The sequence below is a fragment of the Allobosea caraganae genome (assembly GCF_003351345.1).
Taxonomy (GTDB): Bacteria; Pseudomonadota; Alphaproteobacteria; order Rhizobiales; family Beijerinckiaceae; genus Allobosea; species Allobosea caraganae.
On record NZ_QQTO01000037.1, the window covers coordinates 113,643 to 225,199 of the forward strand.

The 111,557-nt window shown below is 67.2% G+C and carries 110 protein-coding genes (1 of these 110 only partly in view); 49 read left to right on the top strand and 61 right to left on the bottom strand.

The genetic code is table 11. From position 1 onward, the window contains the following. Positions 1-529: 529 nt before the first annotated feature. The 3 genes from DWF00_RS29205 to DWF00_RS29210 all read right to left on the bottom strand — a co-directional run bounded on the left by DWF00_RS29205 (position 530) and on the right by DWF00_RS29210 (position 3,303). Positions 530-997, bottom strand: a complete 468-nt coding sequence (locus tag DWF00_RS29205) for a flagellar basal body L-ring protein FlgH (RefSeq protein ID WP_114831565.1) — start codon at positions 995-997, stop codon at positions 530-532. A gap of 573 nt (positions 998-1,570) precedes the next feature. Further along, positions 1,571-2,710 carry a DUF262 domain-containing protein gene (locus tag DWF00_RS25070; RefSeq protein WP_210207928.1) on the bottom strand — a complete coding sequence of 380 codons (1,140 nt, stop codon included), beginning with the start codon at positions 2,708-2,710 and terminating at the stop codon, positions 1,571-1,573. Beyond that, a complete protein-coding gene (locus DWF00_RS29210; protein WP_147283792.1) occupies positions 2,710-3,303 on the bottom strand; it encodes a hypothetical protein in 594 nt (197 codons plus the stop codon). The genes DWF00_RS25070 and DWF00_RS29210 overlap by 1 nt, the downstream gene beginning before the upstream one ends. 645 nt (positions 3,304-3,948) lie before the next feature. Between DWF00_RS29210 and DWF00_RS25075 the strand changes: the two genes are divergently transcribed. The 5 genes from DWF00_RS25075 (at position 3,949) to bla (ending at position 8,526) form a co-directional block, all read left to right on the top strand. After that, entirely contained in the window at positions 3,949-5,124 is a 1,176-nt protein-coding gene (locus DWF00_RS25075) for a phosphoserine transaminase (RefSeq protein ID WP_114831563.1), read from the top strand. A gap of 293 nt (positions 5,125-5,417) precedes the next feature. Then, a complete protein-coding gene (gene serA / locus DWF00_RS25080) occupies positions 5,418-7,007 on the top strand; it encodes a phosphoglycerate dehydrogenase (protein WP_114831562.1) in 1,590 nt (529 codons plus the stop codon). 51 nt (positions 7,008-7,058) lie between these two features. Then, positions 7,059-7,271, top strand: coding sequence for a DUF1902 domain-containing protein (locus DWF00_RS25085; RefSeq protein ID WP_181832819.1), 213 nt, complete (start codon positions 7,059-7,061; stop codon positions 7,269-7,271). Then, on the top strand, positions 7,271-7,465 hold the full coding sequence (locus DWF00_RS25090) for a type II toxin-antitoxin system HicA family toxin (protein ID WP_114831560.1): 195 nt from the start codon (positions 7,271-7,273) through the stop codon (positions 7,463-7,465). Before DWF00_RS25085 ends, DWF00_RS25090 begins: the two co-directional genes overlap by 1 nt. A gap of 59 nt (positions 7,466-7,524) precedes the next feature. Then, the gene (gene bla, locus DWF00_RS25095; protein WP_114831559.1) at positions 7,525-8,526 is read left to right on the top strand and encodes a class A beta-lactamase; all 1,002 of its coding nucleotides are present in this window, start codon (positions 7,525-7,527) and stop codon (positions 8,524-8,526) included. 108 nt (positions 8,527-8,634) lie between these two features. On the opposite strand, the gene DWF00_RS25100 is transcribed toward bla, so the two are convergent. Then, the gene (locus tag DWF00_RS25100) at positions 8,635-9,549 is read right to left on the bottom strand and encodes a DMT family transporter (protein WP_245974298.1); all 915 of its coding nucleotides are present in this window, start codon (positions 9,547-9,549) and stop codon (positions 8,635-8,637) included. A gap of 117 nt (positions 9,550-9,666) precedes the next feature. Between DWF00_RS25100 and DWF00_RS25105 the strand changes: the two genes are divergently transcribed. The 6 genes from DWF00_RS25105 (at position 9,667) to DWF00_RS29585 (ending at position 16,020) form a co-directional block, all read left to right on the top strand. After that, a complete protein-coding gene (locus DWF00_RS25105; protein ID WP_114831558.1) occupies positions 9,667-10,545 on the top strand; it encodes a type 1 glutamine amidotransferase in 879 nt (292 codons plus the stop codon). 338 nt (positions 10,546-10,883) lie between these two features. After that, the gene (locus DWF00_RS25110; protein WP_114831557.1) at positions 10,884-12,611 is read left to right on the top strand and encodes a mucoidy inhibitor MuiA family protein; all 1,728 of its coding nucleotides are present in this window, start codon (positions 10,884-10,886) and stop codon (positions 12,609-12,611) included. A 71-nt stretch (positions 12,612-12,682) separates the two neighbouring features. Further along, positions 12,683-12,916 carry an AbrB/MazE/SpoVT family DNA-binding domain-containing protein gene (locus DWF00_RS25115; RefSeq protein WP_114831556.1) on the top strand — a complete coding sequence of 78 codons (234 nt, stop codon included), beginning with the start codon at positions 12,683-12,685 and terminating at the stop codon, positions 12,914-12,916. 2 nt (positions 12,917-12,918) lie between these two features. Then, entirely contained in the window at positions 12,919-13,317 is a 399-nt protein-coding gene (locus DWF00_RS25120; RefSeq protein WP_114831555.1) for a type II toxin-antitoxin system VapC family toxin, read from the top strand. A gap of 149 nt (positions 13,318-13,466) precedes the next feature. Then, positions 13,467-14,759, top strand: coding sequence for an adenylosuccinate synthase (locus DWF00_RS25125; protein WP_114831554.1), 1,293 nt, complete (start codon positions 13,467-13,469; stop codon positions 14,757-14,759). A 31-nt stretch (positions 14,760-14,790) separates the two neighbouring features. Further along, positions 14,791-16,020 (top strand): histidine kinase, encoded by a 1,230-nt coding sequence (locus DWF00_RS29585; RefSeq protein WP_181833312.1) that lies wholly within the window; start codon positions 14,791-14,793, stop codon positions 16,018-16,020. Positions 16,021-16,198: 178 nt separating this feature from the next. Here DWF00_RS29585 and DWF00_RS25135 read toward each other — a convergent pair whose 3' ends face one another. The 3 genes from DWF00_RS25135 to DWF00_RS25145 form a co-directional block, all read right to left on the bottom strand. Further along, positions 16,199-16,735, bottom strand: coding sequence for a general stress protein (locus DWF00_RS25135; protein ID WP_114828445.1), 537 nt, complete (start codon positions 16,733-16,735; stop codon positions 16,199-16,201). Positions 16,736-16,775: 40 nt separating this feature from the next. After that, positions 16,776-17,075 (bottom strand): PepSY domain-containing protein, encoded by a 300-nt coding sequence (locus tag DWF00_RS25140; RefSeq protein ID WP_114828444.1) that lies wholly within the window; start codon positions 17,073-17,075, stop codon positions 16,776-16,778. 142 nt (positions 17,076-17,217) lie between these two features. Continuing rightward, positions 17,218-17,448 carry a hypothetical protein gene (locus DWF00_RS25145; RefSeq protein WP_114828443.1) on the bottom strand — a complete coding sequence of 77 codons (231 nt, stop codon included), beginning with the start codon at positions 17,446-17,448 and terminating at the stop codon, positions 17,218-17,220. 137 nt (positions 17,449-17,585) lie between these two features. On the opposite strand from DWF00_RS25145, the gene DWF00_RS25150 reads away from it, so the two are divergent. Beyond that, complete coding sequence (locus DWF00_RS25150) at positions 17,586-18,089, top strand: YciE/YciF ferroxidase family protein (protein ID WP_114828442.1); 504 nt, start codon at positions 17,586-17,588, stop codon at positions 18,087-18,089. Between the two features lie 154 nt (positions 18,090-18,243). On the opposite strand, the gene DWF00_RS25155 is transcribed toward DWF00_RS25150, so the two are convergent. Together DWF00_RS25155 and DWF00_RS25160 are read right to left on the bottom strand one after the other, a co-directional pair. Next, positions 18,244-19,368: an extracellular catalytic domain type 1 short-chain-length polyhydroxyalkanoate depolymerase gene (locus DWF00_RS25155; protein ID WP_114828441.1), complete on the bottom strand. Its 1,125-nt coding sequence runs from the start codon at positions 19,366-19,368 to the stop codon at positions 18,244-18,246. 459 nt (positions 19,369-19,827) lie between these two features. Further along, positions 19,828-20,763, bottom strand: coding sequence for a polyprenyl synthetase family protein (locus tag DWF00_RS25160; protein ID WP_114828440.1), 936 nt, complete (start codon positions 20,761-20,763; stop codon positions 19,828-19,830). Between the two features lie 113 nt (positions 20,764-20,876). Between DWF00_RS25160 and mtgA the strand changes: the two genes are divergently transcribed. The 4 genes from mtgA to DWF00_RS25180 all read left to right on the top strand — a co-directional run bounded on the left by mtgA (position 20,877) and on the right by DWF00_RS25180 (position 22,614). Then, the gene (gene mtgA / locus DWF00_RS25165; RefSeq protein ID WP_114828439.1) at positions 20,877-21,563 is read left to right on the top strand and encodes a monofunctional biosynthetic peptidoglycan transglycosylase; all 687 of its coding nucleotides are present in this window, start codon (positions 20,877-20,879) and stop codon (positions 21,561-21,563) included. Positions 21,564-21,740: 177 nt separating this feature from the next. Continuing rightward, the gene (gene rpmF, locus DWF00_RS25170) at positions 21,741-21,926 is read left to right on the top strand and encodes a 50S ribosomal protein L32 (RefSeq protein ID WP_114828438.1); all 186 of its coding nucleotides are present in this window, start codon (positions 21,741-21,743) and stop codon (positions 21,924-21,926) included. Positions 21,927-22,039: 113 nt separating this feature from the next. Then, positions 22,040-22,264, top strand: coding sequence for an antitoxin MazE family protein (locus tag DWF00_RS25175; RefSeq protein WP_114828437.1), 225 nt, complete (start codon positions 22,040-22,042; stop codon positions 22,262-22,264). Then, a complete protein-coding gene (locus tag DWF00_RS25180) occupies positions 22,261-22,614 on the top strand; it encodes a type II toxin-antitoxin system PemK/MazF family toxin (RefSeq protein WP_114828436.1) in 354 nt (117 codons plus the stop codon). The genes DWF00_RS25175 and DWF00_RS25180 overlap by 4 nt, the downstream gene beginning before the upstream one ends. A gap of 27 nt (positions 22,615-22,641) precedes the next feature. Here the strand turns inward: DWF00_RS25180 and DWF00_RS25185 are convergent, their stop codons facing one another. Beyond that, positions 22,642-22,842 (bottom strand): hypothetical protein, encoded by a 201-nt coding sequence (locus DWF00_RS25185; protein WP_114828435.1) that lies wholly within the window; start codon positions 22,840-22,842, stop codon positions 22,642-22,644. A gap of 179 nt (positions 22,843-23,021) precedes the next feature. Between DWF00_RS25185 and DWF00_RS25190 the strand changes: the two genes are divergently transcribed. The 3 genes from DWF00_RS25190 (at position 23,022) to DWF00_RS25200 (ending at position 25,324) form a co-directional block, all read left to right on the top strand. Further along, a complete protein-coding gene (locus DWF00_RS25190) occupies positions 23,022-24,710 on the top strand; it encodes a bifunctional diguanylate cyclase/phosphodiesterase (RefSeq protein WP_114828434.1) in 1,689 nt (562 codons plus the stop codon). Positions 24,711-24,771: 61 nt separating this feature from the next. After that, positions 24,772-25,041 (top strand): type II toxin-antitoxin system ParD family antitoxin, encoded by a 270-nt coding sequence (locus DWF00_RS25195; RefSeq protein WP_114828433.1) that lies wholly within the window; start codon positions 24,772-24,774, stop codon positions 25,039-25,041. Further along, a complete protein-coding gene (locus DWF00_RS25200) occupies positions 25,034-25,324 on the top strand; it encodes a type II toxin-antitoxin system RelE/ParE family toxin (RefSeq protein WP_114828432.1) in 291 nt (96 codons plus the stop codon). The genes DWF00_RS25195 and DWF00_RS25200 overlap by 8 nt, the downstream gene beginning before the upstream one ends. A 58-nt stretch (positions 25,325-25,382) precedes the next feature. Here the strand turns inward: DWF00_RS25200 and phaR are convergent, their stop codons facing one another. Beyond that, positions 25,383-25,982 (bottom strand): polyhydroxyalkanoate synthesis repressor PhaR, encoded by a 600-nt coding sequence (gene phaR, locus DWF00_RS25205; RefSeq protein ID WP_114828488.1) that lies wholly within the window; start codon positions 25,980-25,982, stop codon positions 25,383-25,385. Between the two features lie 289 nt (positions 25,983-26,271). Here phaR and DWF00_RS25210 point away from each other — a divergent pair, with 289 nt between their 5' ends. The 6 genes from DWF00_RS25210 (at position 26,272) to yddG (ending at position 31,766) form a co-directional block, all read left to right on the top strand. After that, a complete protein-coding gene (locus DWF00_RS25210) occupies positions 26,272-27,450 on the top strand; it encodes an acetyl-CoA C-acetyltransferase (RefSeq protein ID WP_114828431.1) in 1,179 nt (392 codons plus the stop codon). A 12-nt stretch (positions 27,451-27,462) separates the two neighbouring features. Then, a complete protein-coding gene (locus tag DWF00_RS25215; RefSeq protein WP_114828430.1) occupies positions 27,463-27,678 on the top strand; it encodes a DUF1737 domain-containing protein in 216 nt (71 codons plus the stop codon). A gap of 34 nt (positions 27,679-27,712) precedes the next feature. Then, positions 27,713-28,435, top strand: coding sequence for an acetoacetyl-CoA reductase (gene phbB / locus DWF00_RS25220; protein WP_114828429.1), 723 nt, complete (start codon positions 27,713-27,715; stop codon positions 28,433-28,435). Positions 28,436-28,707: 272 nt separating this feature from the next. Then, complete coding sequence (locus tag DWF00_RS25225; RefSeq protein WP_114828487.1) at positions 28,708-29,322, top strand: TRAP transporter small permease subunit; 615 nt, start codon at positions 28,708-28,710, stop codon at positions 29,320-29,322. Continuing rightward, positions 29,319-30,749, top strand: coding sequence for a TRAP transporter large permease (locus DWF00_RS25230; protein WP_425453179.1), 1,431 nt, complete (start codon positions 29,319-29,321; stop codon positions 30,747-30,749). The genes DWF00_RS25225 and DWF00_RS25230 overlap by 4 nt, the downstream gene beginning before the upstream one ends. A 138-nt stretch (positions 30,750-30,887) precedes the next feature. After that, complete coding sequence (gene yddG / locus DWF00_RS25235; protein ID WP_114828486.1) at positions 30,888-31,766, top strand: aromatic amino acid exporter YddG; 879 nt, start codon at positions 30,888-30,890, stop codon at positions 31,764-31,766. 189 nt (positions 31,767-31,955) lie between these two features. Here yddG and DWF00_RS25240 read toward each other — a convergent pair whose 3' ends face one another. The 4 genes from DWF00_RS25240 to argH all read right to left on the bottom strand — a co-directional run bounded on the left by DWF00_RS25240 (position 31,956) and on the right by argH (position 38,122). Further along, positions 31,956-34,661 (bottom strand): TIGR02302 family protein, encoded by a 2,706-nt coding sequence (locus DWF00_RS25240; protein WP_114828427.1) that lies wholly within the window; start codon positions 34,659-34,661, stop codon positions 31,956-31,958. Between the two features lie 290 nt (positions 34,662-34,951). Continuing rightward, entirely contained in the window at positions 34,952-36,241 is a 1,290-nt protein-coding gene (gene lysA, locus DWF00_RS25245; RefSeq protein ID WP_114828426.1) for a diaminopimelate decarboxylase, read from the bottom strand. Between the two features lie 57 nt (positions 36,242-36,298). Further along, positions 36,299-36,562, bottom strand: a complete 264-nt coding sequence (lptM, locus tag DWF00_RS25250; RefSeq protein WP_114828425.1) for an LPS translocon maturation chaperone LptM — start codon at positions 36,560-36,562, stop codon at positions 36,299-36,301. Positions 36,563-36,730: 168 nt separating this feature from the next. Further along, a complete protein-coding gene (argH, locus tag DWF00_RS25255; RefSeq protein WP_114828424.1) occupies positions 36,731-38,122 on the bottom strand; it encodes an argininosuccinate lyase in 1,392 nt (463 codons plus the stop codon). A gap of 28 nt (positions 38,123-38,150) precedes the next feature. On the opposite strand from argH, the gene tlpA reads away from it, so the two are divergent. The 5 genes from tlpA (at position 38,151) to DWF00_RS25280 (ending at position 42,832) form a co-directional block, all read left to right on the top strand. Beyond that, positions 38,151-38,777, top strand: coding sequence for a thiol:disulfide interchange protein TlpA (tlpA, locus tag DWF00_RS25260; protein WP_245974300.1), 627 nt, complete (start codon positions 38,151-38,153; stop codon positions 38,775-38,777). A 334-nt stretch (positions 38,778-39,111) separates the two neighbouring features. Next, positions 39,112-40,047, top strand: coding sequence for a hypothetical protein (locus tag DWF00_RS25265; protein WP_114828422.1), 936 nt, complete (start codon positions 39,112-39,114; stop codon positions 40,045-40,047). 58 nt (positions 40,048-40,105) lie between these two features. Continuing rightward, a complete protein-coding gene (locus DWF00_RS25270; RefSeq protein ID WP_114828421.1) occupies positions 40,106-41,836 on the top strand; it encodes a carbamoyltransferase family protein in 1,731 nt (576 codons plus the stop codon). 88 nt (positions 41,837-41,924) lie between these two features. Then, positions 41,925-42,173: a DUF1272 domain-containing protein gene (locus DWF00_RS25275; protein ID WP_114828420.1), complete on the top strand. Its 249-nt coding sequence runs from the start codon at positions 41,925-41,927 to the stop codon at positions 42,171-42,173. Positions 42,174-42,223: 50 nt separating this feature from the next. Further along, positions 42,224-42,832, top strand: coding sequence for an AAA family ATPase (locus DWF00_RS25280; RefSeq protein ID WP_114828419.1), 609 nt, complete (start codon positions 42,224-42,226; stop codon positions 42,830-42,832). 3 nt (positions 42,833-42,835) lie between these two features. Here DWF00_RS25280 and grxD read toward each other — a convergent pair whose 3' ends face one another. The 6 genes from grxD to DWF00_RS25310 all read right to left on the bottom strand — a co-directional run bounded on the left by grxD (position 42,836) and on the right by DWF00_RS25310 (position 49,020). Next, on the bottom strand, positions 42,836-43,171 hold the full coding sequence (grxD, locus tag DWF00_RS25285) for a Grx4 family monothiol glutaredoxin (RefSeq protein ID WP_114828418.1): 336 nt from the start codon (positions 43,169-43,171) through the stop codon (positions 42,836-42,838). A 50-nt stretch (positions 43,172-43,221) separates the two neighbouring features. Beyond that, the gene (locus DWF00_RS25290; RefSeq protein ID WP_114828417.1) at positions 43,222-43,458 is read right to left on the bottom strand and encodes a BolA family protein; all 237 of its coding nucleotides are present in this window, start codon (positions 43,456-43,458) and stop codon (positions 43,222-43,224) included. A gap of 18 nt (positions 43,459-43,476) precedes the next feature. Then, positions 43,477-45,717, bottom strand: a complete 2,241-nt coding sequence (gene purL / locus DWF00_RS25295) for a phosphoribosylformylglycinamidine synthase subunit PurL (protein WP_114828416.1) — start codon at positions 45,715-45,717, stop codon at positions 43,477-43,479. A gap of 114 nt (positions 45,718-45,831) precedes the next feature. Continuing rightward, complete coding sequence (locus DWF00_RS25300; protein WP_114828415.1) at positions 45,832-46,269, bottom strand: acyl-CoA thioesterase; 438 nt, start codon at positions 46,267-46,269, stop codon at positions 45,832-45,834. A gap of 14 nt (positions 46,270-46,283) precedes the next feature. After that, positions 46,284-47,156 carry a methyltransferase domain-containing protein gene (locus DWF00_RS25305; RefSeq protein ID WP_114828414.1) on the bottom strand — a complete coding sequence of 291 codons (873 nt, stop codon included), beginning with the start codon at positions 47,154-47,156 and terminating at the stop codon, positions 46,284-46,286. A gap of 13 nt (positions 47,157-47,169) precedes the next feature. Next, complete coding sequence (locus DWF00_RS25310) at positions 47,170-49,020, bottom strand: M3 family oligoendopeptidase (RefSeq protein ID WP_114828485.1); 1,851 nt, start codon at positions 49,018-49,020, stop codon at positions 47,170-47,172. A 206-nt stretch (positions 49,021-49,226) separates the two neighbouring features. Between DWF00_RS25310 and DWF00_RS25315 the strand changes: the two genes are divergently transcribed. The 3 genes from DWF00_RS25315 (at position 49,227) to DWF00_RS29730 (ending at position 54,949) form a co-directional block, all read left to right on the top strand. Further along, positions 49,227-50,720, top strand: coding sequence for a sigma-54-dependent transcriptional regulator (locus tag DWF00_RS25315; protein WP_114828413.1), 1,494 nt, complete (start codon positions 49,227-49,229; stop codon positions 50,718-50,720). Positions 50,721-50,830: 110 nt separating this feature from the next. After that, a complete protein-coding gene (locus DWF00_RS25320; RefSeq protein WP_245974303.1) occupies positions 50,831-52,792 on the top strand; it encodes a L,D-transpeptidase family protein in 1,962 nt (653 codons plus the stop codon). A gap of 417 nt (positions 52,793-53,209) precedes the next feature. Continuing rightward, the gene (locus DWF00_RS29730) at positions 53,210-54,949 is read left to right on the top strand and encodes a peptidoglycan L,D-endopeptidase MepK (RefSeq protein ID WP_245974304.1); all 1,740 of its coding nucleotides are present in this window, start codon (positions 53,210-53,212) and stop codon (positions 54,947-54,949) included. An 11-nt stretch (positions 54,950-54,960) separates the two neighbouring features. Here the strand turns inward: DWF00_RS29730 and DWF00_RS25330 are convergent, their stop codons facing one another. The 3 genes from DWF00_RS25330 to DWF00_RS25340 all read right to left on the bottom strand — a co-directional run bounded on the left by DWF00_RS25330 (position 54,961) and on the right by DWF00_RS25340 (position 57,269). After that, the gene (locus tag DWF00_RS25330; protein ID WP_114828412.1) at positions 54,961-55,593 is read right to left on the bottom strand and encodes a glutathione S-transferase family protein; all 633 of its coding nucleotides are present in this window, start codon (positions 55,591-55,593) and stop codon (positions 54,961-54,963) included. Then, positions 55,590-56,198 carry a glutathione S-transferase family protein gene (locus DWF00_RS25335; protein WP_114828411.1) on the bottom strand — a complete coding sequence of 203 codons (609 nt, stop codon included), beginning with the start codon at positions 56,196-56,198 and terminating at the stop codon, positions 55,590-55,592. Before DWF00_RS25335 ends, DWF00_RS25330 begins: the two co-directional genes overlap by 4 nt. A gap of 78 nt (positions 56,199-56,276) precedes the next feature. Further along, positions 56,277-57,269 carry a LysR family transcriptional regulator gene (locus DWF00_RS25340; RefSeq protein WP_114828410.1) on the bottom strand — a complete coding sequence of 331 codons (993 nt, stop codon included), beginning with the start codon at positions 57,267-57,269 and terminating at the stop codon, positions 56,277-56,279. Between the two features lie 112 nt (positions 57,270-57,381). Between DWF00_RS25340 and DWF00_RS25345 the strand changes: the two genes are divergently transcribed. The 6 genes from DWF00_RS25345 (at position 57,382) to DWF00_RS25370 (ending at position 63,939) form a co-directional block, all read left to right on the top strand. Continuing rightward, positions 57,382-57,987: an FMN-dependent NADH-azoreductase gene (locus DWF00_RS25345; RefSeq protein ID WP_114828409.1), complete on the top strand. Its 606-nt coding sequence runs from the start codon at positions 57,382-57,384 to the stop codon at positions 57,985-57,987. A 533-nt stretch (positions 57,988-58,520) separates the two neighbouring features. Continuing rightward, positions 58,521-59,456: a carbohydrate ABC transporter permease gene (locus DWF00_RS25350; RefSeq protein ID WP_181832553.1), complete on the top strand. Its 936-nt coding sequence runs from the start codon at positions 58,521-58,523 to the stop codon at positions 59,454-59,456. Next, on the top strand, positions 59,453-60,319 hold the full coding sequence (locus tag DWF00_RS25355; RefSeq protein WP_114828407.1) for a carbohydrate ABC transporter permease: 867 nt from the start codon (positions 59,453-59,455) through the stop codon (positions 60,317-60,319). Before DWF00_RS25350 ends, DWF00_RS25355 begins: the two co-directional genes overlap by 4 nt. Positions 60,320-60,368: 49 nt before the next feature. Beyond that, positions 60,369-61,667, top strand: coding sequence for an ABC transporter substrate-binding protein (locus DWF00_RS25360; protein ID WP_114828406.1), 1,299 nt, complete (start codon positions 60,369-60,371; stop codon positions 61,665-61,667). 77 nt (positions 61,668-61,744) lie between these two features. Then, positions 61,745-62,848 (top strand): ABC transporter ATP-binding protein, encoded by a 1,104-nt coding sequence (locus DWF00_RS25365; protein ID WP_114828405.1) that lies wholly within the window; start codon positions 61,745-61,747, stop codon positions 62,846-62,848. A 110-nt stretch (positions 62,849-62,958) separates the two neighbouring features. After that, entirely contained in the window at positions 62,959-63,939 is a 981-nt protein-coding gene (locus DWF00_RS25370) for a peptidyl-alpha-hydroxyglycine alpha-amidating lyase family protein (protein WP_114828404.1), read from the top strand. Between the two features lie 165 nt (positions 63,940-64,104). Here DWF00_RS25370 and DWF00_RS25375 read toward each other — a convergent pair whose 3' ends face one another. The 9 genes from DWF00_RS25375 to DWF00_RS25415 form a co-directional block, all read right to left on the bottom strand. Further along, positions 64,105-64,872: an SDR family NAD(P)-dependent oxidoreductase gene (locus DWF00_RS25375; protein WP_114828403.1), complete on the bottom strand. Its 768-nt coding sequence runs from the start codon at positions 64,870-64,872 to the stop codon at positions 64,105-64,107. A gap of 25 nt (positions 64,873-64,897) precedes the next feature. Next, a complete protein-coding gene (locus DWF00_RS25380; protein WP_114828402.1) occupies positions 64,898-65,818 on the bottom strand; it encodes an SMP-30/gluconolactonase/LRE family protein in 921 nt (306 codons plus the stop codon). 5 nt (positions 65,819-65,823) lie between these two features. After that, positions 65,824-66,972 (bottom strand): mandelate racemase/muconate lactonizing enzyme family protein, encoded by a 1,149-nt coding sequence (locus DWF00_RS25385; RefSeq protein ID WP_114828401.1) that lies wholly within the window; start codon positions 66,970-66,972, stop codon positions 65,824-65,826. After that, positions 66,969-67,997 (bottom strand): 2-hydroxyacid dehydrogenase, encoded by a 1,029-nt coding sequence (locus tag DWF00_RS25390; RefSeq protein WP_114828400.1) that lies wholly within the window; start codon positions 67,995-67,997, stop codon positions 66,969-66,971. The genes DWF00_RS25385 and DWF00_RS25390 overlap by 4 nt, the downstream gene beginning before the upstream one ends. Then, complete coding sequence (locus DWF00_RS25395; RefSeq protein ID WP_114828399.1) at positions 67,994-69,160, bottom strand: alpha-hydroxy acid oxidase; 1,167 nt, start codon at positions 69,158-69,160, stop codon at positions 67,994-67,996. Before DWF00_RS25395 ends, DWF00_RS25390 begins: the two co-directional genes overlap by 4 nt. Before the next feature lie 34 nt (positions 69,161-69,194). Beyond that, positions 69,195-70,703 carry a tripartite tricarboxylate transporter permease gene (locus DWF00_RS25400; RefSeq protein ID WP_114828398.1) on the bottom strand — a complete coding sequence of 503 codons (1,509 nt, stop codon included), beginning with the start codon at positions 70,701-70,703 and terminating at the stop codon, positions 69,195-69,197. A gap of 24 nt (positions 70,704-70,727) precedes the next feature. Continuing rightward, entirely contained in the window at positions 70,728-71,201 is a 474-nt protein-coding gene (locus DWF00_RS25405; protein WP_114828397.1) for a tripartite tricarboxylate transporter TctB family protein, read from the bottom strand. A gap of 82 nt (positions 71,202-71,283) precedes the next feature. After that, entirely contained in the window at positions 71,284-72,246 is a 963-nt protein-coding gene (locus DWF00_RS25410) for a Bug family tripartite tricarboxylate transporter substrate binding protein (RefSeq protein WP_181832552.1), read from the bottom strand. 210 nt (positions 72,247-72,456) lie between these two features. Continuing rightward, a complete protein-coding gene (locus DWF00_RS25415; protein WP_181832551.1) occupies positions 72,457-73,146 on the bottom strand; it encodes a Crp/Fnr family transcriptional regulator in 690 nt (229 codons plus the stop codon). A gap of 361 nt (positions 73,147-73,507) precedes the next feature. On the opposite strand from DWF00_RS25415, the gene DWF00_RS25420 reads away from it, so the two are divergent. The 5 genes from DWF00_RS25420 to DWF00_RS25440 all read left to right on the top strand — a co-directional run bounded on the left by DWF00_RS25420 (position 73,508) and on the right by DWF00_RS25440 (position 78,650). Beyond that, the gene (locus DWF00_RS25420; RefSeq protein ID WP_181832550.1) at positions 73,508-74,269 is read left to right on the top strand and encodes an RraA family protein; all 762 of its coding nucleotides are present in this window, start codon (positions 73,508-73,510) and stop codon (positions 74,267-74,269) included. Positions 74,270-74,369: 100 nt separating this feature from the next. Continuing rightward, entirely contained in the window at positions 74,370-75,353 is a 984-nt protein-coding gene (locus tag DWF00_RS25425) for a Bug family tripartite tricarboxylate transporter substrate binding protein (protein WP_114828393.1), read from the top strand. A 1-nt stretch (position 75,354) separates the two neighbouring features. Then, the gene (locus DWF00_RS25430; RefSeq protein WP_114828392.1) at positions 75,355-75,798 is read left to right on the top strand and encodes a tripartite tricarboxylate transporter TctB family protein; all 444 of its coding nucleotides are present in this window, start codon (positions 75,355-75,357) and stop codon (positions 75,796-75,798) included. Positions 75,799-75,945: 147 nt separating this feature from the next. Continuing rightward, a complete protein-coding gene (locus DWF00_RS25435) occupies positions 75,946-77,439 on the top strand; it encodes a tripartite tricarboxylate transporter permease (RefSeq protein ID WP_114828391.1) in 1,494 nt (497 codons plus the stop codon). A gap of 170 nt (positions 77,440-77,609) precedes the next feature. Next, entirely contained in the window at positions 77,610-78,650 is a 1,041-nt protein-coding gene (locus DWF00_RS25440; protein WP_114828390.1) for a LysR family transcriptional regulator, read from the top strand. A gap of 163 nt (positions 78,651-78,813) precedes the next feature. Here DWF00_RS25440 and DWF00_RS25445 read toward each other — a convergent pair whose 3' ends face one another. From DWF00_RS25445 to DWF00_RS25505, 13 genes are all read right to left on the bottom strand, one after another. Next, positions 78,814-79,431, bottom strand: coding sequence for a DAK2 domain-containing protein (locus DWF00_RS25445; RefSeq protein WP_245974306.1), 618 nt, complete (start codon positions 79,429-79,431; stop codon positions 78,814-78,816). Continuing rightward, positions 79,428-80,426, bottom strand: a complete 999-nt coding sequence (locus DWF00_RS25450; protein WP_114828389.1) for a dihydroxyacetone kinase subunit DhaK — start codon at positions 80,424-80,426, stop codon at positions 79,428-79,430. Before DWF00_RS25450 ends, DWF00_RS25445 begins: the two co-directional genes overlap by 4 nt. Positions 80,427-80,463: 37 nt before the next feature. Next, a complete protein-coding gene (locus tag DWF00_RS25455) occupies positions 80,464-81,429 on the bottom strand; it encodes a peptidyl-alpha-hydroxyglycine alpha-amidating lyase family protein (RefSeq protein ID WP_114828388.1) in 966 nt (321 codons plus the stop codon). 3 nt (positions 81,430-81,432) lie between these two features. Continuing rightward, the gene (locus DWF00_RS25460; protein WP_114828387.1) at positions 81,433-82,587 is read right to left on the bottom strand and encodes an iron-containing alcohol dehydrogenase; all 1,155 of its coding nucleotides are present in this window, start codon (positions 82,585-82,587) and stop codon (positions 81,433-81,435) included. 81 nt (positions 82,588-82,668) lie between these two features. Beyond that, entirely contained in the window at positions 82,669-83,424 is a 756-nt protein-coding gene (locus tag DWF00_RS25465; RefSeq protein ID WP_114828386.1) for a 2-keto-4-pentenoate hydratase, read from the bottom strand. A gap of 14 nt (positions 83,425-83,438) precedes the next feature. Continuing rightward, the gene (locus DWF00_RS25470) at positions 83,439-84,191 is read right to left on the bottom strand and encodes an HpcH/HpaI aldolase family protein (protein WP_114828385.1); all 753 of its coding nucleotides are present in this window, start codon (positions 84,189-84,191) and stop codon (positions 83,439-83,441) included. A 32-nt stretch (positions 84,192-84,223) separates the two neighbouring features. Further along, a complete protein-coding gene (locus DWF00_RS25475; protein ID WP_114828384.1) occupies positions 84,224-85,195 on the bottom strand; it encodes a D-2-hydroxyacid dehydrogenase family protein in 972 nt (323 codons plus the stop codon). 27 nt (positions 85,196-85,222) lie between these two features. Next, positions 85,223-86,236 carry a TRAP transporter substrate-binding protein gene (locus tag DWF00_RS25480; RefSeq protein WP_114828482.1) on the bottom strand — a complete coding sequence of 338 codons (1,014 nt, stop codon included), beginning with the start codon at positions 86,234-86,236 and terminating at the stop codon, positions 85,223-85,225. A 44-nt stretch (positions 86,237-86,280) separates the two neighbouring features. After that, positions 86,281-88,200 (bottom strand): TRAP transporter large permease, encoded by a 1,920-nt coding sequence (locus DWF00_RS25485; RefSeq protein ID WP_114828383.1) that lies wholly within the window; start codon positions 88,198-88,200, stop codon positions 86,281-86,283. After that, complete coding sequence (locus tag DWF00_RS25490; protein WP_114828382.1) at positions 88,197-88,958, bottom strand: alpha/beta fold hydrolase; 762 nt, start codon at positions 88,956-88,958, stop codon at positions 88,197-88,199. The genes DWF00_RS25485 and DWF00_RS25490 overlap by 4 nt, the downstream gene beginning before the upstream one ends. Before the next feature lie 61 nt (positions 88,959-89,019). Then, positions 89,020-89,751 (bottom strand): dienelactone hydrolase family protein, encoded by a 732-nt coding sequence (locus DWF00_RS25495; RefSeq protein WP_114828381.1) that lies wholly within the window; start codon positions 89,749-89,751, stop codon positions 89,020-89,022. A 71-nt stretch (positions 89,752-89,822) separates the two neighbouring features. Continuing rightward, on the bottom strand, positions 89,823-90,848 hold the full coding sequence (locus DWF00_RS25500; RefSeq protein WP_114828380.1) for a TRAP transporter substrate-binding protein: 1,026 nt from the start codon (positions 90,846-90,848) through the stop codon (positions 89,823-89,825). A gap of 33 nt (positions 90,849-90,881) precedes the next feature. Continuing rightward, positions 90,882-92,792 (bottom strand): TRAP transporter large permease, encoded by a 1,911-nt coding sequence (locus DWF00_RS25505; RefSeq protein WP_181832549.1) that lies wholly within the window; start codon positions 92,790-92,792, stop codon positions 90,882-90,884. 119 nt (positions 92,793-92,911) lie between these two features. Between DWF00_RS25505 and DWF00_RS25510 the strand changes: the two genes are divergently transcribed. Then, on the top strand, positions 92,912-93,811 hold the full coding sequence (locus tag DWF00_RS25510; RefSeq protein WP_114828378.1) for a LysR family transcriptional regulator: 900 nt from the start codon (positions 92,912-92,914) through the stop codon (positions 93,809-93,811). A gap of 127 nt (positions 93,812-93,938) precedes the next feature. Here DWF00_RS25510 and DWF00_RS25515 read toward each other — a convergent pair whose 3' ends face one another. From DWF00_RS25515 to DWF00_RS25545, 7 genes are all read right to left on the bottom strand, one after another. Then, positions 93,939-95,042 (bottom strand): Gfo/Idh/MocA family protein, encoded by a 1,104-nt coding sequence (locus DWF00_RS25515; protein WP_114828377.1) that lies wholly within the window; start codon positions 95,040-95,042, stop codon positions 93,939-93,941. 265 nt (positions 95,043-95,307) lie between these two features. Further along, complete coding sequence (locus DWF00_RS25520) at positions 95,308-96,180, bottom strand: ABC transporter permease (RefSeq protein WP_114828376.1); 873 nt, start codon at positions 96,178-96,180, stop codon at positions 95,308-95,310. After that, a complete protein-coding gene (locus tag DWF00_RS25525; protein ID WP_114828375.1) occupies positions 96,177-97,115 on the bottom strand; it encodes an ABC transporter permease in 939 nt (312 codons plus the stop codon). Before DWF00_RS25525 ends, DWF00_RS25520 begins: the two co-directional genes overlap by 4 nt. Then, positions 97,112-98,245 carry an NAD(P)/FAD-dependent oxidoreductase gene (locus DWF00_RS25530; protein WP_114828374.1) on the bottom strand — a complete coding sequence of 378 codons (1,134 nt, stop codon included), beginning with the start codon at positions 98,243-98,245 and terminating at the stop codon, positions 97,112-97,114. The genes DWF00_RS25525 and DWF00_RS25530 overlap by 4 nt, the downstream gene beginning before the upstream one ends. Further along, positions 98,242-99,639, bottom strand: coding sequence for an FAD/NAD(P)-dependent oxidoreductase (locus tag DWF00_RS25535; RefSeq protein WP_114828373.1), 1,398 nt, complete (start codon positions 99,637-99,639; stop codon positions 98,242-98,244). Before DWF00_RS25535 ends, DWF00_RS25530 begins: the two co-directional genes overlap by 4 nt. Next, positions 99,636-99,932 carry a (2Fe-2S)-binding protein gene (locus DWF00_RS25540; RefSeq protein ID WP_114828372.1) on the bottom strand — a complete coding sequence of 99 codons (297 nt, stop codon included), beginning with the start codon at positions 99,930-99,932 and terminating at the stop codon, positions 99,636-99,638. The genes DWF00_RS25535 and DWF00_RS25540 overlap by 4 nt, the downstream gene beginning before the upstream one ends. After that, positions 99,913-101,031, bottom strand: coding sequence for an NAD(P)/FAD-dependent oxidoreductase (locus DWF00_RS25545; RefSeq protein ID WP_114828371.1), 1,119 nt, complete (start codon positions 101,029-101,031; stop codon positions 99,913-99,915). Before DWF00_RS25545 ends, DWF00_RS25540 begins: the two co-directional genes overlap by 20 nt. Positions 101,032-101,123: 92 nt before the next feature. Between DWF00_RS25545 and DWF00_RS25550 the strand changes: the two genes are divergently transcribed. Further along, positions 101,124-102,041, top strand: a complete 918-nt coding sequence (locus DWF00_RS25550) for a LysR substrate-binding domain-containing protein (protein ID WP_114828370.1) — start codon at positions 101,124-101,126, stop codon at positions 102,039-102,041. A 193-nt stretch (positions 102,042-102,234) separates the two neighbouring features. Here DWF00_RS25550 and DWF00_RS25555 read toward each other — a convergent pair whose 3' ends face one another. Further along, positions 102,235-103,764 (bottom strand): ABC transporter substrate-binding protein, encoded by a 1,530-nt coding sequence (locus DWF00_RS25555; RefSeq protein ID WP_245974308.1) that lies wholly within the window; start codon positions 103,762-103,764, stop codon positions 102,235-102,237. 254 nt (positions 103,765-104,018) lie between these two features. Between DWF00_RS25555 and DWF00_RS25560 the strand changes: the two genes are divergently transcribed. After that, complete coding sequence (locus DWF00_RS25560; protein WP_114828369.1) at positions 104,019-104,447, top strand: VOC family protein; 429 nt, start codon at positions 104,019-104,021, stop codon at positions 104,445-104,447. Positions 104,448-104,652: 205 nt separating this feature from the next. On the opposite strand, the gene DWF00_RS25565 is transcribed toward DWF00_RS25560, so the two are convergent. Next, positions 104,653-104,895 carry a DUF2312 domain-containing protein gene (locus tag DWF00_RS25565; protein WP_114828368.1) on the bottom strand — a complete coding sequence of 81 codons (243 nt, stop codon included), beginning with the start codon at positions 104,893-104,895 and terminating at the stop codon, positions 104,653-104,655. 92 nt (positions 104,896-104,987) lie between these two features. Next, on the bottom strand, positions 104,988-105,779 hold the full coding sequence (locus DWF00_RS25570) for an N-formylglutamate amidohydrolase (protein WP_114828367.1): 792 nt from the start codon (positions 105,777-105,779) through the stop codon (positions 104,988-104,990). Between the two features lie 126 nt (positions 105,780-105,905). On the opposite strand from DWF00_RS25570, the gene DWF00_RS25575 reads away from it, so the two are divergent. Both DWF00_RS25575 and DWF00_RS25580 read left to right on the top strand, forming a co-directional pair. Beyond that, a complete protein-coding gene (locus tag DWF00_RS25575; protein ID WP_114828366.1) occupies positions 105,906-107,201 on the top strand; it encodes a glycerate kinase type-2 family protein in 1,296 nt (431 codons plus the stop codon). 53 nt (positions 107,202-107,254) lie between these two features. Further along, a complete protein-coding gene (locus DWF00_RS25580) occupies positions 107,255-107,638 on the top strand; it encodes a DUF1036 domain-containing protein (protein WP_425453180.1) in 384 nt (127 codons plus the stop codon). Between the two features lie 94 nt (positions 107,639-107,732). Here the strand turns inward: DWF00_RS25580 and DWF00_RS25585 are convergent, their stop codons facing one another. The 5 genes from DWF00_RS25585 to DWF00_RS25605 form a co-directional block, all read right to left on the bottom strand. Further along, the gene (locus tag DWF00_RS25585; RefSeq protein ID WP_114828364.1) at positions 107,733-108,698 is read right to left on the bottom strand and encodes an alpha/beta fold hydrolase; all 966 of its coding nucleotides are present in this window, start codon (positions 108,696-108,698) and stop codon (positions 107,733-107,735) included. A gap of 54 nt (positions 108,699-108,752) precedes the next feature. After that, a complete protein-coding gene (locus DWF00_RS25590) occupies positions 108,753-109,406 on the bottom strand; it encodes a tetratricopeptide repeat protein (protein WP_181832547.1) in 654 nt (217 codons plus the stop codon). 142 nt (positions 109,407-109,548) lie between these two features. Further along, entirely contained in the window at positions 109,549-109,674 is a 126-nt protein-coding gene (ykgO, locus tag DWF00_RS25595; protein WP_114828362.1) for a type B 50S ribosomal protein L36, read from the bottom strand. A 360-nt stretch (positions 109,675-110,034) separates the two neighbouring features. Then, positions 110,035-111,324 carry a DUF3137 domain-containing protein gene (locus DWF00_RS25600; RefSeq protein ID WP_114828361.1) on the bottom strand — a complete coding sequence of 430 codons (1,290 nt, stop codon included), beginning with the start codon at positions 111,322-111,324 and terminating at the stop codon, positions 110,035-110,037. Between the two features lie 87 nt (positions 111,325-111,411). After that, on the bottom strand, positions 111,412-111,557 hold the end of the coding sequence (locus tag DWF00_RS25605) for a hypothetical protein (protein WP_147283662.1). Its footprint extends 196 nt past the window's final position; the window shows 146 of its 342 coding nt (coding positions 197-342); its start codon lies beyond the right edge, outside the window; it ends in the stop codon at positions 111,412-111,414.

Consider the following 111,557-nt stretch of genomic DNA (forward strand, 5'->3'; position numbering starts at 1 on the left):
TTCCTGGAAACCGGCGAGCCGATTTCCTCTTCAAGCGAGCTCCTCGCACAGGGACCGTAGTGTCCCCAGGGCGGTTCCCGAAGCCTCCCGGGTGCGGGGTGCAAACCCGCCCGCAGGCGCCGCGCCTCACCCCGCCAAACGACATGCCTCCGGATGGCAGCCCCTCGGGGATGAGGTCGGCGCAGCATAGGGGAGGTTTGGGAGGCGGGGATAAGTGGCGGAATCTATCCCCGTTGTGACGCCCTCCACCGTCATGCCCTTGTGGCGACCATCCACGTCTTCACACGGGATCGACTCGGCGCGCCCTCTCCGGCAAGGCCGCACCTGCCATCGCCGTCGCAAGACGTGGATGGTCGCCACAAGGGCATGACGGTGGGTGCGCGCGGCCTCGCAATGCCCTGCCTGCACGCCGGGGCATCGGGAAATGCCATTGCGTCCGACGGCGGCCGCGAGGCCGCGCGCGACTGCGCTGCGCCTTGGGGCCAGCGCAGTCGCCGTGCCCGACGCTACGGCGGCTCGATCCTGGCGGTCAGATCCAGACCCAGTGGCAGCGCCGCACCCGGCGTCCCCGCCGATCGATGTGAACGCGGCACACGCGCCGGCGTTGAACGCGCCGACGGTGATGGCGGTAACGATGGCCGCGATGATGCCAGTGAACCGGGCGACGGGAATACTGCGCATACTCGATGGGCATTCCGTCGGGAAGCGCGGCGTTTTGATCCTGAACCACCGCCTCCGGAGGCAGAGCGCAGGCTCCCGATGTGGCCGAGGCGGCGGCGGGCTCCGAGGCAATCAGCGCAGAGCCACCGGAGGCAGCTGCCAACAGGCCCATCATGAATGATCGACGATCCATCTCGAACTCCTCGATACCCCCCGTCCGCGCCAACTCTACCGCTGGAAGACAAGATACGCGAGCCACCGATGTCGAGGCCAAGATGAAGACCTTCTGCGCCGCTACTTCGAAGGTCAAAGCGATGGACGCCGCGATGAGGGTCATGGGCGGCTGAGGCAGGTACGGCCCGGTGCGCGGAGTTAGGCCACCAGGCCCGTTGGTTTAGCGGCGCCACTCGCCTCCCGCGCGCTCGTCACGGCCTTTGCCCTCTTGCCCGCCTCCGCGCCCTCGGCCAGGATCACCAACCCGGAGATGACCTGCGCCCAGTATCTCAGGAGCACGCACGCACAAGGCCGGCCATGCCGCCCGCGACAGGACGGCCGCCGATGTCGAGGCCAGGATCAAGACCTTCTGCGCCGCCAACCCGAAGATGAAGGCGATGGACGCGGAGATGACGGTGACAGGGGATTGAGGCCCTCGACCGTCATGGTCGGGCTTAGCCTGTTGGAGGCGGCGAGATTGTGACAGTGGAAGTCGCGCCCAATCAGCGGCGTTAGAAGACGTGGCACAGGCGGATGATCTAGGTGCGCAGGATGACCGTCTCCAGCGCAACAGAGCGCTAGGCCGCCATCGAGCGGGCTGCCGACCTCTTTGGCTGCACCAACAACAGCGAGGAGGAGCGCGAGCTGGCGGCGCAAACGATGTGCCTCACCGCTGGCGAAAGCGACCCCGCCTGAATCACTCTCCCCGAGTTGCTTCTTGCTCATCCCAAATTGCTGGATCAAGTTCGTCAATTTCCGGCAAAGACCGGTTTTTTTTGCCTTGGCTTCCACCAAATTGCGAGTATTCGTACTTGCCCGTGAGTGCAGTATCGAGCACCTCTCTCAGAACTTCGTGCCGAGTCCTTCGAGAGCCATAATCCGATGCGGCGCGCTCTACCGCTTTCCTATAAATATCGACTCTCGCGTGTGACAACACTAAATCGTCTGAGTAATCCACAGACAACGCGAAATCCTCGAGTGCCGAACTAACAAGCGTCCTCTGCTCTGCTCCGAATGGAATGCGATAAAGATTCTCGCACATTATTAGAAATAACGAATAAAAATCAGATTTCTTCCTAAATCTTGTCGATTGAAGGTTGGGCAAGAGATGATCAATTTCTGTGAGAATCTTGTAGAACGCCTCCCTTACCGCCCCTTCATTTTCGAATTCTGTCTCGTAGATGCGATAGTAATCCTCCAAGCGCGCCTTTTTGTTTTGAATTCCATTTAAGTAAGCGACGGCAAGTTCGCTGACAAACTCGGTGTCCAGCATTCGGCGTCTGTCGTTGGGTGAGAAAATTCCAAATTGATTCCATACATCTAGATCTGAAACATGCTCCATCAATTTTATGAAAGGTCCCCAATAAGTAGCGTGACGCAACTCCTGTGCATTCAAAACAACAGTATTACGATTGATGCGCTGAAATATGTCTCTAATCTGCTCGGTCGGCATCTCCGGAAGAATCCTCACGAGAAGACGATACTCATAGATTTTTTTCCGCTCCTCGCTGCTGAGGTCGTCAAATGAGAGGCCTTGCCAGCGCGAGCCTTCTTCCTCAATCTCAAAATCACCGGTGATATACTCAAGAATCGCTCTAATTCTTTGTTGTCCGTCTACTATAATATGCTTTTCCTTACCATCTTCTTCGACAATATTTTGCATATAAATTTCAGGAATTGGAAACTCAAGCAGGATAGTCTCAATTAAAGAGCTTTTCTGCCTGACCGTCCAGACGGGATTACGTTGAAATGGTGGAGACATATCTAGGCGCGCTTCATCGCTCGCCCGCTTGAACCATACAATCGAATGATGAGTCGTTTCGGTGTAACGTTGCACTACTCGATCCCCCCAAGGATTTTTTGTCGCAGACCCTGGACCCCGTGAGTCTGATAGGAACGTAACGACTCATAGTCATTGTACAGTCTTACGTTGACTAGACGACCACCGATCAGCGGATCTTGCGAAGCATCGCTAAGTGCTTTGACCCAGGCCGGCCCGAATGGCATCAGTGATATTAGCACGTCTGTAGCGATCATCCCCCAAAATACTTTACCCTTCTCATGCTCTTCCCATGAAGTTCGCTGCTTTCGATTCAATTTATGGCGAATTTTGCCGTTGTTTCTCAAATACCGCCATGCGGACTGGAAATGAAACGTTGATACTACGGCCACATCCACGTCAGAATTTTGATCAAAATGCTTAAATGATTTATGTGGATTCAAGCTTATGCCCAATGATGAGCTGCCAATGATGGTAATTGAGGCAGAATCAACTTCTAATCCCGCGGACAATTTATTCTTCCACGATACAAAAGAATCTCTATCATCTTTGAATACGTAGGGACATCTATCGAATAGGTGCTTGGCGATAAAGTCCGGCGGAGGTAGGTTTTCAATATCGGAGACGATCGCTTGCCTTAATGCCGACACCCGAATTCCCTCACTGCCCCCGCGTAGCCGAAGCGGCCTAGTCACCATCGGCAGAACGCAAACTGGCTGCCATGTTTGTGCAGAGTTGGAGGGCTTAGGTCAAATATCGGATTGCCCCAACGTCCGCCCCCGTTCTGCACGTCTGCTGATGGGCAACGTCAATTGGAAGAAATTTGAAGGCCGGCTGGAGTGTGATTCAGCATCCCGGTTCCGTTTTCGCCAGCCGCCATCTCCATGGGAAATTTGGCTCGCTGTTTCAAAGAGTTAGCGTAACTGGGATGCTGTTATCGCCGACTGGCAAAATCGTCTCACTTTCCCCAGGCGCACACTGGGGATTTCAAGCCCTTAGCAGGGTGACTATATTCTGGCTCTCTGGACTGGGGGCCGCGAACTCGACGAACAATCGCATGGCAAAGAAGTGGCAACCGCCCTGCCGTCTGTGACCTGCTAAGCCCCTGTGAATGCGCGAGTATCGGCTTGTGCTCGGCTATGATCTCCTACGACCAGGTACCCCCCGAGAGTTGCCATATGACTGTTCGTTACACACGTGCCCCCGCTTGACTCCCCCACCCCCGCCATCCTACCCCCATCGACGGGACACGCCGCCCCAACGCGGCGCGCCCATCTGTAAGGATGGAGACATCGATGGCGAATACCGTTCCGGCCGCGCGTCCGCGCGTGCCGCATTTCTCGTCCGGCCCCTGCGCCAAGCGCCCCGGCTGGACCCTCAAAGCCCTCTCGGACGCGGCGCTCGGCCGCTCGCACCGCGCCAAGGTCGGCAAGGACAAGCTCAAGCTTGCCATCGACCTGACCCGTGAGGTGCTGCAGGTGCCGGCCGATTACCGCATCGGCATCGTGCCCGCTTCCGATACCGGCGCCGTCGAGATGGCGATGTGGTCGCTGCTCGGGGCCCGCGGCGTCGACATGGTCTCCTGGGAGAGCTTTGGCGCGGGCTGGGTGACCGATGTCGCCAAGCAGCTCAAGCTGCCCGACGTCCGCACCTTCGAGGCTCCCTATGGCGAGCTGCCGAACCTGAAGAAGGTCGACACCAGGAACCGCGACGTCGTCTTCACCTGGAACGGCACCACCTCGGGCGTGCGCGTCGTCGACGCCAGCTGGATCGCGGATGACCGCGAGGGCCTGACCATCTGCGACGCGACCTCGGCCGCCTTCGCCCAGAAGCTCGACTGGCCCAAGCTCGACGTCACCACCTTCTCCTGGCAAAAAGTGCTCGGCGGCGAGGCGGCCCACGGCATGATCATCCTCTCGCCGCGCGCGGTCGAGCGGCTGCTGACCTACAAGCCGTCCTGGCCGCTGCCAAAAATCTTCCGCATGACCTCGGGCGGCAAGCTGATCGAGGGCATTTTTGCGGGCGAGACGATCAACACGCCCTCCATGCTCGCGGTCGAGGATTATCTCGACGCGCTCGCCTGGGCGCAGAAGGTCGGCGGGTTAGAGGGGCTGGTGAAGCGCGCCGACGGCAATTTTCGCGTCATCGCCAAATTCGTGCGCGAGAACGACTGGATCGACTTCCTGGCGGTGAAGCCGAAGACGCGCTCGAACACCTCGGTCTGCCTGAAGTTCACCGACCCGGCCGTCACGGCGCTCTCGGCCGAGGCTCAGGCGGCCTTCGCCAAGCAGGTGGTCACGATCATCGAGAAGGCCGGCGCCGGCTTCGACCTCGGCCATTACCGCGACGCCCCTCCCGGCCTGCGCATCTGGTGCGGCGCGACCGTGCAGTCGCGCGACCTCAAGGCGCTGCTGCCCTGGATCGAATACGCCTTCGCCGAAGCCAAGGCCGGGCTGAAGAAGGCGGCGTAAAAGCCGCCACCCGCGACGCGCCCCCTCTCCCACTGATCTCGGGTATACCCGAGATCAGCACTTAAAGTGTCGAAGTCGGCAACAGCCGACTTCGATGCGGGAGAGGGCTGGGGTGAGGGGTCGCGCGACGCTGGTCGTTGCTGCCCTCTTCCACCCGCTAACGAATTCGACCTGCGCGACCCCTCATCCGTCTCCGCTTCGCGGAGCCACCTTCTCCCGCAAGGGGAGAAGGGATCGCGCGCCTTCCCATTCACGCACGCGACCGCTTGCGGCGCGCTGCCGGAGCAAAGCCCATGACCGCCCCAAGAGTCCTGATCTCGGACGCCCTCTCCCCCGCCGCCGTGCAGATCTTCAAGGATCGCGGCATCGACGTGACCTTCGATCCCGGCCTCGGCAAGGACAAGGACAAGCTCGCCGCCATCATTGGCGACTATGACGGGCTCGCCATCCGCTCGGCGACCAAGGCCACCGCCAAGCTGCTGGAGGCCGCGACCAAGCTGAAGGTGATCGGCCGCGCCGGCATCGGCGTCGACAATGTCGAGATCCCCGCCGCCACCGCGCGCGGCATCATCGTGATGAACACGCCCTTCGGCAATTCGATCACCACCGCCGAGCATGCCATCGCCATGATGTTCGCGCTCGCCAGGCAGATCCCCTCGGCCGATCTCTCCACCCAGGCCGGGAAATGGGAGAAGAACCGCTTCATGGGCGTCGAGATCACAGCCAAGACGCTTGGGCTGATCGGTTGCGGCAATATCGGCTCGATCGTCGCCGAGCGCGGCATCGGCCTGAAGATGCGGGTCATCGCCTTCGACCCCTACCTCTCGCCGGAGCGTGCCGTGCAGCTCGGCGTCGAGAAGGTCGAGCTCGAGGACCTGCTGAAGCGCGCCGACTTCATCACGCTGCACGTGCCGATGACCGAGAAGACCAAGAACATCCTCTCGGCCGAGAACCTCGCCAAGACCAGGAAGGGCGTGCGCATCATCAACTGCGCCCGCGGCGGGCTGGTCGATGAGGCCGCGCTGGCCGCGCTGATCAAGTCCGGCCATGTCGCTGGCGCCGCCTTCGACGTGTTCTCGGTCGAGCCGGCCGAGAGCAATCCCCTGTTCGGCCTGGAGAACGTCGTCTGCACGCCGCATCTCGGCGCCAGCACGAACGAGGCGCAGGAGAACGTCGCGCTCCAGGTCGCCGAGCAGATGTCGGACTATTTGCTCAAGGGCGCCATCACCAACGCGGTGAACTTCCCCTCGATCTCGGCCGAGGAAGCGCCGCGGATCAAGCCCTTCGTCGCGCTGGCGGAGAAGCTCGGCTCCTTCCTGGGCCAGCTCACGGAAGCGCCGGTCAAGGGCATCCGCATCGAGTACGAGGGTGCGGTCGCCGGCCTGAACCTGAAGGCGATCTCGGCCGCCGCGATCACCGGCGTGCTCCGGCCGTTCCTGCCCGAGATCAACATGGTCAACGCCGCGATGATCGCCAAGGAGAAGGGCATCGTGGTGGAGGAGCTGACCCGCGAGGTCGCCGGCAACCTCGAAAGCGTCATCCGCATCGTCGTCGAGGCCGAGGACATGCCGCGCCATGCCTCCGGCACGGTCTTCCAGGACGGCAAGCCGCGCATCGTCGAGATCCGCGACATCCAGGTCGATGCCGAGTTCGCGCCGCACATGCTCTACGTCCGCAACGCCGACAAGCCGGGCTTCATCGGCCAGTTCGGCTCGCTGCTCGGCGCCGCCGGCGTCAATGTCGCGACCTTCAGCCTCGGCCGCGACAAGCCGGGCGGCGACGCGATCTGCTATGTCGCGGTCGACGAGGCGATCTCGGACGATCTGCTGGAGAAGATCCACGAGATCCCGATGGTGAAGCGGGCCCGGCGGCTGCGGTTCTGAGGCTGCACGAAGAGCGAGCGCATGCTATTCTCCGCTGCAACGGAGAACGGCATGCGCATCGTCACATTCGAGGTCCGGCGGGATGACAAGGCCGGCGTCTGGTACGCAAGCTCGACCAGCGATATGGGCATCGTCACCGAAGCCGCGACGATTGAAGCCCTGCGCGAGCGACTGAAGTTGCTCGTACCGGATTTTCTCGAAACCGACGAGGAACTTCGACTCGATCTCGACATCAAGGTGTCCGATATCGTCCAGGCTGCCTGATGGTCGAGATCGGACCGCGACTGAAGCGCATCCTGCGCAAGGCCGGCTATGAGTATTATCGGCCGGCCAAGGGCGACCATGAGATTTGGCGTCATCCCGAGACCAAAGCTCAGGTCTCGATCGATGCCGGCACCAAGTCGCGTCATACGGCCAACGAGATCCTCAAGCAGGCCGGGCTACCGAAAGCCTTCTGACCGTCAAAACGGCGCCGCAATTTCCCTCCCCTGTGCCGCAACGTCACAGGGGATTTTTCATGCCGCCTCGCCATGCCTATGCCTATGCCGCGCTCGGCCTGCTCGCAGCCACGCCCGCCCTCGCCGACTGGGACAAGGCGAAGCTCGACAGCGAAATCCCGAAGATCGAGCAGCAGTCCGGCGGCAGGCTCGGCGTCGCGCTGATCGACCTGAAGGACCGCAAGACCTGGTCGCATCGCGGCAAGGAGCCGTTCCCCTTCCAGAGCGTGTTCAAGCTGCCGCTGGCGGTCGCGGTGCTGCAGGCGGTCGAGGCCGGCAAGTTCAAGCTCGACCAAAGCATCACCGTCACCCGCAAGGATCTTTCGCTCTACCACAGCCCACTCGCCAAGGCCTTCAAGGGCGAGAGCAACGGCTATCCCCTGCGCGACCTCCTCACCCGCGCCACCGGCGACAGCGACAACAGCGCCGCCGACCTGCTGCTGCGCCTCGTCGGCGGGCCGCAGGCCCTCACCAAGGTGCTCAGGGATGGCGGCGTCACCGGCATCTCGGTCGACCGCTACGAGCGCGTCTTCCAGCCCGAGATCCTCGGCCTGCCTGGCTACAGCTGGGACCAGGAGATCGACACGGCGCAGTTCTACAAGAGCATCGAGGCGCTTCCCGCGGCGCAGCGGCGCAAGACGCTGGAAGCGAGCCTGAACGACAGCCGCGACAGCGCGACGCCCGAAGCGTCGATCGCCTTCCTGGACGGCTTCGCCGCGGGCAACTGGCTGCGCGAGCCGGAACATACCCGCCTGATCGACACGATCATCACCGAGACGAAGTCGGGCCCCGACCGCATCCGCGCCGGCCTGCCCAAGGGCGCCGGCTTCGCCCACAAGACCGGGCTGGGTCCGACAGCCGACGGCCTCAACCACGCCACCAACGATATCGGCATCGTCACCCTGCCGAACGGCCGCCGCTTCGCGATCGCGGTCTATCTCAAGGGCGCGACCGCCGATGCCAAGGCGCGCGAGGCGGCCCATGCCGCCATCGCCAGGCTGGCCGTGACGAGCCTGAAGTAAGAGCGCGCTCGACCGTCATTGCGACGAGGCGCAGCCGACGAAGCATCCAGGGGGTCTCGCGCAATCCCCCTGGATTGCTTCGCTACGCTCGCAACGACGGCGGGTGGGTCAGGCCTTTTTGACGCGCTGCTCGGCGATCCAGATGCCGCCGAGCACCAGCGCCAGCGCGAGGCCATGATAGAGCGCGAGCTTTTCGCCCAAGATCAGCACGGCGAGCAGCGGCGCGAAGACCGGCACGAGGTTGACGAAGAGCCCGGCCCGCCCGGGCCCGATCAGCTCGACCGCCCGCATGAAGAAGAGCTGCGAGGCCAAAGACGGCCCGAGCACGACGAAGGCGAGGATGAGCCAGCCCTTCGCCGTCGGCCAGATCACGTTGCCGGTCCAGACCTCCAGCGCCAGCAGCGGCAGCGAGACGATGCAGGCAACCATTGCCACCGCGGTGAAGAACACCAGCCCCGGCATGGCCGGGCGCGAGCGCAGGCCGACCGTATAGCCGGCATAGAGCACGCAGGCGATGATCATCCACAAATCGCCGGGCACGAAGGTGAAATGCGACAGGATGTGGATGTCGCCCTGGCTCGCGGTGACGAGGATGCCGAGCAGCGTCACGCCGACGCCAAGCGCCTGCATCCAGCCGATGCGGGTGCGATAAGCGAGGAAGGCGCCGATCAGCACGAAGACCGGGATCGAGCCCTGGAGAATGCCGATATTGATCGCGCTGGTCGAATAGCCGGCGATGTACATCAGCGCATTGAAGGCGGTGAAGCCGAACATGCCGAGCGCGATGATGCGCCAGCGATGCGCCAGCAGCACCGGCGCATACGCCGTCAGCTCGCGCCGCAGCAGCAGCGGCAGGATGGAGCAGACGAAGACCCAGCGCAGCGAGGTCAGCGCCATCGGCGAGATCTGCCCCACTGCCATCCGGCTGGCGACGGCGTTTCCCGCCCACATCAGCGTCGTCAGGATCAGCAGCAGATAGGCATTGGCCCAGAAGCGCTGCGGCAGGGTGTTGGCTGGGGGCAAGGCTGCAACCTGTAGGGTATCGGAGCGCCTCAATAGCCTTGCGCGCGTGTCGCGTCATGTGAGATGAGGCGCAACGCTCCCCGTCGCCCGACGCATCCCTCCTGGTGCCCGTCAGCCATGCTCCATGTCTCCAGACCGCTCCGCCTGCTCGTCGTCGACGGCAACACCCGCGAGCAGCGCGAGAACCACGCCGCCGGCTACGGCTCCCAGCCGGGCGAGGCCTATGCCGACTCCATTCGCGGGATCGCGCCGGACTGCATCACCGATATCTGCCTGCCGGCCGACGCGGGCGCGAACCTGCCCGACGGCTCGGGCCTCGCCTCCTATGACGGCATCTTCCTGACCGGCTCGCACCTGCACATCTACAATCTCGAGCCGTCCGTGACCCAGCAGATCGAGCTGATGCGGGCGATCTATGAAAGCGGCACGCCGAGCTTCGGTTCGTGCTGGGGCATCCAGATGGGCGCCGTCGCCGCCGGCGGCACCGTCACCGCCAATCCCAAGGGCCGCGAGGTCGGCTTCGCCCGCAAGATCGCGCCGACCGAAGCGGGACGGAAGCATCCGCTGCTCGCCGGCCGCCCCGCGAGCTTCGACGCGCCCGCGATCCATCTCGACACCATCGTCACGCCGCCCGGCGACACGACCGTGCTGGCCTCGAACGCCTATAGCGACGTGCAGGCCGTCGAGATCAACCATGGCGGCGGCACCTTCTGGGGCGTGCAGTACCATCCCGAATTCCCGCTCGGACAGGTCGCCTCCATCCTCGGGCGGATGGTGCCGATCCTGATCGCCGAGGGTTTTCGCAGGGACGAGGCTTCCGCCGAAAGCTGGCTCGCAGACCTGCGCGCACTCGACGCCGATCCCGCCAGGCAGGACCTCGCCTGGGCACATGGGCTCGACGCCGAAGTGCTCGACGCCGAGAAGCGCGTCACCGAACTGCGCAACTTCCTCAACCACCGCGTCAAGCCGCATGTGAGCGCGCGCGGGCGCGCTTGAGGGCAGCGACCGGGTGAGCGCCCCTCTTCCCTTCTCCCCCTGCGGGAGAAGGTGCCCCGGCAGGGGCGGATGAGGGGTCGCGCCACCGCTTCAAACCTAGCACCTATTTATAAAACGAAACCTCGAAGCGTCGCGCGACCCCTCGTCCGTCAGCGCTTCGCGCTGCCACCTTCTCCCGCGGGGGAGAAGGGAAGGCTCTCATCAACATGAAGGACGCCGCCGCAGGCCCTTCCGCTACTCTCCCACCGCCCGCTTCCGTTTTCCGGCCGAATTCCGCCTTGGCGGCGCCGGAATCGGACGCGCCTATCACGCTGTCGTGATTTGCCGGGGATAGCAAAATGATGAGCCGACTTACCGCCGCCTTGGTCCTCGCTCCGGGCCTGGCTTTCGCGCCTGGTCTCGCCAGCGCCGCCGATATCGAACTCGCCTCCCGCATCGACCGCGTCACCGTCTATCCGGACGGCGCGGTGGTGACCCGGCTCGGCAAGGCCGAGCTGGCGCAGGGCGCCTCGCAGATCGTGCTGCGCGGCCTGCCGGCCTCGGTCGACCCAGCCTCGATCCGCGTCGAGGGCAAGGGCGACGGCAGCTTCTCGCTCGGCGCCGTCGATGTCCGCACCGTGCCGGGCGAAGCCAGGCCAGTGCTCGACAAGGTGCTCGAAGACAAGATCAAGGCGCTGCGCGACGAGAAATCCGCGCTCGACGGGCAGATCGGCGCAATCGAGGCCAAGCGCGCCACGATCGAGCGCTTCGGCCAGGTCGGCCCCGACAAGCTCGGGCCGGACGGCAAGGCGCTGCCGGTCGCCGATTGGCCGGCGGTATTCGACGCGATCGGCACCGCCCTGGTCAAGGTCAATGCCGACCTGCGCGGCCTGCGCGGCCGGGGCGCCGAGGTCGATGCCGAGATCGCCGCGCTCGAACGCGCCCGTCCGCAGCCGGTCAAGCCCGGCGCGCCGAAGCGCGACGTCGCCATCGCCGTCGAGGCCGGTGCGCCCGTCTCGGCCGAATTCGCCGTGAGCTACCGCGTCGGCGGTGCCAACTGGCTGCCGCAATACGAGGCCCGCCTCTCGACCGGCAGCGCCACGGCCAAGCCGGAGATCGCCTTCATCCGCCGCGCCGAGCTGCGCCAGCGCAGCGGCGAGGATTGGGGCGACGTCACCGTGACGCTCTCGACCACCCGCTCGGCCGGCGGCACGCGGGCGCCTGATCTCGTGCCGGTGCAGGTCGCGTTCTATGAACCGCCGAGCGTGTATGAGAGCCGTGCGCGGATGAGTGGCAACGTGGGAATGGCCGCACCATTGCCCGCCCCGGCCATGGCGGCGAGGGCCAAGGCCGCGGCTGACGCAGAGACCGAAAAGAGCCAGCGCAACGTCGATCTGCGCCAAGCCGAGGTCCAGACCGCGCAGGTCGACGCCGGCGCCTATCAGGCGAGCTTCACAGTGCCCGGCCGCATCACCATCCCGCAGGACGGCTCGTCCAAGGCGGTGGTGCTGTCGCAAGGCAAGGTCAGCCCGGCCTTGTCGGCCCGCACCACGCCGGAACTGGAGCAGAAGGCCTATCTCGAAGCCGCCTTCACCCATGAGGACGAGGCGCCGCTGCTCGGCGGGCAGGTCTTCCTGCACCGCGACGGCGCCTATATCGGCCAGGGCCGCATCGGCCTCGTCGCGCCCGGCGACAAGGTCGAGCTCGGCTTCGGCGCCGACGACAAGCTCAAGGTCAGCCGCATCCCGGTGCGCCGCCGCGAGAGCGAGGCGAGCTGGATCGGCCAGAGCCGCACCGACCTGCGCGAGTTCAAGACCGTGGTGAAGAGCCTGCACGCCCAGCCGGTCAGCGTCACCGTCACCGACCGGGTGCCCTTCTCCGAGAACAGCACGATCACGGTCGAGACCCTGCCGCAGACCACGCCGCCGACCGAGAAGCAGCCCGGCGGCAAGCGCGGCGTCTCGGCCTGGACCTTCGACCTCGCGCCCGGCACCGAGAAGGAGATCAAGCTCGCCTATCGGATCAAATGGCCGGGTGATCGCGAACTGAACTACGAGCAGCAGCCACTGCCGCAAGCGACGAATTGAGGTGGCCTCTGCGGCTGGATTTTCCGCGCTCTGAGCGCTATGTATTACCTGCCTTTCAGGAGGTAATACCCATGGCAACGACGGTGACCAGCAAGGGCCAGGTGACGATTCCCAAGCCCGTGCGTGAACGGTTGGGGATCGAGCCCGGCAATGCCGTTGATTTCGAGCTCGCGCCCGACGGACGCGTTGTCTTGTTCAAGGTCGGAGGAGCGCAGCAGCCCAGCCGATTCGACGCGGTACGCGGCGTGGCCGATGCGGGCTTGAGCACCGATGAGATCATGGCTTTGATGCGCGGCGACGACTGAGTATGACGCTCGTCGATACGAATGTTCTGCTGGATATCTTCACCGACGATCCACAATGGGCAGGCTGGTCGACCCAACAGCTCGACGCTGCGACGCTGCGTGGCCCGCTCGCCATCAACGATATCGTCTATGCGGAATTGTCTGGCGGCTTTACGGCGATCGAAGCGCTCGATGCCGCCTTGGCCGTGATCGGAATCAGGCCCACAGCCATGCCGCGCTCGGCGCTCTTTCTCGCCGGCAAGGTCTTCCGGCGCTACCGCGCATCTGGCGGAACCAGAACGGGCGTGCTGCCCGACTTCTTCATCGGTGCGCATGCGGTGGTTTCGGGCGCGAACCTCCTCACCCGTGATGTCCGGCGTTACCGAACCTATTTCCCGACGATCGATCTGATCACGCCATAGCCCGGCTCGAACGCCAATGCCCCCGATCTTGACCTCGCCGCATTGTTGGCTCATGAGGGCTTGCAAGGACCTGCCTCGAAACCCCGGCCTTGCGCCGGGGTTTTTCATGTGCGCGGCGCTTGCGGCGAAGAGGCAGGGAATTAAAGCCCATGGCGAATGTTGTGGTGGTCGGCGCTCAGTGGGGCGACGAGGGCAAGGGCAAGATCGTCGACTGGCTGTCGAGCCAGGCCGATGTCGTGGTGCGCTTCCAGGGCGGCCATAATGCCGGCCATACGCTCGTCATCGACGGCCACGTCTACAAGCTCTCGCTGCTGCCCTCCGGCATCGTGCGCCCCGGCAAGCTCTCGGTCATCGGCAACGGCGTCGTCGTCGATCCCTGGCATCTGATCGAGGAGATCGGGCGGTTGCGCGCCCAGGGCGTCGCGATCTCGCCCGAGAACCTGCGCATCGCCGACAACGCCACCCTGATCCTGCCGCTGCACCGCGAACTCGACCATTTCCGCGAGACCAGCAATGCCGGCCTCAAGATCGGCACGACCAAACGCGGCATCGGCCCGGCCTATGAGGACAAGGTCGGCAGGCGCGCGATTCGCGTCATCGACCTCAAGGACCCGGCCATCCTCAAGGCCAAGATCGAGCGGCTTCTGGCGCATCACAACGCGCTGCGGCGCGGGCTCGGCATCGCCGAGGTCGACGCGTCCGAGCTGCTGGCCGAGCTGACCCGGATCGCCGGCGAGGTGCTGCCCTATGCCGACACGGTCTGGGCCCTGCTCGACGCCGAGCGCCGCGCCGGCAAGCGCATCCTGTTCGAGGGCGCCCAGGGCGCCCTGCTCGACGTCGACCACGGCACCTACCCGTTCGTGACCTCGTCCAACATCGTCGCCGGCCAGGCCGCGACCGGCTCGGGCCTTGGCCCCTCCGCCGTCGGCTACGTGCTCGGCATCGCCAAGGCCTATACGACGCGCGTCGGCGAAGGCCCGTTCCCGACCGAGCTCTTCGACGAGATCGGCGAGCTGATCGGCCAGAAGGGCAAGGAGTTCGGCGTCGTCACGGGCAGGAAGCGCCGCTGCGGCTGGTTCGACGCCTGCCTGGTGCGCCAGACCGTGAAGACCTCCGGCATCGACGGCATCGCGCTGACCAAGCTCGACATCCTCGACGGCTTCACGGAGATCAAGGTCTGCACCGGCTATAGGCTCGACGGCGAGGTGCTCGAGCACCTGCCGGCAGGCCAGAGCGATCAAGCCCGCGTCGAGCCGATCTACGAGGTGATCGAGGGCTGGGAGGGCTCGACCGCCAATGCCCGCTCCTGGGCAGACCTGCCGGCGCAGGCGATCAAATACGTCCGCCGCATCGAAGAACTGATCGGAGCCCCCGTCGCGGTGCTGTCGACCAGCCCCGAGCGCGACGATACGATCCTGGTCCATAATCCTTTCGAGGGTTGACGAGCCGGCCCGACACGGACAATTGAGCCCAATGGCCGATTTCTATCCGATCCTGGCACGCGCGATTGCCGGGCTGCCCGACAAGTCGCCCGAAGCGCGCCGCGCGGTCTACGACCGCGCCAGGACGGCGCTCGTGGCGCAGTTGCGCAGCCTCGACCCGCCGCTGGGCGAGGCCGAGATCATGCGCGAGCGCCTGTCGCTCGACGAGGCCGTGTCGCGGGTCGAGGCCGATATCGGCGAGGGTGGGGCCAGCAGCCAGCCGCAACCGCCTGCGCCGCCGCCGCGCCCCGTCGCGCCGGAGCCGCCGGCCGAGCCGGCGCGCGCCTTCCGCGACGAAGCCGAGAGCGAGCCGCCCAGCTTCGAGGACGACCAGCCCGAGCCGGAGCCCGCCGAGGCGCAGGTCATCCGCCCGCGCGTCGCCCCGCCGCGCGAGCGCCGCGTCGATCCCGGCCATGTCCGCACCGCCATCGTCGGCAGCGGCGTTGCCGTCGCGGTCATCGCGATCGCCGGGCTCGCCTACTACGTCAACAAGTTCAACCCGACCGAGCCGGCGCGCCCGCGCGTCGATAATTCGGTCCAGCAAGCGCCCGCCCAGACTGACTCGGCCGGCAAGCTCAACGATCGCATCGGCGATAGCGGCGCTGCGCAGAACCCCGGCCAGTCCCAGCGCCCCGGCGGCGGCACCAATGCCCCCGCGGTGCAGCAGGGCGGGGAGGTCGCGGTCGCCCAGCGCGCCATCCTCTACACGGAGATGCCGGAGAGCCCGCAACAGCCGCAGGCGGTCAACGGCCGCGTCTTCTGGCGGCTCGACAGCGAAAGCGCCGGCCAGGGCCGCCCGGTCGAGACCATCGTGCGCGCCACCGTCGAGGTGCCCGATGCGGGCCTGAGCCTGGACTTCACCATCCGCCGCAACGCCGACAGCGCCTTCCCGGCCTCGCACATCATCGGCATGCGCTTCACCCGCACCGGCGCCCAGGCGGCCGACGCCGTCCGCGAAGTCGGCGTGCCGCAGTTCAAGGCCGAGGAGAGCGAGCGCGGCGCGCCGATCTCGGCGATCAGCTCGGCGCTCGGCGAGAACCTCTTCGTCGCCGCCCTGTCGAACGTGCCGGTCGAGATCGAGCGCAACCTCGAGCTGATGCAGACGCGCGCCTGGATCGACATCCCCGTGCGCTTCGCCTCCGGCCGCCGTGGCATCATCACCTTCGAGAAGGGCGTCTCGGGCAACCAGACGCTGGCAGACGCCTTCAGCCGCTGGCGCTGAGGCGCGGAAGCACAGCGATGTGCTCCGTGCCGCGCCTTCTGCTTGGGATGGGGCGCCGAAGTTCGGTGTAGACGTGGGTCCTCCGGTACTGCCCGACCTCCGCTACCCCTCCAGCGAAAAAGGCCTCCGGATCGAAATCCGGAGGCCAGCCAGCTTATCGGGGAATGCAGAGGGTGCCTCAGACGACCGGCGGACGGTAAGGACCGGCAGTCTCGTCGAAGCGGTTCCAGCCATCGGCGCGATAATCGGCGAGGCGGCTGTCGCGGTCGATCGGGGTCGCGCCGTCGAGGATCGCCTCGACGGTCGGGGCATGCTCCTCGGTCGTGCGCACCGAGACGACGGTCCCGCCGCGACGCACGGTCTCGGCATGGTAGTCGGCGTCTTCCTTGCTGATGCCGGCGCTGGTCAGCGCCCCGACGAGCCCGCCGGCAGCGGCACCGGTCACTGCGCCGGCAGCGGTGGCGGCGAGCCAGCCCGCCGCCACGACGGGGCCGATTCCCGGAATCGCGATCAGGCCTAGCCCCGCCAGGAGGCCCGCGGCGCCGCCAATGGCACCGCCGATGCCGGCGCCCTCGCCGGCGTTGCTGTCCTTGGTATCCTCCTGATGCCCGACGACGCTGATGTCGCCGTCGGCGATGCCGGCAGCCTGGAGTTGCTCGACGGCGATCCTGGCGTCGTCATAGGTCTGGTAGGAGCGGGTGATGGTATGGGTCATGGTGATGCCTCTCTGCTGATGATCTGTTGGTGGCGCCGGCTCAGTGGCGGACGATGTTGCCGCGATAGTCGACCGAGACATTGACCGTGGCGCCGGCCTGCGTGGCGGAGCCCTTCCAGACGCCGCTATCGTCCTTCTTCAGCCCTGTGACGTTCGAGTAGCCGTTGGCTTCGAGGCGGCTCTTGGCCTGGCCCTCGGTGAAGCTGTTGGCCCCTGGCAGCGGCGCGTTCTTGTCTGCCTCGGCCTTCGGTGCGGGCATGGGCGACGTCGTCGAGGTCTGCGCGATCGCGCCAAGCGAGGTGGCAGACGTGATGAGCGCGGCGATGAGCAGCTTTTTCATGGTGTAACTCCAGGACATGCGGCGAGGCCGCTGATGCCTAACCGAACGTGAGGCACCGGCTCAAAGTTCCACGCCAAAGCTCCCGGCATCCGGGCGGGGATGCTAATTATTTCAATATCTTGGAGGGAACCTAACGGCGGCTCTAGAGATCGCGCGTGCGATCCGGCAGCCTGTCGATCGCCTCGTCCGCGCCCTGGTCCGTGTTCAGCACACCCTCGCGGAGCACCTTCGTCGCGGCGTCGGCCTTCTTCGCCGGGTCGGTCGGTATCGGCGCCGTCTCTAGCGTTGCCTCCAGGCCGATCTCATCAGGCTTCTTGCCATCCTTGCGCGCCGCGGCGGCGAAGGTTGCGAGAGCTTCCGGTTGCTTGGCCATGCGAGCCTCCCTGGCTGTATCGGAAGCAACCCGGCCGCTGGATACGAAGTTCCGTAAAGATTTCGACATGGCCCAGGAACGGAGCGACCGGCAGCGGGTTAGGCTCCCACGAACCCCGAACAACCCGGAGACCCCCCATGGCCACGACCCCGAAGCCGCTGGACGAGATGTTCCTCGACATGCTCAAGGACGTCTACTACGCCGAAAAGCAGATCCTGAAGGCGCTGCCCAAGATGGCCAAGGCCGCCAAGGCGCCCGAGCTGAAGAAGGCCTTCGAGACCCACCGCGAGGAAACCGAGGGCCATGTCGAGCGCCTCGGCCAGGTCTTCGAGATCGTCGGCAAGGCACCGCGCGCCAAGACCTGCGACGCCATCCTCGGCATCCTCGAAGAGGGCAAGGCGGTCATGGAGGACTACGCCGACAGCCCGGCTCTCGACGCCGGCCTCGTCGCCTCCGCCCAGGCGGTCGAGCACTATGAGATGGCGCGCTACGGCACCTTGAAGGCCTGGGCCAAGCAGCTCGGCCACAGCGACGCCGCCACGCTGCTCGACGCGACGCTCGCCGAGGAAACCAAGACCGACAAGACCCTGACCCAGCTCGGCGCGCCGGCGAATACCGCCGCCGTCGCCAAGGCTGCCTAAGGAGATCGACGGCCCCGGTTCGAGTGCCGGGGCCGTCGCCTATCTGGCGCGTCTAGATCGCCGTGCGTCCTATCGGACGCAAAGTGGCGATCTAGGCTTTTGTTATTGCATCGGATTGTTCCGAAAACCGGATTCCACTTTTCGGTCAGATGCTCTAACGCATCAGGCCCGCCGCCCGCAGCGCATCCTCGATCACCTTCCCCACGCCTGCCGCGGCCTTTGTCAGCGTCGGCGCAACTGGCGGCAGGATGGCATGCTGATCGTCTTGACCGGCTGAAATCCCCGGCTTCACAGGCTCGCGCTGCACCGGGAGTTCTGAACCGGTGCCGGACAACTGCCAGAAATCCGCGATATGGCGCGTTGACGAGATGCCCGCGTCGAGCATGAAGGCCCCGGGGGTTCCGATGCCGTCCGCCGTGCTCAGCGGCGTGCCGTGCCCCATTCCGGCAATCCTGAACTCTTCGATCTTCGCTGCACCTGTCCCATCGCGCCAAACCCGCCGGGAATGGCCCTCGACAGCGCCGATCTCGGTCGGCTCTGCCGGCAGCCTGTGAACGCCCCGCCATTGGGTGACGATGGCCTCCATGTTGGCAGGTACGACGGTGAGGTCGCGCGTGCCATGCCAGACGGAGACCGCCGGCCATGGCCCCTGGTGGCCCGAGGCGTTGCGCAGCGCGTTTTGCAAGGTCTTCTCCGGCGGGAGCCCATGGCCGCGCATCCGGTCGAGCGCCTCGGGCACCGTGCCCGCGCATCCGTATGGCAGCCCGGCAATGATCGCTCCACCCGCGAACAGGTCCGGATAGGCCGCGAGCATGACCGACGTCATCGCTCCTCCGGCCGACAGCCCGGTGACGAAGACCCGTCGCGGATCGAGATCATGGCTCTCGATCATCCTGCGAACCATCTGCGCGATGGAAAGCGCTTCTCCCGAGTCGCGCCGGATATCGCCAGGGACGAACCAGTTGAAGCAGAGGTTCGGATTGTTGGCCCTTTGCTGCTCCGGATAAAGCAGCGCGAAGCCATGCCGATCCGCTAGCTGCGACCAGCCGGAGCCGCGATCGTAACCTGCGGCCGTTTGCGTGCAGCCATGAAGGACGACGACCAGCGGCGCGCCCTCGGGCAGGGCCTGCGGCAGATAGCTGTGCGCCTTGAGGGCTCCCGGATTGGAGCCGAAGGAGGTCATCTCGGAAAGACGGGAGGGCTCTTTCGAAGTCCGTCCTGGAAGGGCGTTCCCGCGCGCAGCCGTCAAGCGGGCAATCGTATCGGAGATATTGCGCATCCTGGCTGTCCTATAATGGTCAACCCGGAATGGCGCTGACACATGCCTTCAACGGCCTCGCACCGCGTTTGTTGCAATGCACAATAAACTCTCCGAACGCCACTGAGGGAAGAGCTCTGGACCGAGACGGCGTGGACTGATGACCCAACCGCTGAGGATGGCCTCCCCGCATGGCTTGTTCCACCCGGAGCCAGAGACGCGACAATCCATTGAATGTGTTGGCAAAAGGTCGGGCCCGGCCCGGCTCCTGAGCGCAAGTCACGCCACTTAGAGCATGATGCCGAAAGGTGGGCACGGGTTTTCGAACGACATCATGCTCTCACTCTTTAGATGAGAGACGGATCCGGATTTCCGGCTCTAGATCGCAGTGCGTCCTATCGGACGCAATGTGGCGATCTAGGCTTTTGTTATTGCATCGGATTGTTCCGAAAACCGGATTCCACTTTTCGGTCCGATGCTCTAGCTCCGCCGCGCCGCCGCGAACCTGGCCGCCTCCCGCAGCATGCCCGCCTCCTCGCCGAAGCCATCCAGCGCGGCGATCGCCTCGTCGCGCAGGCGGTCGCGTTCGCGCTTGGCGGCGTCGAGCCCGAGCGCCGAGACCAGCGTCGCCTTGCCCTTATCCGCATCCTTGGCCGTGGCCTTGCCGAGTTCCTCAGGCGTCGCCTCGACGTCGAGGATGTCGTCGGCGACCTGGAAGGCTGCGCCCACCGCCCTGCCATAACGCCTGAGCGCGTCGAGCGCGGCTGCGTCGGCGCCCCCGAGCAGCGCTCCGATCTCGACGCTGGCCCTGAGCAGCGCGCCGGTCTTCATCGCCTGCAGCCGGCGGATCTCCGACTCGCTCAGCGCGCGCGGCGCCGGCTCGAAGCGCCCCTCGGCCGCGAGGTCGAACATCTGGCCGCCGACCATGCCGCCCAGGCCCGAGGCGCGGGCCAGGCACAACACCAACGCCGCCCGCACCTGGCCCGACGCATGCGTCGCCGGATCGGCCATCACCTCGAAGGCGAGCGTCAGCAGCGCGTCGCCGGCCAGGATCGCGGTCGCCTCGTCAAAAGCTTTGTGCACGGTCGGCCGGCCGCGGCGCGTGTCGTCATCGTCCATTGAGGGCAGGTCGTCATGGACCAGGGAGTAGCAATGCAGCAGCTCGACCGCCGTTCCGGCGCGCAGGGCCTGTGCCTCGCTGGCGGAGAACAGCCGCGCCGCCTCGACGGTCAGGAAGGGCCGCAGCCGCTTGCCCCCGCCGAGCGCGCCATGGCGCATCGCGGCGAGCAGCCGCTCCGGCCGCGCGATCTCGCCCGCGGCCACGTCGAGCGCGAGCAGGTTGTCGAGCAGCGCCTCGACCGCTTCGGCATTTCGCGCCAGCCGCAGCGGCAGCGCGTCGTCATATCCGGAACTCATGCGCCGCTCTTGGGTTCGCTTGCTTGGCGGGGGCCTTGCCGGACGGGGGCAGGATCGTCAAGCTGCGGGGGCATGACGATCGTGTCGACTTACCATGGGCAGGGCGGCAGGGCATGATCGGCCGATTGCTGGGCTGGTGCTTTCGCATCCTGCTTTACCTCGCCATCCTCCTGGCGCTGGCGCTGTTGCTGTTCCGCTTCGTCCCGGTGCCGTCGACCCTGATGCTCGGGCGCTGGCTGACCTTCAGATCGGTCGAGCGGCAATGGGTGCCGCTGGAGCAGATCTCGCCCCACCTGATCCGCGCCGTGATCGCCTCCGAGGACCAGCGCTTCTGCAGCCATGCCGGCGTCGACTGGATCGAGCTCAACAGCGTGCTCGAAGACGAGGACGGGCCGAGCCGCGGCGCCTCGACCCTGACCATGCAGACGGCCAAGAACGTCTTCCTCTGGCCGGGCCGCTCCTACCTGCGCAAGGGGCTGGAGATCCCCCTCGCCATGGCGATCGACTTCGCCTGGCCGAAGCAGCGGGTGATCGAGGTTTATCTCAACGTTGCCGAATGGGGCGAAGGCCTGTTCGGCGCCGACGCAGCGGCGGAGTATTATTTCCACAAGCCCGCCTCCCGCCTGAGCCCGGCGGAGGCGGCACGGCTCGCCGGCGCCCTGCCCAACCCGATCCTGCGCAACCCGGCCAAACCGAGCCGCGGCTTGCAATCGGCCGCGGGGCGCGTACAGCGGCGCGTCGGTCAGTTGGGCGCGCTTGGCGACTGCGCCCTTCCACGCGGCGCGAAGGATGCCGGTTGAGCGACCTTCTGGGAATTCGCCGGACTGCCGCTCCGCCGGAGTCATAAAAAGGTCTCGAAGCACTAGCCATTCCGGCTGTGAGCGTGTATGGGCAACGCCTCACGAGATTGATCCGTCGTCGTGGCGGTGGCGGGGCTTTGGTGCCTGCCTCCGGATGGCGGCACGATGGAGAGTAGAATGGCCGTTCCGAAGAGAAAGACTTCGCCGTCGAAGCGCGGCATGCGCCGCTCGGCCGACGCGCTGAAGCAGCCGACCTATATCGAAGACAAGAACTCCGGCGAGCTGCGCCGCCCGCACCATGTCGACCTGAAGAGCGGCATGTATCGCGGCCGCCAGGTGCTGAAGGCCAAGGCTGACGCCTGAGCCTCGGGTGCTTGCGCCGGGAGCGTTTTAAGGCCGGCCGCGAGGCCGGCTTTTTTCGTTCCGGCAGCACCGTCTTCGTGTTAGGTTACATGTAACCACCTCGGAGACTTGCCATGGCCACAGCATCAGGCTCCAAGCCCTCGCGCCTGAAGGTGCGCGAGCACCGCGAGCGACTGCGCCAGCAAGGTCTTCGCCCGCTTCAGATCTGGGTGCCGGACGTGCGCGCCCCGTCCTTCAAGGCGGAGGCGCATCGGCAGTCCCTCGCCGTCGCCCACAGCCACTTGGCCCGCGACGACCAGGCCTTCATCGATGCCCTGTCCGGCTGGGATGATGCATGAGGCGGGGCGATATCTGGACGGCATCGGGTGGCAAGGACTACGCCGGCAAGCCCAGGCCCGTCGTGATCGTCCAGGACGACAGCTTCGACGCGACCGATTCGATCACGATCTGCGCCTTCACCACCGACGAGACCGACGCACCGCTCTTCCGGCTGCCGATCGAGCCAAGTGATCGGAACCGCTTGCGCTCACCCTGCCGATTGATGGTCGATAAGCTGACGACTGTCCCGAAATCCAAGCTCGGCGCGCGCATCGGCAGGCTGGACGACGAAGACATCCTCCGGCTCAATCAAGCTGCCTTGGTGTTCCTCGGACTGGCCGTTTCGCCGCGAGCTGGTCGAAAGGAGTGAAACGGCGGCGCGAAGGCGCAGCCGTACTCAGGCCACGAGGCCGAGCTTCCGCCTGACGGCGCCCCCGGCCGCCACGCGATAACGCGCCGCCGCCACCTGCGGCGCCTCGCGCCCGCGCCGTGCGAACGGGCCGATCTCGGCCTGGCTTGCCGCCAGTTGCAGCAGGATCATCGCCAGCTCGCGCGGCGCACCTGCACCGCTCTCGTCCTGGCTGTCGGCTCTGGCCATGTCCCGCTCCGAGGCGAATCGCATTCGTCGGAGCAAATTCTGCAATCTCGCGGCCAGCCTTAACGTTGCGTTAAGGCAAAAACCTGCATCGTTTCGGGACATGTCCCCAACCTTGTCCGGCCAGGACGGCACGGAGCCGAAGGGCTCTGCGCAACCAGCGCCATTGAGGCCTCAGAACGATGCCCGCGCCGTCGATACTCAGCCCCCGCGACGAGGCCCTGGCCGATCCGCGCAGCCTGCTCTCCTCGATCGGCGAAGTGGCCTATAGCTGGGACATCGCCAGCGACGCGCTGAAATGGGGCCCCAATGCGCAGGACGTGCTCGGAGCGCTCTCCGAGACGGTGATGGGCCGCGGCCTCGCCTTCGCCGGCCTGGTCGAGCCCGGCAGCGGCCGCAGCCGCTATGACGCGATCTTCTCCTCCGGCGGTCACGACGATGGCGAGGGCGTGGTCTATCGCACCCGCTATGCCGCGGCCTTCCCCAACCGCACCATGTGGATCGAGGACGCCGGGCGCTGGTTCGCCGGCATCGACGGCCGTCCGGCCAGCGCCCGCGGCGTGCTGCGGCTCGAGCGCGCGGTCAGGCCCGAGGAGCTCGGCCAGCCGAGCCGCGACAATTGCGACCGCTCGGCGCTGATCGAGCGCGTCGAGGCGGCGCTGGGCGAGCATCTTCCGGCCGAGCGCCCCGTCGTCCTGCTGGTCGCGGCGATCGACGAGCTCGCCCGGCTCAACGACGATTTCGGCCATGAGGCCACCGACGAGATCATCGCCGTCGTGCAGGAGCGGCTGCGCTCGGTGCTGCGCCGGCGCGACCATCTCGTGCGCTATTCCAGCAACCGCTTCGCCATCCTGCTGAGCGGCTGCCCCGCGAACCAGGTCGAGCCCGCCGCCCGGCGCTTCATCAAGGCCGTCGCGCAATCGGCCATCGAGACGGCGCGCGGCATCGCGCTCACGCGCCTGCGCGTCGGCGCCGCGATCGCGCCCGACCTTTCGCGCCACGCCGGCATCCTGGTCGCCGCGGCCGAGAACGCCCTCACCTTCGCCCGCTCCGGCGCGGTCGATTCGGCGGTGATCGCCAAGCAGCGCACGGCCCGCGAGCCGGGTATCGAGGCGCCCGGCTTCGACATCCAGGCGGTCGCGGCCCTGAACGAGCGCCGCGTCACGCTGGCGCTGCAGCCGATCGTGCGGGCGAAGTCGCGCGAGGTCGCCTTTCACGAATCATTGCTGCGGGTCGGCCGCGGCGAGAGCGGGCTCCATTTCGCCCCGGCTGAACTGATCCCGCTGCTTGAGCGGCGCGGACTGGTGCGCCTGTTCGACCATCGCGTGCTCGAGCTGGCCGTCGATATGCTGGCGAAGGACGCCGCCATGACGCTGTCGATCAACGTCTCGCCGCGCTCGCTGAACGATCCGGAATGGCTCGACGCCTTCCTGGCGGCGACGAACGGCGCCAGAAGCGTCGCCGAGCGCCTGATCGTCGAGGTCACGGAGACGGCGACGATCGAGGACCCGCCGCGCATGGCCCGCCTGCTCGGGCGGATCAAGGACCAGGGGGCGCGCATCGCCATCGACGATTTCGGCGCCGGCCACACCTCGCTCCGGCACCTGCGCGCCTTCCCGATCGACATCCTCAAGCTCGACGGCGCCTTCACCCAGAACCTGCGCCGCTCGACCGACGACCGCTTCTACGTGCGCACCCTGATCGACCTCGCCCGCCATCTCATGGTCGACACTGTCGCCGAATGGGTCGACGACGACCTCCAGGCGAACATGCTGACCGACTGGGGCGTGACCTATCTGCAGGGCCACCTCGTCGGCAAGGCCGAGCTGTGGCAGCCGGAAGCGGCAGGGTCGCTGCGTGCGGCGGGGTGAAGCTGCAATAAGCATATTTGTGATTTTATCTTATCTGGTAGAATGATCATGGAGGTGCCCGATGGCGACCATGACCATTTCCCTGCCCGTGGCGATGAAGGATTGGGTCGAAGCCCAGATCGCGCAGGGTGAATTCGCGAGCACGAGTGACTACGTCCGCGACCTCATCCGGCGCGACCGCGAGCGCCGTTCCAAATCGGAGCTGACGCTGGACGACCTCCGCCGGATCGTCGATGAATCCCGCAAGAGCGGTATTGGCAACCGGCCGCTCAACGAGATTCTCGCCGAGGGCGACCAGATCGCCAAGGCTCGCGGCATCTTCCGTGAGTAGCTTCAGCACGACAGCGCGAGCGGACGACGACCTTCTCGACATCTACCTCTTCGGCATCGAACGGTTCGGCCGCTTGCAAGCAGCGCGCTATCTAGCCGACATGCACCACGTCTTCACCCTGCTCGGCGAGAACCCGCGCATGGGCCGCGAAGCCGACAGGATCGCGCCCGGCGTGAGGCGGCACGAGCATGGCGCGCACGTCATCTTTTATGAAGAAGCCGGTTCGGGCGCCCTGATACTTGCCATCGTGCACAAGGCCGGCGTGGAGCGCCTCGAGCTATAGGCAACGCCGAACCGCAACTGAAGATGCCCGGGCCAGGCCCGGGCATGAGATTATCGGCTCACTTCGCCTTGGCGAGCTTGTCCAGCCGGTCGCGCATTTCCGAAAGCTCGCGCTTGAGGTCGCCGAGCTCGTCGCCCTTGGCCGCCGCCGGAGCCGCTTCCGACTCGGCCTTCGCCTTGGCGGCAGCCGCTGCGGCGAAGGGGTTGAACAGCCGGAAGGCCTCGGTGAAGATCGCCATGTTGGCGCGCGTCTGCGCCTGGATCGCATCCAGCGCCCCGCCGCCGAAGGCGCCGCCCGGGAAGGCCTTGCCCATCTGCTCGCGGAACTGCCCCTGGTCCTTCGTCAGATTGTCCATCGAGAATTCGAGGTAGCGCGGCACCAGCGCCTGCATGCTGTCGCCATAGAAGCGGATCAGTTGGCGCAGGAAGGTGATCGGCAGCAGGTTCTGCCCGTCCTTGCTCTCCTCGTCGAAGATGATCTGGGCCAGCACGGAGCGCGTGATGTCCTCGCCCGTCTTTGCGTCATAGACGACGAAATCCTCGCCGCCACGCACCAAGCCGGCAAGATCCTCCAACGTGACGTAGGAGCTTGTCCCGGTGTGGTAGAGCCTGCGATTGGCATATTTCTTGATGACGGTCGGTTCTTTTTCGCTGGCCATCATGTCCCACATTTGTTGGTTCGCGCCTGACCTTGAGACCGGACGGAACGATCCTCCCGCGGAGACGATAGCCTGTCAGCAGCTTGCTGCAAGTTTTTTAAATAACAGCATAAAGTCGAGTCTGAACCGACGCTGAACATGGCCGCCACCCCCGGCGCGCGCCGCCTGGACGCTTTGCCGCCCCCCGTGCCCTTTCGACAGCTTGACGCGGCGGCGGCGGGCTTCGAAGGTGCGGACAGAAACCCGGTCGATCCGCAGGACCGACGAGACAACAGCGAGGAATCCTCCCATGGCCGAGACTGACATCGTGATCGTCGGCGCCGCGCGCACCGCGGTTGGCGCCTTCAACGGCGCCTTCGCCAACACCCCGGCCCATGACCTCGGCACCGCCGCCATCAAGGAGGCGCTCAGCCGCGCCAAGGTCGAGGGCGCCGAGGTCGACGAGGTCATCCTCGGCCAGATCCTGACCGCCGGCCAGGGCCAGAACCCGGCCCGCCAGGCCGCGATCAACGCCGGCATCCCGCAGGAGGCGACCGCCTGGGGCCTCAACCAGCTCTGCGGCTCCGGCCTGCGCACCGTCGCCATCGGCATGCAGCAGATCGTCAATGGCGATGCTGACATCATCGTCGCCGGCGGCCAGGAATCGATGTCGATGGCGCAGCACGCCGCGCACCTGCGCAACGGCACCAAGATGGGCGACACCAAGTTCATCGACACGATGATCAAGGACGGGCTCTGGGACGCCTTCCACGGCTACCACATGGGCACCACCGCCGAGAACGTCGCGACCAAGTGGCAGATCAGCCGCGAGGAGCAGGACCGCTTCGCCGTCGGCTCGCAGAACAAGGCCGAAGCCGCGCAGAAGGCCGGCAAGTTCAAGGACGAGATCGTCCCCTTCACCATCTCGACCCGCAAGGGCGACATCACCGTCGACGCCGACGAGTATCCGCGCCACGGCGCGACGCTCGAGGCCATGGCCAAGCTGCGCCCCGCCTTCTCGAAGGAGGGCACCGTCACCGCCGGCAACGCGTCCGGCATCAATGACGGCGCCGCCGCGCTCGTGCTGATGACCGCCAAGGAAGCCGCCAAGCGCGGCCTGACCCCGCTCGCCCGCATCGCCTCCTGGGCGACGGCCGGTGTCGATCCGGCGATCATGGGCTCGGGCCCGATCCCGGCGACGCGCAAGGCGCTGGAGAAGGCCGGCTGGAAGATCGCCGACCTCGACCTCGTCGAGGCCAACGAGGCCTTCGCCGCGCAGGCGCTCGCCGTGAACAAGGACCTCGGCTGGAACCCCGACATCGTCAACGTCAATGGCGGCGCGATCGCGATCGGCCACCCGATCGGCGCGTCGGGCGCCCGCGTGCTGGTGACGCTGCTGCACGAGATGGCCAAGCGCGACGCCAAGAAGGGCCTCGCCACGCTCTGCATCGGCGGCGGCATGGGCGTCGCCATGACCCTGGAGCGCTGAGCGCAAAACGCCATGCCGAAGCAGAATACCCTCTACCGCTACCTGACCGGGCCCGATGACGCCGCCTTCTGTCATCGGGTCTCGGAGGCCTTGAGCAAGGGCTGGGTGCTCTACGGGCACCCGACCCTGACCTATGACGAGAAGACCGGCCGGGTGATCTGCGGCCAGGCTGTCATCAAGGATGTGGAGGTGACCTACTCGCCCGACCTGAAACTGTCAGAACAATAGTCCAGAAAAAAGCAACACGAGGGGAGACGACGACATGACCAAGGTCGCTTTGGTGACGGGGGGAACGCGCGGCATCGGCGCGGCGATCTGCAAGGCCCTTCAGGAGGCCGGCTACAAAGTCGCGGCGAGCTATGCCGGCAATGACGAGGCGGCTGCCAAGTTCAAGGCCGAGACCGGCATCCCGGTCTATAAATGGGACGTCGGCGACTTTGACGCCTGCGCCGCCGGCATCGCGCAGGTCGAGGCCGAGAACGGCCCGGTCGAGATCCTGGTCAACAATGCCGGCATCACCAAGGATGGCTTCTTCCACAAGATGAGCAAGGATCAGTGGTCCGCCGTCATCCGCACCAACCTCGATTCGCTCTTCAATATGACCCGCCCGGTGATCGAGGGCATGCGCGCCCGCTCCTTCGGCCGCATCATCGTGATCTCCTCGATCAACGGCCAGAAGGGCCAGATGGGCCAGGTCAACTACTCCGCCGCCAAGGCCGGCGATATCGGCTTCGTCAAGGCGCTGGCCCAGGAGAACGCCAACAAGGGCATCACCGTCAACGCGATCACGCCCGGTTATATCGGCACCGACATGGTCGCGGCCATGCCCGAGGAGGCGCTGAAGCGCGTCGTCGCCGGCATCCCGATGGGCCGGCTCGGCAAGCCCGAGGAAATCGCCCAGATGGTCGTCTTCCTCGCCTCCGACAACGGCGCCTTCGCCACCGGCGCGACGTTCACGGTGAATGGCGGCCAATACATGGCGTGAGTTGCGACGCGGCTGCCGGCGGAAGCGTCCGCAGCCGCGTGCAAGGTCGGCTTAGGGTAGAAAGCCGACATTGGATGGGCGATCCGGACTAAATCGAATGTCCGAATTGTTTTCTCACCCGCCCCGTGCTTAAGAGCCGGCAACGTGCTCCCGTCTGGGTGCAGGCACTATTCGCCCCGGAGGACGGTTTGGACCAACTTGCTCTTGCTGCCGGCGTGCTGGGCGCGATGGTCGCGCTCGGGCTCGTGGTGTTCTTCTTCTGCCGGCAACTGATGGTACTGACGGGACCGATCGACACGGTAGGCAGCGCGCTTGGCGTCGTCGCCAATTGGCTGGTTCTGCTCTGCTGCCTGTTGAGCGCCGGCAACGCCATCGTGCGCTACACGCTGACGCCCATCCGGAACGTCCTGGCCGACCAGAGCCTGACCTCGTTTCACCCGCTGCTGGCCTGGCTGATGCCGGCGATCGAGGCCTACGGCCTCTACGCCAACGCCTTCCTGGAAGGCCAATGGTACATGTTCGCCGGCATGGTCCTGTTCGGCGCGGCCTATACGCTGCGGGTCAACGAGCATGTCCGCGTCGACCTGCTCTATGGCATGTACACTGACCGCACCCGCCACTGGGTCGACTTCCTCGGCGGCATCGTCTTCCTGATGCCGATGTGCATCATCCTGATCTACTTCACCTGGCCCTGGTTCGTTCAGGCCTGGGTGCTGGGAGAGCGCTCGACCAATGCCGGCGGCCTGATCCGCTGGCCGGTCTACCTGCTCCTGCCGATCGGCTTCGGCCTCGTGGGGCTGCAGGGCTTCTCCGAGATCATCAAGCGCGCGGCCGCGATCCGTGGCTTCCATCAACACGAATACGCTTACGAAAAGCCGCTGCAATGATGGACAGTTTCCGCGACAATCTCAGCCCGCTGATGTTCGGCGGGCTGGTCGTCTTCCTGCTGATCGGTTACCCCGCCGCCTTCTCGCTGGCGGCCGTCGGGCTGTTCTTCGGCTTCATCGCCATCGAGATGGGCGTCATCGCGCCGAACTATCTCGGCAACCTGACCTTCCAGCTGTTCTCGATCGTCTCGAACGACCTCCTGCTCGCGATCCCGTTCTTCACCTTCATGGGCGCGATCCTGGAGCGCTGCGGGCTGGCGGAGGACCTGCTGGATTCGATCGGCCAGCTCTTCGGCCCGATCCGCGGCGGCCTGTCCTATGCGGTGATCTTCGTCGGCGCCATCCTCGGCGCCATCACCGGCACGGTCGCGGCCTCGGTCATCGCCATGGGCGTGATCTCGCTGCCGGTGATGATGCGCTACAACTACGACATGCGGCACGCCACGGGCGTGATCGCGGCGTCGGGCACCATCACCCAGCTCATCCCGCCCTCGCTCGTCCTGATCGTCCTCGCCGACGTCATGGGCAAGTCGGTCGGCGACATGTACATGGGCGCGATCGGCCCCTCGATCGTCCAGATCGCGCTGTTCTGCGGCTGGGTCGCGCTGCTCAGCTTCATCCGCCCCGAGCAGGTGCCGGCGCTGCCGCTGGAAGCGAGGACGCTCAGGGGCTGGCCGCTGCTCTGGAAGGCGCTGCGCGGCATCGTGCCCTCCGCCGCGCTGATCTTCCTGGTGCTCGGCACGATCTTCATGGGCCTGGCCACGCCGACCGAGGCCGGCGCCATGGGCGCGGTCGGCGCCCTGCTGCTGGCGGCGGTGTATCGCACCCTCTCGTGGAAGCTGTGCTACCAGGGCATGGCCTCGACCATGCGCCTGACGGCGATGGTGACCTTCATCCTGATCGGCGCGCGCGTCTTCAGCCTCGTCTTCCAGGGCGTCGGCGGCGGCCACTGGATCGAGGGCATGCTGGCGAACATGCCGGGCGGGCAGGTCGGCTTCCTGACCTTCACCATGATCTTCGTCTTCTTCGTCGCCTTCTTCCTCGACTTCTTCGAGATCGCCTTCATCATCATCCCGCTGCTGGCGCCGGTCGCGACCAAGCTCGGCATCGACCTGATCTGGTTTGGCCTGCTGATCTGCGCCAACATCCAGACGGCCTTCATGCATCCGCCCTTCGGCTTCGCGCTGTTCTACCTGCGTGGCATCGCGCCAAAGGAGATCAAGACCTCCGACATCTACATGGGCTCGATCCCCTGGATCGTGCTGCAGCTGATGCTGGTGGCGCTGATGATCATCTTCCCGCAGATCGTGACCTATTTCCTCGATACGCCTGTTACGATGGACCCATCCAAGGTCAACGACATCCTGAACAACATCCCGGATTTCAGCGGCGGGCTCGGCCTGCCGCCCGTGCCGGGCCAACAATAACGAGCGGGAGCTCGGGGCTGGCCACGACGGCCGGCAAGTTGCGAGCGGCGTGCGATTGCGAGCGGGGTGGGTTTGCGCGAACCGGCCAAGCGGCCGGGCGTGCACCGCAATACCATTGTCAACGCTGACCGCTTCCCCATGACCTCCCGCACCGCCACCCTCATCGGCTTCTGCGCCATCCTGCTCTGGTCGACGCTCGCGCTCTTCACCGCGATGTCGGGCCGGGTGCCGCCGTTCCAGCTGGTCGGCATGACCTTCGTCATCGGCGGGCTGCTGATCCTGGCGATCACCGCCGCGCGCGGCGAACTCCGCCGCATCAGGCCGACGCTGGGCTCCTTCGCGCTCGGGCTCTACGGGCCGTTCGGCGACACGGCGCTCTACTACGCCGCGGTCAAGACCGCGCCGCCGGCCGAGGCCAACCTGATCCACTATCTCTGGCCGCTGCTGATCGTCCTCTTCGCCGCGCTGCTGCCCGGCGGCGGCCTGAAGCTGCGCCATCTCACCGGCGCGCTGATCGGCCTCGCCGCCACCGCCCTGCTGATCTCAGGCAGCCTCGGCGCGGCCGGCGGCGGGATATCGCTCGGCCATGTGCTGGCCGCGCTCGGCGCCTTCGTCTGGGCGAGCTATTCGGTGGCGTCGCGCCGCTTCGCCGAGGTTCCCTCCGAGAGCCTGAGCGTCACCATGCTCGGCTGCGCCATCGCAGCCTTCGCCTGCCATCTCGCCTTCGAGACGACGCAATGGTCTCTGACAGCAGTCGAGTGGGCCGGAGCGCTGGGCCTGGGGCTGGGCTCGATCGGCCTCGCCTTCGTCTGCTGGGATATCGGCATGAAGCGCGGCGACGTCGCCTTCCTGGGCGTCGCGTCCTACGCCGCGCCGGTGCTCTCGACGCTCGTCCTCGTGCTGACGGGCTACGCCGCGGCGAGCTGGCTGCTCGCCGCCTCCTGCATGCTGATCGTGGTCGGGGCGCTGGTGGCGAGCGGCGTGGTGCCGGCGCTCAAATCGCGCCAATCGACATAGGTTGGCTCCCCTTCTTCCCTTCTCCCCCTGCGGGAGAAGGTGGCAGCGCGCAGCGCTGACGGATGAGGGGTCACGCGGCGATGGCCTTGCAACGCCTATGGAAACTTTTCATCGGATAGGTCAGAGCGACCCCTCGTCCGGCGCTTCGCGCCACCTTCTCCCGCAGGGGGAGAAGGAAAGGACCGCCCGTCAATTGCGCCGCAACAGCCGCTCCAGATAGTCCAGCTCCTCCATCGGCCGCGACGGGTCGCCGAGCCTGCGGCGCAGCTCTTCGAGGATGCGCCGCGCCCGCTGGGTCGCGCTCTCGTCGGCTCCCGGCACGCGCACGCGGCCATCGGCGAAGTCGCGCTGGCGCTGCGGCCGGCCGAGCGGGTCCTCGCGGGTGCGCTGCTGCGCCGAGGGGCGTCCGGGCTGCCGGCCGTCAGGCTCGCCATAGGCGTTGTCGGTGCCCTCGCCCTCGCCCGGCTCGCCGCCGGGCTGCATCTGCTGGGCCAGGTTCTGGCCGCCGCGGCGCAGCGCGTCGAGCGCCCGCCCCTGCGAGTCGAGCGCGCCTTCGCCCTGGCCCTGGCCGAGCTGCCCCTCGGCCTCGCGCATCGCGTCCTCGGCCTCGCCGAGCTCGCCCGGCTGCTGCGCGCCCATGCCGCGCATGCGCCGCTGCAGCTCCTCGAGCCGCTCGCGCAGGGCCTGCTGGCGCTGCGACAGGCCCTGGCCCTGACCCTGGCCCTGCTCGGCATTCTGGCCGTCCTCGCCTTCGCCCTCCTCGCCATCCTGCCCGGGCTGCTGCTGTCCCGGCTGCTGCTGACCCCGCTGGCCGCGTTGGCCCTGCTGCCCCTGCTGGCGCTGGCCGGGACGGGCCTGCTGCTGGCCCGGGCGCTGGCCGCGCTGGGTGCGGTTCTGGCGCTGCTGCTCCTGCTGGTAGGTCTGGTCGCGCAGCTCCTGCTGCTCGCGCGTCAGCTTGTCGAGATCGCCGAGCGCCTGGTTCATCTCGCGCTGGCGCGGGTCCTGCTGGCCGGGGCGCGCCATCTGGAGGTTGTTGAGCAGGTTGTTGAGCTCCTCCATCAGGCGCTGCGCCTCGGCCATGTCGCCGCGCTTCGAGAGCTCCTCGATGCGGTTCAGCATGTTCTGCAGGTCGCGCGGCGTCACCGTGCGGAAATTCTCCGGCAGCTGCGCCTGGTTCTGCTGGGTGTTCTGCTGCTGGCGCTGCATCTGCTGGGCGAATTCGCGCATGAAATTGTCGAGCGCCCGGCGCATGTCCTCGGTGAGCTTGCGGATCTCCTCCTCGGAGGCGCCGCGCTCCAGCGCCTGCTGCAGGCGCTCCTGCGCCGCGCGCAGCTGGCGCTCGGCGTCGGAAAGGTCGCCATCCTCGAGCTGCAGCGCCAGCGTCCACATCTGGTCGGCGACTTCGCGCAGCTGGTCGTCGGTGTTGGCGCGGCGCAGGCCCTCGGTGATCATGCGCATGCCGAGATAGACGCCCGCCTCCTTCATGAAGCGGTTGGGCTCGATCATCAGCGCGTCCATGGCGAGCTGGACCAGCTTGCGCGTGTCGACGTCCATGACGAGCTTGCGCCGCTGCTCGACCAGCGCCTTGGCCAGCGGCTTGGTGAAGGTGCGCTGCGGCAGCGTGACCTCCGTCGCCTCGCTGCGGCCCTCCTGCCCGGCCTCGTCGCGCGCCAGCAGGGTCATCTTGACCTTGGCGCCGGCCCAAGGGTGGGCCGAGAAATCGACCGTGCTCTTCAGGTCCTCCTCGCCCGTGGGCGAGGACGGCACGGTGAGCGACTGCTTCGGCGGCTCGACCAGCGAGCGCCCGGTCGAGGGCGGCCCGGCGCGCGAGACCAGGACCTCGGCGGCGGCGATGCCGTAATCGTCCTTGGCGCGGTAGCTCAGGCTGAGCCCGCCCTGCACGCCGCTGACCGCCTTGGGCGGTTCGACGAAGCTGATCTGCGGCGGCTGGTCGGCGATTGCGGTCAGGTTGAGCGTGGCATGCGGCGCGCCGCTGCCGGTGATCCGGAGCGTGCCGTTGCCGGCGAGCATGTAGCGTTTTTCCAGCACGGCCACGGTGGCGGGCTGGGCCGCCGGCTTGGCGCCGTCCTTCGCCCCATCCTTGGCATCGGGCGGCGGCAACACGTCGAGCCGGCCGGTGGTCGTCACGTCCATGCCGGACTGGCCGGCGATGCGGACGACCACGGTCGACTTCTCCGGCGCGCTGAAATTCGAGCCTTGCAGCCTGGCGAAGTCGATCAGGATCGGCGGCAGGCGGGTATAGGCCGGCGGGTCGATCCAGGCGTCGATGCGGATCGCCGGCGCCGCAGCCGCAGGGCCGCGCCAGTCGAAGGCGGCGGTGAGGCGCGGAATCGCCTCGTGCCCGGCGACGAAGAAGGCGGTGACGGCGGCCAGCAGCGGCACCGCGCGCAAGGCGAAGCGGTCGCGCCCGGCCATCAAGGGCTGCGGCAGCGCGACCTTCAGGCCGGCGATGCGCGCGCTCTGGCGCTCGACATGCAGCTTCCACAGAGCCTGCGAAACCGGGTCGTTCGAGCCGACCGCGAGGCTGTCCTCCAGCGCCGAGGCCGGGCGATGACCGCCCTCCAGCGACTGGTCGAGCCGGTTCAGCGCGTCGCGCCGCGTCGGCAGAGGCGTGATGGCGACATGCCAGAGGCTCGCGGCGAGCGCGCCCAGGAAGACGACGAGGCCGATGGCGCGGACCTGCCAGGGCAGATGCGTCCACAGCCCGAACCAGGACACGGCGAGGAAGGTCAGGACGACCGCAGCCGGCAGCCAGAGCCGGGGCCAGAGGCGCTCCCAGGCCAGCGACGCGCGCGAGGCTGCCGCAAGCCGGGCAAGCCGCTGACGGATGGTCCCGACGGGATCAAGCGCCGTGCGGCGCTGCGCCTCATTCATGCCGTGCTCCGAACCGCCCCCAACACGTGAAACCCTTCAACCAGCGACACGCTAACACGTGAATGTGGCAAGGCCAGTGCCGAAGCGCGTCACCCACAGCGGCTCCGCGTTTCGTGAACTGTCGCCGCCCCGACCGCATCCTCAGCCCTCATCCTGAGGAGCGATCGCAGATCGCGTCTCGAAGGATGCTCCAGAGACCACTGGATCTCTTCGAGACGCCGCTACGCGGCTCCTCAGGATGAGGGCTGTGGTTAGACCAGCCTACGCCAAGGTCCGAATCACGTTCGAATCTAGGCCAACCAGGGCGGTGCACGATCCGTGCCGAGAAGCTCCTCAAAAGTCTGGCGCGGGCGCGTCACCGCGTATTCGGCGCCCTTCACCAGCACCTCGGCGACCAGAAGCCGCTGGTTATAGGTCGAGGACATGCTGGCTCCATAGGCGCCGGCGGTCATGAAGGCGATCAGGTCGTCCGGCCTCAGCTCCGGCAGTTCCCGCCCGGTGGTGAAGGTGTCGCCCGATTCGCAGATCGGCCCGACCACGTCATAGGCAACCTGCTTCGCGTCGGCCGCAGCCTCCGTCACCGGCCAGATCTCGTGATAGGCCTCGTACATCGCCGGCCTGACGAGGTCGTTCATCGCCGCGTCGACCACCAGGAACTGCTTCGACGGGCGCGGGTTGAGGTGCAGCACCTTGGTCATCAGGATGCCGGCATTGCCGACGATCAGCCGCCCCGGCTCGAAGCCGAGCTCGACGTCGAGACCCTTGGTGACGCGCCCGACCATGGCGGCATAGTCCTGGATCAGGCTCGGGCCGTGGTCGAAGCTCTTGGGGATCTCATAGGGAATGCCGAGCCCGCCGCCGAGGTCGAGCCGCTCGACCCGGTGCCCCTCGTCCCGCAGGCTGCCGACCAGCCCGGCCATCTTGGCATAGGCCGCCTCGAAAGCCTCGGTCTCGCGGATCTGGCTGCCGATATGGACGGCGAGCCCCATCATCCGGACGCCGGGCATGTTGGCGGCGCGCGCATAGAGCCGGCTCGCCTCCTCGAAGGAGACGCCGAACTTGTTGGCGGCCGAGCCGGTGGTGATCTTGGCGTGGCCACCGGCGCCGATATCGGGATTGACGCGGAACACCGCCTCCTGACGCCGGCCCAGCTTGGCCGCGACGCGCGAAAGCAGGTCGAGCTCGCCCTCGGTCTCGATATTGACCTGGTAGATGCCGGCCTCGACTGCGAAGGCAAGTTCCTGCTCGCTCTTGCCGACGCCGGAGAAGACGATCTTTTCGGGCGGGAAGCCGGCCGCGAGCGCCTTGCGCACCTCGCCTTCCGAGACCGTGTCGGCGCCGGCGCCGAGCGCGGCCAGCGTCTTCAGCACGCCGAGATTGCCGTTGGCCTTCATCGCGTAGAAGACATGCGGCGGGCGCGACGGGTTGATCGCCCGCATCGCCTCCTCGAACACGCGGTAGTGCCGTTCGATCGTGGCGGAGGAATAGACGTAGACCGGCGTGCCGACCTCGGCCGCGATCCTGCGCAGGTCCACATCTTCGGCGAAGAGCGCGCCGTCGCGGTAGGCGAAATGGTGCATCAGGCCCTCAAGACCTTGGGGATTCGCCAGCGTTAGATCGCTGACGCTCCGCCGAATTCACATCAGGGGATCGAGCACGAAGCTCTTGTTCGGGATCGTGATGGCGCGGTTGGTCTTCGGGGCCTTCGCCAGCGGCGAGGAATCGCTCACCTCCGGCACGCGGTTCTCAACGGCGCCGATCTGGTCGTCCGGCAGGTCGATCGCATTGGGGGCGTTCGGCGGCGGCTCCAGCGGCCCCCTGCGGCCGCAAGCCGTCAACGCGAGGCCAAGCAGGCCGGCAACCAGGATGGCGCGGCCGAATTTCAGGCGGGGATGCAGCACGAACGGGAATCCTCGGACGACACGTGAGCGGCAATGTAGCGAATGACATGCCGCGTTGCGAGACCGCAATGCGGCGGAGCGCCCGGCATTCTCGGGCGCAGCGAAGCGCGATCCCGAGAATCCCTTGCAGGAGATGCCCGGGTCAAGCCCGGGCATGACGGCGGATCGTCACTGCCGCTCCTTCGCGAGCTGCTTCAGCCAGCGCTTGGCCTGGCGCTTCACATTGGCGGGGGCGGTGCCGCCATAGCTGACCCGGCTCTTCACCGACTGCTCGACGCCGAGCACGGCGAAGACGGCGTCCGTGATCTTCGGCTCGACCGCCTGCATCTCGGCGAGCGAGAGCTTCTCCAGCCCGACGCCCTTGGCTGAGGCGATGCCGACCAGCCGGCCGGTGACGTGGTGCGCATCGCGGAACGGCATCTTCAGCACGCGCACCAGCCAGTCGGCGAGATCGGTCGCGATGGCGTAGCCCATGCCCGCCGCCTTCTTCATCACCTTCAGGTCGGGCGCCATGTCGCGCACCATGCCGGCCATGGCGGCGAGGCAGAGCGAGAGCGTCTGCACGGCGTCGAAGGTGCCTTCCTTGTCCTCCTGCATGTCCTTCGAATAGGTCAGCGGCAGGCCCTTCATCATGGTCAGCAGCGCCTGCAGCGCCCCGAAGACGCGGCCCGTCTTGCCGCGCACCAGCTCGGCCGCATCGGGATTGCGCTTCTGCGGCATGATCGAGGAGCCGGTCGAGAACTTGTCGGAGAGCTTGACGAAGCCGAACTGGGGCGTCGCCCAGAGCACGATCTCCTCGGCCAGGCGCGACAGGTGCATGGCGCAGATCGAGGCGGCGGACAGCGTCTCCAGCACGAAATCGCGGTCCGAGACCGAATCGAGCGAGTTCGCCGTCGGCCGGGCGAAGCCGAGCACTTGGGCCGTCATGTGCCGGTCGATCGGGAAGGAGGTGCCGGCGAGCGCGGCGGCCCCGAGCGGGCACTCGTTCAGCCGCTCGCGCGCATCGCGCAGGCGGCTGCGATCGCGCGCCAGCATTTCGACATAGGCCAGCATGTGGTGGCCGAAGGTGACCGGCTGCGCCGATTGCAGATGGGTGAAGCCCGGCATCACCGCGCCGGCATAGGTCTCGGCCTTCTCGGCCAGCGCGAGCTGGAGGTCGGCGACCTGCCCGTCGAGCTGGTCGAGCGTGTCGCGCACCCACAGTCGCATGTCGGTCGCGACCTGGTCGTTGCGCGAGCGCGCCGTGTGCAGGCGGCCGGCGGCGGGGCCGATCAGGTCCTTCAGGCGGCTCTCGACATTCATGTGGATGTCCTCGAGCGCGCGCGAGAACGTGAAGCTGCCGGCCTCGATCTCGCCTTCCACGCTCTTGAGTCCGTCGCGGATCGCGGTCACATCCTCTCGGGTCAGGATGCCGGTCTCGCCCAGCATGGCGGCATGCGCCAGCGAGCCCCGGATATCCTGCCGCCACAAGCGCTGGTCGAAATCGATGGAAGCGTTGATCTCTTCCATGATGGCGTCCGGCCCTGTGGCGAAACGCCCGCCCCACATGCGATTGCTCACGACCGATTTTCCTGTTGTCTGGACGCCGATGACGCCGGTTAAGAAAATATCCGCCGCTTTGGGCCTCGCGCTCGTCGCGGCCGTGGGCGGTGCCGCCGCCTTCTACTCCGGCTGGGGCTTTGCCGGCAATTCCGCATGCGCGGCCGCCGAGCCCATCGCGCAGAAATTGCAGCCGCTCGCCCGTGGCGAGGTCGCGGCGGCGCAGGTCTCGGAGCGGCCCGGCCCTCTGCCGAATCTCGGTTTCGCCGGCCCGGACGGCAAGGCGATGACGCTCGCCGACTTCAAGGGCAAGACGGTGCTGGTCAACCTCTGGGCGACCTGGTGCGCGCCCTGCAAGGCCGAGATGCCGGCCCTCGACAAATTGCAGGCCCAGCTCGGCGGTCCGGATTTCGAGGTCATCGCCGTCAACATCGACACGCGCGACCTCGACAAGCCGAAGCATTGGCTCAAGAGCAAGAAGATCGAGACGCTCGCCTACTACGCCGACCCGGAGGCGAAGATTTTCCAGGACCTCAAGGCGGTCGGCAAGGCCGAGGGCATGCCGACGACGCTGGTGGTCAGCAAGGAAGGCTGCCAGCTCGCCATCCTGCACGGCGCCGCCGACTGGAGCAGCCAGGACGCGCTGGCGTTCATGAGCGCTGCGGCCGGGCGCTGAACACCGATTTCTCTGCCGCGCTGGCAGCGCATGCCGGATACCGCCGTCATTTGGCCGAGCCGCTTCCGTATCATCCGGAATAAGCCGCACAGCGGAACTGTGGGGATGCGGCGGAGGGAAGTTTGCCAATATTATCAGTGACGGCATGAGCTTGGCGGCCGAACGGCCTGCAACGCCTGGGGTTGCCCCGAATTCAGGGATGGTCATAGTCATGACGCTTGGCGCCGTTACAGGGCGATCGATCGATGATTGAACGCGGGTGAATGCGATGAATTTCAATCAGACTGTCTCCAAACTTACCTTGCGGAATATTACTTCGCTTTTGATTGCAATTGTGGCGCTTCTATCCTTCCCGCTGGCCGCCGCCTTCGCCCAGAGCGGCAAGCTCACCATCGCCGGCACCACCGTCTCGCTCGTGCCGATCAAGGACTTCGCGCCGGCGACGGGCTTCGCCGGTTTGAGCAACCCGGCGACGCAGGCCTCCATGCTGGTGACCGAGCTTCCAGCCGTGGCCTATGACCAGATCGCGCCCAAGCTCGCCACTCTCGATGGCGCCAAGCTCGCCTTCGCGCCGCAGCGCGTCGACGTCCAGAAGCTGGAGCAGGCCGAGATCGCCGGCCAGAAGGCGCCGCTGCTCAGCGGCAAGCAGATGGCGGGCGGGACCAATTTCGACAAGTGGATCGTGCTGCTCAAAGGCGCCAGGACGGTGCTGATCACCGTGCAATCGCCGGAGGACGCAAAGCTTGATTCGGCGGCGGTGCGGGCCATGCTCGCCTCGATCACGCTGGGCGGCGAACCGAGCCTGGCCGACAAGCTCAAGGCCCTGCCCTTCGCGATCACGCCGGCCGAGCCCTTCCGCATCATCGACACGATCGCCGGCTCCGGCGTGCTGATGACCGTCGGCCCGCTCGACGCCGACCCCTCCGGCATCCAGCCGATGCTGATCGCCGCCTACCAATTGTCCGGCGCGTCGCTCGGCACGGATCAGCTCGAGGCGACCGCGGAAACGCTGCTGAAGCGGCTGCCGGGCTTCTCCTCGGTGACGATCGCCTCGCGCGACAAGGTCCGGATGGGCGGCAGCGACGGCGTCCTGCTCGCCGGCACCTATTCGGACAAGGGCATCGACAAGCGCTTCGAGCAATACTTAGCCATCGGCAAGGCCGGCCGCTACCTGCAGGTCATCGTCAGCGCCGACGTGGAGAACTTCGACGGCCTGAAGCCGGCCATCAAGGCGATCGTCGACAGCGTCGCCTTCGCCGACAACAAATAGAGCTACGGCCAGCGCGCCGGTTGCCCAATCGGCGCGGCCGTGCCTACCCTGCTCTGCCATGACCTATAAGATAGGCCTCGCGACCACCTTCCACGATCCGGCCATCGCGATCGTCGGGCCGGACGGCGCGATCCTCTTTGCCGAGGCGACCGAGCGCTACCTGCAATACAAGCGCGCGCCGAACTGCGAGCCTGACGCCGGGCCGCGCATGGAAGGGCTGCTCAAGCGCTATATCCCGAAGGGAGCGCAGGTCACGCTCGCGACGAGCTGGAGCGCGGAATTCACCGGCTTCCTCGACCAGATGGACCGGGCCGGCTCCTTCACGCTCGAGGCGCTGCTGAAGCTCTCGCCGGAGTTCAACCGCTCGCTCGTGCCGGAGCGGGCCGAGCGCGCCTTCATCGCCTCGCTGCATCTCGCCCAGCAGCGCGCCGGCCTCGGCACCATGCTCGGGCTCGACCGCGCCTTCGGCCAGGCCCGGATCACCGGGCTGAAGCGCTACGGCCACCATCTCAGCCACGCCGCCTATGCCTGCTGGTCCTCGCCTTTCCGCGACGCCGCCTGCCTGATCGTCGACGGCATGGGCGAGACCGGCGCCTCCGCCATCTTCGCGCTGCGCAACGGCGAGATCAGCGAGGTCAGGCGTCATCGCGGCCGCGAATCGATCGGCTTCTATTTCGGCTTCGTCACCGACCTCGCCGGCTTCGACCAGACCAAGGGCGAGGAATGGAAGATCATGGGGCTCGCCCCTTATGGCAGGAGCGACCCGGACCTGCTCGCCCTGCTGCGCCAGCTCTACAGCATCGAGGGCCACAGGCTGCGCTTCACCGATACGGCCACGGTCCAGCGCGTCGCGGCCGAGATCCTCGCCCGCCGTCCGACCGATGCGCTCGACCGGGGCTGGGCCGACCTCGCCCGCTGCGGCCAGGAGGTGTTTGCCGAGATGATGGAGGCGCTGCTGGCTGAGACCGCCGCGCTCGTGCCATCCGGGAACCTCGTCCTCGCCGGCGGCTGCGCCCTCAATTCCTCGTTCAACGGCAAGATCGTCGGCCGCCACGGCTTCGAGCACGTCTACGTGCCCTCGGCCCCGGCGGATGACGGCAACGCCATCGGAGCCGCCTGGCTCGCCCATGCCGAGGCCAATCCCGGCTGGCGCGCCCCGCCGGGGCCGATGACGCCCTATCTCGGCTCCTCGGTCTCGACCGAACCGCTGGAGCGAATGACGGCCTGGGAGCCGCGGCTGCAAAAGCTCGCGCCCAACGAGATCGCGCTCAAGACCGCCGAGCTCCTGGCCGAGGGCAAGCTCGTCGGCTGGGTCCAGGGCCGCGCCGAATTCGGCCCGCGCGCGCTCGGCAACCGCTCGATCCTGGCCGATCCACGCCCCGCCGACGCCAAGGACCAGCTCAACGCCAAGGTGAAGTACCGCGAGGCCTTCCGCCCCTTCGCGCCCTCGATCCTGGCCGAGCACGGGCCGGACTGGTTCGAGGATTATCAGGACGCGCCCTATATGGAGCGCACCCTGGTCTGGAAGGAGGCGATGCGCTCGCGCGTTCCCGCCGTGGTGCATGAGGACGGCACCGGCCGCCTGCAAAGCGTCACCGCCGAGCGCAACCCGCGCTACCACGCGCTGATCTCCGCCTTCCACGCGCTGACGGGCGTGCCGGTGCTCCTGAACACCTCGTTCAACATCATGGGCAAGCCGATCCTGCACAGCACGGAGGATGCGATCCTGATGTTCTACACCAGCGGGCTCGACGCCCTCGTAGTCGAGGACTGGCTGCTGGTGAAGTGATCGCGCCGGCTAATCCAAACCATCAGCAACAAGCATTGGCACAACAGCGCATTCGCCCGCATTCTCAACCGACGCGAGGGGAGAGACCATGCTGCAACTGCGCCCGAACTGCGAATGCTGCGACCGCGACCTGCCGCCGGAGAGCCCGGAGGCGCGCATCTGCACCTATGAATGCACCTTCTGCGCCGATTGCGCGGAGACGCGCCTCAAGGGCGCCTGCCCGAACTGCAGCGGCGAACTGGTGCGCCGGCCGGTGAGGCCGGCGCAGATGCTGGCCAAGGACCCGGCTTCGGCGGAGCGGGTGTTTAAGCCGCATCCCGAATGTCGGGCGGCATAGGCGGCGAGCGCGTGCTGGCGAGCGCGCTGGCGGCGTGATAGCCGTGGCGCATGACTGAAGCGCGCCCGCAACTCTGGATCGTCGCCGGCCCCAACGGCGTGGGCAAGACGACCTATGCCTTCAGGTACATCCGCGCCGTCTCCGGCAGCGCGAGCTTCGTCAATCTCGACGAGATCGCGCGCGGCCTCTCGCCGCTTGACCCATCCGGCGAACAGCGGCGTTCAGCGCGGGTTGCGCTCGACCTGACGCGCTCGCTGATCGCCGAGCGCAAATCCTTCTCGCTCGAAACGACCCTTTCGGGGCGCACGCACCTGCTCACGATCGCAGCGGCGCGCGAGGCGGGCTTCCTGGTGAACCTGCTGTTCTTCCTGGTCGCCTCGCCCGAAGTCTCGCTCGCGCGCATCGCGCGCCGGGTCAGCGAGGGCGGCCATGACGTGGCCGAGATCGACGTGCGCCGCCGCTTCGCTCGCGCCATCGCCAATCTGCCCGACTATATCGACATGGTCGATCAGTGGCGCGTCTTCGACAACGCCACGCTGAAACCGCATGTGGTCGCGGAAGGCCGGCGGGGCTGCGTCGCTCTGATGGAGCGCTCGCAAACATTGCCGGAAGAACTATGGGCGGCGCTGGATACGCTGCCGCCCTGCCGGGAGGGCTGAGCCTCAGCTCGCCTGCTTGACGGCGATGCCCTTGTCCTCGAACAGGGCCTGCAGCTCGCCGGCCTGGAACATCTCGCGGGTGATGTCGCAGCCGCCGATGAACTCGCCCTTGACGTAGAGCTGCGGGATCGTCGGCCAGTTCGAATAGGCCTTGATGCCCTCGCGGATCTCCTGATCCTCGAGCACGTTCACGGTGCTGTAGGGCACGCCGACATAGCCGAGGATCTGCACGACCTGGCTGGAGAAGCCGCACATCGGGAACTGCGGCGTGCCCTTCATGAAGAGCACCACGTCGTTGGTCTTCACGGCATTGTCGATACGGGCGGCGACGTCGGTCATCGGCTTTCTCCTCAGGCGGGGTCAAGGCCCGCTGGACAGATGGTATCGTTCTAATTCTGGGGAATGGTTGTCGTCAGCGCAAGGGCGTGCAGCACTCCGCCCATGTTTCCTTGCAGCGCGGCATAGACCATCTGGTGCTGCTGCACCCGGCTCTTGCCGGCGAAGGCGGCCGAGGTCACGGTCGCGGCATAGTGGTCGCCGTCGCCGGCCAGATCCTTGATCTCGACCGTCGCGTCCGGCAGCGCCGCCTTGATCATGCGCTCGATCTCGTGCGCGTCCATCGCCATGTGCTTATCCTCTTACGCTTACGCGCTTTTGCCGGACATATAGGCCGGGAACCACGCCTCGTGCGCGCTGTTCAGTCCGGCCAGCGATATGGGCGCTTCACCCGGCAGGTTCAACGAGGCGCCGCCGGTGCTGCCGACGTGCCAAGTCGGTACACCTGCTGCTAGTGCGTCTTTTTGAAGCTGATTGATTTGGTCGTAGGGACAAGTGACGACATACCTCGCCTGATCCTCGCCAAACAAAAAGGCGTGGCTCGGGATATCGCCAGGAATTTGCCGGTGCGCTCCGGGGATGTCCATGAAGTCAAGCTCAGCGCCGATGCCGCCGGCCATCGCCATCTCCGCGAGCGCAACCGCAAGCCCGCCGTCCGACAGGTCGTGGCAGGCGCTGACGCGGCCATTCACGATCAGCCCACGCACGAAATCGCCGTTCTGGCGCTCGACAGCGAGGTCGACCGGCGGCGGGGCGCCCTCCTCGCGACCGCAGATCGTGGCGAGATAGGATGACTGGCCGAGCCAGCCTTCGGTCAGGCCGATCAGGATGATCGCGTCGCCCTCGGCCTTGAAGCCGATCGTGGCATGCTTGGTCACATCCGCGAGCACGCCGACGCCGCCAATGGTCGGGGTCGGCAGGATCGAGACGCCGTTGGTCTCGTTGTAGAGCGAGACGTTGCCGGAGACGACCGGGAAGTCGAGCACCCGGCAGGCCTCGCCGATGCCCTTGATGGCGCCGACGAGCTGGCCCATCACCTCGGGCCGCTCGGGATTGCCGAAGTTCAGGTTGTCGGTGATCGCGAGCGGCGTCGCGCCGACGGCGGTCAGGTTGCGCCAGGCTTCGGCCACAGCCTGCTTGCCGCCCTCGAACGGATCGGCCTCGCAATAGCGCGGCGTCACGTCGGCGGTCATGGCCAGGCCCTTCGGCCCGTCCTCGATCCGCACGATGCCGGCATCGCCGCCAGGCGTGACCACGGAATTGCCGAGGATCAGCGTGTCGTACTGCTCGTAGACCCAGCGCTTCGAGCACAGGTCCGGCGAGCCGATCAGCTTCAGCAGCGCCTCTGCATTCGAAAGCGGCGCCTCGACGGCCTCAGGCGCGATGCGCTGCTTCGGTGGCGTCTCGATCCAGGGCCGATCGTATTCGGGAGCCTCGTCGCCGAGCTCCTTGATCGGCAGGTCGGCCATGACCTCGCCCTGGTGCTTCACGACGAAGCGCAGCGTGTCGGTGGTATGGCCGATGACGGCGAAGTCGAGGCCCCATTTCTTGAAGATCGCCTCGGCCGGCTCCTCATGGCCCGGCTTGATCACCATGAGCATGCGCTCCTGGCTTTCCGAGAGCATCATCTCGTAGGCGCTCATGCCCTCCTCGCGGCAGGGCACCTTGTCCAGGTCGAGCTCGACGCCGAGATCGCCCTTGGCGCCCATCTCGACGGCCGAGCAGGTCAGGCCGGCCGCGCCCATGTCCTGGATCGCGTCGACATGGCCCGCCGCCATGATCTCGAGGCAGGCCTCCAGCAGCAGCTTCTCGGCGAAGGGGTCGCCGACCTGCACGGTCGGGCGCCGCTCCTCGCCGCCCTCGCCGAAGGCGGCCGAGGCCATGGTCGCGCCATGGATGCCGTCGCGGCCGGTCTTGGAGCCGAGATAGACGATCGCCTTACCGACGCCGGAGGCCTTGGCGTAGAAGATCTCGTCGGCGCGCGCGAGGCCGACCGCCATGGCGTTGACCAGGATGTTGCCGTCATAGCGCGTGTGGAAGCCGACGAGGCCGCCGACCGTCGGCACGCCGAAGGAATTGCCGTAGCCGCCGACACCGGCGACGACACCCGAGACGAGGTGGCGGGTCTTGTGATGCGCAGGATCGCCGAAGCGCAGCGCGTTCAGCGCCGCGATCGGCCGCGCGCCCATGGTGAAGACGTCGCGCAGGATGCCGCCGACGCCCGTCGTCGCGCCCTGGTAGGGCTCGATGAAGGACGGGTGGTTATGGCTCTCCATCTTGAAGACGACGGCGATGCCATCGCCGATATCGATCACGCCGGCATTCTCGCCCGGGCCCTGGATCACCCAGGGCGCCTTGGTCGGCAGGGTCTTGAGATGGATCTTCGAGGATTTGTAGGAGCAGTGCTCGTTCCACATCGCCGAGACGATGCCGAGCTCGGTGATCGAAGGCTCGCGCCCGATCAGGTGCAGGAAGCGCTGGTACTCGTCCGGCTTCAGGCCATGCTCGGCCACGAGCTGCGGGGTGATCTTGATATCGTTGGGAATCACGCTGCCTATTCCTGACGCACGGGTTTCGGAGGCCGGCTTCTGTGAGGCGGGGCATAGCGTGCCTGACCGGATCAGACAACGCATCCCGGCCGCCAAAAGGGCGGTTTCGCCGGCTTATTGCTGCAATGCCGCAAGCGCTGCGCGCAAGGCGTCGGGAATCGGCACCGGCTTCTGCGCGTCGCGCTCGACATAGACATGGGTGAAGCGCCCCTGCGCCGCCGCCATCTCGCCGCCCTCGCGGAAGATGCCGACGCGATAGGTTACCGAGCTGTGGCCGAGCTTCTCGACGGCGAGGCCCGCCTCCACCGTCTCGGGGAAGGCGACGCTCTCGAAATAGGTGCAGCCGGTCTCGACCACGAGCCCGACGATGTCACTGCCCGTGACGTCGAGATGGCCCTGCTCGACCAGCCAGGCATTCACCGCCGTGTCGAACCAGGAATAGTAGACGACGTTGTTGACGTGGCCGAAGACGTCATTGTCCATCCAGCGCGTCGGTATCGAGCGGAACAGCTTGAAATCGCCGCGGCCGAGCCGCATCGGACGTTCGCTCATCTGAACTCTGCCCCCTATTGCCCCGGCTTCTCGCCCGTCCCGATCTCCGGCACGCCGAGCGCATCGGCGAGCCTCGCCTTGGCCGAGCCGGGCCTGAGCGGCTTCTGCTGGCTCTCATGCGGCGCCCACCCGGAAACCCAGACCATCTCGAACGTCGCGCGCAGCCGGCCGTCGGGATCGCCGAAGCGCTCGGCATAGATCGTAGCCGCCCGCAGCAGCGTGTCGCGGCGCAGGCCGGCCTTGCGCCGATCCATCAGCGCATTGGCCCAGCCCATGGCGCGCAAATCGCGCAGCAGGCCGAACATGTCGCGATAGCGCACCGTGACGAGCTCGCTGTCGACCACCGGCAGCGCGAAGCCGGCCCGCTGCAGCAGGCTGCCCATGTCGCGCAGATCGGCGAAGGGCGCGACGCGCGGGCTGACGCCGCCGGTCGTCTCGGCCTCGGCCGCCAGCAGCGCCTCGCGCAGTTCCTGCAGCGTCCGCCCGCCGAGCAGGCAGCCGATGAAGAGCCCGTCGGGTTTGAGCGCCCGCCTGATCTGGATCAGCGCACCCGGCAGGTCGTTGACGCCATGCAGCGCCAGCAGCGAGGCGGCGAGGTCGATCGACGCCGTGGCGAGCGGCAGGCGTTCGAGATCGCCGACGAGATCGGCCGCGCTCCCGGCCTCGGCCATGCGCCAGAGCGTCCCGGCCTTGGCGCGCAGCACCGCGCCTGCAAGCGGCAGCGGCGTGCCGAGGTCGGCGGCATGTTCGAAGCGCCGCAGCACGGCGGCGAGGCGCTCCTCCAGGTCTTCCGTCGCACGGGCGAGGAGGAAATCCGGGTAGTCGCCGGCGACGGCGCGGGTGAGGCGGCGGCGGAAGAGCTCGCGGTCGAAGACGACAGCCGACATGCTATGCGCCCCCCTACTCCATCCCCTCCAGCTCGATGATCAGCCCCTCGATCATGCCGAGCCCGATCTGCCAGAAGGCCGGGTCGCGCGCGTCGAGGCCGAAGGGCTTCAGCAGCTCGGAATGGTGCTTGGTGCCGCCGGCCGAGAGCAGGGCGAAATAGCGCTCCTGGAAGCCCGCGGCCGAGTTCTGGTAGACGCCGTAGAGCGAGTTCACCAGGCAGTCGCCGAAGGCATAGGCGTAGACGTAGAAAGGCGAATGGATGAAGTGCGGGATATAGCACCAGAACGGCTCGTAGCCGGCATCCAGCCTGATCGCCGGCCCGAGGCTCTCGGCCTGCACGCTCATCCAGAGCTCGCACAGGTTCTCCGCCGTCAGCTCGCCGCTCCTGCGCGCCTCGTGCACCTTGCGCTCGAAGGAGTAGAACGCGATCTGCCTGACGACCGTGTTGATCATGTCCTCGACCTTGGCCGCCAGCATCGCCTTGCGCTGCTTGGGGTCGCTGGTGCCGTCGAGCAGCTTGCGGAAGGTCAGCATCTCGCCGAACACGCTGGCGGTCTCGGCCAGCGTCAGCGGCGTCGGCGCCATCAGCGCGCCGTTCGGCGCGGCCAGCACCTGGTGCACGCCATGGCCGAGCTCGTGCGCGAGCGTCATCACGTCGCGCGGCTTGCCCTGGTAGTTCAGCAGCACGTAGGGGTGCGCGGACGGCACCGTCGGATGCGCGAAGGCGCCCGGCGCCTTGCCCGGCCGCACCGGCGCGTCGATCCAGCCCTCGTCGAAGAAGCGCCTGGCGATCCCCGCCATTTCCGGGGCGAAAGCGTCATAGGCACCCAGCACCGTGTCGCGCGCCTCGGTCCACGGAATCGTGCGCTGCTCGACCTTGGGCAGCGGCGCGTTGCGGTCCCAGTAGTCGAGCGTCTCGCGCCCGAACCAGCGCGCCTTCAGCTTGTAGTAGCGGTGCGACAGCCGCGGATAGGCGGCGCGCACGGCCGAGACCAGCGCATCGACCACCTCGCGCTCGACCCGGTTCGCCAGATGGCGGGAATCGGCGACATCCTCGAACTTGCGCCAGCGGTCGGAGATCTCCTTGTCCTTGGCCAGCGTGTTGGTGATCAGGCAGAATGTGCGCAGATGCGCCCGGAAGACCGTGCCCAGCGCCTCGGCCGCGGCCTTGCGCACCGCGCCGTCCGTATCCTGCAGCTTGTTGAGGGTGAGTTCGAGCGTCAGCTCCTCGCCGTTCAGGTTGAAGCGCAGCGAGGCGATCGTCTCGTCGAAGAGCCGGTTCCAGGCGGCGTGGCCGGTCACCGACTTCTCGTGGAACAGCTCCTCGATCCGGTCCTCGAGCTGGTGCGGCTTGTCCTTGGCGAGGTCCTCGATCCAGGGCTGCCAATGGCTCAGCGGCGGCAGCGCGGCGGCCTTGGCCAGCAGCGCCTCGTCGATCCGGTTGAGCTCCAGCCCGAAGAACAGCAGCTCGGTCGAGGCCGTGGTCATCTTGTCCTGCGTGTCGCCGTAGAACTTGGCGCGCTGCGGGTCGGTCGTGTCGCCGGAATAGACCAGCCCGGCATAGGACATGATCCGGCCGATCAGGTCCTCCAGCTTCTCATAGGCTGCGACCGCCTCGGCCAGCACCGCGCTGGCATCCTCGCGCTCGGCCAGCGCCGCGAGCTTGCCGCGGTAGAGCGCCGCGAAGCGCTGCGATTCGGCATGCGCCCGCTCCAGGTCGGCGGCGAACACGAGCGAATCCATCGACGGGTAGAGATGGGTCAGGTCCCATTCCGGCAGCTTTCCGAGCGCCTTGGCGACCTTGGCCGCAGCCTCGCTGTGCGCGAGGCCCCTGGCGATCGTCCCGTCGAAAGCAAACGTCATGTCGTCCATACCTCGCTGGCGGAAAGCGTCGCCTCTCATATGCGCGGACAACGCCGCGCGATCAACGTCGCCGCGACGGTGGCACGACCGCTTCGCCGCCCTCCTCCACTTAAGAGCCGCTTAACCCTTCTGGATGACAGTGCCCCGAAACGGAACATCCGATTCTCGGCTTGGCCTTCCGGCCGGCCGCCTGACTTCGAGGGTTCATGACCGCCACCGTTCTCGTCGTTGACGACGATCCCGTCCAGCGCCGCCTCCTCGACGCCATGCTCAAGCGCTCCGGCTACGACGTCGTCGCCGTGGACAGCGGCAGCGAGGCGCTGAGCCTGCTCGGCCAGGGCGACGGCGAGAAGTTCGACGCGATGGTGCTCGACCTCGTCATGCCCGAGCTCGACGGCATGGCCGTGCTCGCCCGGCTGCGCGAGCGCGGCATCGAGATCCCCGTGATCGTGCAGACCGCGCACAGCTCGATCGAGACCGTGGTCAACGCCATGCGCGCCGGCGCGGTCGATTTCGTGGTCAAGCCGGTCGGGGCCGAGCGCCTGCAGATCTCACTCAAGAACGCGCTGAAGCTGGGCGCGCTCGAACATGAGCTGCGCCACATCAAGCGCCGCGCCGCCGGCCAGCTCGGCTTCCGCGACCTCGCCACCAAGAGCCAGGACATGGCCCGCGTCGTCAGGCTCGCCGAGCGCGCGGCGAAGTCCAACATCCCGATCCTCGTCGAAGGCGAATCCGGCGTCGGCAAGGAGGTTCTGGCGCGCGCCATCCAGGGCTCCAGCGACCGCAAGGGCAAGCCCTTCGTCACGGTGAATTGCGGCGCGATCCCGCATAATCTCGTCGAATCCATCCTGTTCGGCCACGAGAAGGGCGCCTTCACCGGCGCCACCGAGCGCCATATCGGCAAGTTCGTCGAAGCCAGCGGCGGCACGCTCTTCCTCGACGAGGTCGGCGAATTGCCGCTCGATGCGCAGGTCAAGCTGCTGCGCGCGATCCAGGAGGGCGAGGTCGACCCGGTCGGCGGCAAGAAGTCGGTGCGCGTCGACATCCGCATCATCTCGGCCACCAACAAGAGCCTGCTGGAACAGGTCAAGCGCGGCGAGTTCCGCGAGGACCTCTACTACCGCCTCAACGTCTTCCCGATCACCCTGCCGCCGCTGCGCCAGCGCCGCGAGGACATTCCCGACCTCGCCCGCGGCTTCCTCGCCCGCTTCGCCGCCGAGGAGGGCAAGAAGCTGCGCGGCATCGCGGCCGAGGCTCTCAGCCTGGTCAGCGGCTATGACTGGCCCGGCAATGTTCGCCAGCTCGAGAACGCGATGTTCCGCGCCGTCGTGCTCGCCGATGGCGACGAGCTGACCGTGACCGAGTTCCCGCAGATCGCGGCGCAGATGGACGGCTACGACGTGCGCATCCCGCCGGCCCCTGCGGGGGCGCCGCGCGGTGAGGCCCGCGACGAGTCGCCGCGCATCATCCAGGTGCCGGTGCGCGACCCCAATGCGCTCGAGCTCGTCGCCGGCTCCGACATGCGCAAACTTGATGAATTGGAACGTGAAATCATCAAATTCGCGCTATCGCACTACCGCGGGCACATGTCCGAGGTCTCGCGCAAGCTCGGCATCGGCCGCTCCACCCTTTACCGAAAACTTAAGGATTACGGGCTGATCGAAGGAGATGATGCCTCCGAGGGTTCGGACGCGGCGTAGCCGGGCCGGACGCGCGAAAACATGGTGGCTGTTGCGCCGCCGCATCTTGTCGAAACGGGCCGAGTCACGCAGGTATTGCTGATACTCGGCGAAGAAACAGGAATACGACCATGCGTCGTCGCCATTGGGCGGGCTCAGCCTCTGCATCGGTCCTCGTCCTGCTTCTTGGTGCTGCAACGGCCTTAGGCCAGCCGGCCGCGACGACCGACCTCACGCTCGGCACTCCGCTGCCGGAGCAGCCCGCACTCCGCCTCCTGAAGGGCGACGCGCCGGTCGAGCATCTCGATATTCCGGCGCTGCCGGAGGTGACCGTCAAGGTCGAGCCCGCGCCCGGCAGCGAGCCCGGCATGGTGACGGGCGCCGTGACGCCCTCCGCCCAGCCGCAAGCCGCCATGCCCGCGCTCGAGGCGCCGGCCCCGGCGCAGGCGAGCGCACCCGGCGTCGATGACGGCCCGATCCTGCTCGACATCCCCGAGGTCGAGCTGCCGCCCGCCGATCCCGCGCTGGTGCCGGCCGCCAGGCCCGAACCGGCGCCGCAGCCGGCGCCCGAGCCGCTTCGCGCCGCCCAGCCGTCCGAGCCCGCGATAGCGCCGCCGGACCTGCCCAAGGTCATCGTCGAGCTGCCGGCGCCCGGCCCGCTCGTGGCCGAGATCACCGAGCGCGCCGCCGGCGCGGTCGCCGTGCCCCGCCTGTCCGAGCGCGAGCGCGGCGAGGTCCTCGCCGCCTATCAGGCCAACGGCAACAAGCCCTTCTGGATCGACGGCAAGGGCTGGAGCGAGACCGCCAAGCTGCTCGTCGCCCGGCTGGAGCGTTCGAGCGAGGACGGCCTGCGGCCGACCGACTATGCGCTCCCCGTCTTCGAGGCGAGCGACAAGGCCGGCCTCGCCGACGCCGATGTCCGCCTCTCGGCGCTGGCCGTGCTCTATGCCCGCGATGCGCGCGGCGGCCGCATCGACCCGCGCAAGCTCTCCAAGCTGATCACGCCGACGCTCTACCTGCCCTCCGCCACCGAGGTGCTTTCGGAGCTGACGGCGGTGAAGGATCCCGGCGCGGCGCTCGCCGCCTACAACCCGCCGCATGAGGGCTACCGCAACCTCAAGGCCAAGCTCGCCGAACTGCGCCAGCACCAGGACGACACCCCGATGGTGCGCATCCCGGCCGGCCCGGAGCTGAAGCTCGGCATGCGCGACGACCGCGTGCACCTGGTCCGGGCCCGGCTCGGCCTCGGCCCGTCGCAGGAGCCGGTCTTCGACCGCTCGACCCAGACCGCCGTCGCCGAGTTCCAGAAGCAGGCCGGCCTGCGCGCCAACGGCATCCTCAGCCCGCAGACCATCGCGGCGCTCGGCACGCCGGTGACGACCCGGATGGAGCAGGACGTCATCGCCCAGATGGAGCGCTGGCGCTGGCTGCCGCCCGATCTCGGCGCGCGCCACATCATCGTCAACGTGCCGGAATACCAGGTCCGCGTCTTCGAGAACGGCAAGGTCATCCATCAGGCCCGCGTCATCGTCGGCAAGCCCGACTCGGCGACGCCGATCTTCTCGCACAAGATGGACCACGTCATCGTCAACCCGTCCTGGTTCGTGCCGCCCTCGATCCTGAAGAAGGAGTTCCTGCCCGGCCTCGCCGCCGATCCGGAATACGCGGCCAAGCGCGGCTACGTGGTCACGCGCCATGGCAGCTCGATCTCGGTGCGCCAGCCGCCCGGCGAGCGCAACGCGCTCGGCTGGATCAAGTTCATGTTCCCGAACGAGCATGCGGTCTACCTGCACGACACGCCGAACCGCCGGCTCTTCGCCGCCGAGAAGCGCGCCTTCAGCCATGGCTGCGTGCGCGTCGACAACCCGTTCCTGCTTGCCGACCACGTGCTCGGGCCGGAATGGCCGACCGAGCGGCTGAAGCGCCTGATCGGCTCCGGCGAGCGCATGATCAAGCTGCCGCAGCCGCTGCCGATCCACCTCGTCTACAACACGATCGTCGTCGACTCGGCCGGCCACATGACCACCTTCGACGACCTCTACGGCTTCCAACGGCTGGTGCGCCAGGCGCTGGAGCAGCAGCAGCGCGGTTGAGGCTGAGGCTACGCCAATTGGCTCAGCCCTCCTCCTGAGGAACTGCTTAAGCGGCGTCTCGAAGGATGCTCCGACCCCCTCTGAAACATCCTTCGAGACGCGCCTGCGGCGCTCCTCAGGATGAGGGCTGAGGTTCCGGACGGCTTTCGGCAACTCAAGGCGCGCCCTCCCTCGGGCACGCTTTCGCCACGATCCACCGTTAGCCAGCCCACTGCCGAGAAAATCGTGGCATACCGGTTTCCACCTTGGTAACCTGCTGTTAACGCTTCTCCGCAACTGTTCGTTCACGTTTGCAGCGCTGCCTTCACCGGGCGCATCGAGACGGGTCAGGCAGATTTGGGCAGGAAAACCGCCACGATTCCGAGACGGCTTCTGCCCCGACTGAAGCCCGGATTACGGCAAGGTGCGACGTTGGCTTTGGCCTTCTCAGCACTGGTCTTCGGCGTGCGCGGCACGCAGAACGCAGTCGCCAATGGCGATACCCGCACCATCACCATCAAGCACATGCACACGAAGGAGGAGACGACAGTCACCTTCAAGCGTGACGGGCGCTATGTCGCCGAAGGGCTGGAGAAGCTGAACTGGGCGCTGCGCGACTGGCGCACCGACGAGCCGATCCGCATGGACCCGCGCCTGTTCGACCTCGCCTGGGAGGTGCAGCGCGCCGTCGGCTCCGAGCAGCCCTTCCATGTCGTCTCGGCCTATCGCGCGCCGGGCACCAACGCGATGCTGCGCCGCCGCTCGCGCGCAGTCGCCAAGAACAGCCAGCACATGCTCGGCAAGGCGATGGATTTCTACCTCCCGGATACGCCGACGGCCAAGATCCGCGAAGCCGGCATGCAGTTGCAGCGCGGCGGCGTCGGCTTCTATCCCGGCGCCCACACGCCCTTCGTCCATCTCGATGCCGGCTCGGTTCGTTCCTGGCCGCGCATGACCCACGATCAGCTCGTGCGCCTTTTCCCCGACGAGAAGACCGTGCACCTGCCCGCAGACGGCCACCCGCTCGCGGGCTATGAGCTCGCCAAGGCCGAGGTCCTGTCGCGCGGCGGCTCGGTCGCCGGCTATGCCGCGGCAGATCTCGACGAAGGCGCTGTGATCTCGTCCGGCCGCAAGAGCCTGTGGGCCTCGCTCTTCGGCGGCGACGACGAGGAGGAGGATGCCAGGCCGGTGCGCGGCGGCCGTCGCGGCGCGCCCAAGGCACAGCCCGCGGTCATCACCTACGCCAACAACAGCAATAACCCCTATATCGACAGCAACTCCTCGGATGGCGGCCGCTTTGCGGTTGCGGCCGCAGCGCCTGAGCCCGTGACGCGCTCGCTGACGCGCGAGCGCTCGCAGCGCGCCACCACCGTGGTGCCGCCGCAGGAGCCGCAGGTCGCCGCGCTCGCAGATGCGCCGCCGCCTCCGGCCGCAGCCCCGCCGGACAACAGGCCCAAGCTGATCGACGCGCCGATCCCGCTGGCGCGCCCCGGCGGCCTGACCGTGCCCCAGCCCGATGCCTCCGGCGCGGTCCAGGTCGCGGCCCTGTCGCAGGGCGGCACGCTCGCCTTCGCGCCGCAGCTGGCGCCCGGACTCAGGCCTGGCGAGGAGCAGAGGCTCGTGCTCGCCTCGCTGCCGCCACGCCGGCCCGGCGAGATGACGCCGCTCGCCGACGCGATCGTCGCCGGCAAGCCGGTCGACGCGCCGCTGCCGCCGTCCCGCCCCGTCGCCCTCGCCAATCTCGCGCTGGCCGATCAGCGCAGCGCCAATGACGCGGCGCCGGAGCCTGTGGGCCGGCTCGTCACGGTCAACCATCCCCTGCCGCCGGAACGGCCGCGCCCGGCCGGCGCAGCAGCGGCCGTGGCCAGCGCGCCCGCGGCTCCCGTTATGGGCAACAACCACCCGACGCCGATCGTCGCGCAATATGACGCCGACCGCTCGGGGCTCGACTCGCTGTTCGCCACCGTCGCGCGCACCAGCCCGCAGCCGGAGGGCCGCGGCGTCACCGTCGCGACGGCGCGGACCAGGGCCGGCGGATCGCTGCCGCCCGGCTGGGTCCAGGGCCCGGCGCCGGCCGCCGCGCTCGGCTTCAGCCATGCCGAACCGAGCGACGCCAAGACCGGCAGCTTCTCCGGCCCGGCCGTGAAGCCGCTGCCGACCAACTTCGTGCAGAACTGACTGCGGCCGCCTCAGGCGATGCCGTTGCGGCCGAGCTCAAGATAGGCCGGCCTTTCGCTGAGCCGATCGTAATAGGCCGCGACGGCGGGTAGTAGCGGCCGCTCTTCCAAAGGCGTCGCGAACCAGCGGTGCACCGACAATCCAATGCCGATATCAGCCAGCGTGAAGCAATCGCCGAGCACATAGGCGCGGCTGCCCTCCAGTTGCCGCTCCAGCACCTTCATCGTCGTGTTCCAGGACCTCGTACTGGCCGCGATCTGGCTGGGGTCGGCATAGGCGGGGTTACGCCGCGCCAGGGCCAGGAAGGCGTAGCGCCAGGAGTTGTTCAGCTCCGTCGCCTGCCAATCCATCCACTGCTCGACGCGCGCGCGCTCGCGCGGCTGCGCCGGCAGCAAGTCGAGCCGCCCCGCCTTGGCGGCGAGATAACGGCAGATCGTGTTCGATTCCCACAGCACGCCGGCCTCGTCCTCGATCACGGGCACGAGGCCGTTCGGGTTCAGCGCCAGGAATTCCGGCTTGTCGGTCGGGGTGAAGCCGCTGCCCCAATCCTCGCGCCGGTAGTCGAGGCCGACTTCGCGGCAGGTCCACAGCACCTTGCGGACATTGATCGAGGAGGCCTTGCCGAGAATGCGCAACGGGGTCATTCGCGGTCGATCGGCCATTGCTTGAACACGTCGAGCGCCTCGCTGGCCTTCGCCTGTGCCGCGAGCGCCGGCCACCGGCTCGGCTCGACGAATTCCGGGATCACGAACTGGCAGAAGCCCCAGGCGATCGCAGCCGCGATATCGCCCGGCCGCAGCTCCGGCCCGACGCCGATCTCGCCCCGCGCCGCCGCCTGGTCGAGCAGGTCGAGCGCCGTATGGAGCTGCGTCACGATGCGCTCCTGCCAGGGTGCATAGCGCTGCGCCTCCGGCCGCTTGCGCTCGTACTCGACCGAGACAGCCTTGTCGGCCGCGACGATGCCGATGCCGGTCAGGCTGAGGTCGCGGTTGCGCGCGCCCGGATCGATCGGCCGCAGGCTCCTGCCCGCGACATCCTCGAAATGCTGGATGATCAGCAGGGATTCGCTGATCACCGTGCCGTCGTCGCAAACCAGGCTCGGCGCCTTGATCAGCGGATTGATCGCCCGGAACGCATCCATGTGGCGGAAGACCGAGACCGAGCGGTGCTCGAACTGCAGGCCGAGCAGGGTTCCGGTGACGGCGGCGCGCCGCACATAGGGACTATCGAGCATTCCGACGAGCAGCATTCGCGACCTCCGTTGGCGAGCCCGCACAGACTGGCTGCGACGCGCGGGAAAGCCAGCGAAATCACGTGATGTCAGGCATCACGCCGGCTGATGCTCGGCCATCATCTCGCCGACGCGCTCGCTGCCCATTGGATCGTTGAGGTCGATGCCGAGCTTGCGCGCCGCCATGTGGCAAGCGTCCCAATAGGGCTCGCCGCCGAAGCGCTCGACCAGCAGGTCGATCAGCACCCGCACCTTGCCCGGCACATAGGCTCCGGGCGGGCGCACGACGAAGAAGCCCTGCTCCGGCATCGGGTACTCGCGCAGGACATGCACCAGCTTGCCCTCCCCAATGGCCTCCGACGCCATGAAGTTCGGCAGGGCGACGATGCCGTGCCCGGCCATCGCCCATTGCATCAGCGTCTCCCCGCTATCCGAGCGCAGCCGCCCGCTCGGCCGGACCGGCACCCAGCGCCGGTTGATCCGGAAGGTCCAGTCCGGCGTGGTCGCGCCGCTATGGACCAGGCACTCGTACTGGCTGAGCTCGAGCGGCGAGGCCGGGCTGCCATGGCGCGCGATGAAGTCCGGGCTGGCCAGCACGCTGGTGTAGATCGGCGCGATCTTGCGCGCCACCAGGCTCGAATCCTTCAGCGTCCCCAGCCGGATCGCCGCATCGAAGCGCTCGCCGATCAGGTCGACGCGGCGGTCGCTGGCCTCGACGTCGAGTTCGAGCCGGGGATGGCGCGCCGCCAGTTCCGCCAGCACGGGCGCGACGTGCTTGACGCCGAAGCCGAGCGGCATCGACAGGCGCAGCCGCCCGGCGACGCCGCCGGCCTGCTGCGCCACCGCCTCGCGCGCCTCGACGAGATCGGCCAGGATGCGCTCGCCGCGCGCCTTGAACTCGATGCCGGCCTCGGTCGGGCTGACGCCGCGCGTGGTGCGGCTCAGCAGGCGCGTGCCGAGATCCTCCTCCAGCCGGGCGATGCGGCGGCTGACGATCGACTTGGACAGGCCGAGGCTCCGGCCGGCGCGGCCGAAGCCGCCGGTCTCGACCACGGCGATGAAGCTGCGGATATCGTCCAGCTCGGACATGGGGCGTTCCTGGGTGAGCAACAGTTTGGTTCTGATTATGCGCGTTCTGTCGCACTCGGTGAACCTCTATCTTCCCGACATCGAACAACCGCTCCCTTTGAGGATCGCAACCATGTCCACTCTTCTCGTTCTCAACAGCAGCGCGCTCGGCACGGCTTCGGTCTCCAAGCAGCTGATCGGCGACACCGTCGCCCGTCTCCGCGCCCAGAACCCCGGCCTCAAGGTCGTCGAGCGCGATATCGGCCTGAACCCGATCCCGCACCTCACCGCCGACTCGGCGACGGCCATCCGCGGCGGCGAGCCCGCCAACGACGCGCAGGCCCAGGCCCGCACCCTGTCGGACACGCTGATCGACGAGCTGAAGGCGGCCGACATCGTCGTCATCGGCGCGCCGATGTATAACTTCGGCATCCCGTCGACGCTGAAGGCCTGGTTCGACTACGTGCTGCGCGCCGGCGTGACCTTCAAGTACGGCGACGCCGGCCCCGAGGGCCTGCTCAAGGGCAAGCGCGCCATCGTCGTCGAGAGCCGCGGCGGCCTCTACAGCAGCGGCCCGGCCCAGCCGATGGACTCGCAGGAGCCGCACCTGCGCACCATGCTCGGCTTCGCCGGCATCAGCGACGTGACCTTCGTCCGCGCCGAGAAGCTGGGCTACGGCCCCGAGGCCCGCGAGCAGTCGATCAACGCCGCCCAGGCGGAACTCAAGCTGGTCGCCTGACCCCTACCATCCAGCCTGCCGCAAGACGCCCGCGCCGGTCTCCGGCGCGGGCGTTTTCGCGTTTGGGGCCTGGTCTCCGATAGGCCCACCTTATCGTAATGACCAAGAACAATCGATTTTCCTCGAAGGGGCCGAACTGCTATCGATGGCCCTCGCCCTAGACGGCGGCAATATGGTCGGGCCAACGGCAGACCATCAATAAAAACAATGATTTGGGAGGAAAAGAATGGCGTCGCTTTCGAGCCGACCGGACCGTGCGCCCGCTTGCCGGCCCCGCACCGCCGCCGCCCGCTTCCGGGGGCTTGTTTGAGTCGCGCGCAAAGCAGCTTCCAACGCAGCGAGAATGGCCCAAGGGCTCGAATTCCATACGTTGGAACGACACCCCATGGATCACGTCGCAATTGGATAGACGCGTCCAATTGTGAAAACCGTGATCTCCACCAAAAAGTGAGAGCATGGCCTACGCGAAAAACCGGTTCCCGCTTTTTCGCGCCATGCACTAGCGAACCGCCCCACCTCACCGAATGCCAGGCATGACGACCGACATTGCAGATACCGGCACCCCGGCAGCCATTCGGACGAAGCGCCGCAAGCGCCTCGACCTCCTGCCCTATGCGCTGATCGCGCCGATCGGGCTGCTGCTTGCCGCGATCACGGTCTATCCGACGATCCAGGCGATCTACCTGTCGATGACCGACGCTTCGCTGCTGCGCCTGGCGCGCGCGAAATTCGTCGGCCTGCTCAACTTCACCCGCATGATGGGCGACCAGGTCTTCCTCGACGGCCTGTGGCGGACCCTGCGCTGGGATTTCGCCGTCGTCTCGCTCGAACTCTGCATCGCCTTGCCGATCGCGCTGTTCCTGAACATGAACTTCCGCGGCCGCGGCTTCGTCCGCGCCGCGATGATGGTGCCCTACATCACCCCGCCGGCCGTGGTCGGCCTGCTCTTCCTGTTCATGTTCGACGGCAATTTCGGCGTCGTGAACGACCTGCTGGTCCGCTTCGGCGTGCTCGACCGCGGCATCGCCTGGATGAGCGATCCGGTCGCGAGCTTCTGGATCGTGGTCTCCGCCATGGTCTGGTACGGCACGCCGCTGATGGCGCTGATCCTGCTCGCCGCCCTGCAGACGATTCCGGCAGAGCTTTACGAAGCCGCCGAAGTCGACGGCGCCAGTCGCTGGTCGCAGTTCCGCAGCATCACCATCCCGCACATCCTGCCCTCGATCCTCTTCCTCGTGCTGCTGCGCATGATCTGGATGTCGAACCATATCGACATGATCTTCGTCATGACGGCGGGCGGCCCCGGCTTCACCAACCATACCGAGGCGATCTACAGCTTCTCGCTGACCAACCAGTTCCAGATCGGCTACGCCTCGGCCATCGCGGTCGTGCTCGCCGGCATCCTGATGGTCTTCTCCGCCCTCTACGTGCGCCACCTCGCCCGCACCGTCCTGGCCCAGACCTCATGAATACCGCCAAACGCCGCGCCCGGCGCATCAGGGCCATCTGGGTCGCCGTCGGCTCCGCCGCGGTGCTGCTCTATTCGCTGGGGCCGCTGCTCTGGATCTTCATCGCCTCGATCACGCCCGAGCTGAAGGCCGACTTCAACCAGGCCTGGCTGAGCAACCGGCAGGTCACCTACTTCCCGTCGGAGCCGACGCTGGCCAATTACGGCGCGCTGTTCGAGACGGTGCCCTTCGCCACCTACTTTCGCAACAGCTCGATCATCGCCACCGGCAACATGGTGCTGACGCTGGTGGTGGCGAGCCTCGGCGCCTACGGCTTCGTGCGCTTCCGCTTCTTCGGCCGCAGCAGCTTCCTCGTCGCGATGCTGGTCGCCTACACGATTCCCAGCGTGGTGCTCTTGGTGCCGCTGCTGGTGATCTTCCGCACCTACGGCCTGAACAACACCCATCTCGGCATGATCCTGGCGGAGGCGACCCATTCGGCGCCCTTCGTGCTGCTGCTGATGATCAACTACTTCTCGACCCTGCCGCGCGACCTCGACGAAGCCGCGCAGGTCGACGGCTGCAGCCGGCTCAAGGTTCTCTGGCGGATCATCCTGCCGCTCTCGCTGCCGGGCCTGGTCGCGGGCGGGCTGCTCGCCTTCATCATGACCTGGAACAACTTCCTCTTCGCCTTCCTGCTGACGTCGACGGCCGAGGTGAAGACGCTGCCGGTGATCATGCGCCAGTTCGCGCTGGGCGAGCCCGCCGTCTGGGGCATCAGCGCCGCCGGCGCATTGGTGAGCACGCTGCCCGTCGCGCTGATCTTCCTGCTGTTCCAGCGAATGCTGATGAGCGGGCTGGCGGCCGGGGCCGTGAAGGGCTGAACCAACGATTCAGAAGGCCGGGAATCCGGCGCTCTCGGGGAGGAATACAATGGACAAGACGCGCAGCCGAAAGACGACATCTCTCACTCGCCGCCAGGCGCTCGCGACCGCCCTCGGCGGCGCCGCGCTCGCGGCCGGCGGCCTCGGCGCGCAGGCGCAGGTCGCCTCGCCCGCGATCCGCAAGAAGGTGAAGCTCACCTTCTGGAACTGGGCCGACAATCCCGTCCACCAGAAGATCTCGGTCGATTCCGTCGCGATGTTCAACGCCTCGCAGAACTTCATCGAGATGGAGGTCGACGCCAACATGGCGGTGATGGAGGCCCGCAAGAAGCTGGTCGTCTCCTATGCCGCCGGCGCCGCGCCCGACGTCGTCATGACCATCCAGTACTGGGTGCAGGACTACTTCGAGAACGGCCTGCTCGAGCCGATCGAGGACCGCTTCAACAAATGGGACGAGAAGGCCGACTTCTTCCCGAACATCATGGAGCAGACCCGCTCGCGCGCCGGCCAGCCCTTCCTGTTCGTGCCGCAGACCAGCATTCCCTATTTCCTGTTCTACCGCGCCGACTGGTTCAAGGCGGCGGGCTTGACCCCGCCCGACACCTACGACCAGTTCATCGCCGCCGCGAAGGCGCTGACCAAGGCGCCGGATCGCTACGGCTTCGCCATGCGCGGCCAGACGGCGTCGGCGATCCAGGTCATCTTCCCGATCTGGGCCAGCGCCGGCGTCAAGTTCGCGACGCCGGACGGCAAGGTCGATTTCGACTCGCCGGCCGCGATCGAGGTCACCGACAAGTGGCTCGGCATGGCCCTGCGCGACAAGTCGGCCCAGCCGACCGCGGTCAATGACGGCTACCGCGAGCTCTACGCCCTGATGGAGAAGGGCCGCTGCGCCATGTGGTATTACGGGCCGCATGCCAGCCCGGCGCTGATCTCGGCGCTCGGCGACGCCATCCAGGGCGTGCAGAACCCGCGCGTCGGCGAGAAGCACCACATGATCGCCAACCCCGAGGGTCCGATGATGGTCTCCTCCTGCAAGGAGAAGGAAGCGGCCTGGGAGTTCATGAAGTTCATCACCAGCGGCGACGCGGCGATGCTCTTCACCGCCAACCGCATGGTGCCGCCGGTGCGCAAGACGCTCTCCCAGCGCCCGGTCTTCCAGAACAACCGCTTCATCAAGATGTCGCTCGACCATCTCGATACCTGGTGGACCCCGCCCTACGATCACCAGCACTGGACCAACTTCCAGGACAAGATCCCGCCCTATTGGCAGGAGGCGGTGCGCGGCAACATCACGGCGGCGCAGTTCAACCAGCAGGGCGCCAAGTTCCTGCGCGGCGAAGCGTAGGACGTCAGGCCGGGGCCCTGCGGCCCCGGCCTCCCCTTCACGATCATCTCTTCGGTTTGGAAAGCGATCTTCAGCGGATGGCTCAGGTTAATCTACGCAAGGTGGTCAAGCGCTTCGGGGATGTCGAGGTCGTCCGCGGTATCGACCTCACCATCGCCGACAAGGAATTCGTCGCGCTCGTCGGACCCTCGGGCTGCGGCAAGTCGACGACCCTGCGCATGATCGCCGGGCTCGAGGAGATCAGCGACGGCGACATCCTGATCGACGGCAAGGTCGTGACCGATTTCGCGCCGAAGGACCGCGACATCGCCATGGTCTTCCAGAGCTACGCGCTCTACCCGCACATGACCGTGCGCGAGAACATGTCCTTCGGCCTGAAGCAGCAGCGCATGGCGAAGGCCGAGATCGACACGCGTGTCGACGAGGCCGCCCGCATCCTCAACATCGAGGACCTGCTGGACCGCAAGCCGAAGGCGCTCTCCGGCGGCCAGCGCCAGCGCGTCGCCATGGGCCGCGCCATCGTGCGCCAGCCAAAGGTCTTCCTGTTCGACGAGCCGCTCTCGAACCTCGACGCGCAGCTACGCGTGCAGATGCGCACCGAGATCAAGCGCCTGCGCCAGAAGGTCCGCACCACCACCGTCTACGTCACGCATGACCAGGTCGAGGCGCTGACGCTGGCCGACCGCATCGTGGTGATGAACAAGGGCCGGATCGAGCAGATCGGCACGCCGCACGAGCTCTATCACGAGCCGCAGACGCGCTTCGTCGCCGGATTCATCGGCTCGCCCTCGATGAACTTCATCCCCGCCGCGATCGAGCAGCGCGGCGACAAGCTCGCGCTGCTCCTGAAGGACCCCGACCTCTCCTTCGAGATCCCGGCCGAGCGCCACAACCGCTATGCCGGCCTCGCCGGCCGCAGCGACCTGCTGCTCGGCCTCAGGCCCGAGCACTTCTCCGCCGCCGCCGGCGAGCCCCGCCCCGGACACGGGCAGTTCGAGACGCGCATCGACATCACCGAGCCGGTCGGCATCGAGACCTTCGTCTATTTCGTACTGGCCGGCACCGAGATCTGCGCGCGCCTGCCGCCGACCGCCGGAGCGCAGGAGGGCAAGCCGCTGCGCCTCGCCGCCGACCTGACCCAGATGCACGTCATCGACCCGGTCACGGGGCTCGTCGTCTGACCGCCAGCCGGTCGCTGAGCCGCCTGAATGTCGGCTCAGCGACAGCCCGCCTGAATCGGCCCTGCTAGACAGGTCGCATCGAGAAAATGCGGCCAGGTCAGGGCTTTCAGATGGGCGTTATCGTCGGTTCGGGTGAGTATACCTATCGCGTTCACGAGAACTGGGCGAAGTTGCCTGAGGGCTTCGCGTTCGGGGACGTCGCGGCCGTCGGCATCGACGGCAAGGACCGCGTCTACGCCTTCAACCGCTCGAAAGAGCACCCGATGATGGTGTTCGACCGCGACGGCAACTTCCTGAGCTCCTGGGGCCAGGATCTGTTCGCCCACGCCCATGGCGTCAGCATGGGCCCGGACGACACGATCTACTGCACCGACGACATGAACCACACCGTCTGCAAGTGCACGCTGGACGGCAAGCTGCTGCTGCGCATTGGCGACCGCGACAAGCCGCAGCCCTTCATGAGCGGCCGGCCCTTCAACCGCTGCACCCACACGGCGCTGTCGCCCAAGGGCGAGATCTACGTCACCGACGGCTACAGCAACGCCCGCGTCCATAAATACGCGCCGGACGGCAAGCACCTGCTGTCCTGGGGCCAGTCCGGCATGGGCCCGGGCGAGTTCAACCTGCCGCACAACGTCACCTGCGACGACGATGGCTGGGTCTATGTCGCAGACCGCGAGAATCACCGCATCCAGGTCTTCGACGGCAACGGCAAATACGAGACCGAGTGGCGCAACATCCACCGCCCGAACGGCCTGTTCATGCCGCGCGGCAAATGCCCGGTCTGCTATGTCGGCGAGATCGGCCCCTACTGGAGCTTCAACCGCGGCGCGCCCAATCTTGGCCCGCGCGTCTCGATCCTCGACAACAAGGGCGCCATCCTGGCGCGGCTCGGAGAGGACCCCACCGCCGGCCACGAGCCGGGCAAGTTCCTCTCGCCACACTCCATCGCGGTCGACTCGCGCGGCGACATCTATGTCGGCGAGGTCGCGGTGACCGGCTGGCCCTCGCTCTTCCCCGGACAGCCGCAGCCGAACCCGATCCGCAGCCTGCAGAAATTCGAGCGGGTGCCGGCAGGGACGACGGCTTGAACTAACCAAGTAGAGGGTATGCTCTCGGCGCTGCGTCGAGGCACCGCGTCATGCTCGGGCTTGTCCCGAGCACCCACGTCTTGACCGCTCATCGTAGGCAAAGACGTGGATGGTCGCCACAAGGGCGACCATGACGGTGGAGGACAATCGTCTCGTAGCGGGCACTCAGCCCGGGATCATGCGGCCGCCATTGACGTCGATGGTCTGGCCAGTGACGTAGCCGCTCATCGCCTCCGAGGCGAGGAACAGGCAGGGCCCCACGCAATCCTCGGCCGTGCCGAGACGGCGCAGCGGGATGTTCCCCCTGATCGAGTCGAGCCGCTCCTGCGAGGTATGCGCATGGAAGCGGGTCAGCATCAGCCCCGGCGCCAGGGTGTTGACGCGGATGTTGTCGGGCGCGAACTCGTTGGCCATGCCCTTGGTCAGCGAGTGCAGCGCGGCCTTGGACGCGGCGTAGAGCCCCGAGCCGGGCTGGCCGCCATTGCGACCCGCGACCGAGCCCGTATTGATGATGACGCCATGCCCGGACGCCTTGAGGTGCGGATGGGCGGCGCGCGTGACCGAGAGCACCGAGCGCAGGTTGAGGTCCATGACCTGGTCGTAGATCGCGTCGGAATAGCTGGCGAAGCGCTGCGTCTCGACCATGCCGCCGGCATTGTTGATCAGCACGTCGAGCCCGCCCAGCCCCGCGACGGCCTGCTCGACGATCGCACCGGCCTGCGTGGGATCGCGGACGTCGCCCGAGACGATCACCGCCTTGCCGCCGGCGGCCGTGATCTTGGCCACGATCTCCTTCGCCTCGGCGGCGCTGCTGTTGTAGTGGACCGCGACCGCCGCGCCGTGCTCGGCGAAGGCGAGCGCCACGGCGGCGCCGATGCCGGAGCTCGCGCCGGTGATGAGGACGCGCAGGCCCTTGATGTCGTCGAGTATCATGGCTTCATCCTTCGTGTGTTGAGGCCTAGCCGCCGACGAGCCGCAGGCCCGCCTCCGGCCAGGGCATTTCGATGAGCTGGCCGGTGCCGGCGAGCGTAATGTAGGCGGTCTTCAGGTCGGGGCCGCCGAAGCAGATGTTGGTGGTGATCGGGTCGTTGGTCGGCACCTGCCTGAGCACCTCGCCCTGCGGGCTGATCACCGTGATGCAGGCCGAGACCAGGGTCGCGACGCAGATGTTGCCGCCCGCCTCGACCGCCATGCTGTCGAAGCGCTGGTAGCCCGGCAGGCCGCACAGCACGCGCCCGCCATGCGGCGAGGGGAACGGCGCGCGCTTGATCACGCCGGGCGCCTCGATCTCGAAGGCCCAGAGCCGGCCGGTCTCGGTCTCCGAGGCGTAGAGGGTCGAGCCATCCGGCGAGAGGCCGATGCCGTTCGGCATGATCATCGGATAGGCGATCTCGACGATGCGCGAGCCGTCGGCGAGCCCGTAGTAAAGCCCGCCATTCATCCGCATGCGCGGATACATCTTGCCGAAATCGGTGAAGTAGAAGCCGCCATGCGCGTCGAAGACGATGTCGTTGGGGCCGACGAGCGGATGGTCGCCGCAGCGCGTGTAGAGCACGCGGTGCTCGCCGGTCTTGAGGTCGAGCCGCTCGATCCAGCCGCCGGCATAGCCCTCCGGCACGCCGGGCTTGGTGCGGTTGAAGCCGGCCTGCTTCTGGAACAGGAAGCCGCCATTATTGGCGATGTAGAGCGCGCCGTCAGGGCCAAGGGCCATGCCGTTCGGACCGCCATCGAGCTGGGCGACGATCTCCGTGCGGCCATCGGGATGCACCCGCGTCACCGTCTTCCGCTCGATCTCGACGAGGAGGACCGAGCCGTCCGGACAGGCGATCGGCCCTTCCGGAAAGAGCAGCCCCGAGGCGAGAACACGCTGGTCAGTCATCGATACTATCCCTTCAAGGCTTCAACGGCGCGCCAGTCGACTTCGAGCCCAAAGCCGGGCTGCTCCGAAAGATGGACACGTCCATCGCGATAGACCGCGCCACCATGGAAGATGCGGTGGTGGATCGGGTGCAGCGCATCGCGGCCGACCGACTCAGCTCCGAAGGCCTTGTCGCCCGCCGCCGAGACCAGATGGGCGTGGAGATGCGCGGCGGTATGCGGCGCGACCATCACGCCCTGCATCTGCGCGTAGTCGGAGATGCGCAGCGCCTCGCTGAAGCCGGCATAGCGGGTGCAGTCGAACTGGACGTAGCGGACGGCGCCTGAATCGATGAAGTCGCGCACCGTGAAGCGGTGCCATTCGCGCTCGCCATGGGCCAGCGGAATCGGCGAGGCCGCCGCCAGCCGGACGAAATCGGCCGGCTGCAGGTACCAGTGCAGCGGCTCCTCCAGCCAGAAGATGTCATAGGGCGCGACCGCGTGGGCAAAGCGGATGCAGCCCTCGACGTCGTAGGGTGCGTTCAGGTCGAGCATCAGCAGCACGTCGGGGCCGATCGTCTCGCGCACCGCCCGCACGCGCTTGACCTCGTCGGCGAGCGAGAGCGCGCCGGTCTTGAGCTTGACCGCGCGGAAGCCCCTGGAGACGTATTCGCCGAGCTCCTCGGCGCAGGCGAAGGGCGACTCGCTCTCGTTGTAGAAGCCGCCGACCGCATAGGTGAAGACGTCGGTGCGGGTGCCGCCGAGCAGGCGGAAGACCGGCAAGTTGGTCGCCTTGCCGCGGATGTCCCAGAGCGCGATGTCGATGCCGGCCATCGCCGCCATGAATTGCGGGCGCTGGCCGCGCGGCAGCGGCGGCGGCAGCCCGTCCCAGCCGCCGATGCCGCCAGGACGCGGCACCGTGATCGAGAACAGCTTCTGCCAGATCTCGTTCGGCGCCAGCGGGTCCATGCCCTTGATCACCGGCGCGAGCTTGGCGAGGAGGTCGCAGACCACGCTCTGCGGCCCGGTCGAGATCTCGCCGATGCCGACGAGGCCGGTATCCGTCCTGATCTCGACCAGGATGAGCTGCGCCTTGTCGAACGGCTCATGCGCCGTCCAGAGCAGCTTCTCGAACTCCATCGAGAGCGGATGGATGCGAAGCTCGGTGATCTTCACGGCTTGGCCGTCCTTTCAGGCAGGGGCTGGCGCGGCGCGTCGGGATCGACGATCAGGTCGGCGGCGCGGATGCGCTCGCCGCGCTGGAAGGCCAGCATGTTCTCGAAGGAATGGCCGGCCATGATCGCGATGTCGTCGACCAGGCTGCCGGCCGAATGCGGGGTCAGCACGGCGTTGTCGAGGGAGCGCAGTGCCGAGCCAGGCCGCAGCGGTTCTTCGGCGAAGACGTCGAGCCCCGCGGCCGAGAGCCGCCCGCTCCGGAGCGCCTCGACCAGATCGTCCTCGACCACGAGCTCGCCGCGGGAAACGTTGATCAGCACCGCACCCGGCTTCATCTTGGCGATCGCCGCCTTGTCGATCATGCCCCTGGTGGCGGCCCCGCCCGGGCAATGCAGCGTGACGACGTCGCTCCCGGCATAGAGCTCGTCGAGCCCGGCATAGCGCGCGCCGAGCGCGGCCTCATCCGCCACCGGGCCGCCGCGCTTGTAGTACAGCACCTTGCAGCCGAAGCCGGAAAGCAGCCGCGCCACCGCCTTGCCGATATTGCCGAAGCCGATGATGCCGACCGTCTTGCCGTAGAGCCGCTGCGAGACCGGCCGGAGTTCCGAGGGTATCCAGCGGCCCTCGCGCAGCGCCCGGTCGGCCACCACGATCCGGCGCATCGCGGCCAGCATCAGCGTGACAGCGTGCTCGGCAATGGTGTTGGCATTGGCGCCGGCCGTAATCGCGACCGTGATGCCGTGGCGCGCGGCAGCGGCGACGTCGATCTTCTCGTAGCCCGTGCCCCATTTCTGGATGAAGCGGACATGCCTGGCCTTGGCCATCATCTCGTCGCTGACGGGCGCGACGACGAGCAGCATGTCGCTCTCGGTCAGCATCGCCTCGGTCATCTCCTCCGGCCGCTCGGCATAGGAGAGCTCGAAGCTTTCCGGCGCGATCCGGTCCATCACCGCCTGCGCGAACGGGTCGAAGACGAAGCCGAGGCAGGCGACGCGGAAGCGCTTGGCGGGAGCGTTGTCGTTCATGGCTGGACCGGTGGATGCGCGAAGATGTCGTGGTTGAGCTCGGAGACGCGGCGGCAGCCGACATAGCCCATGTTCTTCTCGAACTGGGTGGCGAGCAGGCTCAGCACCTTCTCCGCCCCCTCCTGGCCGCCGGCCGCGATGCCATAGAGCGTCGCGCGCCCGACCAGCACCGCCTTCGCGCCGAGCGCGACCGCCTTCATGATGTCGCTGCCATGGCGCACGCCACTGTCGAGCAGCACGGTGGCCTGGTCGCCGACCGCCTTCACCACCGCGGGCAGCATGTCGATCGTGGCGATGGATGAATCGAGCGCCCTGCCGCCATGATTGGAGACGACGACGCCATCGGCGCCCTGGTCGACGGCGCGGCGCGCATCGTCGGCGCTCAGGATGCCCTTCACCACCAGCGGCCCCGGCCAGGCCTTGCGGATGCGGCCGATGCCCTCCCAGGTCATCGACTGGCTGTTCGACGGCCCCTTGCTCTGGGCCGTGGTGATGCGGCGGCGATATTGCTCCGGGTAGTTCTCGTGGCGCGGCATGCCGCCATTCAGGACATAGCGCCCGATCACGCCGGCGACCCAGCGCGGATGCAGCGCCATATCCATGACGAAGCGCGGGTTGAGCGAGATCGGGTCGGTGAAGCCGTTGCGGTCGTTGTATTCGCGGGTGCGGCCCAGCGCGGAATCGATGGTGACGAAGAGCGCCTCGAAGCCGAGATCCTTCGCCCGCTCGATCATCTGGAAGGAGAGGTCCTCCTCCTTCCACATGTAGAACTGGAACCAGAGGCGCCCGCCCGCCTCCTTGGCGATGGTGTCGATCGAGGTGATCGAGTTCGCCGTCAGGGTGAAGGGCACGCCGGCGGCAGCCGCAGCCTTGGCCAGCGCCAGCTCGCCTTGGTACCAGCACAGGCCTGCGGCGCCGGTCGGCGCGATCGCGAGGGGCAAGGCGATGCGCTTGCCGAAGAGCTCCGTGCCCATGTCGCGCTCGCGCAGATCGACCAGGAACTTCGTGCGCAGCTTCAGCCGCTCGAAGGCGGCCATGTTCTCCGCCATCGCCAGCTCGCGCTCGGCGCCGCGGTCCATGAACTCGAAGATGCCCTTCGGGAGATGGCGGCGCGCGGCCTCCCGCATGTCGGCGAGATCGTAGCAGCGGCTCAAGCGTGTCATGCGGCAGGCCTCGTCATCGTCCCCCCGCGGCGGCTCAAGCCGCCGCCTCGTTGGCTTGGCTCATCGCGAGCTTATTCAGCTTGTGCTGCGAGCGCAGCGACCAGATGAACATCCCCGCCGAGAGCACCATGCAGATCCCGGAGATCGGATGCATTAAGATGTCGAGATAGGAGCCGTCCGAGAGCGTCAGCCCGGCCCGCAGGCTCTTCTCGGTGATCGGCCCGAGCACGAAGCCGATGACGAAGGCGCCGAGCGAGAAGCCCGCCTTCTCCATGGCGAAGCCGACCACCGCAAAGGCGAGCATGATGAAGACGTCGAAGACCCGGTTGTTGTCGGCGAAGGCGCCGATGACGCAGAACAGCAGGATGATCGGGAAGAGGTACCAGACCGGCACGGTCATCAGCTTGATCAGGTAGCGGATGCCAGCCGTCATGATGACGAACAGCACGAAATGCGAGATCAGGCAGGCGGCGAAGATGACGTAGACGATCTCCGGATGCTGGTTGAACAGCAGCGGCCCGGGCTGCAGGCCATGGATCACCAGCGCGGCGAGCAGGAAGACGTCGGTGACGCTGCCGGGGATGCCCATCGCGATCAGCGGCACCAGCGCGCCGCCGACCGTGGCGTTGTTGCCGCATTCCGACGCGACGATGCCGGCGGGATGGCCGGTGCCGAACTTCTCCGGCGTGCTGGAGCTGGTCTTGGCCACCGTGTAGGCGACGAGCGAGCCGACGGTCGCGCCGATGCCGGGCATGATGCCGACCCAGGTGCCGATGACGGAGGAGCGGATCAGGTTCCAGCCCTGCTCCTTCCACTCGCGCATGGTGATCCACATGCTGCCCATCGTGGTCTCGACCGTCTCGACCTTGCGCTCGACCTCGATCAGGTCGGACATCACCTGCGCCACCGCGTAGGCGCCGATCAGCACGGCAAGCGTCGAGAAGCCGGCGTCGAGGTCGTGGATGCCGAAGGTCAGGCGCAGGTTGCCGGCGGAGGGGTCGGTGCCCGGCATCGAGACGAGGATGCCGAGCAGGCCGGAGATCAGCCCCTTGATGATCGAGCCCTGGCCGAGCGCGGCGATGAGGACGAGCGCCATCATCACCAGCGCCAGCAGGTCGAACGGGCGCAGCCGCACCGCGATCTCGGAGAGCGGGTAGGTCAGGGCGACCAGCGCGACCCAGGAGACGAGACCGCCGAAGAGCGAGGCGCCGACCGCATAGCCAAGCGCCTTGCCGGGCTGGCCCTTGCGCGCCATCGGGTTGCCGTCGAACGTCGTGACGATCGAGGAGGGCTCGCCGGGGATGCGCAGCAGGATCGCGGTGACGAGGCCGCCGGCGATGGCGCCGACATACATCGAGACCATCAGGGTGAGCGCGTTGTTGACCGTCATGTAGAAGGTCAGCGGCAGCAGCAGCGCGATGCCCATGGCGCCGGTGACGCCGGGGATGGCGCCGAGCAGGACGCCGAGCGCGGTGCCGCCGACGAGGAACGGCAAGGTGCTCGGCGACATCACGGCGAGCGAGGCGTTGAGGAAACCTTCCATGTCAGTGTCTTTCCAAGCCGCGCATCAGGGCAGATCGACGCCGAAGAGCGCGCCGAACAGGTAGGTCAGGCCGAAGCCGACGGCTAAGGAGAGCGCCGCGGAAGGCAGGATCGACGCCTTGTCGAAGCGCTTGATCGACAGGCTGGAGGCGAACAGGAACAGCGAGCTCGAAATGCCGAACGGCACTTTCAGGTAGAGCAGGATCACGCAGGCGATCAGGTAGGCGGAGACGATCACGGCGAGCCAGGGCCGCCGCTCGAAATCCTCCTCCTCCGGCATGCCCGGCGTCATGAGCTTGGGGATCGGCGTGCCGTAGAAGGTCTGGTACAGCGCCACCAGGCTGAGCACGATGATCGCGACGGCGACGATGCGCGGCATGGTGCCCGACCCGAGCGGATCGTAGGTGCCGGCCTTCAGCTTGAGGGAATCCCAGTAGACCAGCGCCGCGGCGATGATGATCGCGACGATGACGCTGCTGTCCTTGAGCGCTTTGCTCATCGGAATCTTCCATTGGTTCGGGCTTGGAACGGCAGGGTTTGGAACGGCAGGGCTCGATCACCCTGCCGCGCGGGGGCGATGATCAGTTCTTCATGCCCGCGGTCATCGGCCTCAGCCGCTCCAGCTCGGTGGCGAGCTTCTTCTTCAGGTCGTCCCCGGTCAGGACCTCCATGGTCATGCCGAGCTTCTCGCTGAATTCCTTCTGGACCTGCTGCGTCGCCAGCGCCTTCCTGAAGACCTCGGCCAGGACCGCGATCCGCTCCTTCGGCGTGCCCTTCGGCGCGTAGAGATTATGCTCGTTGCAGAACACCGCGTCGTAGCCGAGCTCGCGCGCCGTCGGCACGTCGGCGATGGCCGGGTCGCGCTTCTCGCCGAGCACGGCGAGCGGGCGCAAGCCGCCGCCGCGGAAAGCGACGATCTCGCCGACGCCGAAATTGCCGAGCGTGATGATGTTGCCCTTGATGCCGGCATAGCTCTCGGCCGCGCCGCCGAGCTGCACCTTCTTGAAGTCGGCGCCCGGGCTCGCCGTCTCCATCACGGCCACGGCCATGTGGTTGGCGCTGCCAATATTGCCGCCCCAGACGATCGAGCGCGGCTTGGCCACGACCGCGTCCATCAGCTCCTTGTAGGTCTTGTAGGGGCCGGTCTCGCTGACGCCGGCGACCATGCATTGCCGGTTGATCGAGATCACCGGCTCGAAATCCTTGTAGCCGAAATCGTTCAGCCCGGCGGCCTCCTGGATCAGCATCGCCGACTGGTGGATCAGGATGGTGTAGCCGTCCGGCGGGGCGTCCTTGACCTGGCGCGCGCCGATCGAGCCGCCGGCGCCGCCGACGTTCACGGCCGCGATCGGCTGCGGCAGCAGCTTGTTCTGCTCGATCGCGATCTGGAGGATGCGCGCCGAGGCGTCGGTGGCGCCGCCCGGATTGTAGGGGATGATCCAGCGGATCGGCTTGCTCGGATAGTCCTGCGCCGAAGCGGCGATCGGCGCGGCGCAGAAGCCGGCAAAGGCGAGCGCGCAGGCAAGTACCTTGGTGAGCGTCATGATGTTCCCTCTCCTCGGCCACGCCGCGCCACGGATGGGAAGGCATCCGCTACAGCCAGCGAGACCTGTTCTGTCCCTCCGCATCGGGACTCTGCGGTCCCTTGCTGCATGGCAGCGCTTGCGGCGTCAGAACTGGTAGGGGAAACACCCCGCGACTTCTGTCATGTATCCGACAAGTTTTCGCGAATTGGCGGGCCGGCCCGCCGCTGGTCAGATCTCTAGGACTGGCGCGCGCTCCACCCGGATCAGTTGCTCCAGTGGCGCGACATCGACGGGATCGGGAGCCTCCGCCGGCACGAAGAGCCGTCGCCCGACCCGCTTGATATGGCCGGACTCCTCCAGCGACACCAGCAGGGTCGTGACGCTCTGGCGGGAGGCCCCGACCATCTCGGCGATCTCCTGATGGGTGAAGTGCCCGTCGATCTCCCAGTCACCACCGCGCTCGATGCCATAGAGCGTGGCGAGATGGCGCACCGCCATGGCGATGCGCTGCTCCAGCGTCGGCTCGGCCAGGATGCGGATGACGCGCTTCAGCAGCTCGCCCTTGAACTCGGAGATCGCCAGCGCGCAGCGCAGGGCCCGCGGCGAACGCTCGATCAGCTCCAGATAGTCGGCGCGCCGCAGCCAGAACACGCGGCAATCGACCAGCGCCTGCGCCGACCATGAATGGCTGCCCGACCATGGCGTGCAGCCATGCGCGCCGACGAGCATGCCGTCGCGGTAATAGGACGTGGTCTGCGAATTGCCGTTGTCGTGGATGTAGTGGACCTTGATCGTCCCCGACTTGATGACGAACAGATTATCGGACGCGTCGCCCTGGTGATAAAGCAGCTGGTGCTTGGCCACGGCCCGCTCGATCGCGGACGCGAGCAGGAAGGCCCGGTCGGCGGGATCGAGCATGTCCAGCAGCCTCGGATAGCGCTGGTCCCTCGCGGCGAATGTCTTGTTACCCGAGGAGAGTGCCTTGCCCCCCGAGGGGAATGTCCTGGTCGTTTCGTCCCGCATCGCGATGTGACACCGTCTGATTATTGCGTTGGGCTCCGGCCTCGGCACGCGGCTCGGCGCGCCCGCGCCGCGCAATCTGAGACCCGCTCCGGCTAATATTCAAGCGCTGCCGGAGGCGTCGGGTCAATGCTTCCCGTCGATACTGAAAAGCTATCGAATGCCATCCATACTTGTATTGGACACAATCGATAAACGACAGCTCAATCCGCGGCGAACGCGACGGCAGGAAAGCCGCGCGCACCCCAAGGAGACTTCCATGACTGCCGACCAGCGCCACAAGGGCAACGCGGGCTTCATTTCCGACGACCGGATCGGCCCCTCGCCGAAGCCGATCGATGCCTCGGTGATCGCGCGCTACAAGAAGCTCAACGACGCGACCGGCACGATCTCCGACATCCTCGACGCCAAGGGCATCCGCGGCACGATCGGCGCCTCCAGGCTGCGCCCGAGCATCGCCAGCGCCACGATCGTCGGCCGCGCCGTCACCGTGCGCAACACCCCGCAGCCTTCCGACCCCTATGCGGCCGTCTCCGGCAATGACAACCTGATGTGCGAAGTCGAGGGCATCCACCAGGCCGATGCCGGCGACGTGCTCGTCATCCAGGGTCTCGAGGACATCTCCAACATGGGCGGCATCATGGCCACCATCGCGACCCGGCAGAAGCTCGCCGGCGCCGTCGTCGACGGCGGCGTCCGCGACATCGGCCATTCGCGCAAGCTCGGCTTCCCGATCTGGTCGAAGGACATCTCGCCGATCACCGGCAAGTGGCGCTGCGTGACGCAGGAGATCAACGGCACGGTCGAGGTCTTCGGCGTCTCGGTCTCGCCGGGCGACCTCGTCGTCTGCGACGAGACCGGCATCTGCTTCGTGCCGCACGACCTGATCCTCGAAGTGCTCGAACTCTCCGAGGCCGCCGACGCCAAGGAAGTCGAGTGGGTCGAGAAGCTCGACGCCGGCCTGAGCATCCCCGATCTGGTCAAGCGCATCTACGCGAAGTTCCCGCACCAGCCCAAGTGAACGCGCCCAGGTAAGCCACACCCGAACACACGCCATGCCGACCCCGCTGCCGATAACGGCGGCGGGGCAATCATAAAAGAAACGCTCAGGGAGAGAATTCATGCGCCGCATTGGCTTGATCTGTGCCGCCGTCGCGCTGGCACTGGGAACTGCGGGAACGGCGGATATCGCCGCCGCGCAATCCGCAAACTACCCGACGAACGCGATCCAGCTCATCATCCCCTACCCGCCCGGCGGCTCGGAAGCGCTGGGCCGCAAGATCGCCGCGACCATGTCGAAGAACATCGGCCAGGCGGTGGTGATCAACAACATCCCGGGCGCCTCGACCCAGATCGCCAGCTTGAAGGTCAAGGAGGCCAAGCCCGACGGCTACACGATGTATGTCTCCAGTCCGCCGGAATTCGCGACCGGGCCGGCCTTCTACGGCAACCTGCCCTTCGACCCGCTCAAGGACTTCACGCTGGTCTCCTACCATGCGGAGGCGCCCTACCTGCTGCTGATCAGCGCCAAGCTGCCGGTCAAGACCTATGACGAGTTCCTGGCCTACCTGAAGAAGAACCCGAACGATGTCCGCTTCGGCTCCTACGGGCCGCTCTCGCAGGTCGACATCCTCGCCCGGCGCTTCAAGAAGGACACCGGCATCAACTTCGACATCGTGCCCTATAGCGGCGGCTCGCCGGCCTTCAACGCCCTGATGGCGGGCGAGATCCAGGCCGTGTTCGCGACGCCGATCCCCACCCGCGGCTTCATCACCGACAACCGCATGATCCCAGTCGCCGTCACCACCGAGAAGCGCTCCAAGCTCTTCCCGAACGTGCCGACGCTGAAGGAAGTGGGCCTTCCCATCGTCGACTCCGCCTCCTACGGCATCGTCGGCCCGCCGAACCTGCCCAAGAACGTCGTCGAGTACTGGGGCCGCGAATGGACCAAGGCGATGAACGATCCCGAGACCAAGGCCTTCATCGAGGACATGGGCGTCGAGATCGTCGCCTCCTCGCCGGAGCAGTTCCGCACCTGGCTGGTCGACAACACCACGCTCTGGAACCGGCTCGGGACCGAGCTCGGCATCGACAAGAAGAAGTAGGATGATCCGCCTCCGCAGCCCGAAGAACGTTCTCGCCGGGCTCCTCTTCCTCCTGTTCGCGGGCGTGCTCACCTGGCAGTCCGGCAAGCTGGAGCTGGGCACCGCGGGCAGGATGGGGCCGGGCTACTTCCCGCTACTGCTGGCGCAGCTGCTCGGCCTGCTCGGGCTCGGCGTGCTGGTCAGCGGCCTGCGCCACGAGGGCACGCCGCTGCCGCGCGGAGACCTGCTCGGCCTCGCCCTCGTCACCGCGGCCATCGTCGCCTTCGGCCTCGTGCTGCAGCGCTTCGGCTTCATCGCCGCGGTGCTGGTCTCCAGCGCACTCTGCGTCGCCGCGAGCCGGCCGTTCAAGCCGCTCGCCTCGGCCATCTTCATCCTCGGCCTGGTCGCCTTCTGCACGGTGGTCTTCGTCTGGGGGCTGAAGATGCCGGTGCAGCTCCTGCCCTGAGCATGATGCCGAAAAGTGGGAACCGGTTTTCGGACGCCATCATGCTCTGACTCATAGAGACGGGCAGGCGCCCACTGCCGATGCCAAGACGCCAGAAGAAGCGGCGATGCCGGTCGAGGCATCCGCCGACCCAGGACGGAAACGCTCATGCTCGACAACCTGCTCCTCGGCTTCTCCGTCGCGCTGTCGCTCGACAACCTCGCCTATTGCTTCATCGGCGCGCTGCTCGGCACGCTGATCGGCATCCTGCCGGGGCTCGGCCCGGCAGCGACGGTGGCGCTGCTGCTGCCGATCACCTTCACCATGGCGCCGGTCTCCTGCTTCATCATGCTCGCCGGCATCTATTACGGCGCGCAGTACGGCGGCTCGACCACGGCGATCCTGCTGAAGATGCCGGGCGAGACCTCCTCCGTCGTCACCGCGATCGACGGCCACGAGATGGCCAAGCAGGGCATGGCCGGCAAGGCGCTCGCCACGGCCGCGATCGGCTCCTTCATCGCCGGCAGCCTCTCGGTCCTGCTGCTCGTCTTCTTCTCGCCGCCGCTGGCCGAGCTCGCCATCAACTTCGGCGCGCCCGAGTATTTCTCGGTGATGGTGCTCGGCCTCATCGTCGCCGTGACGCTGGCCTCGGGCTCGGTGCTGAAGGCGCTGGCCATGGTCGTGCTCGGCCTCTCGCTCGGCCTCGTCGGGCAGGACCAGTTCTCCGGCGAGTTCCGCCTGACCTTCGGCCTCCTCGAACTCTCCGGCGGGCTCGACTTCGTCGCGGTGACGATGGGCCTCTTCGCCGTCTCGGAGGTGGTGAAGAACCTCTCCGACGCGACCGAGCGCGGCGTCGTCACCCAGAAGCTGAAGGGGCTCTGGCTGAACTGGGCCGACTTCAAGACGATCATCATGCCCGTCCTGCGCGGCACCGGCATCGGCTCGCTCCTCGGCGTCCTGCCCGGCGGCGGCGCGGCCATCGCCTCCTTCGTCTCCTATTCGCTGGAGAAGGGCATCTCGAAGCACCCCGAGCGCTTCGGCAAGGGCGCGATCGAGGGCGTCGCCGGCCCGGAAAGCGCCAACAACGCCGCGGCGCAAACCTCCTTCATCCCGATGCTGACGCTCGGCATCCCCGCCAACCCGGTGATGGCGCTGCTGATCGCAGTGCTGATCATCCAGGGCATCACGCCCGGCCCGCGCGTGCTGACGACGCAGCCGACTCTGTTCTGGGCGCTGATCGCCTCGATGTGGATCGGCAACCTGATGCTGGTCATCCTCAACCTGCCGCTGATCGGGATGTGGACCAAGCTGCTCACCTTGCCCTATCGCTACCTCTTCCCGGCGATCATCGTCTTCAGCGCCATCGGCGCCTACAACACCGACAACAGCGTCTTCGAGGTCTACGTGCTCGCCGCCTTCGGCCTGCTCGGCTACGTCATGATGCTGCTCGACTGCGAGCCGGCGCCCTTCCTGCTCGGCTTCGTGCTCGGGCCGATGCTGGAGGACCATTTCCGCCGCTCGATGCTGATCTCGCGCGGCGACCCGACGATCTTCCTGCATCACCCGATCGCGGCGACCCTGCTCGCCATCGCCGCCATCGCGCTCGTCCTCGCCGTCACCCCCGCCATCCGCCGCAAGCGCGACGAAGCCCTGCAGGAATGAGCGATGCCATTCCCGCGTTCCGGTTTCGCGTCCGGGGCATCGGCCCGAAAAGTGGGATGCGGTTTTCGGAAAAAGCCGATGCCAGATCAAAGAGCTATGGCATCCAACCGGATACTCTATCCGGTTGGATGCTATAGTTTCATCTGATCGCCGGCTGGGACCGGCAGCAGATGCGGACCTCCCTCAGCATGGGCACGGACACCAAGGTCGCGGCCGCCGACATGGCGCTGATTCCGGGCCAGCCGGCACAGCCCGACTTCCAGCGCGGCCATCTCGGCCAGCGCCTCAACCTCAACCGCCTGCGCTATTTCGTGACGGTGGCGCAGGAGCTGCATTTCGGCCGGGCGGCGCGCAAGCTCGGCATCTCGCAGCCGCCGCTCAGCCTGCACGTCAAGGCGCTGGAGGACGAGATCGGCTCGCCGCTCTTCATCCGCGCCAACCGCCAGGTCGTGCTCACCGCCGCCGGGCGCATGCTGCTCGGCCACGCCATCGGCCTGCTCGAACACGCCCAGCGGCTCGACCAGATCATGCAGGGCGTCGGCACCGGCGACCTCGGCGAGATGTTCGTCGGCTGCGTGCCCTCGGCCATGTACGACGTGCTGCCGCGCATCCTCTCGCCCTACCGGGCGCGCTATCCCAAGGTCCATGTCGTCCTCAAGGAGGGCCACACCATGGACGTGATGAACGCGGTGCAGGAGGGCCAGGTCGATATCGGCCTGGTCTGGCGCAACGTCGCCGGCCCCTCGCTCGCGATCCAGCCGATCCTGAGCGAGCAGTTCGCGGCGCTGGTGCCGATTGGCCATCCGCTAAGCCGGCAAAGCGTTCTGTCGCTCGACCAGCTCGCCGACCAGCCCTTGATCCTGCCGCCGCGCAAGATCTCGCCTTATCACTACGACCACATCATCGCGGCCTTCGCCAAGCTGGGCGTCAGCCCGCGTATCGAATACGAGGTGCCGACCATCCTGTCGCAGATCGGCTTCGTCGCCTCCGGCTTCGGCATCGCGATCTCGCCGAGCTTCGCCCGGCGCTTCATGACCGACCAGATCGCGCTGATCCCGATCGCCGAGCAGATGCCCTCGGTCATCCTCTCGCTGGTCTGGAACGAGGCCCGCGCCTCCCCCGCCGTCGACCTGTTCCGCGAGGTGGCGCGGGAGATCTACGATGGCAGCGGACTGCTGGCCTCGGCCAACCCAATCCCGGCGCAGGACTGACTGACCGGAACCTCACCGCGTCATCCCGGACAAGCCGCTTTTTGCGGCGCAGCTCCGGGATCCATCGCAGAGCGCTGAGCCCTACGATGGATCCCGGCGTTCCGCTTCGCTCCAGCCGGGATGACGGCGTTTAATTCTGGCAGATCACAGCCCGCTCTGAGCTTCAGGCGGCCGGCCCAGCGATCGCCAGCACCAGCTCATGCACGGCCAGCATGCCGGGATCGTCCATGCCGATGCTCTTCTCAGCGAACATCCGGGCCCGGCCGATCTTGCAGGGCCGCTCGCGGAACTCGGCGAGGGTGGTCCGGCAGGCGTCGGTCGCAGCGCTGGCAACGGCCTTGCCGTCGGACAACCCGGCAATGCCGCGCGCCAGAGCGTCCAAAATGTCGAGCACGGTCTTGTCGCCGAGCGTGGCGCCGCCGCGCGCCGCCATCGCCTCGACCACCGCCGCGACATGCGCTCCGAGATCGGCATAGGCGATGCTGGGCTCGCCCTTCGCGCGCTTGCCCACGGTCAGCAAGCCCGTCGCAATCAGCGTGCCCAGGCTGGAGCCGGTCGCGGTCGCGGTCTTGCGCGCCATCAGCGAGAGCGCCGCGCCGATATCGGGCTGCGCTGCATAGTCGATCCCAGCCATCGCATCGATGACGCGCGCCAGCATGACGCCGGTATCGCCGTCGCCGAGCCGGGAATCGGCAACGTTCAGCTCCTGCTCCAGCGTCGCCATCCGCGCCTTGGCGCGGGTGACCGCGCCGGCAAGCGCTGCAAGATCGACGGCGCTCACGCCACCCTCCAGAACGGGCTTTCGGCCGGCTTGCGCAGCAGGGCCTCGATCTCCTCGTCGAGGAAGCACAGGCTGATCGAAAGCCCGGCCATCTCCATCGAGGTGGCGTAGTGCCCGACCAGCGGCAGCACGATCTGCGTGCCCGCAGCGGAAAGCTGCGAGGCGACGCGGCGATAGACGATCAGCAGCTCCTCCAGCGGCGTCGCGCCCAGGCTGTTGACCAGCACCGAGACGCGCGAGCCACGCCCCTTCGGCGCATCGTCGAGCAGGCGCTTCACCATCTCGTCGGCGACCTCGTCGGCCGGCTTGAGCTTGTCGCGCCAGATGCCGGGCTCGCCATGGATGCCCATGCCCATCTCGATCTCGTCCTCGCCGATGGTGAAGCTCGGCTGCGCCGCGCCCGGCACCAGGCAGGGGTTGAGCGCGACGCCGATCGTGCGGGTCGCGTCGACCGTGCGCTGGGCGATCTCGGTCACGGCCTCCAGCGAGGCGCCGTCCTCGGCCTTCGCGCCGGCCGCCTTGTAGGCGTAGATGATGCCGGCGACGCCGCGGCGCTTGCCCATCTCGTTCGGCCCCGCGCTGGCGATGTCGTCGGTGCCGAGCACGGTCGTGGTCTTGATCTCGTCCTCGAGGAACTCGCCGGCCATGTCGAAATTCATCCGGTCGCCGCCGTAGTTCCCGTAAAGGCGCAGCACGCCCTTGCCGCCATCGGCGAGCTTGATCGCCTCGATGCAGGAATCGACCGTCGGCCCCTCGAAGACGTTGCCGATCGAGCAGGAATCGAGCAGCCCCTTGCCGACATAGCCGGTGAAGAGCGGCAGGTGGCCCGAGCCGCCGCCGGAGACGACGCCGACCTTGCCCTGGCGCGCGCCCTCAGCGCGGCGGATGACCCGCCTGCTCTCGCCGTCGCGCACGAAGGAGGCGGGATAGGCCGCGGTCAGGCCGTCGAGCATCTCGTCGACGAAATCCGCCGGCGCATTCATCAGCTTCTTCATGATCGTCTTCCTGTCGCAGATTCTGGTGCGAGCGGGTTCAGGCGGCCGGCAGGCGCCGGAGCTTCCTGAGCGAATTCAGCTTTTCGGGCAATGGCTGTCCAGGGAACAGCGACGGCCAGGATGCCACCGTGACCTCGCCGACATAGAGATCGCCGTGCGAATCCATCGCGATCCCGTGCGGTGAGGTGAACTGGCCCAACCCCGCGCCCGGCCCGCCGACGGAGTCGAGCCTCCCGACCAGCTCGCCCTTCGAGAGGATGCTGATGCGTGGGCCGAGATTGGGCGTGTCGTGATTGACCGCCATGTAGGGCGCCAGCTCGCCGACGAAGCAGAGCGGGCACGGCCCCGCGGTCAGCAGCATCGCGCTCGGGCGATGCATGTTGTTCCACTGGCCTTCATACTTGCCGTTGCCGTCGAAGATTTGGATGCGGTGGTTCTCGCGGTCGGCGACGTAAACATAGCCGTCGGCGTCGCAGGCGATGTTGTGCGGCAGGTTGAACTGGCCCCGGTCGCAGCCAGGCCCGCCCCAGGACGTCAGGTAGCGGCCATCAGGCGCGTATTTATGCACCATGGCGTTGCCGTAGCCGTCGGAGACGTAGATCTCGCCGGAGGGCGACAGCGCCGTATGGGTGCAGCGGTTGAACGGCTTGCCGCTCATCGGCGCTGCCGGCTGGCTGGGATGGCCGATCTGGAGCTGCAGCTTGCCGTCGAGGCTGCACTTGCAGACGGTGTGGGTGCCCTCGTCGGTGCAGTAGATCGACTGGTCCGGGCCGATATGCAGGCCGTGCGGCCGCTTGAACAGGTCCTGCCCCCAGGAAGACAGGAAGTTGCCCTCACGGTCGAACACGACCATCGGATGGGCGCCGCGGTTGAAGACGTAGACGCGGTCGCGCTCGTCGACGGCAACCGCCGCGACCTCGCCGAGCGCCCAGCCCTCGGGCAGGCGCCCCCAATTGTCCAGCGCCTCGAAGCGATACTCGCCAGTGCCGAGAATGACGCTCATCGCTCAGGCCGCCATCGCGAGGATGTCGCGGACCTGCTTGATGCCGATGTCCTGGCGCTCGCCCAGCGCGGTATGGCCGGCCACCTCGAGGTGGTGGACGATGTCCTCGGCGACCACCTTGGTCGGCGCGATCTCGCTGAAGCGCACCGGGCAGCCCATCTCGCGGAAGAACGCCTCGGTCCTGGCGATGGCGAGCTCGGCTGCCTTGGCCGGATCGGCCTCGGTGATGCCCCAGACGTTGCGGGCGTAGCGCACCAGCATGTCCTGCTTGTCTACAGCCTTGAAGCGCATCAGCGCCGGCATCACCAAGGTCAGCGTGCGGGCATGATCGATGTCGTAGAGCGCGGTGATGGCGTGGCCGATCATATGGGTCGACCAGTCCTGCGGCACGCCGGCGCCGATCAGCCCGTTCAGCGCCTGGTTCGCGGCCCACATCACGTTCTCACGCGCCTCAGTGCTGCCGGTCTCGACCAGCTTCGGCCCCCATTCGATCAGCACCTTGAGCAGGGTCTCGCTGAAGCCGAACTGCACGGGCGCGTTCACCGGCAGGGTCAGGTATTGCTCGATGACATGGGTGAAGGCGTCGACGGCGCCGTTCTCGAGCTGGCGCCGGTCGAGGCTCTTCATGAAGTCGGGGTCGAGGATGGCGAATTGCGGCCGCGCCTTCTCGTTGGCGAAGGGCAGCTTCAGGCCCTTGCCCTTGTTGCTGATGACCGAGACCGGGTTGCTCTCCGAGCCGGTGGCGGGCAGCGTCAGCACGACGCCGACCGGCAGCGTCGTGGTCGAGACACCGCCCTGCACGAGGTAGTCCCAGGGATCGACGCCCTCGATCGGCACGATCGAGGCGAGGAACTTGCCGGCATCGGCGACCGAGCCGCCGCCGACCGCCAGGATCAGCTCCGTGCCCGACGCGCGCGCCAGTTCGGCCGCCTTCAGGATGGTCTCGTAGACCGGGTTGGCCTCGATGCCGCCGAACTCGACGACCGAGCAATGCTTCAAGCCGGCGACGACCTGGTCGTAGATGCCGTTCTTCTTGATGCTGCCGCCGCCATAGAGGATCAGCACCTTCGTGCCGGCCGGGACCAGGCTCTCGAGTTCCTTGAGCTGATCGGCTCCAAACAGGATCTGCGTCGGGTTGCACAGACGAAAAGCTGTCATCGGTCGTTTCCCCTCAAATCGATTGTCGCGAGAGCCGCACTAGGGCGTTTTCGCGTTTCAGGCTGTCGCGGCTCCGACAAGTCAGGCCGGAAAACTCACGCTCAGCTCGCCATAGCCGGCGAAGCGGGCGGTCACTTTGTCGCCGGGCTTGGCGTAGAGCAGCCCGGTATAGGAGCCGGCGGTGATCAGCGTGCCGGCAGGCAGGAAATCGGGCCGGCCCGGCGCCTGGATGAAGGCGAGCGTCGGGATGCGCGGGTCCTTGGCGACAAGGCCGCCAACGGTATCGCAGATCAGCTTGTCGCCGGCGTAGAGCTTGATCGCGAGCTGGGTCAGGTCCTGCTTGCCGCCATCAGCCCAGGGCTCGCCATAGACCAGGCCGCCATTCGACATGAAGTCGGCGGCGCGGTGCAGCACTGGCGTCTGATCGTAGCTGACGAAGCGCGTGTCGACGACCTCGATGGTCGGCACGATGATCGTGCGCGCATCGAGCTCGGCCATGGTCATCCCGCGGTCGGCGGCGGTGACGTCGTCCTTCAGCCGGTAGGCGATCTCCGCCTCGATGCCGAGCAGCGGCACCAGGGAGGTCGCGAAGCGTCCGGGATTGGCCTGGATGGTGGAGCCGAGGATGGGCGACCACAGCGAGGCCTCCGGCGTCAGGCCCGCCACCTTGTAGGCCGGCACGGTCTCGCCGAGCAGGGCCACGATCGCGTCCTGGATCGCGGCGGCCTCAGCGAAGCTCGCGGGCTGCGAAGCCGGCGGCAGTTCCTTGAGCGGGCGCGCCTCGCGGCGTGCCGCCACGAGGAGCTGCGCCGCCTCGGTGATGGCGGAAGCTTGCATCAGATATCTCCGGCTCAGTAAGGCAGGGCAATCGGGCGGGCCATCAGCTCGCGCATGCCGGCCAGGATGACTTGGTTGATCCAGGCGATCTTCATGAAGTCCTCGCGGATCGGCTTGCCGGCCTTGCGGATGCGGGCCGAGGCCTCCTCGACCTGCCGGGCCACGTCCTTATGGGTCGGCTGTCCCGGATAGCCAAGGGCCTGGGCGAGGTCGTTGAGGCCGAAGCTGAGATAATCGACGCCGGACAAAGCCGCGATCTCGTGCGCGGATGCGAGACCCTCAGCGCTCTCGATCATGATGCCGACCGAGATGTCGTTGTTGACGTCGGCGAGGTGCTTCGGCAGGTCGTCGATGGCGAGGTAATAGGGCCGGCCGCCGCCGAAGGAGCGGCTGCCCGTCGGCGAGAAGTAGATCGCGTCGAGCGCCTCGGCCGCATCCGCCGCCGAGTTGACATGCGGCACGACGATGCCGCGCACGCCGCGGTCGAGGAAGCGGGTGATCGTCGGCGCGGTGCGGTCGGGCACGCGCGCGATCGGCACGATGTCGTGGCGCTCGGCGGCGAGGCAGGCGGCCTCGACATCCTTGAAGTCGAACGTGCCGTGCTCGCCGTCGATATAGATGAAGTCGAGATCGAGCGAGGAGAGCACCTCGATGATCGGCGGGGCTCCGAAGGTCAGGTGGCAGCCCTTGATCGTGTCGCCATTGGCCGCAGCCCGCTTCACGGCGTTCGGGCTCAGCTTCAGCTTGTTATGGTTCATGTCGTTCATGGTCGTTGCCCCGAGAGGTTGGCCGATGGTGATCAGGCGCCGTCCGTCAGCGGACGGAGGGTTTTGCCGTCGAGAAAGGCGAGCACGTTCTCGATCGATTGGCGGTAGAAGACGGCGAAGTTCTCCTGCACGCAGTATCCGAGATGCGGCGACAGCACCGTGTTGGGCATGCTGCGCAGCGGGTGGTCCACCGGGAGCGGCTCGCGGTCGTAGACGTCGAGCGCCGCGACCACCTTGCCCGCATGGAGCGCCGCAAGCAGCGCGGCCTCGTCGATCAGCGGGCCGCGCGAGCTGTTGACGATGACGGCGCCCGGCTTGAGCAGCGCGATGTCGCGCGCGCCGATGATGCCGCGCGTCGCCGGCGCCAGCACCATGTGCAGGCTGATGACATCGGCCTTCGCGAGCAGGTCGTCCTTGGCGGCATAATCAGCGCCGCCGGCCTCGGCCCGCTCCGGCGTCAGGTTCGGGCTCCAGGCCAGGACGCTCATGCCGAGCGCCTTGGCATAGCGTGCCATCAGCGATCCCAGCCGGCCGAGGCCGATCAGCCCGAGCGTCTTGCCGCTGAGCGTGAAGCCCGGCGCGATGCCGTCCTGGAAGCGCCCGGCCCGGATATTGGCGTCGCCCGCCGCGACCCGGCGCGAGCCCTCCAACATCAGGAGCAGCGCGAGCTCGGCCGTGGCCGAGCCGTCCTCGCCGGCTTCCGTCCGTGTCGCGACGATGCCGCGCTCGGCCAGGGCCTTGAGGTCGACGGACTTGTTGCGCGCGCCGGTGACGCTGAGCAGGCGCAGCTTCGGCAGCCGGGCGATCAGGCTCGCCGGAAAGGGCGTGCGCTCGCGCATCGACATGACCACGTCGAAATCCGCGAGGCGCGCTGCCGCCGCATCCTCGTCCGGCAGCGCATCCTCGAAGAAGCTGATCTCGGCGCGGGCGGCGAGCGCCGTCCAGTCGGCGCTCGTCCTGGCCACACCTTGCCAGTCGTCCAATACGGCGATCTTGATCGTCATGTTTCGGCTTTCACTAGGCTCTTGAGGTCAGCTCAGCGCCGCGATGCCCTGCGCCAGCAGGTCCTTGCCGATCGAGCCCTCGAACTGCTGGTAGACCGGCCTGGTCGCGTCGACGAAGAGCTTGCGGTTCTCCGGGCTGATGTCGTTGACGCTCATCAGCGTCTTGAGCTTGTCGAGCGCGGCGACGGTCGCCTCGGGCTGGACTTTCCACTCCCAGTCCATCGAGGTCTTCATCGCGGCCTCGAGGATGCCCTGCTCTTCCTTGCCGAGCCCGTCCCACAGGCCCTTGTTCATCGAGACGATGAAGAAGTCGGTGACGTGGTTGGTCAGCGAGACGTATTTCGAGACCTCGTAGAGCTTGACGTCGAGCAGGTCGCGCAGCGGGTATTCGAGCCCGTCGACGACCTTCTGCTGCATGGCGAGGTAGATCTCGGCCGAGTCGAGCGCGACCGGGCTCGCGCCCATCGCCCGGAAGGCCTGGAGGTAGACCTGGCTGGAGATGACGCGGAACTTCAGGCCGGCGACATCGGCCGGCGTGTTGATCGGCCGGACGTTGTTGACCATGTGGCGCGCGCCCATCAGCCAGGTGCCGAGGATCTTGAAGCCGGCGCCCTCGGCCAGCCCCTTGATGTTGGCGCCGAAGGGCGTGTCGAGCGAGGCCTTCAGCTTGTCGGGCGAGGAGACCAGGAAGGGCAGCGTGAACACGTCCATCTGGCGGATGAAGTTCGAGTGCCAGGCCGGCGTCGCATTGGTGATCGCCAGGCTGCCGAGCTGCACCGAGGTCAGCATCTCCTTGATGCTGCCGAGCTGCGAGTTCGGGAAGGTCTCGATCTTGAGCTTGTTCGAGGAAAGCTTCGCCACCTCGTCGGCGAACATCATCATCGCCGCGTGGTAGTTCGACTCGGTCGGCTGCGGGTTGCCGAAGCGCAGGGTGCGGGCGCGCTGGGCGATCGCGGGCGCCGCGATGGTCGAGGCGGCGCCGGCCGCGAGCGAGAGCTTGAGGAAGTTGCGGCGGCTGCCAGGCGTGGTGATGATGCTCATGATGTCCTCCCGGACCTGGTGGATTTCTGAAGGTTTTGTGCGGCTCAGCGCATGCCGAAGACGGTGGGCAGCCAGGTCGTGATCTGCGGGAACAGGATCACGACGACGAGGCCCAGGATGAGGAAGACGTTGTAGTAGGCGGAGGCGCGCATGGCCTTGTTCACCGGCGCCTCGCCGATGGTGCAGGCGATGTAGAAGCCGATGCCGACCGGCGGCATCATCACGCCGATGCCGGTCGCCATGATGATCAGGATGCCGAACTGGAGCGGGTCGACGCCGAGCTTGGTCGCCAGCGGCAGCAGGATCGGCGCGGCGATCAGGATCGCCGGAAAACCCTCCAGCACGAAGCCGATGACGATCAGCGCGGCGACGCTGAGGAACAGGAACACCGTCGGGTGCGTCGTGCCGGAGAACGTGCTGGCGAGCGTCGCGCCGAGCCCGTCGATGACGATGGCCTGGACCAGCAGGTTGGCCATGCCGACCATCAGCAGCACCATCCCTGAGACCAGCGCCGCCTCGCGCAGCGCCAGCCAGCAGGCCTTGAACTGCACGGAGCGGTAGAACACCAGCGCGGCTAGGAAGCCGTAGACGACGGCGAAGGAGGAGGATTCCGTCGGAGAGGCGATGCCGCCGACGAGCCCGCCGATGACGATCACCGGCACGCCGAGCGCGGGCAGGGCCGGCGGCACGCTCTTCAGCGCCCGCTTCAGGCTGAAGGGCGGGCCCTTGTGCCAGTCCTGGTTCCGGCTGCGGAAGATGACGCCGATGATCAGCGCGATCGCCAGGATCGCCGCCGGCAGGAAGCCGGCGATGAACAGCGCGCCGACCGAGAGGCTGGTGACCGAGCCGAGGATCAGCATGGCGACAGACGGGGGAACCGTCTCGGCCATGGCGGCCGACGCCGCGAGCACCGCGACGAATTCGGTCGAGGGGTAGCCGCGCTCGCGCATCGGCGCCTTCATCACCGAGCCGACGGTGGCGATGTCGGCCGCCTTCGAGCCGCTGACGCCGGAGAAGACATAGGTCGCCAGAACCTCGGCGATGAGCAGGCCGCCCTTCCAGTGGCCGACCCATTCCTGGACCATGTCGATCAGCTTGCGGGCCATGCCCGTGACGTCCATCAGCGAGCCCGCGACCATGAAGAACGGGATCGCGAGCAGGACGAAGCTGGAGATGCCGTACTGGTAGGCGGCGGGGATCGCGACCAGCGGCGCATCGCCGGTCATGACGAAGAACAGCGCCCCGCCGGCCGCCAGGATGATCGGGATCGGCGTTCCCGCGATGAAGGCGAAGATCAGGAAGAACAGAATCGGCAGGAACGGGTCGATCTCGACCGCGCCGGAATAGTAGCCGGCGCGCAGCAGCAGCACGGCGGCGATGAGCGCGGCGGTGATCGCCAGCGCGATGCCGAGCGCCTTGCGCGGGATGCCTGCCAGCTTCTCCAGCGTGTAGACGACCATCAGCACGAGGCCGACCGCGAGCCAGACCGCGACCAGGCCCATGTTCCATTCGAGCACCGGCAGCATCTGCCGCATCTGCGCGGTGAAGAAGGCCGGGAAGACCGCCAGCGACAGGATGCAGATCGCGACGACGTTGAGCAGGCCGCAGGCCCGCAGCACGTCGCGGCGCATGCCGCTCATCTGGTCGATCGCGGCCGTATAGGCCATGCCGGTCGTGCGCCTCAGGAAGGCGGGCGCGCCGAGGAAGGTGATGATCGAGAGCAGCAGCGTCGAGACGTCGGCCGCCCAGGGCAGGTCCCGGTTCACGACGTAGCGCAGCATCGTGTTCGAGAAGGTGACCATGATGTTGATGAAGACGGCGATGATCACCACCGTCTCGACCAGCGTGGCCAGCGCATCGAGCTGGGGCCGCAGGCGGTGATCGGGCACGTCGAGCCCGGCCGTCTCCATCGGCGGCAGCTCGATGCCGTCCACCTGCGGAGCGACCATGCCGGCCGCGCTCATGCCGACACCTTCGGCGTGTGCGCGAGCAGGAAGTCGCGGGTGCGCTCGATCGCCATGTCGCGATAGTCGGGCCCCTTCCACGGCGCGATCACCTCGGCCTTGGTGAGGCGTTCGAGATCGGCCGAGACGGTGACCGGGTGCATGGTGTCGTCGCCCGGCATCAGCAGCGACGGCACGTTGCAGCGCCCGGTGAATTGGCGCGTGACGCTGAAGATGAAGTCGGTGGCGAACATGCGCTCGCCCGCCGCCTTGAGCAGCGCCTTGTCGACCTCGGGCCGCTGCCCGACCTTCTCCGCCCATTGCTCGACCTCTTCGTCGACGACGGCGCGGTTGGTGTCGGAGAGGCCGATCGGGTTCTGCAGCACCTGCGCCGAGACCGTGCCGGGCGCCGTCTCCTCCAGCGCGAGCGCGAAGGAGACGCCGATGCAGCCGCCCATGACGTGGCAGCGGCCGATTCCGAGATGCTTGAGCAGCTTCAGATGGTCGGCCGTATAGGAGGCCCAGTCATAGTCCGGCCCGATATCGGCCCAGGACTGCCCGGCATTGCGGACATCGAGCGAGATGACGCGGAAATGCGGCTCCAGCACCGGCGCCGGGTCGCGCCAGGCCTGCGGCACGCCCGGGTTCGACGGGTTGCTGCGCCAGCGCTCGATGCGCGAACTCAGGAAGCCGGGGGCAAACAGCAGAACCGGGTAGCCATCCGCCTTGCCCGAGACTTCGTAGTAGAGCTCACCCTTGTCGATCGCCAGCAGCGCCATCGAACGTCTCCAGTCACATAGGTCTTGATGTCATCGCCGCCGCGCCGCCTGGCGCGCCGGATCACGGCTTCAGGTTGCGGTCCCAGAGGTCGAACAGCGCCGTCCAGGCGCGCTCGGACGCGATTGGGTCGTAGTCGGGGCGGGCAGCGAAGCAGAAGCCGTGATGCGAGCCCTCATAGGTCTCGATCTTGTACTTGGTGCCGGCCTTGCCGAGCGCCGCGTGCAGGTCGGGCACGACATTGGCTGGCACGGCAGGATCGACCTCGGCGAAGGCGAAATAGAGCTCGCCCTCGACCTTGTCGGCGAGGAGATGCGGCGAGTCGTCCTTCTCGGTGACGATGTCGATGCCATAGAGCGAGGCAGCCGCCTTCATGCGCGGGAATTGCGCCGCGATGGTCGCGACGAAGGAGCCGCTCATGCAATGGCCGACGCAGCCGAGCGGACCGGCCTTGACTTGGCTTTGCGCGTCGAGGAAGGCGATCATGCCGCGCGTGTCTTCGGCGACCATCGTGTTGGTCAGGCTGGTCATCGCGCCGCGGATGACGACGGACATCGCGGGATCGCGCCGCGCCACGTCGAAGCGCAGCTTGCCGAGCCGGTAGTAGAGGTCCGGCAGCATGCAGTAATAGCCCGCCTTGGCGATGCGCCTTGCCATGTTGCAGAGCTCTTCGCGATAGCCGGGCGCGTCCATGTAGAGGATCACGGCGGGGTAGCTGCCAGCCTCGTCCGGGCAGGCCACGAAAGCGTGCTGCAAGCCGTATTTCGTGATGACCTGAACGTCTTTCTCGTACATGGCGTAGCCTCTTGCCTATCTGACGGGGTGACGATGGCGCCCGTGGCGCCACCGTCGTTTTCGGGGAATGATCAGGCCTGCGCCGACTGCGCCAGCTTGACGAGCTCGGGCCGGAACAGGTCGGGGAAATCGGTCACGACCTTGGCGCAGGCGGCGCGGAAGGAATCGACGTCCGGCGTCGCGTTGACCTCCATGCCCTTGGTCTTGAGGAAGGCGAGCGTCTCCAGCTCCTCCTTCTGGGTGTAGTCGCGCAGCCAGTTGGTGGCGTCGTTGGCGGCTTCGGTGAAGGCCTTCTGCTCGTCGGGGGTGAGGCCGTCGAAGCTCGCCGGGTTCACGATCGAATAGGAGGTCGTGAGCACGTGGTCGGTCTTCGAGATGAACTTCTGCACCTCGTAGAGCTTGTTCGACTTGACCACCGGCAGCGGCGTCTCCTGGCCGTCGGCGACGCCCTGGCTCAGCGCGAGATAAAGCTCGCTCAGGTCGATCGTGACGATCGAGGAGCCCAGCGCCTGCATCATCGCGACATAGGACTTGGAGTCGGGCACGCGCATCTTCAGGCTGGCCAGGTCCTTGGCGCTGTTGATCGGGTGCTTGCTGTTGGTCATCGAGCGCGAGCCGAGGTCGTTCCAGCCGACGAGGCGGAAGCCCTTGTCGAGCGAGCGCTTCTTCAGCTCGTCGCCGAGCGCGCCGTCGAGCGCGGCGTAGCACTGCTTGCGGTTCTTGAAGAGGAAGGGCGCGTCGGTGACGGAGCATTCCGGCACCCAGTTCATCAGCGCCACGCCGACCGAGGCCATCTCCAGCGAGCCGAGCTTGACCGCCTGGGCGATGTCCTTCTCGGTGCCCATCTGCGCGTTCGGGAAGATCGTGACCTCGATCGCGCCGCCCGACTTCTCCTCGACGACTTTCTTGAACTGCTCGCCCCAGAGGTGCCAGCCATGGGTCGTCGGCGTCGAATGGGCGTAGCGGATGCGCTTCAGCTTCGAGCGGCGCTGCGCCAGCGCCGGCGAGGCGATGAGGCCGGCGGCAGCGGCGCCGGCGCCGATCTTGATGATGTCGCGGCGGCTCTGATGCGCGTTGTGATCGTTGGACTTGGTCATGTGTTCCTCCCAGATACGGCCCGGTTTTCCGGGTCATCCCTTCATGTTGAAGGCGTTAGGCAGCGCGGTGGTGATCCAGGGGATCGACGCCACGAAGAGCAGCGCGACGAACATCACCGCGAGGTACCAGAACAGCGGCTTCATCGCCTGTTCGACGGTGGTCTTGCAGATCGTGCAGGAAACGTAGAGCGCGATCCCGATCGGCGGCAGGATGCCGCCGATGCCGAAGGCCTCGACCATGACGATGCCGTATTGCAGCGGGTCGATGCCGAACTGGAGCGCCACCGGCAGCAGGAGCGGCCCGAGGATCACGATGGTGACGAGGCTCTCCAGCAGCGCGCCCATGATGATGGTCAGGATGATCACCACCGGCAGGAACAGCTTCGGCCCGAGATCGCCGACGGCCCCCGCGATGGCCTGCGGCACGCCTTCGAGCGAGAGCGCCCAGGAGAAGATCGTCGAGCCCGCGAGCGTGAAGAAGATCATGCCGCTCAGCACCGAGCTCTCGCTCAGTACCGTCCACATGTCCTTGAGCTTGAACTTGCCGTAGAGCAGCCCGAGCCCGAGCCCGTAGGCGACCGCGAAGGTCGAGACCTCGGTCGGCGTGCCGACGCCGCCGACGATGCCGCCGATCAGCACGACCGGCATCAGCAGCGGCAGGATCGCGGACTTGCCGGTCGAGCGCACCACGGCGAGGCTCGCCCGCTCCGTCGGCTCCCAGCCGGAGAAGCGCGCGCGGACATAGACCAGCAGCATCAGGCTGGCGGCGATGACCGCGGCCGGCAGGAAGCCGGCGAGGAACAGCGCGCCCGTCGAGACCGAGGTGACCGAGCCCAGCACCAGCACGGCGATGCTCGGCGGAATGGCCTCGCCCATGGCGGCCGAGGCCGCGAGCAATGCCGCGCATTCCGACTTCTTGTAGCCGCGCTGGTTGAGCAGCCGGTTCATCGGGATGCCGATGGTCGCCATGTCGGCGGCCTTCGAGCCCGAGATGCCCGACGAGATGTACATGCCGACGATCATGACCTGCAGCATGCCGCCACGGACATGGCCCATCATCGACGCGAGGAAATCGACGATCCTCGCGCCGATGCCGGCCCGGTCCATGATGAAGCCGGCGAGGATGAAGAAGGGCAGCGCCAGGAAGATGAAGCCGCCGGCGCCGCGCTGGGCGTTCATCGCGACCGCCGTCATCGGCGCGCCGCCGGTGACGACGATGGCGCCGAGGCCGACCGACGCCAGCACGAAGCCGATAGGAACGCCGATCGCGAGCAGCACGATGAAGATCGCGACGAGGTAGATGTAGTACCAGGAGGTATCGACCCAGGCCGCGTCCTTGCTGAGCAGGACGACGGCCAGCATCGCTGCGACGAGGACGGCCGAGCCGATCGAGGCGGCGCGCGGCGCCCGCCACAGCGCGATCAGCGCGAAGATCACGAACATCGCGGTGCCCAGCGTCATCGGCAGCGTCAGCCAGATATGGTCGAGGCTGAGCATCGTCGTCTTGGCGCCGGCATTGGCCTGGATCAGCGGGATCGAGAACACGCCGATGACGAGCGAGTTGACGATCACGACCCATTCGCTGGTCGCGTTGAGGAAGACCCTGACCTTGTCCGGCATGCTGTCGACCAGGATCTTGATCGACATGAAGTCGCCGCGGCGATAGGCGATGGCGCCGCCGAGGAAGGCGATGACGATCAGCAGCAGCTGCGAGGTCTCCTCGATGCCGAGCATGATCGGCGTGTCGAAGATCGTCCGCGCCAGCGTGTTGGTGAAGACCAGCACGACCTCGAAGGCCAGCGCGACGTTGAGCACCGCCAGCACGAGCCAGTCGAGCGCGTCGAGCCAGCGCGGCAGGATGATAGGTGTGATCGAGGGCCCGAAGGTGGCGTCTTCTATCGCCGCCAGATCAGGCCCGTCCTCCCGGGCAATTGTTGTGTTCATGTCCCGCCAGTTGGTCGGAGATGAAGTGTCGCCGTCGAGGGCGATGGCGCATCGATAGCAGCTTGCCCGCCACGAAAAAAATCGATTGTTTAGGGCCATTGCGATAAGAAGGGCCTATCATGACGATCACGCTCTCTCAGGTCCGCGCCTTCGAGCGCATCGCTCGCCTCGGCAGCTTCCACGCCGCGGCGAAGCATGTCGGCATCACCCAGCCGAGCATCTCCCAGCGCATCAAGGACCTCGAGGACATCCTCGGGGTCGAGCTGTTCACGCGCAACGGCCCGCGCGTCGCGCTGACGTCGGAGGGGCATGCGCTGCTGGAATATGCCGACCGCCTGCTGGAGACGGCCGACGACGTCGTGGTGCGCTTCAAGCGCCGCGACCCGCTGCTCGGCCTACTGCGGATCGGCGTCAACGAGAGTTTTGGCCTGATCTGCCTGACCGACCTGATGCGCCGGCTGGAGCGGCAATATCCGAAGCTCAAGACCTCGGTGATCGTCGGCGACACCGGCATGGTCAGCGCGCTCCTGAACGACCACCAGCTCGACCTCGCGGTGATCTCCGAGCCCGGCGTCGCCAACCACGTGCATCAGGTGCCGATCGGGCGCAACGAGCTCGCCTGGGTGGCGAGCAGCGACATGGACCTGCCCTCGGGCACGCTGACCCCGGCCCAGCTCGCCGCGCATCACCTCATCGTCAGCCCGCAGACGGCGCGGCTGCACACCACGATGACGAACTGGTTCGCCCAGGGCGGCGTCGCCCCGGAGCGGGTCAGCACCTGCAACAGCCTCTCGGTGACCCTGCTGATGGTGCGCAGCGGCTTCGCCATCGGCCTCGTGCCGATCCGGGTCGTCTCCGACGAGATGGCGCAGGGGCGCATGGTCCGCATCCCGGTGACCCCGGCCGTCGGCGCGCACCGCGTCTCGCTCTGCTACCAGATCGCCCAGTTCGGCCCGAACCTGCAGGCGATCGTCGACCTGACGAAGGAGCTGATCGCCCACCACCAGCTGTTCAAGTGAGGCTCGGCGGAGCCGCGCCTTCACCGTCATTGCGAGCGCAGCGAAGCAATCCAGGGGCGGCCGGGCACCCAGGCCCCCTGGATTGCTTCGTCGCTACGCTCCTCGCAATGACGGAGAGGCAACCGCCTCAGACGTAGCTCTGCCGCGTCCCGGTCGCCGACGAGCGCTCGATCGCCTCGATCATGCGGTGCCGCACCAGCGCGTCAGCGAAGGTCGGCACATGGTCGGTGCCGAGCTTGATGTCGCTGCGCATCAGCGCATAGGCATGCGCCAGCGTGTAGAACATGTCCGAAGGCGTGCAGCCCTGCACCAGCCTGTAGCTGTCCGGGATCGGCAATTCCTCCAGGCCGCCCCCCTCCGCCGTGCCGCGGATGCGCAGATCGCCATATTGCAGGCGCCCGGAATCGGCGGTGATGACGAGGTCGCCCTTGCTGCCGTTGATCTCCCAGAAGAATGGCGCGGCCTGCGACGTGCCCGAGCGGTAATGCACCGCCGCCACCGCGCCGTTCTGCAAGGTGCCGGTGAGCGCGATCTGGTCGTCGATCGTCTTGGCGACCTCCTCGCCCGTGTCGGTGCGCTTCACCACCGGATAGCGCGTCGCCAGCGTCGCCGAGAGTTCCTTGAACTCGCCGAGGCACCAGCAGAACCCGTCGATCGCGTGGCCGAACTGCACGGTCAGCATCGAGACGCCGTTCTTGCGGTCGAGCCCATAGACCAGCCGCGGCTCGACCGTCGCGCCCCAGGCGCCGGCAGAGGCGGTGAAGGTGGTCGAGATCACGTCGCCGACCCGGCCGGAGGCGACGAGGTCGCGGATATAGCGGATGGCCGGCGAGGCATGGCCCTGCAGGCCGACGAAGGCCGGCACGGCCTTGTCCTCGGCCATGACAGCCATCTGCTCGGCCTCCGCGCGGCCATTGCCGAGCGGCCACTCGCAATAGACCATCTTGCCGGCATCGAGCGCCATCTTGACCAGCTCGAGATGGTAGGGCACCCGCACCGCGACGACGACGAGGTCGACCTCGGGCCGCTTCACCAATTCAGCCGGATCGTGAAAGGCGAGCGGCACGCCATAGGCCTTCGCCGCCTCGGCCGCCGATTCGGCCCGCGAGGTCGCGAGCGCCCGGATCTCGTAGCCGGGCACCACCTTCAGGGCCGGGACATGCGCCCTGCCGGCCCAGGAGCCGGCTCCGCTCAACCCGACGAAGCCGAGCCCGATATCATCCGCTGCCATGTGCGCTGTTCCTGTCGATCGACGCGGGTAACGCTCGCGGGAAAGCCTCGGCGAGCGCAGGGCCGACAGGCTTCGCGCCCGTGGCATGGGGCTGCTTAGCAGCGCCCGCAGCGCAAGAAAAATCGATTATTCTGCCCGATTGCGATTGGTAATTCCGATGATGCTGGCTCGCAAGCCAGTCTGCTTCTCTGTCTTGGCCGCATCAGTGTCTGCCTCATAAATGCATGAGCCCTCACCCTGAGGGCTCGAATGTCCAGTCAGACACTCAGCTTTCGCGCGATTTCGGGTCTGCCGCGTCGCGAAGCGCATCGCCCAGCAGGTTGAGCGCCAGCACCGTCAGCAGGATGGCGAGGCTCGGGAAGACCGCGAGCCACCAGGCGTCGAGGATGTTCTCGAAGCCCTCGCGGATCATGCTGCCCCAGGTCGGAGTCGGCGGCGGCACGCCCAGCCCGATGAAGCTCAGCGAGGCCTCGGTGCGGATCGCCGAAGCCATCCACAGCGAGCTCATCACCACCACGTCCGAGACCATGTTGGGCAGGATGTGCCGGCCCATGATGCGCAGGTGGCCGGAGCCATAGGAGCGGCTCGCCTCGACGAAGTCGCGCTGCTTCAGCGAGATCGTCGGCGCGCGCGCCACGCGCGCAAAGGGCGCGATCTCGGTGACCGCGATGGCGATGATCAGGTTCTCCAGGCTGGCGCCCAGCATCGCCGCGATCATCAGCCCGAGCAGCAGCGTCGGGAAGGAGAGCATGACATCGAGCAGGCCCATGACGAACTGGTCGAACAGCCCGCCGATATAGCCGGCGACGATGCCGAGCGTGGCGCCGATCGCCATCGCGATCAGGATCGCGACGAAGCCGACGACCAGCGAGATGCGCGCGCCGTAGATCAGCCGCGAGAGTACGTCGCGGCCATAGCTGTCGGTGCCCAACCAGAATTCGGCCGAGGGCGGCTCCAGCCGCGAGACGATGTTCTGCTCCAGAGGGTCATAGGGGGCGAGCAGCGGCGCGAAGATGGCGACGAGCACGATCGCGGCGAGCAGGCCGAGCCCGACCCAGGAGAGCTTGTTCTTCGAGAAGGCGAGCCAAAGCCCGCCCGGGCGCGTCTCGATCGCGGGGGATGCAACCTCTGCCGTCATTGGTACTTCACCCGCGGGTCGACGAGGCCATAGGCGAGATCGGTCAGGGTGTTCACCACGATCACGCAAATGGCGAAGATGATCATCAGCCCCTGGAGCAGCGTGTAGTCGCGCGAATTGAGCGCGCCCAGGATGAGCTTGCCCAGGCCCGGCCGGTTGAAGATGATCTCGGTCAGCACGGAATTGCCGATCAGCGTGCCGAAATAGAGCCCGACCACCGTGATGATCGGGATCAGGCCGTTGCGCAGCGCATGCTGCAGCACGAGCTGAACCGGGCCGACGCCCTTGGCGCGGGCCGTGCGGATATAGTCCTCGGTCAGCACGTTCAGCATCGCGGCGCGGGTGACGCGCATCACGTAGGCGGTCATGATGATGCCGAGGTTGAGCGCCGGCAGAGCGAGCCCGCGCAGGCGCTCGGCCATATTGCTGCTGTTGCCGCCGAGCACCGGGAACCAGCCGAGCTGGATCGAGAAGACGATCAGCATCAGGATGCCGGAGACGAAGGCCGGGAAGGACAAGCCGAGCAACGAGATCAGCCGGGTGACGTAGTCGATCCAGCCATTGCGCTTGATCGCGGCCGCGATGCCGAGCGGCAGGCCGAAGGCGAGCCCGATCGCGATCGAGGCCAGCGCCAGCTCGATCGTCGAGGGCAGGACCTGCGCGACCTCCTGCACCACGCTGCGGCCGCTGCTGAGCGAGCGCCCGAGATTGCCGGTCAGCACGTCGCCGAGGAAGGCCAGGTACTGCACGTGCATGGGCTGGTCGAGCCCGAGCTTGACGCGCAGGGCCTGGAGCGAGGCCGCCGTCGCCTGGTCGCCGAGGATGACGGAGGCGGCGTCGCCCGGCACGAGCCGCACCAGCACGAAGATCGCCGTCAGCATCACGAGCAGAGTCGGGATCGCCAGCAGCAGACGCCTGAGCACGTATCCGGTCATGCGGCCTGCCTGCTCGCCATCAGGCGCTCGGGCTTGAAGCCGGAGATCTGCCGGCTCGTGCCGCCCTTGACCACGAGATCGCAGATGATCGCGCCGACCACCGGCACGAGCTGGAAGCCATGGCCGGAGAAGCCGAAGGCGTGGAAGACGCCCGGCGCATTCGGCGAAGGCCCAACCACCGGCACAAGGTCGCGGGTCTTCGCCTCCATCCCGGCCCAGCTGCGGGCGATGCGCACGTCACGCACGGCGGGGAAGAGGTCGGTCGCGGCGCGCGCGCCCTTGGCGAGCTCGGTGAAGTTGACGAAGCTGCGCTGCGCATCGAGATCGGCCGAGCCCTGCAGGCCACCACCGATCACCAGGGTGCCCTGCCCCGCCTGCTTGAACGAGAGCGCGCGGCCGACGACGCTGACCACGGGTTCGAGCAAGGGCTCCAGCCGCTCGGTGGCGATCATCATCGAGGCCTTGTAGCCGAGCTCGATCTCGTCGCCGAACAGGCTGGCGAGTTTGCCCGCCCAGGCGCCGGCGGCGTTGACGACGACCGGAGCACTGAAGCAGCGCTCGCCGCTACAGCGCACCAGCCAGTTGGCGCCGCGCCGCTCGATCACCTCGACGCCGCAGCCCTCGATGATCGTGACGCCGGCGGCCTCGCAGCTACGGCGGAAGGCGGCGAGCGTCTTGTGCGGATCAGCCGCACCGTCAGTGCGGACGATCAGTGCGCCGAAGCAATGCTTGCTCAGCGCCGGCACCAGGCGCTGCAACTCGGCCCGGTCGATGATCTCCTCATGCTGGTAGCCGAGCTTGCGCATCGTCTCGGCGCGCTGGAGCAGCGCGGGCATCTGCTCCTCGAACTCGGCGACGCGGATCTGGCCATGGGCATGGAAGCCGCAATCACCATCGACGATCCCGCCGATGCGATGCCACATCTCCATGGCCTCGAGCGAAACAGGCACCTCCGCGAGGTCGCGGCCGAGCGTCCGCACGCCCGCCGCCGTCGCGCCCGAGGCGTGGCGGCCGACCCAGGATTTCTCCAGCACGACGACGCGTCGCCCGGCGCGCGCCAGATGCAGCGCGGCGGAGAGCCCGTGCAGCCCCCCGCCAATCACGGTGACATCGTAATCGCGCGGGCTCACGCCACCGGCTCCTGCTGGTCGAGCGATGCGAGCTCGCCGAGCGTCACCGGCTTCAGCGGTGGCCGGACCCTGTAGAAACCGACCTCGCCCGGCGGCCGGTTCTCGGCCTGCGCCAGGATATGCGTGATCGTATAGCCGCATTGCCTGCCCTGGCACGGGCCCATGCCGGCACGGGTGAAGGCTTTCACTTGATTGGGGCCGGGCCGGCCGAGCTTGACGAGATCGCGAATTTCCTGGGCACTGACCTCTTCGCAGCGGCAGACGATGGTCTCATCCGGCGGCGCGAAGACCTGCGGGCGCGGCGCGAACAGGGTGTCGAGGAAGGGCCGCAGCGCCAGTTCGCGGCCGAGCGAGCTGCGCAGCGGCGCGGCCCGCTCGTCGGCAGCCCCCTCGCCCAGACGACCGAGCTTCACCGCAGCTCGCAGCGCCGCGATATGGCCGCGCAGTTCCGCCGCCTTGGCCCCGGCGATACCAGCACCGTCGCCGGCGACGAAGACGTAGTCCTGCGAGCTTTCGCCCCAGGAATCGAGCACCGGCACGTAGCAGGCCTGCACGTCCGACCACTCGACCTTGCAGCCCAGCGCCAGCGGCGGATGGATGCTGGGGACGACGCCCTCATGCACCAGCACGACTTCGGCCGACACAATCGCCTCGCGGCCATTGGCGGTGCGATAGCGCAGTTGCTCGACCTTGTCGGTTCCGACAGCCTCGATCTCGGCGACATGCTTGACCACCGGGACGCCAGCCCGCTTCAGCGCGGCCTTCCAGCCAAGCCCCTTCAGCAGGTCGCCCATCGCACCCAATGCACCCGGCAGATGCGGCAGCGCCGCCATCAGCCGCCCTTTAGGCGTCGTGTCGAGATAGCCGGCGACCCTACCGCCCGCCTTGAGCAACTGCGTCATGTAGAGCAGCGGCAGCGGCCCGCTGCCGGCGATCCAGACCGGCTTTTCGGGGATTTCACCGGCATTCTTCAGCAGGATCTGCGCAGCCCCGACCGTGAGCACACCCGGCAGGGTCCAACCCGGGAACGGCGCCGGCCGCTCCTGCGCGCCCGTCGCCAGGATGACCGCTCTGGCCTTGATCACCCGCGCCTGGCGATCCCTGGTCACGAAGGCGCGGAAGCCGGGCTCGATCTGCCAGAGCTGCGAGCCCGGCTCGTAGACGGCACCGCTGGCCCGGAAGGCCGCCGCGCTGGCCTGGCCCGCCGCGTAGGCCTCGCCGAGCAGAGCGCCACGCTTGGTCGCGGCGACGGTCTCGACCGAGCGCCAGATCTGGCCGCCCGGAGCCGGCTGGTCGTCGATCACCAGCACGTCGAGCCCATTCTGGCGCGCGGTGACGGCGGCGGCCATGCCGGCCGGACCGGCGCCGACGATCAGGAGGTCAACCTCGCTCATGCGCTCAGGCTCCGCTTGCCCTGCTGGCGCTCGATGCGCATGCCCGGCGCCACCATGGTCAGGCAGGTCTGCACCGAGGCGACGCCGTCGACCTTGGCCAGGCAGTCGAAGCAGACGCCCATCAGGCAATAGGGCGCGCGCCGGCTCTGCGTCACCGGCGTGGTGCGCGACCACGCCTCTTTCTGCCGCAGCAGCACCGCCGCGACGCTCTCGCCGGGCTCGGCCGCGACGGGCGCGCCGTCGACATAGATGGTGATGGCCTCAGTGAGAGGCTCATGCAGCTTTCGGAACATCAAAGCGCCTTTGGTGGAACGGGTCGAGCGAAGCCGGCAGGCTGCCGGCCGCGATGGCCTCAGCGAGCCCCGCAGCGTGAACCGCAGCGAGCGTGACGCCGGAATGGCAGAGCGCGACGAAGGCGCCGGGATGGCTCGGCGACTGCGCGTAGATCGGATAGCTGTCGGGCGTCATGATCCTCAGGCCGGCCCATTGCCGGACCAGCGCGACATCGGCCAAAGCCGGCACGAGCCTGATCGTCTTGCGGCTGAGCTTCGCCGCGGCCTCGCCGGTGGTCGAGACGTCGTAACCCGCCTCCTCCTGCGTCGCGCCGATCATCACCGTGCCCTCGCCGGTCTGGCGCAGCCCGCTCGCCGGCAGCGGCAGGAAGGGCGCCAGCCGCTCGGTGACCAAAATCTGCCCGCGCTGCGGCCGCACCGGAACGTCGAGCCCGACCTGCCGGGCCAGCGCCTGAGAGCCGAGCCCGGCCGCGATCACCAGCTTCGGCGCGGTGACCTGCTCGTTGCCGAAGCTGACGCGCAGACCTTCGCCGTCGCGGCGGATCTCGCGCACTGTCGCCCCGCTGCGGATCGCGCCGCCACGGCGGACCAGCCCGGCATGGAGCGCGCCCAGCAGCTTGAGCGGGTTCACATGACCGTCCAGCCGGCCGAAGCTGGCGCCCGCCACCTCCGGCCCCCACTGCACCTTCGGCAGCAGCTTCGACAGCGCGGCGCGGTCGAGCATCTCCCAATCGGCGTCTTCGCCGGCGAGCTGGTTGTGCAGGCGCTGCAATTGCAGCTTGCGCTTCTCGAACTCGTCCTCGCCCAGGCAGAAGGCCAGCCCACCATTCTGCTCGTAGGTCAGGCCGATCCCCGTCGTCTCCGTCAGCTCGGCGACGAAATCCGGCCAGAGCGCGACGCTGCTGCGGGTCAGCTGCTGATAGGCGGGCATGTTCATGCCCTTGCCCTGCAGCCAGACCAGCCCGAAATTGGCCCGCGCGGCGCGGAAGTCGCCATCGTCGCCGTCGAGCAGCAGGACGCGCTGCCGCCGGGCCGCCAGCCCGTAGGCGATCGCGGCGCCGACCGTGCCTCCCCCGATGACGACGACGTCCGGCTGCATCGTTTTTCCTCTTGCCAGCTTCGAAGTTAGGGACCCATCTTCTATTTCGTCAAAGTCGTATTTCGGTCCCCTCTATTCGCACAGGTTATGGCATGGCGCGCCGCCTCAACCTTCGGCAGATCGAGGCCTTCAAGGCGGTGATCGAGCACGGCACCGTCAGCCGGGCAGCCGAGGTGATGAACGTCTCGCAGCCGGCGATGAGCAAGCTGATCGCGCATCTCGAGGAGGATACGGGCCTCAGGCTGTTCGACCGCCTCAAGGGCAGGCTCGCGCCGACGCAGCGCGGCATGCGGCTCTACGAGGAGATCGACCGCATCTTCGCCGGCCTCCGCCAGGTCGAGAACGCGGTCGACGCCATCCGCCGCGACGAGCAGGGCCGCCTGCTGGTCGGCGTCATGCCGGCTTTGTCCGGCTCCTTCATCCAGCAGGCGACCTCGAACTTCCTGCGCGTCCACCCCAACGTGTTCTGCTCGATCCAGTCGCGCAGCTCGCAATGGATCGCCGACGGGCTGGTGACGCGAAAGCTCGATGTCGGCCTGGTGATCTTCCCGATCGACAACCCCTACATCGTCACCGAGCCGATGATGGGGCACCCGGTCGTGTGCATCATGCCGCTCGGCCATCCGCTGGCGGCGAAGAGCGTGATCACGCCGGCCGATCTCAACGATGTGCCGTTCATCTCCTTCGATCCGGAGAGCCATACCAGCCAGCGCGTCATGAGCGTGCTGAAGGCGCATGAGGTCCGCTGCAACACGGTCCTGATCGCCAATGTCTCGCCGACCTTGTGCGAGTTCGTCGCGGCCGGCGTCGGCGTCTCGCTGGTGCACCCGCTGATCGTCAGCGGCCTGCGCGGCCAGCTTGCGATCCGGCGCTTCGAGCCCGAGGTGCAGCTCGACTTCCAGCTCTGCCGCATCCGCGACAGCCGCAACGCCCGCCTCGTCGACGCCTTCCTCGAACAGGCGCGGGAGACGGCCGCGCAGGTCTCGCGCACGCTGCTCGAAGCCGACTGACGAGATCAGGGTCAGGGCAGCGGCGATTTGCCAGAACCAAGCGCCGTCATCCCGGCCGTAGCGAAGCGGAGCGCCGGGATCCATCGTAGAGCGCCGGAGCCCTACGATGGATCCCGGAGCGGCGCGGCTTCGCCGCTTGTCCGGGATGACGCGGCGAGGTTTCCGCGCCATCCTCGCATGTCTTGCCCAATGCTCAGCGCGGCTTCACCGTCGTCAGCTCGGTGATCGGCGGCGCCAGGTTCATCGCGCCCTTGAGGTCGTAGCCGTAGTCGATGCGGTTGCTATGGGCCCAGACCTGGTTCAGGTCGAACAGCGGCACCGCGCAGACGTCGTCGTGGATCTTGCGCTGCGCCTCCTTCCAGAAGGCCTTCTGCTTGTCCGGGTTGGGCTCGGTCCGGGCCGCCTCGATCTCGGCATCGGCGACGGCGCAATGCGAGAAGTTGGTCACCGCGGTCGGCTTACTGACGTCGGCGCTCGAATGGTAGAACTCGCTGAGATAGGTGTCGGCGATCGGGAAGCGCGCCGCGCCGTAGAAGACCAGCGCGCTGGCGTTCTTGCGCGACTGGCTCTGGTAGGTCGGGTGGTCGACGACGCTCATGTCGAGCTTGATGCCGGCCTTGGCGAGCTGCGACTGGATGATCTCCATGATCGGCTGCTGCGCCGAGATGTTGGAGACCGTGACCTTCAGCGTGATGCCGTCCTTGTGCCCGGCCTCGGCCAGCAGCGCCTTGGCCTTGGCGGGGTCGAACGGGTAGTTCCCGGCCGTGCAATCCTCGCCGAGATAGCCGGGCGGCACCACCGAGCAGCCGCGCGGGCCGACATCCTTGCCGACATATTTCACGAGGTCGTCGACATTGATCGCGTAAGCGATGGCCTGGCGCACGCGCAGGTCGTCGAGCGGGGCGATGCTGCGGTTGATGTGGAGCGTCCGGAACTCGCCGGGACGGAAGATGTCGACGTTGATGTTGCCGCGCCGGCGCGCCTGGTCGACCCAGCGCTGCTCGCGCTTGGCGTACATCACGTCGAGCTCCCCGGAGGTGAAGGCGAGCTCGCGGGCGCTGTCGGACGGGATCATGCGGTACATGATCGTGTCGATCTTCGGCTTGCCGCGGAAATAGCCGGGATGGGCGACGAGCTTCACATATTGCTGGGTGACGTGCTCAGCGAAGGCGAAGGGCCCGGTGCCGACCGGGTTGGTGCCGAACCTGTCGCCGAGCTCCTCGGCCGCCTTCTTCGAGACGATGTTGCCGCCATGGTAGTTCGAGACCCGGCCGAGGAAGTTCACGTCGGTGTATTTCAGCGTGATGCGGACAGTGGTGTCGTCGAGCTTCTCGAGCTTGTCGATCGCGGCGAAGTCGGCCGAGAAGGTCGAGCGCTTCGGATCGGCCGAGCGGGTCAGCGAATAGACCACGTCGTCGGCGGTCAACTCGCCCCAGTTGCCGTGGAACTTGACGCCCTTGCGCAAATGGAAGGTCCAGACCTTGCCGTCCGGCGAGGTCTCCCAGCGCTCGGCCAGGTCGAGCTCGATGTCCTTCGGGTCGGCGCTTCCCGGCGGGAAGCGGACGAGGCCGTTATACATCCAGCCGACCAGCGCCTTGTCCGTCGTTTGGCTGGCGCGATGCGCGTCGAGGGTCGCGATATCCGAGCCGCCGGAGCTGATCTGGAGCGTGTTGTCCTGCGCCAGGGCCATGGTCGAGGCCATGACCGAGAACAGAAGAGCCACAGCAAGCCTGCGAGGACGTGACGGCATCCGCTTCACCCTTGTTTTCAGCAGTTTAGAGCGTGGATGGCCGATCCCTGTCCTGTCAAAGTCCGAATTCGGGACATCGTATTCGCGAGGGTTATGGCTGGCCAGCGCGAAGGCCAGCGTCGCGTCGCTGCGGAACCTCCTGCCACCCATGGTCGCACGGCCGGGGCATGCGTGGGAACGACAGCCCTGACGGGCGCGTTCAAGGCCAGAACCCGGGAGAGATGACGATGGAAACCCAAGAGCTGCATCGCGGCCGCCTGATCGACCACATCCAGCTCGTGGTCAGCGATCTCGCCGCAAGCCGGCGCTTCTACGAGGCGATCTTCCAGGCGCTCGACATCCCCCAGGGCGGCAGCGCCGAGAGCTATTTCTGGTTCGACGAGCTCTTCGTCTCGTCGCGCGACAGCGAGGCGGCGCAGGGACACCTGACCGGGCGCCATCACCTCGCCTTCCAGGCGCGCGATCGCGCGATGGTCGAGGCGTTCTACGAGGCCGGGCTGGCCCATGGCGGCAAGGACAATGGCGGGCCCGGCGAGCGGCCCTATCACCCCGGCTATTACGCCGCCTTCCTGCTCGACCCCGACGGCAACAACATCGAGGCCGTCCATCACGGCGAAGCCGAGCGCAGCGCGCCCTCGGTGAAGATCACCTTCTAGGACGCTTCCGGGCAACTCTCACCTCATTGCGAGCGCAGCGAAGCAACCCAGGGGGACCGGGTGAGCGAGACCCCCTGGGTTGCTTCGCTGCGCTCGCAATGACGGGTGGGGTGTCGGAACGCTTCGATCCGATCGGAAAGCGCCCCAAACGCGGGCACCATCAAATGGCGCTGTGCAGGCCTCATGGCCTGCACAGCGCTCAAACTCAAACGCTCTCGCCGACCGCCTGGAGGTAGAGGTCGAGGATCGCCTCCTCTTCCTTGCGCTCTTCCAGGTCGCGCTTGCGCAGCGCCACGACCTTGCGCAGCACCTTGACGTCGTAGCCGTTGCCCTTGGCCTCGGCATAGACCTCCTTGATGTCGTCGGCGATCGTCTTCTTCTCTTCCTCGAGCCGCTCGATGCGCTCGACGATGCTCTTGAGCTGATCGCCCGCAACCGGATCGTCCATTCGAAAATCCTTCTCTCTGAATTCGGCCGGTCGGGTTCGCGCGGATAGGCCGTCGCGTCAAGCGGCAAGCCGTCGCGGCTGGGGAAAGCTGTTCATGACGCCCCGTCGCGAAGGGCCGCGACCACGGGCGGCACGATCCGCGCCAGCCTGAGGCCCCAGGCCCGCGCCGTCTCCGGGCTGGCGATCAGGTCCTGCCGGACCTCGATCAGCGCGTCGGGCAGGCCGCGGCGCGTGGCGTGGCGGTCGATCGTATCGCCGGGCAGGCCGCCATTATAGGGCTCGTTGTCGCCGACAACGAGATCGCCTTCGGCCTGCAGGGCCGCGATCAGCGCCTGCGCCAGCGCGCCCTCATGGTCCCAGAGCACGCCGACATGCCAGGGCCGCGCCACCGCCTTCCAGAACGGCGTGAACGAATGGATCGAGACGATCGCCGGCAGGTGCCCGGTGGCGATGGCGGTCTCGATCGCATCATCGATCGCCGCGTCATAGGGCGCGTAGTATTTGGCGACCCGCGCCGCGATCCCGGCCTCGTCGATGCGGGCATTGCCGGGCACGATCGCCCCATCCGAGAGCCGCATCACCAGCGTCGGATCGTCGAGCCCGCGATTGGGATCGATCAGCAGGCGAGAGAAATTCGTCAGCAGCGCCGGGGCGCCGGTGGCATGCGCCATCGCCCGCGTCAGCTCAGCCGCACCGATATCGTAGGCGATATGGCGTTCGAGTTGCTCGGGCGGCAGGCCGAGCGAATTCAGCTCGGGCGGCATCGCGTTCGAGGCGTGGTCGCAGAGCAGCAGCATCCCCGTCGCCGGATCGCCGGAGATGATCTCAACCTCGCCCGGCGCGAGCGGCAACACGGATCCGGCAGCAAGGGAATCGGACCGCATCGCCGCTCCAGAAAGTATGACTTAACGGACAAAACGGACGTGACGTCCGCTGCCCGCCGACTTAAAAGAGCACGCAACGAAAGTCGATGCGATCGACGCGGTCACGGGCGGAATGGCGGGGCGGATTTGCAACACGATTCGGCTGAGAGCCTGCGCATCGCCCGCACCATCTTCGACGCCGCCGTCGGCCGCGCCCAACCCTCGGGCTGCCTGCCGGCGCATCTCCCCGCTCCGCCGCGCAAGGGCCGCCTCATCCTGCTCGCCGCCGGCAAGGCCGCCGGCAGCATGACGGCGCTGGCCGAGGCGCACTATCTCGATTCCGGCCTCGACCCTGCCCGGCTCGTCGGCCATGCCGTCGCCCGTCACGGCTACGAGACCAAGACGCGCCATATCCCGATGGTCGCCGCCGGCCACCCGGTGCCGGACCAGGGCAGCCTCGACAGCGCCGTGCGCGCACTCGAACTCGCGAAATCCGCCACGGCCGATGACCTCGTGCTGGTGCTGCTCTCCGGCGGCGGCTCAGCCAACTGGGTCGCGCCGGCAGGCACTCTCACGCTCGCCGAGAAGCAGGCGGTCAACAAGGCGCTGCTGCGCTCGGGCGCGCCGATCGGCGAGATGAACATCGTCCGCAAGCGGCTCTCGCGCATCAAGGGCGGCAGGCTGGCGCTTGCCGCCGCCCCCGCGCCGCTGCTGACCCTGGCGATCTCCGACGTGCCCGGCGATGAGCCGACGGCGATCGCCTCGGGCCCGACCGTGCCCGACCCCAGCACGATGGCCGATGCCCGCGCCATCGTCGCCCGCTACGGGCTCGACCTTCCCCCGGCCGCGCGCGCCCTGCTCGACAATGAGGCCAGCGAGACGCCGAAGCCCGGCCACCCCGCCTTCGCCAACACGGAGTTCCGCATCATCGCTCGCCCGCATGACGCGATCGCGGCCGCCGTCGCGGCGGCCAAGGCGGCGGGCTACGAGACGATTGATCTCGGCCCCGATCTCGAGGGCGAAGCGCGCGACGTCGCCGCCGCGCATGCCGCGATGGCGCTCAAGCTCAAGGCCGAGGGCCGCCGCGCCGCGATCATCTCCGGCGGCGAGCTCACCGTAACCCTGCGCGGCAAGGGCCGCGGCGGGCCGAACCAGGAATATGCGCTGGCGCTCGCCGTCGCGCTCGACGGCGCCTCCGGCATCGTCGGGCTCTCCGGCGACACCGACGGCACCGATGGCGGCGGCGGCGAGGCGACCGACCCGGCCGGCGCCGTGATCGACCCCACGACTTTGGCGCGCGCCAAGGCGCTCGGCCTCGTTCCCGCCCAATCTCTCGCCAATAACGATTCGACCGGCTTCTTCGAAGCGCTCGGCGATCTGCTGCGGACGGGGCCGACCTTGACCAATGTGAACGATTGCCGCGTCGTCCTGATCGATCCTTGATGCGTTTCCACCGCCCTGCCCTTTGCCTGGCCCTGCTGACGGCTGGCCTCTTGATGAGCGCGCCGGCCAAGGCCGACTTGCGCATGTGCAACACCACGGGCAGCCGCATCGGCGTCGCCATCGGCTATCGCGACGCGCAGGGCTGGGTCACCGAGGGCTGGTGGAACCTCTCGCCGCGCGGCTGCGAGACCCTGTTGCGCGGCACGCTGGCGGCGCGGTTCTACTACGTCTACGCGCTCGACTACGACAAGGGCGGCGAGTGGACCGGCAAGTCGGTCATGTGCACGCGCAACAAGGAATTCACCATCCGCGGCATCGAGGATTGCCTGGCCCGCGGCTTCGACCGCTCCGGCTTCTTCGAGGTCGACACCGGCGAGCAGAAGAGCTGGACGATCCAGCTCACCGACAACAACACCCCGGCCGCGCCGCGACCTTGAAACGGGTACCTCGCGTGGACCCACAGCCCTCATCTTGAGGAGCGCGGAGCGCGTCTCGAAGGATGAGGGCTCAGGTATTCCCGCCCAAGCACCTTCAGTTCAGCGCCAGCCCCGAGCGCGGCCCGGCGATCTGGTCGATCGCCTCGACGATGATCTCCGGCGCGGCGTGGTGCGGCATGTGGCCGACGCCCGGCAGCAGCACGAAGCGCCCGAGCGGCGCCTCGCGCGCGATTGCGGCCGAATGCAGGATGGGCGAGACGATCGCGTCGCTGTCGCCGGTGATGGCCACCACGGGCATGCGCAGCTCGCGGTAACGCGGCGCCTGCGCCGTGACGAACGCATGCAGCGCCGCGAGATCCTGCGCATTCGCCTCGAAGGTTGCCGGCCGCAGCAGCAGCTTGATCTCGCCGGCCTCGATGTATCCGGGCGGGACCGGCTGCGGCGCGAACACCGCCTTGACCCCAGCCGGCAGCAGCAGGTCGACCGCGGGGATGCCGATCAGCCGCGTGAACACCGGCCCGACCACCGGCCATGACGCGACGTGATAATACCACTCCAGGCCAGTCGGCCAGGGATGGGTCACCGCCCCGAGCAGGACAAGCCCGCTCAGCCGCTCCGGCCGGTCGAGCGCGATCCGCACCGACATTGCGCCGGCCAGCGAATGCGCCACCAGCACGAAGGGCTCGGGCGCGATCTGGTCGAGCCCCTGCATGATCGCGGCCGCCTGCCTGGCAGGATCGGCCATCGCCCGGCCCTCCAGCCGGTCGCTCCAGCCATGGCCGGGCCGGTCGAGCGCGATGACGCGGTAATGGCCGAGCTCCGGTCCGAGCGTCGCCAGCAGGTCGGCATGGTCGGAGGAGGCGCCGTGGACCAGCACGACGGTGCCGCGCGATTCGCCCTCGGGCCGGCGCTCGACATAGTGCAGCCGGCCGCCCGGCAGCGTCAGGAAGCTGCCCTTCGGCGGATTTTGCCGCTCGGCCTCGGCGCCGATCAGCTCGGTGCGGAGCAGCAGGCCGCCGATCAGCAGGACGGGAATGAAAAGCAGGGCGCGCGTCAGCATGATCCGCTTACGCCGCCAGCCATGCTTCGGTTTCGCCTGAATGAACCAGCAACGTCACGCGTCGCGGCCGTCGACTTCCATCTTCAGCGATTCGACCGCGTCCTTGATCGCCTCGTACTGCGGATAGATCTCCAGCGCCTTGCGATAGGCGACCATGGCGCGCTTGTCGTCGCCCTGCTGGCGCAGGATGGTCCCCAGGCCCATCATCGCGCCGTAATGGCGCGGCTCGCGCTTCAGCGCCTCGCCGATGTCGAACATCGAGCGGATCGGGTCGCCGGCGAGGAAGAGCGCGTTGGCGCGCTGGTTCCAGGCCTCGGCCCAGTCGGGCTCGATGCTGATGACGCGGTCGAGCAGCTCGATCGCGAGGTCGAGCTCCTTGGCCTGCATCGCCTCCTGGGCGCGGGTCATCAGCAGGTCGGCCGTATCGGAGCCGGAGCGGGCCCAGCGCCGCTGGATCAGCCGGGCGATGCCCTTGGCCTCGTCCTGCGTCTTGGCGACGGCGAGCCGCTCGAACAACCGGTCGAGCGTCGCGGCCGGCGAGCGCGAAGGCGTCGGGGCGGGCGCAGCCGGGTTGTCGTCCTTGTCCTGGTTGGGAACCGCGCCGGGGCGCTGCGGCGGCGCGCTTTGCTGCGCCCGAACGGAGCCGAGCGACAGCGTCGCGGCGAAAGCCAGCGCGAAGGCGGCGGGGAGCAGGCGAGAGGTCTTCATGCGTCGAAACTTTACGCCGCTTGGCGCCAGCGTCAATTCACGGGACAGCGACCTTCTGCCACGCAAAAAGGCGGGCGCGACTGGCGCACCCGCCTGTTTCGAACTCATCAGCGTTCACGCGGCCTGACGACCGCGCGAAAACTCAGCCCTGGCGCGCCTTGAAGCGCTTCTGGACCTTGTTGATGATGTAGACGCGGCCCTTGCGGCGCACGAGCTGGTTGTCGCGATGGCGCAGGCGCAGCGACTTCAGCGAGTTGCGGATCTTCATCGTCTCTACTCCAGCGACCCGCCCTCGCGAGCGAATCGGACAAAAACTAAGCGCCGCGACGCGGATCGGCGGGCGATCCTCATCGACCACTCGAACGGCGCGGCTGATGCGATGCCGGCTGTATACGGATTTTTCCGTCTTTCGCAAGGGTCAAACCCGTGCGTGCAGCCAAAGATGCTCATGCAGCATGTCTTTGGGGACAACCCCGGCCCTCATCCTGAGTGTCTGACTGGACATTCGAGCCCTCACCCTGAGGAGCCGCTTTAGCGGCGTCTCGAAGGGTGCTCCAGTGGGCTTCCGAACCTCCTGGAGCATCCTTCGAGACGCGCTTCGCGCTCCTCAGGATGAGGGCTCAGGCATTTATGAGTCAGACTCTGAGGAGCCGCGAAGCGGCGTCTCCAAGGATGCTCCAGCCCCAGAGCCTGCCGAGAAAATCCCCGGCGCCACCTCGACCGCATCGATGATCGCATCGACCAGCGCAAAAATGCGGTCGAGCTCGCCCGCCAGCGCCGCGACCTGCCTGGAGGCGTCGGTGCCCACGAGATGCGGCGGCTCGAAACTCTCGAATTCGTCGCCGCCATTCGCACCGTCGAGCACGAAGACCAACCGCCGCCCGCCGGCATAGAGCTTCGGCGGCTGGAAGCCGGTGCCGTCGGACATGCGCAGCATCCGCTCCATCGTCATCGGCGTCAGCAGGGCCCGCGCCGCGATCTGGTCGCTGCCGAAGGCGGAGTAGACCGCCTCGAACAGCGGGTCCTCCAGCCTCACCGGCGGCAATCCTCCGGCGCGCGCGCCCTGCATCACCACGGCGATCGTCTGTTGCAGCGGCCTCTCGAAGGCGATCTCGACGACCAGCCCCCGGAACAGCACGCCCTTCTTCTTGAAGTTCTCATGCCGCAGCCGCAGCTCGGTGATGAAGAGCTGGCGCCCGCGATAGGGGCCGTGAACGTGATCGTCGGTCTCGACCTCGGTGAAGCCCGGCAGCACGCCGTTTGCCACGAGCTCGCCGAGTTCCGGCACATGGTCGCGCGCCAGGCTCAACGCGCCGTGCCGGGCGAGCAGCCGCGGCAAGGTCACCGTCTTGAACAGCTCGGCATAGTGCCGGTTCGGTCCATAGGTCACCAGTTGCCAGACGCCGAACATCGCGATGGCGAAAATCAGGATGAAGGGCGGCCAGGCCAGCTTATCGTCGGTGCCGAACTGGATGCCGAGCAGGACCACTGCGACGAGCGGCAGCAGGATCACCAGGCGCTTGCGCGCCGCAGCCGAGACCTCGGCGCGAACCCGCTCCAGCTCGGCGATGTCGGCAGCCAGCTCTCGTGGGATCGCGGTCGGCGCCGGCGCCGGCCGATCGTCTCCCACGGCAGCCTGCGCCCGGTGATCCCGGAACGACAGAAAGATCATCAGCCCGATCCAGACCAGCGGCAGCGCCGCGCCGACCACGATGCCCGGTATCAGCACGAGAAACGCGATCAGGCTGATCGTCGGCGCGGCCGAGCCGCCAACGGCATCGGCGAGGATCAGGCAGACGATCGGAACTAGGAAGAAGGCGACCAGGAACAGGCCGAGCCAGCGGCTGACCTGGCGCGGCCGCAGCCATGCCCGCACCGCCGCATACCGACCACCTTCGCTCTGCCCCGCGCCGCTCATGCCGCCTTTGCCCGCCTCCGCCTCTGCGGAGCCTAGCGCCGGCGCCTCGCGGGCGGGTCCCTCATCTGAAGGACGATTATGTGGCCGTCACTTCCGGCAGGCGAAGGGCAGGAAGGTGCTGGCGATGCCCGCATTGATCGCCCGGATCACCAGGACATTGGCGAGGTCGAGCTCTTCCTTGGATTTCGGGCAGACATCGGGCGGCGTCGAGCAGCCGCTGGCCAGGAAGGCCT

Excerpts from the sequence above, each read along its gene's own strand:
- DWF00_RS25155 (WP_114828441.1), bottom strand. The coding sequence starts at position 19,368 with ATGCGCAATATCTCCGATACGATTGCCCGCTTGACGGCTGCGCGCGGG.
- DWF00_RS25590 (WP_181832547.1), bottom strand. The coding sequence starts at position 109,406 with ATGAAGACCTCTCGCCTGCTCCCCGCCGCCTTCGCGCTGGCTTTCGCC.
- DWF00_RS25240 (WP_114828427.1), bottom strand. The coding sequence starts at position 34,661 with ATGAATGAGGCGCAGCGCCGCACGGCGCTTGATCCCGTCGGGACCATC.
- DWF00_RS25075 (WP_114831563.1), top strand. The coding sequence starts at position 3,949 with ATGGCGAATACCGTTCCGGCCGCGCGTCCGCGCGTGCCGCATTTCTCG.
- DWF00_RS25400 (WP_114828398.1), bottom strand. The coding sequence starts at position 70,703 with ATGGAAGGTTTCCTCAACGCCTCGCTCGCCGTGATGTCGCCGAGCACC.
- DWF00_RS25565 (WP_114828368.1), bottom strand. The coding sequence starts at position 104,895 with ATGGACGATCCGGTTGCGGGCGATCAGCTCAAGAGCATCGTCGAGCGC.
- DWF00_RS25185 (WP_114828435.1), bottom strand. The coding sequence starts at position 22,842 with ATGGCCAGAGCCGACAGCCAGGACGAGAGCGGTGCAGGTGCGCCGCGC.
- DWF00_RS25105 (WP_114831558.1), top strand. The coding sequence starts at position 9,667 with ATGCTCCATGTCTCCAGACCGCTCCGCCTGCTCGTCGTCGACGGCAAC.
- DWF00_RS25375 (WP_114828403.1), bottom strand. The coding sequence starts at position 64,872 with ATGATACTCGACGACATCAAGGGCCTGCGCGTCCTCATCACCGGCGCG.
- phaR (WP_114828488.1), bottom strand. The coding sequence starts at position 25,982 with ATGGCCAGCGAAAAAGAACCGACCGTCATCAAGAAATATGCCAATCGC.
- DWF00_RS25390 (WP_114828400.1), bottom strand. The coding sequence starts at position 67,997 with ATGAACGACAACGCTCCCGCCAAGCGCTTCCGCGTCGCCTGCCTCGGC.
- DWF00_RS25330 (WP_114828412.1), bottom strand. The coding sequence starts at position 55,593 with ATGACCCCGTTGCGCATTCTCGGCAAGGCCTCCTCGATCAATGTCCGC.
- DWF00_RS25465 (WP_114828386.1), bottom strand. The coding sequence starts at position 83,424 with ATGCAAGCTTCCGCCATCACCGAGGCGGCGCAGCTCCTCGTGGCGGCA.
- DWF00_RS25180 (WP_114828436.1), top strand. The coding sequence starts at position 22,261 with ATGAGGCGGGGCGATATCTGGACGGCATCGGGTGGCAAGGACTACGCC.
- DWF00_RS25350 (WP_181832553.1), top strand. The coding sequence starts at position 58,521 with ATGACGACCGACATTGCAGATACCGGCACCCCGGCAGCCATTCGGACG.
- DWF00_RS25370 (WP_114828404.1), top strand. The coding sequence starts at position 62,959 with ATGGGCGTTATCGTCGGTTCGGGTGAGTATACCTATCGCGTTCACGAG.
- DWF00_RS25470 (WP_114828385.1), bottom strand. The coding sequence starts at position 84,191 with ATGAACGACATGAACCATAACAAGCTGAAGCTGAGCCCGAACGCCGTG.
- DWF00_RS25450 (WP_114828389.1), bottom strand. The coding sequence starts at position 80,426 with ATGAAGAAGCTGATGAATGCGCCGGCGGATTTCGTCGACGAGATGCTC.
- mtgA (WP_114828439.1), top strand. The coding sequence starts at position 20,877 with ATGATCGGCCGATTGCTGGGCTGGTGCTTTCGCATCCTGCTTTACCTC.
- DWF00_RS25535 (WP_114828373.1), bottom strand. The coding sequence starts at position 99,639 with ATGAGCGAGGTTGACCTCCTGATCGTCGGCGCCGGTCCGGCCGGCATG.
- DWF00_RS25125 (WP_114831554.1), top strand. The coding sequence starts at position 13,467 with ATGGCGAATGTTGTGGTGGTCGGCGCTCAGTGGGGCGACGAGGGCAAG.
- DWF00_RS25335 (WP_114828411.1), bottom strand. The coding sequence starts at position 56,198 with ATGCTGCTCGTCGGAATGCTCGATAGTCCCTATGTGCGGCGCGCCGCC.
- rpmF (WP_114828438.1), top strand. The coding sequence starts at position 21,741 with ATGGCCGTTCCGAAGAGAAAGACTTCGCCGTCGAAGCGCGGCATGCGC.
- DWF00_RS25090 (WP_114831560.1), top strand. The coding sequence starts at position 7,271 with ATGGTCGAGATCGGACCGCGACTGAAGCGCATCCTGCGCAAGGCCGGC.
- phbB (WP_114828429.1), top strand. The coding sequence starts at position 27,713 with ATGACCAAGGTCGCTTTGGTGACGGGGGGAACGCGCGGCATCGGCGCG.
- DWF00_RS25570 (WP_114828367.1), bottom strand. The coding sequence starts at position 105,779 with ATGCGGTCCGATTCCCTTGCTGCCGGATCCGTGTTGCCGCTCGCGCCG.
- DWF00_RS25520 (WP_114828376.1), bottom strand. The coding sequence starts at position 96,180 with ATGACGGCAGAGGTTGCATCCCCCGCGATCGAGACGCGCCCGGGCGGG.
- DWF00_RS29585 (WP_181833312.1), top strand. The coding sequence starts at position 14,791 with ATGGCCGATTTCTATCCGATCCTGGCACGCGCGATTGCCGGGCTGCCC.
- DWF00_RS25415 (WP_181832551.1), bottom strand. The coding sequence starts at position 73,146 with ATGCTCGATCCCGCCGACCGGGCCTTCCTGCTCGCGTCCGCGATCGAG.
- DWF00_RS25135 (WP_114828445.1), bottom strand. The coding sequence starts at position 16,735 with ATGACCCATACCATCACCCGCTCCTACCAGACCTATGACGACGCCAGG.
- DWF00_RS25120 (WP_114831555.1), top strand. The coding sequence starts at position 12,919 with ATGACGCTCGTCGATACGAATGTTCTGCTGGATATCTTCACCGACGAT.
- DWF00_RS25355 (WP_114828407.1), top strand. The coding sequence starts at position 59,453 with ATGAATACCGCCAAACGCCGCGCCCGGCGCATCAGGGCCATCTGGGTC.
- DWF00_RS25395 (WP_114828399.1), bottom strand. The coding sequence starts at position 69,160 with ATGACACGCTTGAGCCGCTGCTACGATCTCGCCGACATGCGGGAGGCC.
- DWF00_RS25195 (WP_114828433.1), top strand. The coding sequence starts at position 24,772 with ATGGCGACCATGACCATTTCCCTGCCCGTGGCGATGAAGGATTGGGTC.
- DWF00_RS25560 (WP_114828369.1), top strand. The coding sequence starts at position 104,019 with ATGGAAACCCAAGAGCTGCATCGCGGCCGCCTGATCGACCACATCCAG.
- DWF00_RS25225 (WP_114828487.1), top strand. The coding sequence starts at position 28,708 with ATGGTACTGACGGGACCGATCGACACGGTAGGCAGCGCGCTTGGCGTC.
- DWF00_RS25500 (WP_114828380.1), bottom strand. The coding sequence starts at position 90,848 with ATGACCAAGTCCAACGATCACAACGCGCATCAGAGCCGCCGCGACATC.
- yddG (WP_114828486.1), top strand. The coding sequence starts at position 30,888 with ATGACCTCCCGCACCGCCACCCTCATCGGCTTCTGCGCCATCCTGCTC.
- DWF00_RS25540 (WP_114828372.1), bottom strand. The coding sequence starts at position 99,932 with ATGTTCCGAAAGCTGCATGAGCCTCTCACTGAGGCCATCACCATCTAT.
- DWF00_RS29205 (WP_114831565.1), bottom strand. The coding sequence starts at position 997 with ATGACCCTCATCGCGGCGTCCATCGCTTTGACCTTCGAAGTAGCGGCG.
- DWF00_RS25490 (WP_114828382.1), bottom strand. The coding sequence starts at position 88,958 with ATGGCGCTGCTGGCGATCGACAAGGGTGAGCTCTACTACGAAGTCTCG.
- DWF00_RS25275 (WP_114828420.1), top strand. The coding sequence starts at position 41,925 with ATGCTGCAACTGCGCCCGAACTGCGAATGCTGCGACCGCGACCTGCCG.
- DWF00_RS25280 (WP_114828419.1), top strand. The coding sequence starts at position 42,224 with ATGACTGAAGCGCGCCCGCAACTCTGGATCGTCGCCGGCCCCAACGGC.
- DWF00_RS25360 (WP_114828406.1), top strand. The coding sequence starts at position 60,369 with ATGGACAAGACGCGCAGCCGAAAGACGACATCTCTCACTCGCCGCCAG.
- DWF00_RS25410 (WP_181832552.1), bottom strand. The coding sequence starts at position 72,246 with ATGACGCTCACCAAGGTACTTGCCTGCGCGCTCGCCTTTGCCGGCTTC.
- tlpA (WP_245974300.1), top strand. The coding sequence starts at position 38,151 with ATGACGCCGGTTAAGAAAATATCCGCCGCTTTGGGCCTCGCGCTCGTC.
- DWF00_RS25110 (WP_114831557.1), top strand. The coding sequence starts at position 10,884 with ATGATGAGCCGACTTACCGCCGCCTTGGTCCTCGCTCCGGGCCTGGCT.
- DWF00_RS25310 (WP_114828485.1), bottom strand. The coding sequence starts at position 49,020 with ATGACGTTTGCTTTCGACGGGACGATCGCCAGGGGCCTCGCGCACAGC.
- DWF00_RS25270 (WP_114828421.1), top strand. The coding sequence starts at position 40,106 with ATGACCTATAAGATAGGCCTCGCGACCACCTTCCACGATCCGGCCATC.
- DWF00_RS25315 (WP_114828413.1), top strand. The coding sequence starts at position 49,227 with ATGACCGCCACCGTTCTCGTCGTTGACGACGATCCCGTCCAGCGCCGC.
- DWF00_RS25475 (WP_114828384.1), bottom strand. The coding sequence starts at position 85,195 with ATGACGATCAAGATCGCCGTATTGGACGACTGGCAAGGTGTGGCCAGG.
- DWF00_RS25145 (WP_114828443.1), bottom strand. The coding sequence starts at position 17,448 with ATGGCCAAGCAACCGGAAGCTCTCGCAACCTTCGCCGCCGCGGCGCGC.
- DWF00_RS25545 (WP_114828371.1), bottom strand. The coding sequence starts at position 101,031 with ATGCAGCCGGACGTCGTCGTCATCGGGGGAGGCACGGTCGGCGCCGCG.
- DWF00_RS25510 (WP_114828378.1), top strand. The coding sequence starts at position 92,912 with ATGACGATCACGCTCTCTCAGGTCCGCGCCTTCGAGCGCATCGCTCGC.
- DWF00_RS25320 (WP_245974303.1), top strand. The coding sequence starts at position 50,831 with ATGCGTCGTCGCCATTGGGCGGGCTCAGCCTCTGCATCGGTCCTCGTC.
- DWF00_RS25150 (WP_114828442.1), top strand. The coding sequence starts at position 17,586 with ATGGCCACGACCCCGAAGCCGCTGGACGAGATGTTCCTCGACATGCTC.
- DWF00_RS25460 (WP_114828387.1), bottom strand. The coding sequence starts at position 82,587 with ATGACAGCTTTTCGTCTGTGCAACCCGACGCAGATCCTGTTTGGAGCC.
- DWF00_RS25230 (WP_425453179.1), top strand. The coding sequence starts at position 29,319 with ATGATGGACAGTTTCCGCGACAATCTCAGCCCGCTGATGTTCGGCGGG.
- DWF00_RS25440 (WP_114828390.1), top strand. The coding sequence starts at position 77,610 with ATGCGGACCTCCCTCAGCATGGGCACGGACACCAAGGTCGCGGCCGCC.
- DWF00_RS25115 (WP_114831556.1), top strand. The coding sequence starts at position 12,683 with ATGGCAACGACGGTGACCAGCAAGGGCCAGGTGACGATTCCCAAGCCC.
- bla (WP_114831559.1), top strand. The coding sequence starts at position 7,525 with ATGCCGCCTCGCCATGCCTATGCCTATGCCGCGCTCGGCCTGCTCGCA.
- DWF00_RS25485 (WP_114828383.1), bottom strand. The coding sequence starts at position 88,200 with ATGAGCGCGGCCGGCATGGTCGCTCCGCAGGTGGACGGCATCGAGCTG.
- DWF00_RS25085 (WP_181832819.1), top strand. The coding sequence starts at position 7,059 with ATGCGCATCGTCACATTCGAGGTCCGGCGGGATGACAAGGCCGGCGTC.
- DWF00_RS25505 (WP_181832549.1), bottom strand. The coding sequence starts at position 92,792 with ATGAACACAACAATTGCCCGGGAGGACGGGCCTGATCTGGCGGCGATA.
- DWF00_RS25345 (WP_114828409.1), top strand. The coding sequence starts at position 57,382 with ATGTCCACTCTTCTCGTTCTCAACAGCAGCGCGCTCGGCACGGCTTCG.
- DWF00_RS25290 (WP_114828417.1), bottom strand. The coding sequence starts at position 43,458 with ATGGCGATGGACGCGCACGAGATCGAGCGCATGATCAAGGCGGCGCTG.
- DWF00_RS25580 (WP_425453180.1), top strand. The coding sequence starts at position 107,255 with ATGAGCGCGCCGGCCAAGGCCGACTTGCGCATGTGCAACACCACGGGC.
- DWF00_RS25365 (WP_114828405.1), top strand. The coding sequence starts at position 61,745 with ATGGCTCAGGTTAATCTACGCAAGGTGGTCAAGCGCTTCGGGGATGTC.
- DWF00_RS25340 (WP_114828410.1), bottom strand. The coding sequence starts at position 57,269 with ATGTCCGAGCTGGACGATATCCGCAGCTTCATCGCCGTGGTCGAGACC.
- ykgO (WP_114828362.1), bottom strand. The coding sequence starts at position 109,674 with ATGAAGATCCGCAACTCGCTGAAGTCGCTGCGCCTGCGCCATCGCGAC.
- DWF00_RS25420 (WP_181832550.1), top strand. The coding sequence starts at position 73,508 with ATGACTGCCGACCAGCGCCACAAGGGCAACGCGGGCTTCATTTCCGAC.
- DWF00_RS25175 (WP_114828437.1), top strand. The coding sequence starts at position 22,040 with ATGGCCACAGCATCAGGCTCCAAGCCCTCGCGCCTGAAGGTGCGCGAG.
- DWF00_RS25215 (WP_114828430.1), top strand. The coding sequence starts at position 27,463 with ATGCCGAAGCAGAATACCCTCTACCGCTACCTGACCGGGCCCGATGAC.
- lysA (WP_114828426.1), bottom strand. The coding sequence starts at position 36,241 with ATGCACCATTTCGCCTACCGCGACGGCGCGCTCTTCGCCGAAGATGTG.
- DWF00_RS25600 (WP_114828361.1), bottom strand. The coding sequence starts at position 111,324 with ATGAGCGGCGCGGGGCAGAGCGAAGGTGGTCGGTATGCGGCGGTGCGG.
- DWF00_RS25435 (WP_114828391.1), top strand. The coding sequence starts at position 75,946 with ATGCTCGACAACCTGCTCCTCGGCTTCTCCGTCGCGCTGTCGCTCGAC.
- DWF00_RS25480 (WP_114828482.1), bottom strand. The coding sequence starts at position 86,236 with ATGAGCATCATCACCACGCCTGGCAGCCGCCGCAACTTCCTCAAGCTC.
- DWF00_RS25525 (WP_114828375.1), bottom strand. The coding sequence starts at position 97,115 with ATGACCGGATACGTGCTCAGGCGTCTGCTGCTGGCGATCCCGACTCTG.
- DWF00_RS25405 (WP_114828397.1), bottom strand. The coding sequence starts at position 71,201 with ATGAGCAAAGCGCTCAAGGACAGCAGCGTCATCGTCGCGATCATCATC.
- DWF00_RS25305 (WP_114828414.1), bottom strand. The coding sequence starts at position 47,156 with ATGTCGGCTGTCGTCTTCGACCGCGAGCTCTTCCGCCGCCGCCTCACC.
- DWF00_RS25160 (WP_114828440.1), bottom strand. The coding sequence starts at position 20,763 with ATGAGTTCCGGATATGACGACGCGCTGCCGCTGCGGCTGGCGCGAAAT.
- DWF00_RS25430 (WP_114828392.1), top strand. The coding sequence starts at position 75,355 with ATGATCCGCCTCCGCAGCCCGAAGAACGTTCTCGCCGGGCTCCTCTTC.
- DWF00_RS25380 (WP_114828402.1), bottom strand. The coding sequence starts at position 65,818 with ATGACTGACCAGCGTGTTCTCGCCTCGGGGCTGCTCTTTCCGGAAGGG.
- DWF00_RS25495 (WP_114828381.1), bottom strand. The coding sequence starts at position 89,751 with ATGTACGAGAAAGACGTTCAGGTCATCACGAAATACGGCTTGCAGCAC.
- DWF00_RS25140 (WP_114828444.1), bottom strand. The coding sequence starts at position 17,075 with ATGAAAAAGCTGCTCATCGCCGCGCTCATCACGTCTGCCACCTCGCTT.
- DWF00_RS25190 (WP_114828434.1), top strand. The coding sequence starts at position 23,022 with ATGCCCGCGCCGTCGATACTCAGCCCCCGCGACGAGGCCCTGGCCGAT.
- DWF00_RS25300 (WP_114828415.1), bottom strand. The coding sequence starts at position 46,269 with ATGAGCGAACGTCCGATGCGGCTCGGCCGCGGCGATTTCAAGCTGTTC.
- DWF00_RS25425 (WP_114828393.1), top strand. The coding sequence starts at position 74,370 with ATGCGCCGCATTGGCTTGATCTGTGCCGCCGTCGCGCTGGCACTGGGA.
- grxD (WP_114828418.1), bottom strand. The coding sequence starts at position 43,171 with ATGACCGACGTCGCCGCCCGTATCGACAATGCCGTGAAGACCAACGAC.
- serA (WP_114831562.1), top strand. The coding sequence starts at position 5,418 with ATGACCGCCCCAAGAGTCCTGATCTCGGACGCCCTCTCCCCCGCCGCC.
- DWF00_RS25550 (WP_114828370.1), top strand. The coding sequence starts at position 101,124 with ATGGCGCGCCGCCTCAACCTTCGGCAGATCGAGGCCTTCAAGGCGGTG.
- DWF00_RS25585 (WP_114828364.1), bottom strand. The coding sequence starts at position 108,698 with ATGCTGACGCGCGCCCTGCTTTTCATTCCCGTCCTGCTGATCGGCGGC.
- DWF00_RS25515 (WP_114828377.1), bottom strand. The coding sequence starts at position 95,042 with ATGGCAGCGGATGATATCGGGCTCGGCTTCGTCGGGTTGAGCGGAGCC.
- DWF00_RS25210 (WP_114828431.1), top strand. The coding sequence starts at position 26,272 with ATGGCCGAGACTGACATCGTGATCGTCGGCGCCGCGCGCACCGCGGTT.
- DWF00_RS25455 (WP_114828388.1), bottom strand. The coding sequence starts at position 81,429 with ATGAGCGTCATTCTCGGCACTGGCGAGTATCGCTTCGAGGCGCTGGAC.